This window comes from Oxalicibacterium solurbis (genome assembly GCF_014635845.1).
GTDB classification, from domain to species: domain Bacteria; phylum Pseudomonadota; class Gammaproteobacteria; order Burkholderiales; family Burkholderiaceae_D; genus Oxalicibacterium; species Oxalicibacterium solurbis.
Genome location: NZ_BMDP01000001.1, coordinates 1,028,796 through 1,138,266, shown reverse-complemented (window position 1 = coordinate 1,138,266; position 109,471 = coordinate 1,028,796). Strand labels below are relative to the sequence as shown.

The window sequence follows — 109,471 nt, the reverse complement described above, 5'->3', positions numbered from 1 at the left end:
TGGAAATTCATCTCGCGCCTTAATCGCGAAGGACATACGATCGTGCTGACCACGCACTATCTGGAAGAAGCGCAAGCGCTGTGCAATCGCGTCGCGATGCTGAAGGGCGGGCGTGTTGTCGCGCTGGACGAGACGGCGGCGCTGATACGTCGCATCTCCGGCTCGCAACTCGTCGTCAAGCTGGCATCGGGCGCGCTGCCGGACGAACTGAAACCGCTGGTATCGCATCCGGAAGAATTGATCGGCGGTGACAAGTACACGCTGCGCGTCAACGAATACACGGATGTCGAACCGATTCTGGCGAAGCTGCGCCAGAGCGGTGCCGTCATTGAGGACATGCAGCTGCAGCAGGCTGATCTGGAGGACGTCTTCATCCAGATCATGGAGGGCGAGAAATGATCGGCTTCCAGACATTGTTCTACAAGGAGATGCTGCGCTTCTGGAAAGTGGCGATGCAGACCGTCGGTGCACCGATCCTGACTGCCGTGCTGTACCTGCTGGTTTTCGGCCATGTGCTGGAGAACCATGTGGAAGTGTATGCAGGCGTCAAGTACACGGCCTTTCTCGTTCCCGGCCTGGTGATGATGAGCGTGCTGCAGAATGCGTTTGCCAATTCCTCATCCTCGCTGATCCAGTCGAAGATCACCGGCAATCTGGTGTTCGTGCTGTTGCCGCCGCTGTCGCACTGGGAACTGTTCGGCGCGTATGTGCTGGCGGCCGTCGTGCGCGGTCTGGTGGTGGGTAGCGGCGTCTTCATCGTCACCGCATGGTTTGCCGATATGTCGTTCGTCGCGCCGTGGTGGATCGTGATTTTCGCCGTACTGGGCGCAGCCATTCTCGGCACGATGGGATTGATCGCGGGCATTTGGGCCGACAAGTTCGACCAGCTGGCGGCATTCCAGAATTTCCTGATCATGCCGGCGACTTTCCTGTCGGGCGTATTCTATTCGGTGCATTCGCTGCCGCCGTTCTGGCAGACGGTGTCGCACCTGAATCCGTTCTTTTACATGATCGATGGTTTTCGCTACGGTTTCTTCGGCCAGTCGGACGTCAATCCGCTGTCGAGTTGCGCGGCGGTTGCCTGTTTTCTGGCGCTGCTGGTGGCATTTGCCACATCGTTGCTGAAGAGCGGCTACAAGCTGCGCCACTGATCATTCACCCTTATTCAGAAAGATAAAGGCAACATCATGATGCCCACCCCCGAACTGGTAAAAAGCTACATAGCCGCAGGCCTCGATTGCACGCATCTTGAAGTGAGCGGCGACGGTGCGCATTTCGAAGCAGTGATCGTGTCGAATGCGTTTGCCGGCAAGCGTCTGATTCAGCGTCATCAACTCGTCTATGCGGCGCTCGGCGATCGCATGCGCGAGGAAATCCATGCGCTGTCGATGAAGACGCTGACTCCCGAAGAGTTTCAGCAATAAGATTTCAGCAACAAATTCAGCAAAAGATTCAGCAATAAGCGGCACAAGACGAATTGATACGCGAATCGATAAGCGGATTGCTGCAAGATTAATGGTAACGGACCTGGACCTGCATTAATGGACAAGCTTCTGATTCAAGGCGGACATCGCCTTTCCGGCGAGATCGCCATTTCCGGCGCAAAGAATGCGGCGCTGCCCATTCTGTGCGCAGGGCTGCTGACGTCGGATGCCGTGGCGCTGTCGAATGTGCCGGGCCTGCAGGATGTCGCGACGATGCTGAAGCTGTTGCGCCAGATGGGCTTGCGCATAGCGCAGGACGGCGAGAACGTCACGCTGAACGGCGATGCGATCGACAAGCTTGAGGCGCCGTACGAGATGGTGAAGACGATGCGCGCGTCCATCCTCGTGCTGGGGCCGCTGCTGGCGCGCTTCGGCGAGGCGCGCGTGTCGCTGCCGGGCGGCTGTGCCATCGGCTCGCGTCCGGTCGACCAGCACATCAAGGGATTGCAGGCCATGGGAGCGGAGATCGCGATCGAGGCCGGCTATATCCATGCGAAGGCAAAACGCTTGAAGGGCGCGCGCATCCTGACCGACATGATTACGGTGACTGGTACCGAAAACCTGCTGATGGCAGCCGTGCTGGCTGAAGGCGAGACGGTGCTGGAGAATGCAGCACGTGAGCCGGAAGTGACGGACCTCGCCAATCTACTGGTCAAGATGGGGGCGAAGATCGATGGCATCGGCACCGATCGTTTGGTGATCCAGGGTGTCGACAGCCTACACGGTGCATCGCATGACGTGATTCCCGATCGTATCGAGACGGCGACCTTCCTGTGCGCGGTGGCGGCCGTCGGCGGTGACGTTACCTTGCGTCATGCACGCACCGATACTTTCGATGCGGCGATCGACAAGCTGCGCGAAGCCGGCGCGATCCTGACCACGGGCGACGACTGGATTCGTATCCAGATGTCGTCGCGGCCGAAGGCGGTCAGCTTCCGTACTACCGAATATCCGGGCTTCCCGACCGATATGCAGGCGCAGTTCATGGCGATGAATTGCGTTGCCGAAGGAAGCAGCCGCGTGATCGAAACGATCTTCGAGAACCGTTTCATGCACGTGCAGGAAATGAACCGCCTCGGTGCGGCGATCACGATCGAAGGTCACACGGCGATCATCGACGGCGTCGACAAGCTGGTCGGTGCGCCGGTGATGGCGACCGACCTGCGCGCCTCGGCATCGCTGGTCATCGCCGGCCTGGCGGCTGAAGGCGAAACGCTGGTCGATCGCATTTATCATCTGGATCGCGGTTACGATCGCATGGAAATGAAACTGTCCGCCGTCGGCGCCCACATTCAGCGAGTGAAATGATGAATCAACAATTGACGCTGGCCCTGTCGAAAGGCCGCATCTTCGAGGAAACGCTGCCGCTGCTGGAAGCGGCCGGCATCCGCGTGGCCGAAGACCCGGAAAGCTCGCGCAAGCTGATCCTGCAGACGAACGATGCCAATGTACGCGTCATTATCGTGCGCGCATCCGACGTGCCGACTTACGTGCAATACGGTGCGGCCGATTTCGGCGTGGCCGGCAAGGATGTGTTGCTTGAACATGGCGGCGAGGGCTTGTATCAACCGATCGATCTGAACATCGCGAAATGCCGCATGTCGGTCGCCGTGCGCAACGGTTTCGATTATGCGAGCGCGGTCAGGCAGGGTGCGCGGCTGCGCGTGGTGACCAAGTACGTGCAGACGGCGCGCGAGCACTTTGCCGCCAAGGGCGTGCACGTCGATCTGATCAAACTGTACGGTTCGATGGAGCTCGGTCCGCTGGTTGGCTTGGCCGATGCGATCGTCGATCTGGTCAGCACCGGCAGCACGCTGCGCGCCAACGATCTGGTCGAGGTCGAGCAGATCATGGACATTTCGTCGCGCCTGGTCGTCAATCAGGCGGCACTGAAACTGAAGCGTGAGAAGTTGCAGCCGATACTTGCTGCTTTCGAGCAAGCATCGGTGCAGCGCGCATAAAACGTATATAGCGCACAAAACGATAGAACATCGCACACAGAGAACATCATGGCCATCAACATTCGCAAACTCGATTCCACCGATGCCGACTTCAAGGCGCAACTGGCTGCCGTGCTGGCATTCGAAGCTAGCGAGGACGAAGCGATCGACCGTGCCGTACTACGCATTTTGGAAGACGTGAAGCAGCGCGGCGATGCTGCCGTGCTCGAATACACGAAGCAGTTTGATCACGTAGATGGTGCATCGGTCGCCGCACTGGAAATCGGCCGCGATGAATTGCAGGCGGCGCTCGACAGCCTGCCGCCGGTACGCCGCGCGGCATTACAGACGGCGGCCGATCGCGTGCGCGCCTATCACGAGCGCCAGAAGAACGAGATCGGCTCCAACGGTTTCATCTATACGGAAGCCGACGGCACCGTGCTCGGCCAGAAGGTGACGCCGCTGGATCGTGTCGGCCTCTACGTGCCGGGCGGCAAGGCAGCGTACCCTTCGTCGGTGTTGATGAATGCGATTCCGGCCAAGGTCGCCGGCGTGCCGGAAGTGATCATGGTGGTGCCTACGCCGAACGGCGTGAAGAACGAACTGGTGCTGGCAGCCGCCGCGATGTCCGGCGTCGATCGCGTGTTCACGATTGGTGGCGCGCAGGCGGTCGGTGCGCTGGCCTACGGCACGGCGACGATTCCGCAGGTCGACAAGATCGTCGGCCCGGGTAATGCGTATGTTGCGGCAGCCAAGCGCCGCGTATTCGGCACTGTCGGCATCGACATGATCGCCGGCCCGTCGGAAATCCTCGTCGTCTGCGACGGCACCACTGATCCGGACTGGATCGCGATGGACCTGTTTTCGCAGGCCGAGCACGACGAACTGGCGCAGTCGATCCTGGTCTGCCCCGACGCGGCTTACCTCGACAAGGTTGCGGAAAGCGTCAATCGCCAGCTGGAAGCGATGCCGCGCAAGGACACGATCGCGACGTCGCTGACGAACCGCGGCGCGCTGGTCAAGGTGCGTGACATGAACGAGGCCTGCGAGATCGCCAACCTGATCGCTGCCGAGCATCTGGAAATCTCGGCGGAAAATCCGCAGCAGTGGGCGGACAAAATTCGCCACGCCGGTGCGATGTTCCTTGGCCGCTTCTCGTCCGAATCGCTGGGCGACTACTGCGCCGGTCCTAACCATGTGCTACCGACGTCGCGTACCGCGCGTTTTTCGTCACCGTTAGGCGTTTACGACTTCCAGAAGCGTTCCAGCATCCTGATGGTCAGCGAAGGCGGCGCACAGACGCTGGGCAAGGTCGCTGCCGAGCTGGCCTACGGCGAAGGCCTGCAGGCGCATGCGCGCTCGGCCGAATACCGGTTGAACCCCGGACTGAAACCCGGGCTGAAGTGATGGTGCGAGCGCGGCGATGAGCGACTGGCGCAACCGCGTATTCTGCGAAGATGCGCTGGCCGGCATGGCGCGCATTCCGGATGCGTCCGTCGATCTGATCATCGCCGATCCGCCGTACGGCCTCGGCAAGGATTACGGCAACGATTCCGACAAGCTCGATGCTGATGCCTATCTGCAATGGATGCAGCAGTGGATAGACGCCGCGCTGCCCAAGCTGAAGTCGAATGGCAGCCTCTACATCTTCCTGACCTGGCGCTATTCGCCGGAAATCTTCGTCATGCTGAAAAAACGGATGACGATGATCAATGAAATCGTCTGGGATCGCCGCGTGCCGTCGATGGGCGGCAGCACGCGGCGCTTTTCGTCGGTGCACGACACGATCGGTTTCTTCGCCAACGCGCGCGATTATTACTTCGACCTGGACGCGGTGCGCATTCCATACGACGCGGAAACCAAGAAGGCGCGTTCGCGTTCGATCTTCGTCGGCGCCAAGTGGCTGGAAATCGGCTATAACCCGAAGGATGTCTGGAGCGTGTCGCGCCTGCATCGCGAGCACCGCGAGCGCGCCGACCATCCGACGCAGAAGCCGCTGGAGATCGTCACTCGCATGATCAAGGCTTCGTGCCCGCCGGGCGGCGTCGTGCTCGATCCGTTCATGGGCAGCGGCACGACGGCGGTCGCCGCGCGGGCGTGTGGGCGGGATTTCACCGGCTTCGAGCTGAACCCAGACTATTGCGCACTGATCCGGAGCAGACTGGATGCATTGGATGCCGAAACGGCGGTTTCCGGCATCGAACAGCAAGAAAAGCTGCGTGCATCGTCCGCATCGTGAGCAGGAATGCAAAGTGCTTGCTGAAAATATGGGTAAAATGCCTGTATTGCTGTAATTTGCCTGTTTAGTCGAATTAACACGAACTAACGGGCCTTGATGCGTCGCCAACCGGCCGTATCGTCACTATCGTTGTCACTCGAACATGTCTACGCCACGCACTGCAGAAATCACGCGTAATACCAACGAGACGCAAATCCGCGTTGCGATCAATCTCGACGGCACAGGAAAGCAGAAGCTGAATACCGGCGTGCCTTTCCTCGATCACATGCTGGATCAGATCGCGCGTCATGGCCTGATCGATCTGGATGTCGAAGCGAAGGGCGATCTGCACATCGATGCGCATCACACGGTGGAAGACGTCGGCATCACGCTGGGCCAGGCATTCGCCAAGGCGATGGGCGACAAGAAAGGCATCCGCCGCTACGGCCATGCCTATGTGCCGCTGGACGAGGCGCTGTCGCGCGTCGTCATCGATTTCTCCGGTCGTCCGGGGCTGGAATTCCACGTGCCGTTCACGCGCTCGATGATCGGCGCGTTCGACGTGGATCTCACCAGCGAATTCTTCCACGGCTTCGTCAATCACGCGCTGGTCACGCTGCATATCGACAATCTGCGCGGTGCCAACGCGCACCATCAGTGCGAAACCGTGTTCAAGGCGTTCGGCCGCGCATTGCGCATGGCCATCGAGCTGGACCCACGCGCCGCCGGCACGATTCCGTCGACCAAGGGCAGCCTCTAAACTCCTAGATATCGCGATGCCGCATCAAGCGTTGCTAGCTGAAGTCAGAATCACCGTATGAAAAAGATCGTGGTAGTGGATTACGGCATGGGCAACCTGCGTTCGGTGGCCCAGGCGTTGCGTCAGGCGGCGCCGGAAGCCGATGTCCGCATTTCCGGCGAGGTTGCCGACATCCGTGCGGCCGACCGCGTCGTGCTGCCGGGGCAGGGTGCCATCCCCGATTGCATGCGTTCGATGCAGGCCGCGGGACTGCAGGAAGAATTGATGCAGGTCGCGCGCAGCAAGCCGTTGTTCGGCGTGTGCGTCGGCGAGCAGATGATGCTCGACTGGAGCGAGGAAGGCGATACGCAAGGGCTGAAGCTGTTTCCCGGCAAGGTCGTGAAGTTCCGTCTGGAAGACCGCTTGCAGGAAGACGGTTCGCGTTTCAAGGTGCCGCAGATGGGCTGGAACCGCGTGCGCCAGACGATGCCGCATCCGCTGTGGGAAGGCATTGCCGACGATAGTTACTTCTATTTCGTGCACAGCTATTATGCAGTTCCGGAGCAGCGCGCACATGTTGCCGGCGAAACGCCGTACGGCGAGATGTTCTGCAGCGCGATCGCGCGCGATAATATCTTCGCGACGCAGTTCCACCCGGAAAAGAGTGCTTCGGCCGGGCTGCAGCTGTACCGTAATTTCGTTCACTGGAATCCGTAATCCGCCAAGCCGGACTTTCATCCATCCAACCACCTCGAACAGAACCATGCTGCTCATACCTGCCATCGATCTCAAGGACGGTCATTGCGTTCGCCTGAAACAGGGCGATATGGATCAGGCCACCGTATTTTCCGACGACCCTGGCGAGATGGCTCGCCACTGGTTGGCCCAGGGCGCGCGCCGCCTGCATCTGGTCGACCTGAATGGCGCTTTCGCCGGCAAGCCGAAGAACGAGCCGGCCGTCAAATCCATCCTGCAGGCGGTACGCGAGTACGCGGAAGCCAACGGCGTGGAACCGATTCCGGTCCAGCTCGGCGGCGGCATTCGCGATCTCGATACGATCGAGCGCTATCTGGATGACGGCTTGTCCTACATCATCATCGGCACCGCCGCGGTCAAGAATCCGGGTTTCCTGCACGATGCGTGCAGCGCGTTTCCGGGCCAGATCATCGTCGGCCTGGATGCGAAGGACGGCAAGGTGGCGACCGACGGCTGGAGCAAATTGTCCGGCCACGAAGTGATCGATCTGGCGAAGAAATTCGAGGACTACGGCTGCGAAGCCATCATCTATACCGATATCGGCCGCGACGGCATGATGGGCGGCGTCAATATCGATGCGACCGTCAAGCTGGCGCAGAGCATGACGATTCCGGTCATTGCTTCTGGCGGCGTGCACAGCGTGAAGGACGTCGAAGCCTTGTGCGCGGTGCAGGACGAAGGCATCGAAGGCGTGATCTGCGGCCGTTCGATCTACGAAGGCACGCTGGACTTGCGCTCGGCACAGGAACGCGCCGACGAACTGAGCGGCGTAGAGCCGGAAACCGATACAGAATGACGCTTGCCAAACGCATCATCCCCTGTCTCGACGTGACTGCCGGCCGCGTCGTCAAGGGTGTCAACTTTCTCGAACTGCGCGATGCCGGCGATCCGGTCGAGATCGCGCGCCGTTACGACGCGCAAGGCGCGGACGAGATCACCTTTCTTGACATCACGGCGACCTCCGACGGCCGCGACATGATCCTGCACATCATCGAGTCCGTCGCATCGCAGGTCTTCATTCCGCTGACGGTGGGCGGCGGCGTGCGCTCGGTCGAGGATGTGCGCCGGTTGTTGAACGCGGGCGCCGACAAGATCAGCATCAACAGCTCGGCGATCAGCAATCCGCAATTGGTAGCGGATGCATCGAACAAATACGGTTCGCAATGCATCGTGGTCGCGATCGACGCGAAGAAAGCGGCGGACGGTCGCTGGGAAGTGTTCACGCACGGCGGGCGCAAGGCGACCGGGCTGGATGCGGTCGAGTGGGCGAAGAAGATGGAAAGCCTGGGCGCCGGCGAAATCCTGCTGACCAGCATGGATCGCGATGGCACCAAATCCGGTTTCGACCTGCCGCTGACGCGCGCGGTGTCCGATGCGATCGGCATTCCCGTTATCGCGTCCGGCGGCGTCGGCGGCCTGCAGGATCTGGCTGACGGCATCAAGCAGGGCCATGCGGACGCGGTGCTGGCCGCCAGTATTTTTCACTACGGTGAGCACACGGTGCCGGAAGCCAAGCGCTTCATGGCAGATCAAGGTATTCCAATGAGGTTGACATGAGCGCCAACGCAAAATGGCTCAACAAGGTTCAATGGGATGAGCACGGCCTGGTGCCGGTCATCGCGCAGGAAGTCGACAGCAATGACGTTCTGATGTTTGCATGGATGAACCGCGAGGCATTGGCAAAAACCGTCGAAACCGGCGAAGCCGTCTACTGGAGCCGTTCGCGCAAAAAGCTGTGGCACAAGGGCGAGGAATCCGGCCACACGCAGAAGGTGCATGAGATCCGTCTCGACTGCGACGAGGACGTCGTGCTGCTGAAGGTGGAGCAGGTCGGCAGCGTGGCCTGTCATACCGGCCGGCATTCGTGCTTCTTCCAGAAGTTCGAAGGCGATGCGGCAAGCGGCGACTGGCAGACGGTCGAGCCTGTGCTGAAGAATCCGGACGATATCTACAAGTAAGGACTTCACCAAATGAGCGACATTCTTGAGCGTCTGGCCGAGGTTATCGAATCGCGCAAGCCTGGCAATGGCGGCGATCCGGAGAAATCCTATGTGGCGCGTCTGTTCGCCAAGGGCGACGATGCCATCCTGAAGAAGATCGGCGAGGAAGCGACCGAGGCCGTGATGGCGGCGAAAGATGCACGCGCCGATGGCGACACTTCCAAGGTGCTGTACGAATGTGCGGACCTGTGGTTCCATTCGCTGGTCATGCTGGCACAATTCGATTTGAAGCCGCAGGACGTATTGAACGAACTGGCACGCCGCGAAGGCCTGTCGGGACTGGAAGAAAAGGCGGCTCGTCCGCAGTGACGAGTTGATCCAGGTTGCACATACTGTCGGAACGGAGCACAAGTTTTGGATAATTGCATCTTCTGTAAAATCGCCGCCAAGCAGATTCCCTCGAAACTCATCCATGAAGACGAGGACCTGCTGGCCTTCCACGACATCAATCCGGCTGCACCAGTGCATTTCCTGATTGTTCCGAAGAAACACATCGCCACACTGGCCGATTGCACGACGGACGACCAGGCATTGTTGGGTAAAATGTTCCTGCTGGCACCAAAGCTGGCGCAGCAGCTCGGCTGCGGTTTCAGCATGGAGAATGGCCAGCCGACAGGCGGTTTCAAGACGCTGTTCAATGTCGGACCGAACGGCGGGCAGGAGGTGTACCATCTGCACATGCACGTGCTGGGCGGGCCGCGTCCGTGGAATCGTTCGATGGCCTGACGAACAAGATATTTTCTGGGCGAAAGACGCCATCAAGGAGAAAACGCAATGGGTTCATTCAGCATCTGGCACTGGCTGATCGTTCTGGTCATCGTGATGCTGGTCTTCGGCACCAAGAAGATTGGCAATATCGGCTCCGATCTCGGCAAGGCCGTCAAGGGTTTCAAGGACGGCGTGAAGGGTGGTGAAGAGGAAGAAAAATCACCGACCCAGCAGGTCGCCGACAAGAGCACGGTCGACGTCGAAGTCAAAGAGAAATCGAACACCTGATCGTCACATCCGCACGATCTGAAGTGCGGTTGATGCGAAAGGCGTATACAGAATTGGTGTACACATGATCGATATCGCCTTTTCAAAACTTGCGATCATCGGCGCTGCGGCGCTGGTCTTCATCGGTCCGGAACGACTGCCGAAGGTCGCGCGCATGGCCGGCACATTGTTCGGCCGGGCGCAGCGCTACATCAATGACGTCAAATCCGAAGTCAGCCGCGAGATGGAGCTGGAAGAACTGCGCAAGATGCATCAGGACGTGCAGTCTGCCGCCAGCGACATGGAGCGGTCGATTGCACGCAACCTGACGCAGACAGAGGATGAATTACGTTCGGTCTGGGACGATACGCCGGCAGCTTCGCAGCCGGCAACGATGGCGTCGTCGCTGGAAAACCATGTGGCTGCAAAATCGAAGGATTTCCGCAAGAAGAAGCTGGCGCATACGTCAGCCGTGCCGTCCTGGTACAAGCATCGCAGCGGCCAGCGTTCGCGCGTGATTTCCGGCGCGGCGCGCATGGCGAAATATCGTGCTGCCGGCGCGCGCAAGACATCGTCCTTTTTCTCCTGATGAGGCCATCGTTGCCAGCCATTCGTCGCCCCTTGTTTGTCTGCGTCACCATCATTGAAAAATCATGAGCGGCAGCGAAGAATCTTTCATTTCCCATCTGATTGAATTGCGCAGCCGGCTGATGAAGGCTGCGCTGGTCGTGATCGTCGTTTTCCTCTGTCTCATGCCTTGGGCCGGCACGATCTACGACTATCTGGCGCTGCCAATGATGCAGTCGCTGCCACAGGGCAGCAAGATGATCGCCACCGGCGTCATCACGCCATTCCTGATTCCGGTCAAGGTGACGATGCTGGTCGCCTTCATCATCGCGTTGCCATGGGTGCTGTATCAGATGTGGGCGTTCGTTGCGCCGGGGCTGTATGCGCACGAGAAAAAACTGATTGCGCCGCTGGTGATCTCTTCATCCGTGCTGTTCATCGCCGGCGTCGCCTTTTGTTATTTCTTCGTGTTCGGCGTGATTTTTCACTTCATCAATAATTTCGCGCCGCAGTCGATTTCAGTCGCACCGGACATCGACAGCTATTTCGGTTTCGTGATGACGATGTTCATCGCCTTCGGCCTGACGTTCGAAGTGCCGGTGGTGGTGATCGTGCTGGTGAGGATGGGGCTGGTATCGGTCGAGAAGTTGCGCCAGATGCGGCCTTACGTCATCGTCGGGGCATTCGTCGTTGCGGCCGTGGTAACGCCGCCGGATGTGATGAGCCAGATGCTGCTGGCGGTGCCACTCTGTCTGCTGTTTGAAATCGGCCTGTTGCTGGCACCGATGTTTGCGCGTATCACGCGTGCGCCGGCCGAATCCGAATCGCTCTGATTTATTCGATCAAACCTGCCGCAGCCAGTCGATCAGCGGCCACGCATCCTTGAAGCCGGCCATCAGCGTTTTTTCCAGTACGTCGCTGTCTTTCGGCACCGGCATTTCCTGCCAGACGATAAAGCTCTTCAGCTTGATGTATTCCGCATGCGGACCGTCGGCAGCAAAGCCTTTCGGCGGACGCGTCAGCTTGCCTTCTTCCTGCAGATCGCCATAAGTCCGGACGAGATTCCTGTTCTTCAGCATTTTCGAAAAGCCTGCCGGATCGTCGAGCACGCGCTGGCGTATTGCACGCAGCCGGTCCGGCGGCGGCATGTATTCGCCGCCGGCGAACAGCAGCGTGCCTTGCTGATCGACATGGAAGTAGTAGGCGGGACCGCCGCCCTGGCTTGGTTTCTTCAAGCCGCTTGCCGTCAGCGCTGCCGAGAAATGCGTCTTGTAGGGAATCTTCTCACGTGAGAAACGCATGTCGCGATTGATGCGGAACAGCGCTTTCTTCGGATTGCATTGTGCGATGGTAGGATCGAACTTGCTGATACCGGCGATCAGATGGATCACCAGTTCGAGGAACTCGGCGCGCAGGATGTCGTAGCGCGGCTTGTTCATGACGAACCATGCGCGATTATTGTTTTCCGCGAGTTCGGCAAGATACTGTTTCAGGTCGCGGACGTGCATGCGTTTCCCCGTTTTTCCTGTTTGGCCGGTGGCTTATTCGGATTCCCGCGGCGGCGCTTTCGGACGCACGCCGACCAGCACGTTCAACGTGGTTTCCTGATTGCGCCGCAGCACGACGATGGCTGCCTTCTTGCCGGGCTGCAGTTGCGCGATCTGGTTCAGCATGTCGGACATGTCGACAACCGGTTTGCCTTCGACAGAAACGAGAATATCGCCCGGCTGCATGCCGGCTTTGTCCGCCGGACCGCCGCGCAGCACGCCGGCGATGATGGCTCCCGAGCTTTTCTTGAGATTGAAGCTTTCGGCCAGCTCCGGCGTAATGTCCTGCGGTTCGACGCCGATATAGCCGCGAATCACCTGGCCGTTCTTGATGATGGCATCCATCACCGATTTGACCGTCGTCACCGGAATCGCGAAGCCGATGCCGAGTGAGCCGCCGCTGCGCGAGTAGATTGCCGTATTGATGCCGAGCAGATTGCCGTTGGCATCGATCAGTGCGCCGCCGGAGTTGCCGGGATTGATTGCGGCGTCAGTCTGGATGAAGTTTTCGAACGCGTCGAGAATGCCGAGATGATTGCGGCCGAGCGCGGAAATGATGCCCATCGTCACCGTCTGGCCGACGCCGAACGGATTGCCGATCGCCAGCACGACGTCGCCGACGCGTGCTTCTTCGACGCGGCCCAGCGTGATGGCCGGCAGATTGTCGAGATCGATCTTGACGACGGCGAGATCCGTTTCAGGATCGGAGCCGACGACCTTGGCGAGCGCCTTGCGTCCGTCGGCCAATGCGACTTCGATTTCATCGGCGGCTTCGACCACATGGTTGTTGGTCAGGATGTAACCTTGTGCACTGACGATGACGCCGGAGCCGAGGCTGACCTGCTTTTCCTGTTCCTCGTCGAAGCGATCGCCGAAGAACTTGCGGAAGAAAGGGTCGTCCATGAACGGATTCTGTACCGGTGCTGCCGTCTTGCTGGTGAAGATGTTGACCACCGACGGCATCGCCAGCTTGGCTGCTTCGCGGTAGGAGGACTGGATCGGCGCCGTGTTCGGCGGCGCTTCCAGCATGGGGACGGAGGTCGCACTGCGCACTTTCTGCGCGGTGCCGAGGACGCCGCCAGCCCATTCGGGTTTCAGGGTCGTTACAATGAACAAGATCGCCAAACCGACGGTTACGGTTTGCGCAAACAACAGCCAGAGACGTCGCATAAAAAGCAGGAAGATGAGTCTGAAAATGATCGCCAGAGACGAACTTGCCGGATATCTGTCCGGCACGCTTGATATTACCCGCTTTCGGGACTATTGCCCAAACGGCCTGCAGGTAGAGGGGCGCGCGCAGATCGGTCGCATCGTCACCGGTGTGACGGCCAGCGTCGCATTGCTGGAGGCGGCGATCGTGCGGGGCGCCGATGCCATCCTCGTGCATCACGGCTACTTCTGGCGCGGCGAGGACATGCGCGTCATCGGTCAGAAGCATCGGCGGCTGAAGCTGCTGCTGACGCATGATGTCAATCTGTTCGCCTATCATCTGCCGCTGGACATGCATCCGGAGTTCGGCAACAACGCGCAACTGGCGCACCAGCTCGGTCTGTGTGCGGAATCGCGTTTCGGCGACGATGCGCTGGGCTGGCTGGGCACCGTCGATGATGCCGCAGTCGATACGGTCGGTGCATTGGCCGAACGCGTGGCGCAGCGGCTGGGGCGTACGCCGCTGCTGATCGGTGATCCGACGCAGAAGCTGGGCAAGATCGGTTGGTGCACCGGTGCCGCGCAGGGCATGCTGGGCGCGGCAGTCGATGCCGGTGCCGGCGTCTATCTGAGCGGCGAAATATCGGAGCCCACCGTGCATCTGGCGCGCGAGAGCGGTGTCGCCTATCTGGCCTGCGGCCACCATGCGACCGAACGCTATGGCGTGCAGGCGCTGGGCGAACATCTGGCCGCTACCTTTGGCATCGCGCACGATTTCATCGACATCGACAATCCTGTCTGAGGTTGGCTGTGGAGCGTTATCTTGTGTCATGGCAATAAATTGCTATGATATGAGTCCACTTCGAGAGTCCACCTCGGAATCCACTCAAATAAAAATCGATGCGCAATGATCATTGCGCGGGAGACGAATGATCATGTCGCAATCATTGAACAAGGCAGAACCGATCACCGTTCTGGTCGTCGAAGACGATGCCGTGACGCGCCGCGTCCTGTCGCTGGCGATCGAAAAGGAGCCGTCGCTGAAACTGGCGGCTGCGCTGGATTGCGTCAAGTCCGCACGGGCCTGGCTGGAGACGCAGTCTGCCGACATCCTGCTGATCGATCTCGGCCTGCCTGACGGTTCCGGAATCGATGTGATCCGCTATTGCGCCGAACGCTATCCCGAATCCGACGTGATGGTCATTACGGCATCCAGCGACGACGACAACGTGCTGGCCAGCATCGAGGCTGGCGCTTCCGGTTATGTGTTGAAGGATGCCGGGCAGCCGGACATCGTTTCCTCGCTGCTCGAGTTGCAGCGAGGCGGATCGCCGATCAGTCCGACGATCGCGCGCAAGGTACTGGCCAGAATGCGCAAGCCGGCCGAAGCCGCCGGCTTGAACGGCGAAAAGCTGCCGCAGGTGAATCTGACCAAGCGGGAGGCGGCGATCTTGGATTTGATCGCGCGCGGCGACAGCTACGGCGAAGTAGCGCGGGAACTATCGCTGTCGGTCGGCACCGTGCAGACGCACATCAAGAATATCTACGACAAGCTGTCAGTGCATTCGCGTGGCGAGGCCGTGTTCGAAGCCAGCCGGCGCGGCTTGTTGCAAATGGATCGTCTGCAGGCGCGCTGATTGCCGCGCACGGAGTGCGGCGCCGGTCCGATGGATTATTTTTTCAGCGAGTCGCGGATTTCGCGCAGCAGCTGGATTTCTTCCGGCGTGACTTCCGGTGCAGGCGGTTCGGCCTTCTTCATCTTGTTCAGGATGCGTACCATCTGGAAGATGATGAACGCCAGGATCAGGAAATTCAGCGAGATCGTGATGAAGTTGCCGTAGGCGAAGACGGCGCCGAGTTTTTTTGCTTCGACCAGTGGCAGGTTGGCTGCCTGATTATTCAGCGGGATGTAGTAATTGCTGAAATCCAGACCGCCGAAAATCTTGCCGACGAGCGGCATGACGATATCCTGCACCAGCGAATCGACGATCTTGCCGAATGCTGCGCCGATGATGACTGCTACAGCCAGATCAACCACATTGCCCTTGACGGCAAAGGTTTTGAATTCTTGCAGCATGCCCATGGTCGGTTCCTTTCTTCTGTTTGTAAAAGTGCAACGTGCGGACGTATGCTAATTTTCAGCTTCGCAAAGGTCAAATCAAATTTGTGCAACAGAAGCGTGGATTCGTGGATAATGCGTCGCACAAGGAAGCAAATGGAATATCGAAAGCATTCAAAAGGTTCCGCCAACGTATTCAAGGGAACATCCATTTGCTTTTAAAACGGAAGTTGTCTCCGTTATAATCAAAAGTTGCTAGTAGTTTCGTACGATTCGATAGACATATTGGGGTTAGTATGAACAACGAAAAGCAGGTCGATTCCGGTCGGCGAGGCCTGCTTGTCGCAACATGTGCGGCAAGCGGCGTGGCTGGACTGGCAACAACAGGAGTTTTTGTTTCAACCTTTCAACCGTCGGAACGTGCGAAGGCAGCGGGCGCCCCGGTTGAAGTCGATATCTCCACGCTGGCTCCCGGAGAAATGCGCACCGTCGAGTGGCGCGGCAAACCGGTCTGGATTCTCAAGCGTACGCCGGAACAGATCGCATCCCTGAAAGAGGTCGACCCTCTCGTTGCCGACCCCGAATCCAAACGTACCCAATTCTCGACGACGCCCGAATATGCGATGAACGAATGGCGCTCCCGCCAGAAGGACATCCTGGTCGTCGTTGGCATCTGCCCGCATCTGGGCTGTTCCCCTACCTCGAAATTCCAGACCGGCGCACAACCGTCGCTGCCGGACGACTGGCACGGTGGTTTCCTGTGCCCGTGTCACGGTTCTACTTTCGATCTGGCCGGCCGCGTCTACAAGAACAAGCCGTCGCCTGACAATCTGCAGGTGCCGCCTTATATGTTCGAAGGCGAGGCCAAGCTGGTCATCGGCAAGGACGAGAAAGGGGAGGCTTGATCATGGCATTCCAGGAAAAACAGCTTCCCGCAGACGCATCTTCCTGTGACAAGGCGCTGAACTGGGTCGACGCACGTTTCCCGCTGTCGTCGACCTGGAAAGCGCATCTGTCCGAATACTATGCGCCGAAGAATTTCAATTTCCTTTACGTCTTCGGTTCGCTTGCGCTGCTGGTGCTGGCGATCCAGATCGTCACCGGCATCTTCCTCGTCATGCACTACAAGCCGGATGCGAACGTCGCGTTTGCCTCGGTCGAGTACATCATGCGCGACGTACCGTGGGGTTGGTTGGTGCGCTACATGCATTCGACCGGCGCGTCGGCCTTCTTCATCGTCGTCTACATTCACATGCTGCGGGGCCTGTTGTACGGTTCGTACCGCAAGCCGCGCGAACTGGTGTGGCTGTTCGGCGTGGGCATCTTCTTGTGCCTGATGGCCGAAGCTTTCTTCGGCTATCTGCTGCCATGGGGCCAGATGTCGTACTGGGGCGCGCAGGTGATCGTCAATCTGTTCGGTGCGATCCCGTTCATCGGCCCGGATCTGTCGCTGTGGATTCGCGGCGACTACGTGGTGTCCGATGCGACGCTGAACCGTTTCTTCGCCTTTCACGTGATCGCGATTCCGCTGGTGCTGATCGGCCTCGTCATCGCGCACATTGTCGCGTTGCATGAAGTCGGTTCCAGCAACCCGGACGGCGTCGAGATCAAGGAAAAGCTCGACGAGAAAGGCGTGCCGCTCGACGGCATTCCGTTCCATCCGTACTACTCGGTGCACGACCTGTTCGTCGTCACGATCTTCCTTGCGGTATTCTCCGCCGTCGTGTTCTTCGCGCCGGAAATGGGTGGCTACTTCCTCGAGTACAACAACTTCCTGCCTGCCGATCCGCTGAAGACGCCGCCGCACATCGCGCCGGTCTGGTACTTCACGCCGTTTTACTCGATCCTGCGCGCCACCACGTCGGACTTCATGTACTGGCTGGCGGCAGGCGTGGCGGCCTACGTCGCGCTGATCATCCTGAAGACGCGGCTGGCCGGCAAGTTCAAGATCGCGGCAGCGGTGATCGGCCTGCTGGTCATCGTCGGCATGTTCGTTTTCGATGCGAAGTTCTGGGGTGTGGTGCTGATGGGCGTATCGGTGATGATCATGTTCGGCCTGCCGTGGCTGGATACGTCGCCGGTCAAGTCGGTTCGCTACCGCCCGAGCTGGCACAAGTACATCTATCTGGTGTTCGGCATCGTCTTCCTGATCCTGGGCTATCTGGGCGTGCAGCCGCCGACCGATACCCGTACGACGGTTTCGCAAATCTGTACTTTCGTCTATTTCGGTTTCTTCCTGCTGATGCCGTGGTGGAGCGCAATGGGCACCTTCAAGCCTGTTCCCGACCGCGTGGTCTTCCATCCGCACTAAGTCGCAAAGGATAAAAGAACATGACATTGCTGAAAAAACTGATTGCGACGCTGGTACTGCTGCCGGGTTTTGTGGTGGCGGCCGAATCCGAATTTCCGCTGGACCATGCGCCCGACCATACGCGGGATGTCGCGGCACTCCAGAACGGTGCCCGCCTGTTCGTCAACTATTGCCTGAACTGCCATTCCGCTTCGTCGATGCGTTACAACAAGCTGCGTGACATCGGCCTGACTGACGAACAGATCAAGGAAAACCTGCTGTTCAGCGGAGAGAAGGTCGGCGACATGATGACGGTGGCGATGGCACCCAAGGATGCCAAGGCCTGGTTCGGCGCCACGCCGCCGGATCTGTCGGTGATCGCACGTGCCAAGGCTTCCGGTGCCGGCAGCGGTTCGGACTGGCTGTACACCTATCTGCGCACCTTCTACAAGGACGATACCCGCCCGACCGGCTGGAACAACATGGTGTTCCCGAATGTGGGCATGCCGCACGTCTTGTGGGAATTGCAAGGAATCAGGGCCGCCAAATACGAGGAAATCAAGGATCCGCACGACGAAAACAAGGTCATTCACAAGTTTGCGGGCTTTGAAGAGGTCACTCCGGGTAAAATGTCGTCCTTGGAGTACGATAAGTCGGTTGCCGATCTGGTTTCTTTCATGACCTGGATGGCCGAGCCTGCACAAAATACCCGCAAACGCCTCGGCGTCTGGGTATTGATGTTCCTGGGTGTCTTCATCGTGATCACCTGGCGCTTGAACGCTTCCTATTGGAAAGAGATCAAGTAATTCGTGCCCGCAGCGGTTGCGGGCAGTTGTTCCGGGGTGAGCCGTCCAGCGTCTCACCCTTTTGTTTCTAAGGAAACTGCACAATGATGGTTCTTTACTCGGGCACGACCTGCCCATTCTCCCAACGCTGCCGCCTCGTCCTGTTTGAAAAGGGCATGGATTTCGAAGTGCGCGACGTTGATCTGTTCAACAAACCGGAAGACATTTCGACGATGAATCCGTACGGCCAGGTGCCTATCCTGGTCGAACGCGATCTGGTGCTGTACGAATCCAACATCATCAACGAGTACATCGACGAGCGTTTCCCGCATCCGCAATTGATGCCGGCCGATCCGCTGATGCGTGCGCGTGCGCGCCTGATGCTGTTCAATTTCGAGAAGGAATTGTTCATCCACGTGCATACGCTGGAGAACGACAAAGGCCGCGGCGGCGAGAAAATCCAGGAAAAGGCGCGTAACGAAATCCGCGATCGCCTGACCACGCTGGCACCGCTGTTCCTGAAGAACAAGTACATGCTGGGCGACGAGTTCTCGATGCTGGACGTGGCGATCGCGCCGCTGCTCTGGCGCCTCGATCACTACGGCATCGAGTTGTCCAAGACTGCAGCGCCATTGATGAAGTACGCCGAGCGCATCTTCTCGCGTCCTGCCTACATCGAAGCATTGACGCCATCCGAAAAGGTCATGCGTCGCTAAGATCCGGCCGCGTCTTTCCTGCGCAACTTGCAGGCGGGGCGCGGCAAATCCGTAGCAATCCGCAGTATTTCATCATGTCTGAAACATCTACCAAGCCTTACCTGCTGCGCGCCATCTATGAATGGTGCACGGATAACGGCTATACGCCTTACATGGCAGTCGTCGTCGATGGACATACGCGTGTACCGATGGAATTCGTCAAGAATGGCGAGATCGTGCTGAACATCAGTTTCAGCGCCACCAGCGGCCTGAAGATGGAAAACGAATTGATCCGCTTCAGTGCGCGCTTTGGCGGCGTCTCGCGCGACATCGTCGTGCCGGTCGATAATGTCGTTGCCATCTATGCACGTGAGAACGGGCAGGGCATGGCATTCGAAGCCACCAATACGGCCGATGCCGGGCAGGTGGAGCCGGTCGATGCGCCGGAATCCACCACGCCGATTCTGGCATCGGTGCCGACGGAGCGGCCAGCTGACAGCGAAGGCAGCGATGATCCCGAACACGATCCGGAACCACCGAAAAAAAGCGGCAGGCCTACTCTGACGCGTATTAAGTAGGTACAATACGCGCTCTTTGCCGGCTTAGCTCATCAGGTAGAGCACATGATTTGTAATCATGGGGTGGCGGGTTCGAGTCCTGCAGCCGGCACCAGGAAAAATAAAGGCCATTCTTTGGAATGGCCTTTTGCTTTTTACAGTCGAGTCAACGGTCGGCAATCAATGCAGCCAGGTACGCACATACTGCGCAATCTGCCGTGATTCCAGTCCGGAAATATTCTTCGAGACTTCTTTCGTCACCAGCTGTTGCACTTCCTTGCTCATGTTTTGCCGCAGCATGCCGAGGAATTTCGGAAAGGCAATCAGCGTCAATTGATCGTAGCGGTGTTCGATGCGCGCCTTGTCCAGATAATCGCTGACCGATTTGGAAAACAGCGTGGTCTTATGCAACACGGCGCTATGGTCCGGTTCGGCGGATGAGCCGTTGACCAGTCCGCGTTTGCCGGAATAGCGACCGTTCGCATCGGTGTTCAAATCTTGTTCGCGCAGGCGCGCTTCGGGATTCAGGAATGCTTCGATTTCGCGGAATGGAGCGCGAAGATTGTCGGCTTCGAAAATCCGGGCGCGATGTTCATCGGCGGCAACGATCCAAGTGGTCATGTCTTCCTCCTTTATCAGCGGTGACTATCCATTTTCGACCCGGGAAAAGAAGATTTCGTTCAGCGTGATGGTGCATATGTCGTCAATGCGTGGCGGCAAGTGTAGTGCCGTCATTCGGTGTTGCCGAAAAGGTCGAGCTGGTTGCCATGCGTTTTACCGACAGCGGCAGGTACATGCAAGGGACGACGGAAGCGTGAATTGTCCAGCGATGTGAAGCGCGTGACGCGCCGGCCGATGCCGAGCCGTTCGACGGCGATGTCGAAACGTCGCTGTATCAATTCCGCCCACAATCCTTCGCCTTTCATCCGCGTGCCGAATGCCGCGTCGTAATCTTTGCCGCCGCGCATGTCCTGGATGCGATTCATCACGCGTTGCGCGCGATCGGGGAAATGCGCCTGTAGCCATTGGCGGAACAGCGGGCCGACTTCCCATGGCAGGCGCAGCACGATGAAGCCGGCGCTGATGACGCCGGCTTCGGCGACGGCCGCGAGTATGCGTTCGAGATCGGGTTCGGTCACGAACGGAATCACCGGCGCGATGCTGACACCAACCGGAATGCCGGCATCGGTCAGCGTGCGTATCGTGCGCAGCCGTCGTGCCGGCGCAGCGGCGCGCGGTTCCAGCGTGCGCGCGATCGTCGGGTCCAGCGTGGTGATCGTGACGGCGACCGATGCCAACCGTTTCGATGCCATGTCCGACAGCAGGTCGATATCGCGTTCGATCAATGCGGATTTGGTGATCAGCCCGACCGGATGCTGGCATTCATGCAGCACTTCGAGCACGCGGCGCGTCAGCTTCAGCTCGCGCTCGCAGGGCTGATAGGCGTCGGTGTTGATGCCCAGCGCGATCGACTCGGGCCTGTAGGAAGGGCTGGCGAGTTCGCGACGCAGCAGTTCCGGTGCATTCACTTTGGCGAAGATGCGGCTTTCAAAATCCAGTCCCGGCGACAGGCCGAGATAGCTGTGCGTGGGGCGCGCGAAGCAGTAGATACAGCCGTGCTCGCAACCGCGGTACGGATTCAGCGACACGCCGAACGGCAAGTCGGGCGACGAATTGCGTGACAGGATGGTCTTTGCCCGCTCTTCGATGACTTGCGTTTTCCATGCTGCAGCAGATTCATCTGCAGCGGTTTCGTCGGCGGTTTCGCCTTGCCCGGTAGTTTCGTCGTTGCAGTCGCTCCAGCCGTCGTCGAAGACTTCGCGGGTTTGCAGTTCGTAGCGTCCCTGCATGTTGGTGACGGCGCCGCGCCCCTTGCGGCCCTTCAGCGGCGCGACGATCCATTGCGCTTCGTTGTTCGATTCATCGTCTCGGTCTGGCATGGCGAATTCAATATACTGTATAAAAACACAGTATATGTTCGGTGCGCGACGATGCGAAGGCGGAAGGCGATAAATTTTTAAGGACTTGCCGACATGCCAATGGCAAAGCGGCAAGGTTGCCTTGCCGCAGTGTTTGATCGGGGAATCAAGGCGCGAAGCCTGTGGTCAGTCCGGCGTTTTCAGGCCGGACCAGCGTGGAGCGAGAGTGTGTTGCAGATCGAACAGGTCGAGCACGCGGCCGAGCGTGTGATCGACCATTTCTTCGATGGAAGCAGGGCGGTGGTAGAAGCCGGGAAGCGGCGGAAAGATGATGCCGCCCATTTCGGTAACGGCTGTCATGTTGCGCAGGTGGGCGAGATTGAACGGCGTCTCGCGCACCATCAGCACGAGGCGGCGGCGTTCCTTCAGTGTGACATCGGCCGCGCGGGCGATCAGGTTGTCGGAAAAGCCGTGCGCGACGGCGGCCAGCGTTTTCATCGAACACGGTGCGACGATCATGCCGTCGGATTGAAACGAACCGCTGGCGATCGCAGCGCCGATATCGCGCACGTTGTACGTGACGTCGGCCAGCGCTTCCACATCCTTGCGGTTGAGATCGAGCTCCTGGTGCAGATTCAGTACGCCTGCTTCCGAAACCAGCAAGTGGGTTTCCACGCCTGCGATGGCGCGCAGCGCCTGCAGCAGGCGCACGCCGTAGATGACGCCGGTCGCGCCGGTGATGGCAACGATCAACCGTTTGGGCTGCGTCGTCATTTCGGCTGCGCCGGCGGTTGCCGTCACGTCAGTCTTTCAGCAGCGTATGCAGTTCGCCGGATTCGAACATCTCGGTCATGATGTCCGAGCCGCCGATGAATTCGCCTTTTACGTACAGTTGCGGCACGGTCGGCCAGTTCGAATAGTCCTTGATGCCCTGGCGAACTTCAGCATCGTCCAACACGTTCACCGTGATCAGATCCTTGACGCCGGCTTCCTTCAGCAGGGCGATCGCCTTGCCGGAAAAGCCGCATTGCGGGAACTGCGCGGTGCCTTTCATGAACAGCACGACAGGGTGCTGCGTCACGGTTTCCTTGATCCAGGTTTGTACTTCGTCGCTCATTGCGGCCTCACATTGGGGTTGATACTGCTTGAATCCGCCATTATAGGAAAATCCGGGCCGGCACGCTGCACTGCATCAGGATTTCAATTTTGCAAAGGCGGCCGCCATTGCACCGCCGACCTGCGGCTGAGGCGCGCGCTGTTGTTGCGACAGACGGCGCTGGTCGTTCCGGTCGCCCCGTTGTTCCGGACGACTGCCGGCAGCGGGCGCACTATCGGACAGGCGCATCGTCAGCGCGATGCGCTTGCGCTTCTCGTCGACTTCCAGCACTTTCACCTTGACGACCTGGCCAGCCTTCACGACCGTGTGCGGGTCTTTCACAAAAGTGTTCGACAGCGCGGAAATGTGCACGAGTCCGTCCTGATGCACGCCGATATCGACGAAGGCGCCGAACGCGGCGACGTTGGTGACCACGCCTTCCAGAATCATGTCCGGCCGCAGGTCGCGAATTTCCTCGACGCCTTCCTTGAAGGTTGCGGTCGTGAATTCCGGGCGCGGGTCGCGGCCCGGCTTGTCGAGTTCTTTCAGGATATCGGTGACGGTCGGCACGCCGAATTGCTCATCGGCATATTTCGCCGGATTCAGCGATTTCAGCAGCTTGCTGTCGCCGACGACATTCTTTACATCCTTGTTGATGTCGGCCAGGATTTTTTCGACCAGCGGATACGATTCCGGATGCACGGCCGATGCGTCGAGCGGATTGTCGCCGTTCATCACGCGCAGGAATCCTGCTGCCTGCTCGAACGTCTTGTCACCCAGACGCGGTACCGCACGCAAGGCTTCGCGTGACGCGAACATGCCCTTCATGTCGCGATAGCTGACGATGCTTTGTGCAACGCTGTTGTTCAGTCCCGAGACGCGCGCCAGCAGAGGCGCAGATGCGGTGTTGACGTCGACACCGACGGCGTTCACGCAATCTTCGACCACGGCATCCAGCGAACGTGCAAGCTGCGTCTGGCCGACATCATGCTGGTATTGACCGACGCCGATCGATTTCGGATCGATCTTCACCAGTTCCGCCAGCGGGTCCTGCAGGCGGCGCGCGATCGAGACGGCGCCGCGCAGCGTGACGTCCAGTTCCGGCAATTCGCGCGAGGCGAATTCGGAAGCAGAGTAGACGGAGGCGCCGGCTTCGGAGACGACGATCTTGGTCAGCTTCAATTCCGGCGCCAGCTTGATCAGGTCCTGCGCCAGCTTGTCGGTTTCGCGCGAGGCGGTGCCGTTGCCGATCGAGATCAGCGCGACATTGTGTTTGGCAGCGAGCAGCGCCAGTGTGTGCAGCGAGCCGTCCCAGTCGCGGCGCGGTTCGTGCGGATAGATGGTCGCCGTATCGACAACCTTGCCGGTGGCATCGACGACGGCGACTTTCACACCGGTGCGCAGGCCGGGATCGAGACCCATCGTCGCACGCGGACCGGCCGGCGCGGCCAGCAGCAGATCCTTCAGGTTGCGCGCGAACACGTTGATCGCTTCCTGTTCGGCTTTCTCGCGCAGCGTGGTCATCAATTCCGTTTCCAGATGCATGAAGACTTTCACGCGCCAGGTCCAGCGCACGGTGTCGGACAGCCATTTGTCGGCCGGACGGTTTTGATTGGCGATACCGAAGCGTTTGGCGATGCGTTCCTCGCACGGATTGTGCGGTGCGTCCCATTTCGGTTTTTCCTCTTCGGAATCGAGGCGCAGATTGACGTTCAGCATTTCCTCGCGGCGGCCGCGGAACAACGCCAGCGCGCGATGCGACGGAATCGTGCCGAGCGTTTCCGAATAGTCGAAGTAGTCGGCAAACTTCGCGCCCGCATCTTGTTTGCCGTCGACCACCTTCGACTCGACGATGCCATGCTCGTTCAGGTATTCGCGCAGCGACTGCAGCAGCGTCGCATCTTCCGCAAAGCGTTCCATCAGGATCTGGCGTGCACCATCCAGCGCGGCTTTCGCATCCGGCACGCCCGGGTTTTCGGTGCCATCGACGGTAAAGGCCGGCTTCAGATATTTTTCCGCTTCGACTTCCGGCGACAACGCAGGATCGGCCAGCAAGGTATCGGCCAGCGGGGTCAGGCCCGCTTCGGCGGCGATCTGTGCCTTGGTGCGGCGCTTGGGTTTGTACGGCAGGTACAGGTCTTCGAGACGCGTCTTGTCTTCCGCATGTGTGATCGCATCCAGCAATTCCGGCGTCATCTTCTTCTGTTCCTCGATCGACGCGATGATCGCGGCGCGCCGGTCTTCCAGTTCACGTAGATAGCGCAGCCGTTCTTCCAGCAGGCGCAATTGCGTATCGTCGAGACCGCCGGTCGCTTCCTTGCGGTAGCGCGCGATGAACGGCACGGTGGCGCCTTCGTCCAGCAGGGCGACGGCGGCGGCGATCTGTTGCGGTTTGGCGGCGAGTTCGTGGGCGAGGCGTAATTCGATCGAAGGCAGCATGAGATTCGGGGAAATGTAAAACGAGCGCTAGATGATACGCAAAACGGCGAATTACAACAGTCTTGACAAAGGCAAGGAGGGTAGTGTTTTTGTGGAATTTGTTGTGCTAATCCAATTGTTGACTGATCGGATGGACGCAAGGTGAAATTTTATGGAATCAACAGCACAAGCTTGCGTTCGACATGTCAGATATTGTTATGAGTCGCAATAACACGTTCTTCAAAGGCCACAAAAGGGATTTGCTTTTCAATCAGTGCTTGAAGCAGCGCTCCCAGGATTGCAAAGCCTTCTATGCTAAGTAAAAGCATCTTCATATAGTCGTCATTTAGTCTTGGATCAATCGGTTCATTGTGAAGTGGATGAGGTGCTTCATATCCCCCGTGTACAAAGGAGCTTCGAAGGTCATACAATTTTCGTAAGATTTTTTGACAATGATTCTTTTGCTTTTCGCCTAATTCAAGCAAACTATTTGTTCGTCGAACAATTCCGGAGAAGTTCTCCCCGACTTTTGTGCTGAGCAACGATTCCAATGCATTGAAAAGCCATAAGACGAAATCAATCTGACCATTGCTTTGGCAGAGCTGATAGGTGGCATAAAGGGCTTTTTGGGTATTGTTCTCTGCCTTCTGTGTCACATGAGGGTTTACTTTGCTAAACCAATCAATGGTCTGATCAAGGTCCAGAATCTTTGCTTTCGGCGATTTACCTTCTACTGTTTGGATCATCCACTCTGAGAAATAGAACGCCGACAACCCTAACCTTTGATTTGAGGGCCTATCCATACCCTGAACTTCAAAGTTTAGGAACTCGCCAGAACCGGGGAACGTCAAGTTTACAATCATGAAGACTTCGTAGAGAAAGTATTCGATGAAGAACTTTGGATACCAAGGATACGAACTTAAATTGTTGGTTCCGGTGATCACACAAGTAGCTTTTAAGCGCAGAGGTCTTTGCAGCTTGGTGTACCAGTTAATGGACGTGGGCTTCCCTGTTCTGACTGGAATAAGCAGATTATGGTCGCGGGCTAATCTTCGAATGAGCGGCGTCCAATCAAGATTTACTTCTGCAACACAATTTTTGTGATGGTAGTTACGATTTGCGAGCTTTGATGCAGCCGCTTTCCAGAAGACTATTTCGCGTGGTTCAATTACGTCCCATGCTTCCTCGTGTTGCCGTCCCGGACTGCGGACGATGATGGTGAAAGTGTTTGTACTTGATTTCACCTGCGCTCCTAACTTGCTTTATTGGTACTGTCATTTAAGTGAAAAATCGACGCGCGATGCTGACGCACCATCTTTTGCATCGGCGCCGGATTTCGATGCGAGGATGAAGATGCGTTCGGCCGGAATCTTGCCTTCGGTCGTCAGCCAGTCCTTCGCTGCCTGTGCGCGGCGATTGCCCAGCACGATGAGATCGTCGTCGCCGACCTTGGCGTTTTCGGTCATCAATTTTTCCATTTCCTCTACCGGCAGATCCTTCTGCATGCCGATCATGTTGCGCGGCTTCTTGAAGTCTTCATCCTTGTAGACGCGCTTCAGCAGCACCGGATATTCCTGTGGCGTGACAGTCACGCGCGCACCTTCGGCAGACTGGCCGCGCGCGACCATATCCTTCAGCTTCAGCGCGCGGACCTTGCGGTCTATCGATGCGCGCTTCAGGCCTTCGCGGTCTGCCTGCGGATCGGTACGGCCGGTGATTTCCAGTTTCAGCGCCGGGCGGTCGTCCAGCGCCTTGGCGATGGTCTTCAGTTTTTCCGATGCCTTGTCGGTCAGTGCCGCACGGCCCGGATCGAAGGCCAGATGCGACAACTCCTCGCCGCCGCCGAACATCGAACCGATCAGCGTGAACGGCGCCGTCACCGCTTTCGTGATCAGGTTGACGATGACCTTGACGATGATGCCGCCGATCGAGAATTGCGGATCGTCGAGCGAGCCGCCGATCGGCAGGTTGATGTCGATGACGCCGTTGCGGTCTTTCAGCAGCGACAGCGCGAACTGCACCGGCAGCGACGGCGCATCGGGGCTGTCGACCTTGTCGCCCAATGTCAGTTGTTCGAGGATCAGCCGGTTCTGTGCGGTCAGCACGCGATCCTCGACCTTGTACGACACGTCGAAGGTCAGCTTGCCCTTCTCGATGCCGTAGCCGATGTAGCGGCCGGAATAAGTCGACAGCGGCGCCAGTTCCATGCCGCGCACTTCGGCGCGGATATCCATCGACAGATCGCCTTTCAGCGGATTGATACGGCCGGCCACTGCCAGCGGCGCGCTGTTGACCAACCCTTTCAGGTCGACGTTGGCGTTGCTGTTTGTATCCGACGACAGCCCCGCCACCGTGCCACCCAGCCGTTCCAGGGTGGCGGTGTAATGCGGCCTGATGAAGTTGTCGGTAAAGCGGACGCGGCCGCCGCGCAGCAGGACTTTGCCGATCTTGATCGGCGGTACCGCACTGGCGGGTTTTGCCGGCTGTTGCAACGGTGCGCTGGCGACGTTGGTGCCGCGCACGCGCTCCTGTGTGGCGGCTGGATTGTGTTCCTGTCCGGTCACGCTTTTCTGCGCACCATCCTCGCCGCGCACAATGTCCTGCAGGTTAAGGCGGCCGGTCTGGTCGATGATGATGCGCGCGAAGAAACTGTTGAGTGCGACCTGATCGATATCCAGCGAGAACGGCGAGAAGTTGACGTTCATGCCTTTGACACTCAGCGATTTCCAGCGCAGGAAATCGCTGGCGCTGAGCTTGTCGACGGTCGCCAGGTCATCGAGCGCGACATCGCCCTTGAAGCTGCCGGTAAAGTTGCCCTTGGTCTGTGCAAAGCGCAGCGCGCCTTTGCCGGAGACGTTGGCGCGCGTCAGCAGGATGTTGACCTGATCGGTGAAGTAGGGCTGCAGCTGCATGATGTCGACCTGCCGGAAATCCAGCGCCAGATCGCCGTACAGCGGCGCCATCCCCAGTTCGCCCTGTACCGACAGCTTGCCGTTCTTGTTGACGGTGGCCTGCAGATCGATGCGGCCGCGTGCATCCGGTTTGGTCGATACGTTCTGCATCGCCAGATTCAGCGGCGCGATCGTCGTCACGGCAGGGCGGCGCAGGCTGCGGTCTTCAAGCTGCGCAGACCAGTCGGCAATCGCGATCTTGCCGATGTTGACGATATAGCCCGATTCTTCCGTTTCATCCTTTTTGCCATTTTTCTTCGCGGCCGGTTTCGATGGCGTCGAAGTCGTGGCTGCATTGCCGTTGCGCTTGCGCGCGGCAGGCGGGTTGCCCTGCTGCAGCGAGAAGCCGGCTCGGTTCGAGACGACTTCGCCGATGTCGACGATGCGTTTGCCGGTATCGACGTTGACGTTGCGTACGTTGAGGTCGAAATTCTTGGCGCCGGCTTGCATCGGCTGCGCCGCTTGCGCATCCGCATAGCTGAACGCCGCATTGCGGATCTCGAGTTCGCCGAGCGCCAGTACCAGCGGTTCGGCCGATTTTGCCGGTGGCGCCTGTTTCGTCGTCTGCTTGTCCGCTTCTGTGGCGGTTGCGGCGGCGGTCGATGGCGCGGCCTGCTCGGCCGGTGTGGAAGCCTTGGCTTGCTTGGGCTGCGATTTTTGTACGGCCTTTGGCGCCGTTGCCGTGGGCGGTGTCAGCAGGTTGTCGATATTGAGCCGGCCGCCGGCCGCGCGCGCGATGCTGGTTTCGATGCCATCGATGGCAACGCGTGCCACGGCGATTTTGCTATCGAGTACTTTTGCATCCTGCAGCGTGACCTTCAGCGACGGCAGTTTCAGGATGGATTTGTCGCTGGCGTCGTTGAGCTGAACGTTCTTCAGCGTGACGTCGCCGGTCAGCAGCAGCGCCGGCGCTGCATCCTTTTTCTGCTGGAAGTGCGCGACCATGTTCATGTCCAGCCGTGCGCTCGGCAGCTTGAAGTGCGGCGTGCCGGGAATGTATTTCAGGTAGGTCGTCAGGTCCAGGTTGTCGAGATTCAGATCGACAGTGGCTTCCATCGGATCGGCGAACGGATGCGCCTTGCCCTTGACCAGCAGCGGCGTGCCGTTGATGTTGGCACTCAGCATCGGTTCGACGAAGACGTCGACCTGCGACGGCAGCGACGAGATGAAGGGAATGCCCAGCTTCAGGTCGGTGATCTTGTGCACCACCTGTTCCAGCTTGTCGTCGAGTTCGAAGCGGCCGCCGTTGATCTGGATGTTGAAAACCGAGAAGCGCGCCGGCTTGCTGTCTTCCTGCTTTGGCGGCTGGCTGTTGGCCAGTGCGATCAGGTCGTCGATGTTGTAGTGCTGCGCGTCCTTGCGCACCAGATGCACATAGGGCGCATCGAGTTTGAATTCCTCGATCACCGGGGCGAAGCGGAACAGCGATTGCAGCGAGACGTTCACCGTCAGCGCGCCGAAGCTGGCGAAGACGGCATCGCCTTCCGGTTCCATCATCTTCATGTCGTGAATCGTCACGCGCATCGCGTACGGGCTGACGTCGACCTTGCCGATCGTGGTTTGCCGATTGAGTTTTTCGGAGATCAGTTGCTCTGCCTGCGACTTGATGATGCCCGGAAGAACGAAGTAGCCGAACAGGCCGATCAGCAGGATGAAGGCCAGCAGCCCGATGAAGCTGCGTCTGGCGGCCGGCTTGCGCGAGAAGGTGCGAAGGGTTTGCGGCAACCGCGAAAGGAAGTTGGGCATGAGGGCATCGCCGGTGATGGTGATGATGCGATTCTAGCGTGCCGCGCGAGATGTTGTCTTTCAATTATGAATATTCTGTTTCAGGCTGCATGAAAAAATCCGGCCAAGGCCGGATTTTTATGGGGTGCATGCTACGGAGCGAATGCGTTCAATAAGCCAGCGGCCCGAGTCCGCCGATCAGGATGGTGATCAGGCCGAGCACCAGATTGACGGCGACCAGCTTGCGGATGCTGGCCATGGCGACGCCCGCCGCCTGCCATTCCTGCGCGGCGACATGCCGCTTGAGGCGGCGGTAAGGCGCGAAGAAGATGTGGCCGAAGATCAGCATCATGACAATGCCGATCACGGCCATCAGCGTGACGGGCACGGGCGGCTTGCCCATCTGCGCCATCATGGCGAGGCCGCTGCCGAGTATCAGCGCGATCGCAATCCAGACCCAGAAAAAGAAGCGGGTGAAGACACCGGCCAGCAGCGTCAGGCGCAGCGGCGGTTCCAGCGTGACGGCGACCGTCGGCCGCAAGGCATTGTGGGCGAAGAACATGCCGCCGATCCAGATGGTGAAGCCCAGTATGTGTAGAAATTTGGCAAAGAACATGGCGGTTTTCTCGCAGGTTGAGGGTGGAGCCGGGCGGCGGAGTGATGTGCTGTCGTTATTCGGTGCAGTTATTCGTTACGGTTTTCGTTGTTGCTGCCTTGTTCGCTGTGTTGCTCGTTGCGTTGCGCGTCTTCTTCCTGAAACCGGTAGATGCCTCCGGCGCCGCCGCCATCCTTCTTGCCGGCACGCAGGTCGCGATAGACGGCGGCGCGCATGATCATCATGGCGACGATGGGGGCGGTCAGCAGCAGGAACACCGAGATGATGATCTCATGGATCACCGGGCGCGACTGCAGCACGGTGAAATAAATCATCGACGCCACCAGCAGGCAGCCGGCGCCCAGCGTGACGGTGATGGCCGGGCCGTGGATGCGCTGGTAGAAGCTCGGCAGGCGCAGCAGGCCGAGCGCGCCGATCAGCACGATGCTGCCGCCGATTACTAGCAGCAGCGAGACCGGGACGATCGCCCAGGCCGGAATTGCAGCGATGTGGTTCATTCGATGATCTCCCCGCGCATCATGAACTTGGCCAGCGCAATGGTGGAAACGAAGCCGAGCAGCGCGATCAGCATCGCTGCTTCGAAGTAGATGAGATTGCCGAAGCGGATGCCGAACATGAGCGCCAGCAGCATGGCGCACATCCACAGCGTATCGAGCGCCAGCACGCGGTCGTGCACGGTCGGGCCGATCAGCAGGCGGATCGTGCAAAACAGCATTGCCATCACGACGCAGAAGAAGGCGAAGCCGATCGCCAGTTCGAGTACGGTCATCATGGTTGCGATGCCTCCTGTTCGAAAATTTCCATCAGCGGCTGTTCGTAGCGCGTCTTGATGGTATCGACCCACCATTGCGCATCGTGCAGATCGAACACGTGCAGCGCCAGTTCATGCCGTTCCGGCAGGATTTCGACCCAGACCGTACCGGGCGTGGAGTTGATCAGGCACGACAGCAGCGCCAGTCCGTAAGGATTGTGCATGTCGAGCGGGATCGTGATGAATTGCGAGTTCAGGCCGTGGCGGCGGGGCGACAGGATCAGCCAGCTCACGTTGAAGCAGGAGCGCACGATTTCCACCACGGCCATGCCGAGCAGGCGGAACAGCACCAAAGGCTTGTGCAGTTTCGGATAGCCATCCGGCACCAGCGGCCGCGCCAGCAGCGGAACCAGGATGCCGAGTACGGCGCCGATCAGCAGATCGGCGGGTGAGACGCTTTGGTTGAGCAGCAGCCAGGTCAGCAGCAGCGTGACCGACATGAGCGGAAAAGGCAGGCAGCGGCGGATCATGGCGTCGCTCCCGGATGGACTACGCCCGGCACCACCGGTGCCGAGCGGATCTGTTCAACGTAGTGATCGGGGCGCTGCAGATCGTTACTCGTGCGTTGCAGATAGTCGAACATCGGCCCTGCCTGTATCGTCAGTGCAACGCACAGCAACAGCAGCAGCATGATCGAGCCGACCTCGGTCACATGCAGTTTGGGCGCGGTGATCGCGCCCGAAGCCCAGAAGGTACGCACGCCGAAACGCATCAGCGCGATGATGGCGGTCAGCCCGGAAAACACGATCAGTGCCATCAATGCCCAGGTGGTGCCGCTGATCAGGATATTCGGATCGTCAGGATGCAGCAGCGCATGGAACATGCCGAACTTGGCGACGAAGCCCGACAGCGGCGGCAGGCCGGTGATCACCAGTGCGCAGCCGGCAAAGGCCAGGCCGAGAAAGGCCAGCGCGCCCGGAATGCCGACGCCGGCGGTTTCTTCCGGCGCTTCGTCGACGGCGAATGCTTCCATCGTCACCGCCAATATCGAAGCACCGGGTTTGCGGATGCGTTCGATCAATTCGATCAGCAGCATGAAGGCGCCGACCGCCAGCGTCGAGCCGAGCAGATAGTAGAGACCGGCCGTCACCAGCGATGCCTGCCCGTAGCCGACCACGGCCAGCAGCGTGCCGGACGAAACGATGGCGGCATAGCCGGCCATGCGGCCGAGTGCTTCGCTGGCCAGCATGCCGGCGGCGCCGAACAGGATGGTCGCCATGCCGCCCCATAGCAGCGCCGTGTAGCCGTAGCCTGCTGCTTCGCCGGCGTCGGACGAGAACACCAGCAGCCACACACGTAGCACGACATAGGCGCCGACCTTGGTCATCAGTACCAGCATGGCGGCGACCGGCGGCGAGGCGGCGGAGTACGTCGTCGGCAGCCAGAAGCCGAGCGGCCACATCGCGCTCTTGGTCAGGAAGGCGATCGCCAGCACGGCCACGCCGGTCTTCAGCAGGAACAGGTCCTCGCCGGTGATGCTGCCGATGCGGCCGGCCAGATCGGCCATATTGAGGGTGCCGCTGCTGGCGTAGATCAGCGCCACGCCGATCAGGAACAGCAGCGAAGCGGCGAGATTGATCGCGATGTACTGCATGCCGGCGCGCAGGCGTGTCGCGTTGTAACCATGCAGCAGCAGGCCGTAGGAAGCCGCCAGCATGACTTCGAAGAACACGAACAGATTGAACAGGTCGTGCGTCAGGAAGGCGCCGTTGATGCCCATCAGCAGGAATTGGAACAGCGAGTGGAAGTGCACGCCGATGCGGCTCCAGCGGGTGGCCGAAAACAGCAGCGCCGCGCCGGCCATTAGCGAAGTCAGCAGCAGCATCAGCGCAGCCAGGCGGTCGGCGGCGAGCGCGATGCCGAACGGCGCCGACCAGTTGGCGGCCAGATAGATGCCGATGCCGTCGTGCCACATGCCGCTGTCGGTCAGCTGCATCAGGCTGACGGCGATGACGAACTGGATCGCGACGGCGGCGAAGTTGATGCCGAATTTCAGATGGTGGCGATTTTCATTGATCATGGTCAGCACGGCGCCGCACAGCAGCGGTAGCAGCACCGGCAGGATGATCAGTTGCTGGACCCAATGCAGATTCATTGATCGGGCTCCTCGCCGTCGACGTGGTCGGTGCCGGTCAGGCCGCGCGAACCGATCATCACGACCAGATAGAGCGCGGTGGTGGCGAAGCCGATCACGATCGCCGTCAGCACCAGCGCCTGCGGCAGCGGATCGCTGTACATGGTCGGATCGACAGTGCCGCCGCCCAGCGTCAGCGGCGCCTTGTCGACCCACAGGCGGCCCATGATGAAGATGAAGAGGTTGACGGCATACGACATCAGCATCAGGCCCGTCAGCACCTGGAAGCTGCGCGGACGCAGGATCAGCCAGATGCCGGAGCCGAACAGCACGCCGATGGCGAGAGAAATGACAATTTCCATCAGAGTACCTCTCGCTTGGGTAGAACAACGGTATCGGGAGCACCCGCCTGCGGACGGCGGCTGCGGACGGTCTGGTGCGCCAGCGCGATGAGGATCAGCATGGTGGAACCGACCACGACGAAAAACACGCCGAGATCGAACACGAAGGCGCTCGGCACGTGCACTTCGCCCAGCAGCGGCAGATGCAGATGCGCGGTATGACTGGTCAGGAACGGGAAGCCGAATGCGAGCGCGCCGAGGCCGGTCGCGCAGGCCGTCAACAGTCCCCATGAAATCCAGCGCAGCGGACGCAGGCGGATGTGTTCTTCCATCCATGCGGTGCCGGCGATCATGTGCTGCACGATGATGGCGACCGAGAAGATCAGGCCGGCGACGAAGCCGCCGCCCGGCAGGTTGTGGCCGCGCATGAAGAAGTAGACGACGATGACGCCCATGAACGGCAGCAGGAAGCGCAGATATACGCCCGGAATGTGCAGATGCCCGTGCTCGAACTGCTCGGCCGGCGTTTGCGATGCGGCAGGGTCGACGTTGTTGCTCTGCTGTTCTGGAATGACGATGCTTTCCGGCGCCGGGCGGAAGCGGCGCAGCAGCGCATAGACGGTCAGCGCGACGATGGACAGCACGGTGATTTCGCCCATCGTGTCGAAGCCGCGGAAATCCACCAGCAGCACATTGACGACATTGGTGCCGCCGCCTTCAGGCAGCGCGCGCGCGAGGAAATAGTTGCCGATGCTGTCCGGTTGCGGATGCATCAGCACCGTGTAGCTGATGCCGGCGATGGCGAGGCCGCCGAGCATCGCCAGTCCGAGATCGCGCGAACGGCGCAGCCAGACCGAACGCGGAATCTGCAGGCCATCCTGTAATTCCTTCGGCGGCAGGCGGCGCGGCAGCCAGCGCAGGCCGAGCAGGATCAGCACGGTGGTGACGGTTTCGACCATCAGCTGTGTCAGCGCCAGATCGGGAGCCGACAGCCAGAGGAAGGTCATGCTGACGACCACGCCGACGCCGCCGACCAGGATCAGCGCGGCCAGACGATGGTACTTGGCCTGCCACGCTGCCGTGACGGCGCAGGCGCAACCGACCACCCAGGTGATGGCGAACAGCGGATCGATATCGGCGAAGGCGGCCGGCTTCAACAGCGGTATCGGTCCGACCAGCAGATACGGCACCGCCAGCATGGCCGCGATCATCAGGAACAGCTGCGGTTGCAGGCGGCGCGTGCTCAGCCATTTCAGCAGCAGGCTGGCGCTCGAAGTCAGGCGCAGCATGGTGGTTTCGTAGGCCTGCGCACCTGACAGGCGGTACAGCACCGGTACGTCGGCGCGCTGCTGCAGCGTGAAATATTTGCGCAGGATGATGTAGAACAGGATGCCGCCGCCGAGCGCGACGAAGCTCATCACCAGCGGCAGGTTGAAGCCATGCCACATCGCGAGGCTGTACTCAGGCGTCTGCGCGCCGAGCACGGCTTCCACCGCTTGATGCAGGTAAGGACCGGCGCTGATGCCGGGAATGATGCCGACCACCAGGCACAGCAACACGAGCAGTTCCACCGGAAAGCGCATCCAGCGCGGCGGCTCGTGCGGTTCCTTGGGCAGATCGTCGGGCAGTTTGCCGAAGAACACGCTGATGAAGCGCAGCGAATAGGCGACGCTGAAGATGCCCATCGCCACTGCGGCATACGACATCCACCAGTTGTCGTTGCCGCCGACGATCAGTGTTTCGGCGAAGAACATTTCCTTGGACAGGAAACCGTTGAGCAGCGGCACGCCGGCCATCGAAGCGCTGGCCACGATCGCCAGCGTGCCGGTGATCGGCAAGGCCTTGCGCAGGCCGCGCAGCACGCGCATGTCGCGCGTGCCGGTTTCGTGATCGATGATGCCGGCCGCCATGAACAGCGAAGCCTTGAAGATCGCGTGGTTCAGCGTATGGAAGATGGCGGCCACCACGCCCAGCGGCGTGCCGATGCCGAGCAGCGTGGTGATCAGGCCGAGATGACTGATGGTCGAATAGGCCAGCAAGCCTTTCAGGTCATGCTGGAAGATGGCGACGAAGGAACCGATCAGCAGTGTGCAGACGCCGGCGCCGGCGATCAGCCAGGTCCATTCCGGTGTGCCCGACAATGCCGGCCACAGGCGCATCAGCAGGAAGATGCCAGCCTTCACCATGGTCGCCGAATGCAGATAGGACGATACCGGCGTTGGCGCCGCCATCGCATGCGGCAGCCAGAAATGGAAAGGGAACTGCGCACTCTTGGTCAGCGCGCCGAGGCCGATCAGCACCAGTGCAGCCAGATAGAGCTTGTGCTCGCGTATCGTGTCGCCCGCCGCCAGCACCGCATCGAGATCGTAACTGCCGGCGATGTGGCCGAGGATCAGCACGCCGCACAGCAGGCACAGGCCGCCGGTGGCCGTCACCGTGAACGCCATGCGCGCGCCGCGCCGCGCGTCGATGCGGTGATGCCAGTAGCCGATCAGCAGGAAGGAGGTGACGCTCGTCAGTTCCCAGAACACCACGAGCTGGATCAGGTTGCCCGACAGGACCACGCCCAGCATCGAACCCATGAAGGCGAGCAGGAAGGCAAAGAAGCGCGGCACCGGGTCTTCGTCGGACATGTAGTAGCGCGCATACAGCACCACCAGCAGGCCGACGCCCAGCACCAGCATCACGAACAGCCAGGCCAGTCCGTCGAGGCGTAATAAAAACTCAAGGCCGAAGGCCGGTATCCATTCGGCCGAATAGCGGACGGTCTGGCCGTCGCCGATGTACTGATACAGATAAATGGCGACCAGCAGGCCGTACAGTGCGACGCCGCCGGCCAGCAGCGATTCCCGGTTGCGCGCATCGGCCGGCATGCAGGCGGCGACGACGCTTCCCAGGAAGGGAACCGCGATCAGAGAAAGAAGCAGCAGGGATTCGGGGGCAACTATAGGCATGCGCAGGAAAACATCCAGGAATAACAGCCGGTCGGACAACGCCGGACGGCACGGGTTTTACGGAATGCAGATCGACGAGCGAATTTCGCCGGCGGCGGCGTCTCGTTCGGACCGCTGTGTACAACCGGTTGTCTGTGCAGTTCTCCTTCTTTTACGATCGCATGCGATGACGTGCAAGCCGTGCAGCGCCGTCCCGGGTAGACAGCAGGCAGGCGGATTGCCTTCTGCCGTCTTTCTTGCCTGGTGCACTTGCATGGTTTTGCTGCCGAGCCGAACGGACGCTGCCTGCGGGTGCGTCCTGTATCGGGAAATGTACTGGTATTTGTGGAACATCGGTCGGGCCGAATGAAATTCGATCGTCCGATATCCGGTGTCGGTGAGGCATGATGCAGATTGCTTCATGCCGGAAGGCCGGCCAAAAACGCGATTGCTCTGTGTATTTCGCCGGACAACTACCCTGCGCATGATACCAGACACGCCTTCGTGCCGGCAGGCAATTTAACGAAAATTTCACGCATCGTGGATGATGTACGGCGATCGTCCGCATACGTCGGATGCAACGATGCGTATGGTCGTGTCCCGCTGTGTGCCGGTATGGACGGATGGCCCTGCGCTCTCATGCACGGTTGCGCATGGCTGATTGCGGATCGTTGCATCGCATCGCGTTTGTTGATGATTATCGATGGCCGGCATGCAATGCACCGATGCCGGGGATGTGCAAGAATTTCGTCTTCTGCCGTTCGCCGCGTGCTGTTCGTTGTCTGCAATGCCTTGCGTGCGCCCCGATCGTCCGCCTTTGCTGTCCCTGCCGTGCGTCCCGTATGCGCGAAACATAAAAATTCCCGCGTGCCGGACCGATTTGGAGAAATGCATGCTTCGCTGGTTTGAAAACCTGCTGCATCCGTATCAGGATGCGCAACCCGCCACGCCGCCTTCGGGCTTCGTCGCGTTCATCTGGGCCTGCACCAAGGGTGCGCGCCGCTACATCCTCGCGATGACGCTGCTGACCGCGATGACCGGTGCCTTCGAGGCGCTGCTGTTCGCGATGATGGGACATGTGGTCGACTGGCTCGGCAAGGTCGAGCCGGCGCAGTTGTGGCAGCAGGAACGCGGCACATTGCTGCTGCTCGGCGGCATCGTGCTGCTGAGCACGGTGCTGGTCGCCTTGCAGACTTTCTTCAAGCACCAGACGCTGGCCGGCAATTTCCCGATGCAGCTGCGCTGGAATTTCCACCGGCTGATGCTGAACCAGAGCATGGGTTTCTATCAGGACGAGTTTGCCGGCCGCATCGCCGCCAAGGTGATGCAGACCGCGCTGGCAGTGCGCGACGTCTGCATGATCACCGGCGACATTCTCGTCTTTGTCGTCATCTATTTCGTCACGCTGACCAGCGTGGTCGGCACTTTCGACCGCTGGCTACTGGTGCCGTTTCTGGCATGGGCGACCTGTTACGCGATTGCGCTGAAATGGTTCGTGCCGCGGCTGGGCAAGGTGTCGCGCATGCAGGCCGATGCGCGCTCGCTGATGACGGGCCGCATCACCGATGCGTACACCAACATCGGCACCGTCAAACTGTTTTCGCACGCCGGCCGTGAAGCCGGTTATGCCCGCAGCGCGATGAAGGAATTCCTGGTGACGGTGCATGGCCAGATGCGACTGGTCAGCGGCTTCGAAGTCGTCAACCACACGCTCAGCATGCTGCTGATTCTCGGCACTGCGGGTGTGGCGTTGTGGCTGTGGACGCTGGGGCAGATCGGTGTCGGCGCAGTGGCGGCGGCAACCGCGATGGCCTTGCGGCTGAACGGCATGTCGCACTGGGTGATGTGGGAAATGGCATCGCTGTTCGAGCAGGTCGGCACCGTGCAGGACGGTATCAACACGCTGTCGCGCCACCATGCAGTGACCGATGCGGCCGACGCCGTGCCGTTGAAGGTGACGAAAGGCGAACTGAAATTCGACGAGGTCGGCTTCTCGTACGGTAGCGGCCGTCCCGTCATCGCAGGATTCAACCTGACGATACGCGCCGGCGAGAAAGTCGGTCTGGTCGGTCGTTCCGGTGCCGGCAAGTCGACCATCGTCAACCTGCTGCTGCGCTTCTACGATCTGGAAGAAGGTCGCATTCTGATCGACGGCCAGGACGTTGCGCACGTGACGCAAAACAGCCTGCGCGCGCAGATCGGCATGGTGACGCAGGATACGTCGCTGCTGCATCGCTCGGTGCGCGACAACATTCTCTATGGCCGTCCCGATGCAGACGAGCACGACATGGTCGATGCCGCCAAGCGCGCCGAAGCGCACGAATTCATTGGCACGCTGGGCGACGCCAAAGGCCGCGTCGGTTACGACGCGCACGTCGGTGAACGTGGCGTGAAACTGTCCGGCGGTCAACGCCAGCGCATCGCGATCGCGCGCGTGATGCTGAAGGATGCGCCCATCCTGCTGCTCGACGAAGCGACCAGCGCGCTCGATTCGGAAGCGGAGGCGGCGATCCAGGCCAGCCTGTACAACCTGATGGAAGGCAAGACGGTGGTCGCCATTGCGCACCGGCTATCGACGATTGCGGCGATGGATCGACTGATCGTGTTGGACAAGGGACGCATCGTCGAAGAAGGCACGCATCGCGAACTGCTGGCGCAGGGCGGTTTGTATGCACGCCTGTGGGCACACCAGAGTGGCGGATTCCTCGGCGAGGAGGTGGACGAGGAACTGGTTGTCAACGGCTGACTTGCGCACGATGGAGGCGGGCGCTTCATCGTGCCTTGATATCTGCTTTGCCTGCGCGACCTACTTCGAACGTACCTCGATCATCTTCCACCCATTGCCGGAAGGATCGCGAAAACCGGCATCGACGGTGCCGTAGCGTTCGACGGGGTCCTGCGTAAATTCCACACCCTGCGCATGCATGCGATTGCAAGCGGCGCGGCAGTCATCGACGGCCAGTACCAGCGGCGGCATCGCGCCTTTTGCGACGAGCTCGCGGGCGGCTTGCGCCGTCGCTGCATCCAGCACCGGCGGTCCAGGCAAGAATAGGCCAAGTTGGAATGACGGTTGATCCGGATGCTGCACCGTCAGCCAGCGATAGTCGCCGTTCCTGACATCCGTGTGAATGCGGAAGCCAAGCTTGTCGACGTAGAAGGCTAGCGCTTCGTCCTGATCCCGCACATACAGCCCGACCACTTGAATACCTTGTTTCATGGAACCTCCTTTTTTGAAGAGGGTTTCTTTATACCGGCCGCTGTCTGGCGTCGCTTCTCCGAAACTGCGATCGTGAGATCGGGGCGATGCGATGCGGCGACGATGCAGCCCGGCACTTCCGCCAATCCTTGCATCGCCGCTTTTGCACGCGCCCGGTTCGCACTCGGACTTTCGCCAGTGATATCGCGAAAGGTACGACCGAATGTACCCAGGCTTTCCCATCCGGTTTGAAATGCAATGTCGGTGATCGACAGTTTCGTATCGCGCAGCAGCGCCGTCGCGCGTTCGATGCGTCGCGTCAGCAGATAGCGATGCGGCGGAATGCCGAAGGCCTGCTTGAAGGCGTGGGCAAAGTGGTCGGCGGACACGTCGCTTACTTCCGCCAAACGTGCGACCGGCCATGCTTCGTGCGACGCCGCGTCCATCCTGTCCTTGGCGCGCAGCAGGCGGCGCAGCAGCCTTGGATCCTGGTTCGCCCGATCTGCGTCACGCTTGCCGGATGCCGCCGCAGATTTTGCGGAGAGGTTTCGCGAAAAAGTTTCACGCATGATGTTGTGAAACATCGGTCGTTACCGGCGAATTCTTCCGCGCGAATTCCTGCGTCGCCCAATCGAGAAACACGCGCACGCGCGGCGACAACTGCCGGTTGCGCGGATAGACCAGCGACACCGGCGCCGATGGCGGCGGGCGATCGTGCAGTACGGTGACCAGCCGGCCGCTTTTCAGGTCTTCCTCGATATGGAATCGCGGCACTTGCGCGATTCCCAGCCCGAGACGGATGCCGGCCAGATAGCTTTCCGGTCCGGTGACCGACAAGGTCGCCGGCAGCATCACGCTTTCGTGCGCTGCGCCGCCGGTGAATTCCAATGGCATCAGACTGCCGGTCGAGATCAGGCGGATGCCGACCATGCGATGACCGTCGAACGAGGAGATGTCGGTCGGCATGCCGTACTTGTCGAAGTATTCCGGCGTGCCGCAGGTCACGCGCTCCAGCATCGCCACCTGGCGCGCGATCAGGTCGCTGTCCGGCAGCTTGCCGTAACGCAGCGCGCAATCCATGCCTTCCTGTACCAGATCGACCCAGCGGTCGCTTTCGCTCATCGACAGTTCGATTTCGGGATGCTGCGCGAAAAAAGCCGGCAACGCCGGCATCAGGAAATGGCGTGCCAGCGTGCCTTGCACTTCCACGCGCAGCATGCCTTTCGGCATCGCGCCGCTGAATGCGCCTTCGGCATCTTCGACGTCATCGAGAATTGCCAGACAACGGCGGTAGTACGCCTCGCCGTCCAGCGTCGGTTTCACCGTGCGCGTGGTTCGCTGCAGCAGTCGTACGCCCAGTCTTTCTTCCAGTTGCCGGATCACCTGCGTGACCGTCGAGCGCGGCACGCCGGTGTCGTTCGCCGCCAGCGTGAAGCTGCGGCGCTCCACGATGCGCGTGAACAGCCGCATGGCATCGAGTTTGTCCATTGGCGTAGCTTACTGGTTATTGTTCGTTTAAATGGAATAGTGATGGCAATTTAGCATAGATTATTTTTCTCCGGCCGGCTGCCATAGTGTGATCACGGCGTCGCTGATATCGGTATCGAGCTTGACAGCCGATAGCGACAAATCGTCGACAACTTACGGACAAGCCACGAACAAACTACGAACAAACCGAAGGAGAAAAACATGAGTGCAACGCAAAACAACAAGGTCGCGATCGTCACCGGCGCGGCGCGCGGCATCGGCGCCGCCATTGCACAACGCCTGGCGGCGGACGGTTTCATCGTCGTCGTCAACTATGCCGGCAGCGCACAGGCGGCCGAAGTGGTGGTGCAGGACATCGAACGCGCTGGCGGCACCGCGATCGCGGCGCAGGCGAATGTCAGCGATGCGGCCGCCGTGGCCCGCATGTTCGATGCGACCGAAGCGGCATACGGCGGTGTCGACGTACTGGTCAACAACGCCGGCATCATGAAACTGGCGAACCTGGCCGACAGCGACGATGCGCTGTTCGACAGCCAGATCGCGATCAACCTGAAGGGTACGTTCAACACCTTGCGCGAAGCGGCGCGCCGCCTGCGCAGCGGCGGCCGCATCGTCAACCTGTCGTCCAGCGTGGTGGGTTTGTACCAGCCGACCTATGCGGTCTACGCGGCTACCAAGGCCGGCGTCGAAGCGATGACGCATGTGCTGACCAGGGAACTGCGCGGCCGCAACATCACGGTCAACACGGTCGCGCCCGGCCCGACGGCGACCAGTCTCTTCCTCGACGGCAAGCCGCAGGACGTGATCGATCGTCTTGCCAAACTCGCGCCGCTGGAGCGGCTCGGCCAACCGGAAGACATCGCTGCCGCCGTGTCTGTGTTGGCCGGTCCGGATGGCGCATGGATCAATGGCCAGACGATACGCGTCAACGGCGGCATCATCTGATGCCGGAAGCGGGTCGGAGAAACAATCGCGTTGTGTTTGTGCCGTGTGTTTTACCACATATGATCGTTGCCGGATTCATGTAGCGGTACGGACGGATTGTTCCAATGCCAAACCGGAAAGAGAAAAGCCTTCGATTCGAATCGAAGGCTTTTCTGATTTATCGGCGGAGACGGAGGGATTCGAATCCGCGATACGGAACGCTGTCTATGCGTGCCGCGGCTTGCCGACCAGCAGCAAGGCGATCAGCGTCAGCAGCGCGGAAACCGCGAGGTAGTAGCCGACGTACTGCAGGCCGTAATGCGTGGCCAGCCAGGTTGCCGCATACGGCGCCAGCGATGCGCCGAAGATGCCGCCGAGGTTGAACGTCAGCGACACGCCGGTGTAACGGATCGATGCCGGAAACAGTTCCGACAGCATCGTGCCCAGCGGGCCGTAAGTCATGCCCATCAGCGCCAGTCCCAGCGACAGGAAGAAGGTCACGCCGATCAGGCTGTCTTTGGCGAACAGCGGCGCCATCAGCAGGCCGAACAGGATGATGGCGGCCGATACCAGGATCATCGTGATGCGGCGACCATAGCGATCGGCCAACAGTGCGGACACCGGAATCGTGATCGCAAAGAACACCACTGCAAACAATTGCAGGACCAGGAACGTTTCGCGCGAATAGTCGAGCGCGGTCGTGCCCCAGCTCAGCGCGAACACCGTCATCAGGTAGAACAGCACGAAGGTCGCCAGCGCGATCACCGTGCCCAGCACCAGCATGCGGCCGTGTTCGCGGAACACGATGGCGATCGGCATCTTCACGCGTTCGCCTTCGTCGATCACTTTCTGGAAGGCCGGTGTCTCGGTGATCTTCAATCGTACGTACAGGCCGACCAGTACCAGCACCGCGCTGGCGAGGAAGGGAATGCGCCAGCCGTAGCTGAAGAACTGTTCGTCGGTCATGAATTCGGACAGCAGCAGGAAGATGCCGCCGGACAGGAAGAAGCCCAGCGGTGCGCCCAGTTGCGGGAAGCAGCCGTACCACGCGATCTTGCCCGGCGGCGCGTTTTCGGTCGCCAGCAGCACGGCGCCGCCCCATTCGCCGCCGAGGCCGAGGCCCTGGCCGAAGCGGCACAGCGCCAGCAGCAGCGGTGCCAGCGCGCCTATCGTTTCATACGTCGGCAGCAGGCCGATCGCGACCGTCGACAGGCCCATCGTCAGCAATGCAGCGACCAATGTCGCCTTGCGGCCGATGCGGTCGCCGTAATGGCCGAACACGGCGGAGCCGACCGGCCGCGCGAAGAAGGCGATCGCGAAGGTCGCCAGCGATTGCAGGATCGCCGCCGTCGGATCGGAAGACGGGAAGAACAGGTGCGGAAACACCAGCACCGCCGCCGTCGCGTAGATGTAGAAGTCGAAGAATTCGATGGTGGTGCCGATCAGGCTGGCGAACAGCACGTTGGCGGGCGAATTGACTTTCTCGAAGCCGTTGTTGCTCATGGATGTCTTCCCTGATTGCGTTGGTCCGGCGTGATGGGTGCTGGCTGGTGCGCCGTTTTTTAAGAACCCGCCATTGTAGAAGATTTGCGCGGCTACCCGTCGCCGGCCGTGTCGCAAATCGACATCAGTTTGCCACCGCTTCCTGCCGCTTCCAGCGCGCCGGCGTCATGCCCATGTGCTGCTTGAAGGCACGCTGGAACGAGGCTTCCGACTGGTAGCCGACCGTCTCCGACACGACGGAAACGGAAGCCGATGGCTTGCGCAATGCATTCGCTGCCAGCGTCATGCGGATATCGGTCAGCATGTCGCTGGCCGAACGGCCCATGCTTTCCTGGAAATGGCGGGCGAAGGTGGCGCGCGACATATTGCACAGCGCGGCCAGTTCCGGCAGCGTCCACGGTTTCTCCGGTTCGTGGAACAGCGCCGACAGCGCTGGTGCCAGACGCGGATTGCCGGCCAGCGCCAGCAGGCCGGACGGCGTCTGCGCCGCTTCGCCGGCGAAGCGCAGCGTCAGCGTGAACAATGCGGCCGACAAGGCATTCAGCATCGCATTGCCGCCGATGTTCTCGTTGCCGGCTTCGGCGCGCATCATCGCCACCAGCCCGGCCAGTTGCGCGCCGGTCGGCGAAGACGAGGCCGCTTCGCGGCCGGCTGGCACCACCAGCAGCGGAGGCAGATATTCGCGCAGCAGCTTGTCGTGCGGCCGTTCGACGATGAAGCGGCCGCACAACATGTCGAGCCGTTCGCCGTTGCCGCCGTTTTCGGTGATCGTCAGGTTCAGTCCCGGCCGCTTGGTGGCCGGCCCCGGCGGCACGCCGCTGCCGTCGTGCAGGACGTGCGGTGCACCGTGCGGCAGGATCACGATGTCGCCGGTTTGCAATGGACGTACCGGCTCGCCGGGCGCTTCCAGGATGGCGCTGCCGCCGACGATCACGTGATACGGCAGTTCGCCCGGCGGCGACGGCTCGTAGCCGACGCGCCACGGCGCGCCGTAGGCGCAGCGGATTTCCAGCCTGCCGCTGACCGGAATCATGTTCAGCAAGCGGCTCAGCCAGTCGATGGGTGGCGACATGCGGTTCTCCCTGTGCAAAATGATGTGAGACGAATCGATATTTTATTGAGTATTTTAAATCTTATAAAACTCATTTCGCTTCCCTAAAGTGACGACTCCACAACAACTGTTTTGAAAAGGAGTTTCACCATGGACCGTATCAACACCCCAGCCATCGAATCGGCAACCGGCGCAACTGCAGAAGTCTACGCACATATCCGCAAATCCATCGGCAGCGTGCCGAACCTGTTTGTCGCGGTCGGCGCACACGGCCCGGAAGCATTGAAAGCGGTGCTCGCCGCCGAAGGCGCACTGGCTGCCGGCACGCTGGACAAGAAGGACCAGGAAACCATCAAGCTGCTCGTCAGCGTGCTGACCGGTTGCGATTACTGCGAAGCCGCGCACACGGTCATCGGCAAGATGGTCGGCCTGCCGCAGGATGTGATCGGCAAGATCCGTCGCGGCGAACCGACCGGTGACGCCAAGCGCGACGCACTGATCCATCTGGTGCGCATCCTGGTCCAGACCAGCGGCACGATTCCGGCAGCGGAATTCGATGCGATCAAGGCCGCCGGTTATACCGATCGCCAGCTGGTTGAAATCAGCTTCGCGATTTCGCTGGTGATTTTCACCAACGTCTTCAACCGCATCAACGACACGACAGTGGATTTCCCTGTCACACCGCGTTGATCTGCGTGCGTCACCCGCGGCGAACGTCCTGCCGGCGTTCGCCGATTTCATGACAGCCGCAAACACAATCACAAGCAACATCGTTTATCGCAGCAAAGGGAAAACAAATGCAATTCGTCGTCGACACTCTGGGCCGTTCCGGCCTGTTGAAAAAGGATCTCGATCTGCACGTCGTGCGTGCATCCATGGTCATCATGTTCTTCTTTTTCGGTTACCAGAAATGGTTCGAATACGAAGCGCAGATCCTGATTCCGTTCATCAGCAACGGCCCGCTGATTTCGTGGATGTATCCGGTCTTCGGTATTCGCGGTGCAAGCTGGTTTCTGGGTGTGGCGGAATGGACGTTCGGCGCACTGATCTTCCTGGGATTCTGGCATCGCCGCCTTGGCATTCTCGGCGCACTCGGTTCGGTCGTGACGTTCGTCATGACGGTCACCATCATTCCTTTCATGCCGGGCGGCTGGGCGGAATCGGCCGGTGGCTTTCCGGCGATGGTCGGCAATGTGCCGTTCCTGATGAAGGACGTCGTCCTGCTCGCTGCCTCGATTTATCTGTTGAAGCAGGATGTGAAGCACGCGGTATCGTTGCGTGCGGCATGACGCGAACGACTTTCGATAGTAAAAACGGCTCCCGCAAGGAGCCGTTTTTACTGGAAGAGGCAAGATGTCCGCTGAATGACTCAGGTCTTGCGGGCGCGATGTGCCGCCTGCTTTGCGCGATTGCCGCAGATCGCCATGCTGCACCAGCGTCGCGCATGGCCGCGGGTCTTGTCTGCGAACAGCAGCGTGCATGCATGACCTTCACAGGCTTTGACGTAGCTGAAATTCTCTTCGCAGACGACGCGCGCCATCGCCTCGGCGATCGGTAGCAGCAGCGATTCGGGCGAGCGCCAGCGCCGCTCGCGTTGCCATGCCACGCCGGGTTTGTCGTCCGTATCCGTTTCCGTGATTTGCGCGAAACCTTCATCGCGCGCCAGGATGCGATTCAGCGGTTCCAGTTCGCGCAACGCCGTTTTCGGCAAGGCCTCGCCCTTGTGCGCCAGCACGAATCCCCGGAACCACTCGCGCAATCCGCGCGCCTGCGCGGCGATCGCATCCAGTTCACCGGGGCCGGCGCTGCGCCGGAAATCGTCCAGCACCTTCTGCGGCACCAGTTGCGCCTGTGCCAGCCAGTTCAGCAAATCCTCGCCGGAACCCAGCCATTCGACCGGCGTATCCAGCGGTGTAGCGACCGAATTGAGGAAATCCAGGCCGAGCGCATCGGCGATGAAGATCGCGGGCGGCAGCGTTTCCTTCATGTGCAGCTCCTGTGTTTGGTTACATCAAATAGTAACTTATTTGAATTGTAAATAGAAGTTACTTTTATGTCGGTTAAGAGTAATGGCGGCAAGCGTTATAGCAATATGCAAGATTTTAACAACAAGGAATATATTTATAATTTGTTGAAAATAAAGGGATTTTAATGAAATTGTGGCTGGTTTTAATTTTTCGGATTGGATAACCCTTAAAAATTTGTTTGACAGGTTACGTTGTGATGTATAACCTCTAATCCGTACTTGAAGCAGTTATTTGACAACTGCCTATCCGGTTATTCATTCGATCGTTCATCTCAAGGAGCCTGTCATGTATCAAGTCCGCCATAAAAAAGTCGTCGTCGATGGCCTGGAAGTTTTCTATCGCGAAGCCGGTCGCGCTGGCGATCCGGTGTTGCTGCTGTTGCACGGTTTTCCGAGCAGCAGCCACATGTTCCGCGACCTGATTCCGCTGCTGGCGGATCGCTTTCACCTGATCGCGCCGGACCTGCCCGGCTTCGGCCAGACGCAATTGCTGCCGCGCGAACAGTTCGCCTACACCTTCGATGATCTGGCAAATGTAATTGCGCACTTCACCGATGAGCTGAAACTGCAGCGTTTCGGCATCTACATCTTCGATTACGGCTCGCCGGTCGGCCTGCGTCTTGCGCTGAAGCATCCGGAACGCGTCACCGCGATCGTCACGCAGAACGGCAACGCCTATCTGGAAGGGTTGAGCGAGGGCTGGAATCCAATCCGCCAGTACTGGCAGGAACCGAATCAGGTCAATCGCGATGCGTTGCGCGCGCTGTTGCAACCGGAAACCACGTTGTGGCAATACACGCATGGCGTGACCGACAAGGAAGCGGTGTCGCCGGACGGCTATTCGCTCGACGATTTCTACATGACGCGGCCGGGCGCGCATGAAGTGCAACTCGATCTGTTCCTCGATTACGCAAACAACGTCGCGCTGTATCCCGAATTCCAGGCGTATTTCCGCCAATACCAGCCGAAGCTGCTGGCCGTGTGGGGGCGCAACGATCCATTTTTCCTGCCGGCCGGCGCCGAAGCATTCAGGCGCGATATTCCGCAAGCAAAAGTCGTGTTCTACGAAACCGGTCACTTTGCGCTGGAGACGCATGCCACAGAAATTGCCGGAGAAATCCGCAGCTTCCTGTTGGAGCAGATCGCTGCGGCGTAATTCGGCTCTTCATTCATCCCATTTCAAAATTCATCATCAAAGGAGTGCAGCATGCGCGCCATCGTCATCAAGGAATACGGCCCGGTCGAGGGGCTGGTCTATCAGGAACTACCAGAACCGACTGCGGAAGCCGGCCATGTGGTCATCGAGATCAAGGCTTTCGGTTTGAATCATGCGGAGATGCACATGCGTCGCGGCGAATGGGCCGAATCAATGCCGGTTCCCGGCATCGAGTGCGTGGGCATCGTCAAATCGTGTCCAGGCGGCGAATTCAATATCGGCCAGAAAGTCGCGGCGCTGATGGGCGGCTTGGGGCGCACGATCAACGGCAGCTATGCCGAATACACGAAAGTGCGGATCGAGAACGTCGTGTCGATCGAATCGGATCTGCCGTGGGAAGTGCTGGCGGCGCTGCCGGAAACTTATGCGACCGCGTGGACCTGCCTGTTCCGCAACCTGGAAATCAAGACGGGTCAGACGCTGCTGATTCGCGGTGCGACATCGTCGTTCGGCCAGGCGGCGATCAACATGGCGGTCAACGCCGGTGTGAAGGTGATCGCGACGACACGCAGCAAGGAACGCTTCGCGATGCTGGAAAGCCTGGGCGTCACGCGCTGCGAACTGGAAGGGTCGGGATTATCGACGCGACTGCCCGATACGAAGCGGATCGACGCCGTGCTCGATCTGGTCGGCAACAGCGTCGTGATGGATTCGCTGAACATCGTACGGCGCGGCGGCCGCGTCTGCCTGGCGGGCTGGCTGGGCGGACTCGATCCGATTCCCGATTGCAATCCGCTGCTGCAGATGGCCAGCGGCGTGTACCTGACCTTCTTCGGCAGCTTCGTGTTCGGCGAACCGCAATTCCCGTTATCCGATGTGCCGCTGCAGGACATCGCACGCGACGTGGCGGAAGGGCGCTATGTCGCGAGGCCGTCGCGCGTTTTTCATTTCAATGAAATCCACGAAGCGCATCGCGTGATGGAAGCCAATCAGGGCAAGGGAAAGATGGTCGTGCTGGTGGACTGACGGCGCACTGTTCGCATCATTTATTCGACAAACATTCATTCGATTACATTCAGGAAAAACATCATGCAAAAAACAGTCATCGTGACAGGCGCCAGCCAGGGTATTGGGCGTGCAACCGCGATTCGTCTCGCAAAGGATTTCGCCAACGTAGTGCTGGTCGCGCGCAATGCCGACAAGCTGGAAGGCACGGCGAAAGAAGTGGGCAGGGCAGGTGCGCAGGCATTGGTTATTGCGATCGACTTGAGCGAACCGTCTGCTGCGGACAGTATCGTCAACCAGACGCTGGCGCGCTTTGGCCGCATCGACGCACTGGTCAACATTGCCGGCGACGTGCCGCAGATCGATCTGTTCCAGATGACGGATGCGCAATGGGATGCCGGCATGGCGCTTAAATTCCACGGTGCACGCCGGCTGACGATACGTGCTTGGGATGCATTGAAGGCGACGCAAGGTTCGGTGGTGCTGACATCCGGCAATTCAGCCGATGTGCCGAAGGCGGCGTTCGCCGCCGTGGCAGCGATCAATGCGGCAATCGTGTCGCTGGCGAAGGCGTTTTCCGAACGCGGCATTCACGACGGCGTGCAGGTCAACAGCGTGCTGCCGGGGCCGGTGATGACTGGCCGGCGCGAAGCTTTTCTCGACAAATGGTCGGCGGCGAACAACATGTCGGTGGAGGAGGCGAAGACCAAATTTCTTGGTGCAGCCGACATCGCGCGTTACGGCCAGCCGGAAGAGATCGCCGAACTGATGGCCTTTCTCGTATCGCCGGTCGCGAAATGGATGACCGGATCGACACTGCGCATCGATGGCGGTGAGGTCAAGGCAATGTGATGCCGAGCGGTGGGGCTGGCGTATAAGGCTGGCGCATGGAGCAGCCGTTCGGCGATGCCAATCAGGTACGTGTTGAAAATATGTTACTTATTATGTTTATAATATTTAACGTTTGTTCGCCTGTTTCATGGCACGGACATGATGATCGCCGGATGACTGCCGCAAGGCGGAGACCGAATGGAAGGAGACGAATTGCGATACGAAAGACTGCCGAACATCGTGGTGAAATCCTTCGCCGGCTTGAGCTGGTGTGTGCTCGTCGTATTGCCGGCGGCAGCCTACGACTTCCCCGAAAACATGCCGGCCCGCAAGCCCGGTCTGTGGGAGATCGTGATGACCGGCACCATGGATGGCTTGGGAACGGTCCAGTCGAAAGAGCAGTATTGTCTGGATGCGCGCGCGGACCGGGCCTTGCACGAACTCTTCATCCTGCGCAAGGAATTGCAGGTCGTGTACCCCGACCTGACTTGTCAGACACCCCGCTTCGACCAGGCCGGCAATGTCCTGAGCGGCGAGATGCTGTGCAGGACCAATTCGCAGACGGATGCCGAAGATGCCGGCAAGGATTTCCGCTGGAAGTACACGTTTGAAAGCGACAGCCATGTCGTGCTGGAAGAGCACGATACAGCGCGCGACATGCTGTTCTCCGGCGAAAGCCGCATGGTTGAGGAGCAGCGCTGGATAGGCGAATGCGCAGCCGATCAAAAACCCGGCGATGGCATCATGGATCGCCCCGGCAAGCGGGAAAAGGGCGAGTACGACAATATCTACGAATCTCTGAAAGTGGTGAAGAAGCTGCTGAATGAAGGCATCGAGATCAACCGACGCCTGGGGCCGATGTGATGCGCCGCGCTCACCGATTATCCATGCTGGCGGGAACGGTTTCTCTGGCTTGCGCTTCCTTCGCGTTCGGCTTCGATCTGCCGGCAAACCTGCCGGCGCGCGCCGAAGGATTGTGGCGCATCGATCGGAGCGGAACGATCAGCGACGGCAAGACCACCTTTGAAATCCAGAAGATCTGGAACGTCTGCCTCGATGCAAAGGCCGATCGCGCATTGCATGCGCTGGAAGTGTATGAACAGCAGGCGAGCGTTGCCGGCCTTAACGAAACTTGCGAAGACCCGCAACCGGCGTTTGCAGAAAATACGCTGTCCTGGAGCATGCACTGCGCCGGCCCTTCTCCGATCGAAAACAAGACAGGCAAGACGGATATCCGGCACACCACGACCTTCGTTGCCGACGACAGGACGCAGGCCGAATCCGTCATCGCCAATCGCGACAATCTGGTGGAGAGCGACGGCCGCTTCGTCACGCAGATGCAGCATCTCGGCGCCTGCGAAGCCGGCATGCAACCGGCCGACATGACGCTGATGCATTGGCGGGTCAATGGCGAAGAGACGCTGAAAGCCCGCCAGAAGCGGAACGTATACAGCGAGATCGAGTACTACAGGAAATTCACGGCGTCGCGATTGCAAAGATAGGGATTGCCGGCATTTCCTGAAAGTGCTCTACCGAAGCGGGTTGGATGCCGGCTCTGTCGTGCGTTACGGACTGCGCGTTTAGTTGGTCGGCAATATCGCCGTCGTCACGCCATGCGCCTGCTGATCCGCGTGGTAGCTGGAACGCACCATCGCGCCGACAGCCGCATGCTTGAATCCCATCTTGTAGGCTTCTTCCTCGTACATCTTGAAGGTGTCCGGATGCACGTAGCGGCGCACCGGCAAGTGGTCGCCGCTCGGCATCAGGTACTGGCCGATGGTCAGCATGTCGACATTGTGTTCGCGCATGTCGCGCATCACCTGCAACACTTCTTCGTCGGTTTCACCGAGGCCGACCATGATGCCGGACTTGGTCGGCACTTCCGGATGCAGGTCCTTGAAGCGCTTCAGCAGATTCAGCGAATACAGGTAGTCGGAACCGGGGCGCGCTTCCTTGTAAAGGCGCGGCGCGGTTTCGAGATTGTGGTTCATCACGTCCGGTGGCGCGGCCTTCAGGATTTCCAGCGCACGATCCATGCGGCCGCGGAAGTCGGGCACGAGGATTTCGATCTGCGTGTTCGGCGACAGTTCGCGCACGCGATCGATGCAGGCGGCAAAATGGCCGGCACCGCCGTCGCGCAGGTCATCGCGATCGACCGAGGTGATGACGACGTAGTTCAGGCGCAGCGCGGCGATCGTCTTCGCCAGATTTTCCGGTTCGTTGACGTCGAGGGGATCGGGGCGGCCGTGGCCGACGTCGCAGAACGGGCAGCGACGCGTGCACTTGTCGCCCATGATCATGAAGGTCGCGGTGCCCTTGCCGAAGCATTCGCCGATGTTGGGGCAACTGGCTTCTTCGCACACGGTGTGCAGCTTGTGCTCGCGCAGGATGTCCTTGATTTCGTAGAAGCGGGTCGATTGCGACGCTGCCTTCACGCGAATCCAGTCTGGTTTCGGCAGGCGTTCGGCCTGTACCACCTTGATCGGGATGCGGATGGTCTTGGCCGCACCCTTCTGTTTTTCGCTGGGATTGTAGGCGGGAGCGGCAGGTGCGGCGGAGGTGGAATCGGTGGTCATCTGGCTGGTCGCTTGTGGTTGTGTGCTTTCGATTTGGTGCCGGATAGGGCGCCGTCGATAGCGCATGGCGCGGAGTTTGTCGTTGCCATGTCGGTCAATAAAAAAACAAATGCGATTGCAAACCTGCGGAGCGTTCCATGTCGCCTTAGCGCGCCAGCTGCGCGAGCAGCTGATCGGCCAGTTGTTGCTGCACGGCGGCCGGTGCGGCTTGCGCACCGACGCTGCGCATATCGACAGTTTCCAGCCCTTCGTAGCCGCATGGATTGATCCACGTGAATGGCGTCAGGTCCATCGCGACGTTCAACGACACGCCATGATAGGTATGGCCGCTGCCGCGAATCTTCAGTCCGAGCGCCGCGATTTTAGCGCCGCGCTGCGGGCCGTCCGACAGGTAAATGCCGGGCGCGCCGGGTTTGCGTTCACCGGCCAGATTATACGCCGCCAATGTGTCGATCACCGCCTGCTCGATGCGCTGCACCAGGTCGCGTGCCAGCAGTTTGGCGGCGGCCTGGCGGCGGCGCAGATCGAGCAGCAGGTAGACGACGACCTGGCCGGGGCCGTGATAGGTGACTTCGCCGCCGCGATCGGTCTGCACGACCGGTACGTCATGCGCATTCAATACATGCGACGGATCGGCGGCGAGACCGAGCGTGAAGACCGGCGGATGTTCGACGATCCACAGTTCGTCTGCGGTGTCGGCGGTGCGCGCATCGGTGAAGGCGCGCATCGCCGCAAACGTCGTGTCGTAATCCTCGCGGCCGCGCTGGCGGACGACGGGCGGCAATGGTGCGGACATGAAGAGTCGAGCGTTCGCCGTTACAGGACGAATTTCACCATCGGGTGCGACGACAATGCGCGATATAAATCATCCAGCTGTTCACGGCTGGTGGCGCGCACGGTCAGCGTCAGCGACAGATAGTTGCCGGCCGACGATGGACGCATCTCGACCTTGCCCGCGTGGAAATCGGGATCGTGCACGGTCACCACCTCGACGATGGTTTGCGCAAACGTGTCATGCATGGTGCCGACGACCTTGATGGGGAAGTCGCTCGGATAGTCGATCAGGCTTTCTTTCTGTTCTGTCATGGTTCTGCATTCCGTGCCGCAGGGCGGCAGTTTGATGGGTCAGGCACGCTTGGCTATCTGATAGGAAGCGTACAACTTCTTGAATATGGGGCCGGGTTTGCCGTTTCCAACGGTACGGCCGTCGATGCTGGCGACCGGCAGGATTTCCTTGCCTGCGGAAGACAGCAGCACTTCGTCGGCAGTGAATACTTCATTGCGCGCGATGCGGCGGCTTTCGAACGGGATGCCGTTTGCTTCGCACAGCTCCGCAATCAGATGATAGCGGATGCCTTCGAGAATCAGGTTGTCGACCGGTGGGCCGAGCAAGGTGCCGTCTTTCACGATCCACACGTTCGACGACGAACCTTCGGTCAGGCTGCCGTCGCGGAACTGGAGGGTTTCATTGGCCTGCTGCGCGGCGGCATTCTGCGCGGCCAGCACGTTGCCCAGCAACGAGATCGACTTGATCTCGCAGCGCAGCCAGCGCTTGTCTTCCATCGTCACGCAGGCGACGCCGTTTTCCAGCATCGCCAGTGTCGGCGGAATCAGCGGGTTGGACATCAGGAACACGGTCGGCTTCGGCTCCTGTGCAGGGAAGGCGTGTGTGCGCGGCGCCGGACCACGGGTGATCTGCAGGTAGGCCAATTGATCTTCGGTCGGCGCGGTCTGCACGACCTTGTCGACCAGAGTCAGCCATTCGGCTTCGCTGTGCGGATTGCGGATGTTGACCGCTTCGATGCCGCGGAAGAAGCGCGCCAGGTGCTGGGCCGGGCGGAACGGCTTGCGGTCGTAGACGGGGATCACTTCATAGATGCCGTCGCCGAAGATGAAGCCACGGTCGAGCACGGATACCTTCGCTTCGGAAAGCGGAGTCATCGCGCCGTTCAGATAGACAAAAGGATCTTCCATGGGATGCGTCCGGTGAGTTGGAAATTCATTCTAAACGCTGCGGCCGGCGGCCGTATGCGGGCGTGATGATTCTCTCAGGCAAGCGGCCAAAGAAAAACGGCAAGATCGTTGGTGCCGATCTTGCCGTTTCTTTCATCGCGATTGCTGTGCGATCGGTGCAGCGATCAATGCAGCAGCAGGCGTAGCGAATCCAGCGCGCGGCCGAACATGCCGGCCTGGCCGACCTGTTCCAGTGCCAGTACCGGCAGTTCCGCGATGGTCTTGCCGTCGGCGGTTACTTTCAACGTGCCGACCGTGCTGTTCTTGTCGATCGGTGCCACCAGCGGATCCTTGCGCGTCAGCGAGGTCTTGATCTTGTCGGCGGTGCCTTTCGGGACCGTCACGTACAGATCGTGGTTGAAGCCGATCTTCAGGCTGTTCTGCGAACCCTTCCAGACGTTCGGCGTATCGACGGCCTCGTCTTTCGCGTACAGGCGCACCGTGTCGAAATTCAGGAAGCCCCAGTTCAGCAGCTTCTGGCTTTCCTGCGTGCGCATCTGGTCGGACGACGTGCCGAGCACGATCGAGATCAGGCGGCGGTCGCCGTTCTTGCCGTTCGGGCGCTTGGCGGTGGAGATCAGGCAGTAGCCGGCGTTTTCCGTGTGGCCGGTCTTCATGCCGTCGACGGTCGGATCCAGCCACAGCAGGCGATTGCGATTCGGCTGGCGGATCTTGTTGTAGGTGAATTCCTTGGTCGAATAAATCTTGTACAGCTCGGGGTGATCGACGGCCAGATGCGAGGCAAGGGTCGCGAGATCGCGCGCGGTCGAATAGTTTTCCGGGCTGGGCAGGCCGTGCGAATTGCTGAAGTGCGTGGATTTCATGCCGATGCGTTCGGCTTCGCGGTTCATCATCGCGACGAAGGCATCTTCGGTGCCGGCGATGGTTTCGGCCAGCGCGACGGCAGCGTCGTTGCCGGACTGGACGATCAGGCCGTAGACCAGATCATGCACGCTGACCGGCACGCGCGGTTCGATGAACATCTTCGAGCTTTCGGCATCGACTTTCCATGCCTTGGTCGAAACGGTGACCATCTGATCCATCGTGATGCGCTTTTCGTTCAGCGCGTCGAACACGACGTAGGCCGTCATCAGCTTGGTCAGCGATGCCGGCTCGATGCGCATGTCCGGTTCGTTGGAAGCCAGGATCTGGTCGCTTGTCGCATCGAGCAGCAGCCACGATTTGGCGTTGATGGTCGGTGAGGGAATGGTGATCTGGGCAAAGGCGGAGGAAACCGAGAGCAGGGCGACGGCAAAGGCCGCAAATAGTTTTTTCATGAGGCTGATCGAGAACGGGCGCGTACCGTAGGGCGTGCGACGGGTTGACAAAATTGAATCGAAAATCGAATCGTCTTGTGCAGTGCAAACATCAAGGCGAGGTCAGCAAGGCCACATTTCGACCACGAAACGCTTGATATGTTGCAACTTGCGGTTGAAAAAATGATCGGAGCCCGGCACGACGATGACAGGCAGGTCCTGCGGACGCGCCCAGTCGAAGACATCGGCCAGTGGAATGGTCTCATCCTGTTCGCCGTGGATCACGATGGTGTCCTTCGGCACGGTCGGCAGCGGCCACTTTCCTGGTGCGGCGCCGCACAGCACCAGGCGCTCGGCCGGCGTGCCTTGCTCTTCCAGGCGTTTCTGCAATTGCGTCTGCACGAAGGTGCCGAACGAAAAGCCGGACAGCACGAACGGCAGTCCCGGATATTGCGCGCGCATGTGTTCCAGCAGCTGCGCCATGTCGTCGGTCTCGCCGCGCCCTTCATCGTACTCGCCGCCGGAAGCGCCGACGCCGCGGAAATTCATGCGTACCGTCGCATAGCCGAGCGAGACGAAGGCGCGCATCAGCGTGGTGACGACCTTGTTTTCCATCGTGCCGCCGAATAGCGGATGCGGATGCGCGACCAGTGCCAGGCCGCGCGGTGCGTTGTTCTGTGCATCGTCCGGCAGGTCCAGTGCGCATTCCAGCGGGCCGGCTGCGCCGGCGAGGGTGAAGGGTTGGGTTTTCATGAGGACGCTCGGTGACGGAAAACGTTGCGCATGCGGATTCAGATGACAAGGCGCTCGACGATTTTTCCGCCGACCAGATGTTCGTCGATGATTTCGTCGATATCCTGCTCGTCGACGTAGGTGTACCAGGTGCCTTGCGGGTAAACGACGATGACCGGGCCTTCCTCGCAACGTCCCAGGCAACCGGACTGGTTGACCCGCACGTCGCCGTTACGATTCAGACCGAGTTCCTTGACGCGCGCCTTCAGATGCTGCTGCGCCGCATGCGCGCCCTTGTCGGCGCAGCATTCGCGGCCGTCGTCGCGTTTGTTCATGCAGACGAATACGTGCTGGCGGAAAAAAGGCTTGTCGTCGGTCATTGCATTGCTCGCTTCATGTTGCTTGTTTCGAAGCACTGCTTCAAAGAGCGAAATGATACACCCGCTGACTTGTCGGCATCGACATTGGTACTTGCTACGTCAGCGATAGCGGCGAGCGTTGCAGCGTCTTCGCACATTTCGGCGGAACGGTTTCCTTACTTTCGCTTCGTGCGGTGCGTTGCGTGCAGCAGGAACCACAGCGCGCCGAACGGCCATAGTAGCGACAGGAATTGCGCCGCGCCGTTGAAGTTGAGGAATTTTCCCTGCACCCAGGTTTCCAGCGTGGCGACGAAATACGGATTCGGTGGCGCGAGATTGACGGCGAGCAGCGCGATGACCAGCAACGCTGCCGCGCAACGCCGTTGCAGCGGCGGACGCAGCCGCGCCAGCATGGTCGACAAGGCGATGCCCAGCAGCAGCCCGCCCATCGCGCCGGCCGTGACCCACGCAAACGCATTCTGCGGTTTGAACAGCAGCGCCGATGCCAGCGTCTTGACGGCGAGTGCAGCCAGCAGCCAAGCGCCCGGCAGCAGCCAGCGCGGCGCCTTGTCGCGCAGCATGCAATGCAGCGCCAGCAGTGCACCGGCAACCTGGCAGGCGGTGATGACGGTTTCGGCCAGCCAGTATTGTTCCGCCGACAGTTGTACGCCGCTGCGCAGCAGGTCGCCCAGATCGATAGGAATGTCCAGCCAGGCCGACAACCATTCGGAAAGAATCGGCAGGATCTGGCCGTTACCGAACAGATAGCCTTGCGGATAGATCTGCGCCAGTGGCCACAGCGCCAGGATGATCAGCCCGCGGCTGGCCTCGGCGGTGAACCAGCGATGGCGGACGTGACGCAGCCGGCTGCGTTCCAGCACCAGATGACTGCTGCGGCTGCCGATGACGGCGCCGACCAGCGCGCCCAGGCTGTTGGTCAGGAAATCGAGATTGGAGGCGACACGATTGGGCAGGAAGGTCTGCAGCGTTTCCATCGTGCCGGAAACGACGATACCCAATAGCAGCGCCAGCAGCATCGCGGCGACATTGCGGATGCGCGGATGCAGCGCATAGACGGCAAGAATGCCGAGCGGAATGTAGCCCAGCACATTGATCGTCGCATCGAAGCCGGTCCAGTAGCGCGGCATGCCGGCGAACAGGTACGCCTGCAGCGGCAGGCCGACGTGCTGCCAGCCGGTAAACGGATACAGGCTGGCATAGACGATCAGGAACAGCCACGCCAGCAGTGCGCCGCGCGACACGATCGATGCTTCCGGCTCGACGGCCGGATGCTGGGGCGTCATTTTTTCGGGGGCAGTGCTGCCAGCCATGCGCCGACCTCGCTGATGATGGCGTCGCTGGCAGTGGCCAGCGCGGCTGCGCCGCCCTTGGCATCGGCGCTGGTGGCGGGCATTTGCCTGACGAAGTTTTTCTGTGCGCGCAGCACGCGGCCGTCAAACAGCGATGCGCGGATGGCGACATGGACGGTGCTGCTGCCGGCGCTGGCGAAGGTCTGCGAAAAGTCGTCAGCTTCCAGATGCAGCACCGGCAGATTGATCGCGCCATCGGATGCCGATACGACGACACCGCCGGCGCGCGCCAGCGACGCTTTCAGCCGCTGTTCGAACAACTGTGCCGGCGGCATCGTCCATTTGCTGGCCGAGTAGGGCCGCGGCTGCAGATCGTTGGCATAGTTGAGCCGATAGAACATCATCTGGCTGTCCATCCATGCCGGCGCGCGAATGTCGGCGACGCTGATGGCCGGCAGCGGCGATGCCGAGACGATATTTGATTTCAGCGGACCCAGATCGTACAGGTCCATATCGGCCGGCGGCGTGCCTGCGCATCCGGACAGGAGGCCGGCAAGCAAGGTGCCGGCCGCCAGCGCAGCGACAGCGCGGCGGCGGGAAATGAAAGTCGTCAGTACAGTCATCATGGAAAGCCTTGAGTGTGAACTTACGGCGCGGCAGCGCTGAATCCGGCTTCGCCGGGGCCGGGCGGTACTGGCGAGGCGCCGAACAGGATGCTTTGCGGTCGCTGGTTGAACGTCTCCAGCGTGCGGTTCAGTGCGCGCATCGAGGTGCGGGTTTCACCCAGCAGCGGCACCGCCTGGTATTCGACCATGGCGGCGGCGGAGCCGACGTTGTCCACCGTCTGGTTCAGGCCGGCGAACGGGCCGTCGGGTGCGTTCAGGTGCATGGTCAGGTCATTCAGGTTGGCCGTCAGCACGCTGGCCTGGTCGGACAATTTGTTCAGCGATGCCAGCGTGCTGTCGGCGCGCTTCGTCAGGCTGGGCAGCTGCTCCAGCGTCGGCTGCAGTTTTTCCGGTACTTCGGCCAGCTTGTTGGCGGCACGGCTGACGTCGTTGAGCGCGGAAGTCGCTGCCTTCAGGTTGGCGTCGGACAGCAGTTGGTTGGCGCGTGCGGCCAATTCTTCGGTCTGTTTCAGGATTGCCAGGCCGCGCAGTTGCAGCGTGTCGAGCAGGCCGGGGCGCAGCGATATGCGTGCCGGTTTTTGCTTGGACGTCGGCAGCAGTGTCGGGTCACGGCCGTTGTCGTCCAGTTGCAGATAGGCGAGGCCGGTCACGCCCTGATAGCTGAGCGTGGCGAAGGTCGAGTGCGTGATCGGCGTATCTTTCGTCACGCTGAAACGGATCAGGATCCGCCCCGGTTTCTGCGGATCGAATAGCACGGCGTCGACACGGCCGACGTCCAGCCCGCGATAGCGCACGCCGGCCTGCGGATTCAGGCCGGGTACCGACAGCGTGGTGGCGATCTCGTACGGTACGCGTTCGACGCGGTCGCGGTTGAACCACATCGCGATCAGCACGGCGGCGATCAGCAGCGCGAGGGTGAAGATGCCGGCCAGCAATGCATGTGCCTTGTTTTCCATATGCGACTCTCTGGGTTTTCCTGCCTGTTTGTTCCTGTTCTTTTGCTACTCGTCCGCTATTCGTCCGGCATCGCCTCGATCGCACGCAATCCGCGTTCGCCGCGGAAAAATGTTTCGATGAACGGATGCTTGAACTCGACCACCTTGTCCGGTTTGCAGTAGGCGATGATATGCCTGTCGGCCAGCACCGCCACGCGCGACGACAGCGCAAACAGCGTATCCAGATCGTGCGTCACCATCACCACCGTCAGTTTCATCTCGTCGTGCAGGTTGCGGATCAGCCTGACGAAGCTGTCCGAGGCGTTCGGGTCCAGCCCGGCGGTCGGCTCGTCGAGAAACACCAGTTCCGGGTCCAGCGCCAGTGCGCGTGCCAGTGCGACGCGCTTGATCATGCCGCCGGACAGGTCGGCCGGCATCTTGCGCGCATGCTCGCAACCGATGCCGGCCATCTGCAGTTTCAGCAGCGCCGCATCGCGGATCACCGATTTCGACAGCGTACCCAGTTCGCGCAGCGGTTGCGCGACATTGTCGAACACCGTCAGCGCCGAAAACAGCGCGCCGTGCTGGAACAGCATGCCCCAACGATTGCGCAGTTGCTGCAGCCGTTCGCTGTCGATGCGGTTGATGTCTTCACCGAACACGCGCACCGTGCCCTGTGCCGGCTGCGTCAATCCCAGCATCTGCCGCAGCAGCACCGTCTTGCCGGAACCGGAGCCGCCGACCAGCGAGACGATTTCGCCGCGGTTGATCGTCAGGTTCACATCGTCGTGCACGACCGTCTCGCCGAATTGCGTGCGCAGGTGTTCGATCTCGATGATCGGTTCGCGGTTCTCTTCCGGCAGCATTGGATCGCATTCGTTCAAAATCCCACCCCGCTGAAGACGATGGCGAACACCGCGTCGGCCAGGATCACGATGGTGATCGAACTGACGACCGAAATCGTCGTGCCTGCACCCAGGCTTTCCGTATTCGGCTCGATGCGCAGGCCGAAGTGGCAGGCCACCAGCGCGATCAGGCCGCCAAATACGACGCCCTTGCCCAGGCCGATCCAGTAGTTCGCCAGCGGCACGGCATCCGGCAGTTCGGTCAGGAAGTACTTGAACGTCAGATGCAGTTCCACATTGGCCGCCACCATGCCGCCCAGCAGCGCCATTGCATCGGTCCACACCACCAGCAGCGGCATCGAAATCGCCAGCGCGATCACGCGCGGCATGATCAGGCGATAACCGTGCGGCAGCCCCATCACCAGCATGGCGTCGAGTTCCTCCGTCACGCGCATCACGCCCAGTTGTGCGGTGATCGCGGAGCCGGAACGGCCGGCCACCAGAATCGCCGCCAGCAGCGGACCGAGTTCGCGGATCACGGCCATGCCGAGAATGTTGACGAGAAAGATGTCGCCGCCGAACTGGTGCAATTGCTGCGCCGACAGATAGGACAGCACGATGCCGATCAAAAATCCCACCAGCGCCGTGATGCCCAGTGCCTGATAGCCGGTGTGGAAGATGCTGGCGGAGATTTCCTTCCACGGGCCACGTTTCGGCTGCCGGATGAAGCGGCCCAGGTCCAGCACCAGCTGGCCGATCAGCGTGATGAAGCCGGTTACATGATCGAGCAGATTGCATTTGATCCGGCGCAGCGTATCCAGCGAATACCAGTGCGGTTTCGGCAGCTTCCTGATTTGCAGTGTGCCGGTTTCCTCCAGCCGCCGGAAAAAATCCTCGTGTTGTGGCGCCAGCGCCAGTTGAGCCGGGCGCTGGCGTCCCCAGGCATTCCACAATAGTTGCGCGCCGATGTAATCGAGCGCTTCAACTTGCGAAAGATCCCAGCGTAGCAGATGCGCATCGCGTATCGCATGCAGCGTCTCGTTGACTTTTTGCATTGCGGCGCGATCGGCCAGCGCACGCACTTGCCACGATCCGGTGGCGGTCGCGTTGTCGTTCTGGCGAATGAGCGTGGGCGCAGCGAAATTCGGCATCAGGCAAGTGTAAGGGAGAAACACCGATGTCGCATCATCAGTCTGTGGTACGCGGCAGCGATGTGCGTGCGATTGGCTGCACGATAGTCGTCGAATGGCCGTACTCCGCCGCTGCAATCTGCCGCTACAATGCCGCCATGAATTCTTTCCCTTCCGCGCCTCCCTCCGTCCAGAGACTGGCCGGCCTGTGCGGGCTGGCAGCGCAAGACATCGTGCTGGAAATTGTCGCCGAAACCGGTTCGACGAACGCCGATCTGCTGGTGCGTGCGGCACGGCAGGAGCTGACAGGGGCGACATTGCTGTGGGCATTGCGTCAGACGGCCGGCCGCGGGCGCGCCGGGCGCAGCTGGCATTCGTCGGACGATGCGACGCTGACCTTTTCGCTGGCATGGCCGTTTGCATTGTCGCCGCAGCAGCTGGCCGGTCTGCCGCTGGCGGTGGGTGTGGCGGTGGCGCAGACGCTGGCGGCATCCGGCATCGATGTGCGGCTCAAATGGCCGAACGATATTTTGCGCAACGGCGACAAGCTGGCCGGCATCCTGATCGAAACTGCGGGCGATAAACATCGGCGCGGCACGATCTGGGCCGTCATCGGCATTGGCATCAATCTCGCGCAGTCCGATGTATTGACAGCGCAGGTAGGTCGTGTGGTGGCCGATGCTTCCGAACTGGACAGCGATCGCGAACGCCTGATGGCCGATCTGCTGACCGCACTGGCGGAAGTCTTGCCGTTTTTTGCCGAGCAGGGATTCGCCGCATTCGCCGATGCGTGGAACCGGCACGATGCCTATGCGGGTGCGCCGGTGAACATCGTCGACCAGGGGCGCGTGCTGCAGCAGGGAACGGCGCGCGGCGTCGATACCAGCGGCTGCCTGCAGCTCGATACCGATCAGGGCCGTGTCGCGATTGCGGCCGGCGACGTTTCATTACGCATCAAGGAGTAGGCACATGCTGTTGCTGGTGGACGCAGGCAATACGCGCATCAAGTGGGCATTGGTCGATCGTGCAGCGGCGCATCCCGTGCCCGGCATCTGGCATGCAGCCGGTAGCGTGGCGCGTGCGCAGGCGGCCGAGCTGGAAAAGATCTGGCAGAACCTGCGCATCGGCCGCGTGCTGCTGTCGAACGTGGCCGGCGCCGGCACGCGCGACGAACTGGAACGCACGGTGCGGCATGCGCTGGGCAGCAGGCCGGTGGCGATCGAATGGTTCGTCTCGACCGCTGAATGCGGTGGCGTGCGCAATCTTTACCGCAATCCCGCGCAGCTCGGTTGCGATCGCTTCGCGGCAGCGATCGGCGCGCATGCATTGTTTTCCGATCGGCCGCTGGTGGTGGCGACCTGCGGCACGGCGACGACGATCGATGCCGTCACTGCCGGCGGCGATTTCGTCGGCGGCATGATCCTGCCGGGGCTGGGGCTGATGGCGACGTCGCTGGCGAAGAACACCGCGCAGTTGCCGGAAGTCGCGCTGCGGGCGAGCGCCCTGCAGCCGTTCGCGGATCACACCGACGGCGCCATCGTCAGCGGCTGCATCGCGGCGCAGGCCGGCGCGATCGAGCGTGCGGTGGCTGCGCTGGCGCACATGCATCCGGCGCAGCAGGCCGCTTGCATTCTGGCGGGCGGAGCGGCAGACTTGGTCGCGCCGCACCTGTCGATTGCGCATGAGCGTGTCGAGAATCTGGTGCTGGTCGGTTTGCAAACGGTAGCGTTGGGACGTTCTTCATCATGCTAAAAATCCTGTTCGGCCTGTTGTTGGCAATCAATGGCGGCCTGTTTGCCTACCAGCAGGGCTGGCTGGCGCCGTTGCAGTCGCCCAGCCGCGAGCCGTCGCGACTGAAGCAGCAACTGCATCCCGAACAGTTGAAACTGGTGCCGCTGCCCGCAAGCACATCTGCGGCATCGACAACATCAAGCATGCCTGCTGCGGCTGCAGCTACAACGGCCACCGATACGCAGTCTGCAGCGGTTGCGGGTACCTGTGCGGAAATCGGCAATTTCGATGCCGCCGATGCACAGCGTTTCGAAAGCCGGCTGGCTGCGTTGTCGCTGGGCGAGCGCGTGACGCGCCGTGCGATTGCCGACAGTGCGCGCCACATCGTCTACATCCCGCCGCTGGGCAGCAAGGAGGCGGCCGAACGCAAGGCGGCCGAGCTGCGCAAGTTCGGCGTCGAGGATTTTTTCATCATCCAGGACAATTCCGCGCTGCAGTGGGGTATCTCGCTTGGCGTGTTCAAGACGGAAGAGGCGGCGAATAATCAGTTGGCGGCACTGAACAAGAAGGGCGTGCGCAGCGCCCGTGTCGGCGGCGGCAATCGTATCGCTTTCCAGCTGCATGACATCGATGCGGCCACGCGCGGCGCGATCGACAAGATCAGGGCGGACTTCCCGCGCCAGCAATGGCGCGAGTGCGCCGGCGGTTCGGCTACCTGAGTATCTTTCTTATTGAATTCAGGTGGAGTTCAGCTATCCGAATGCGGTACGCGTAACGCCTGTTGGCGTGCACGCAGGCAATCCGGGCAGAGACAGCAACTGGCTTTACCTGTTTCGTCGCGTAATGTGTCCATGGACGGCATTCGCGGCAGCGCCATGCACCAGCATTCCACGGCGCCATTGCGCATGTCGTCATACGAGCCGTCTGCCACGCCGCAGGAAAAGCTTGCATTGCATAACGGACAGCGGCTCATCGGGGGAAATTCTTTCACGGAAGTTGCCGTCAGTGCATGTGCTGGCGCCGACGCGCGGGCGGTGATATGGGATGCGCTGTCGGCGGGCAATTCAGACAGCGTCATTTGTGCAACAACGGCGCGAATAATTCGGCATTCAGCAGCATTTCAGGTGATGTGCCGGGAAATTCGCGGGCATTCCCTGTAAAATCGCGGCATTCATTTCCCGAGCACGCCATGACCGAAACGATCCCCGATCTTACTGTAATTTCCCCGCAAGTCCACGCGCAAATCTTGGCCGAGGCGCTGCCGTACATCCGCAAGTTTCACGGCAAGACCATCGTCGTCAAATACGGCGGCAATGCGATGACCGACGAAAAGCTCAAGCACGGTTTCGCGCGCGATGTGATCCTGCTGAAACTGGTCGGCATGAATCCGGTAGTGGTGCACGGCGGCGGCCCGCAGATCGACAATGCGCTGAAGAAGATCGGCAAGCAGGGCACTTTCGTGCAGGGCATGCGCATCACCGACGAAGAGACGATGGAAGTCGTCGAATGGGTACTGGGCGGCGAAGTGCAGCAGGATATCGTGATGCTGATCAACCACTACGGCGGCCAGGCAGTCGGCCTGACCGGCAAGGACGGTGGCCTGATCCGCGCGCGCAAGATGCAGATGCCGAACAAGGAGAAGCCGGGCGAGTTCCTCGACATCGGTTTTGTCGGCGAGATCGAGGCGATCAATCCGGCAGTCGTCAAGGCGCTGCAGGACGATGCCTTCATCCCGATCATTTCGCCGATCGGTTTCGGCGACGACGGCCAGGCCTACAACATCAATGCCGATCTGGTGGCCGGCAAGATCGCGGAAATTCTGAAGGCTGAAAAGCTGATCATGATGACCAATATTGCCGGCGTGCAGGACAAGAGTGGCCAATTGCTGACCGATCTGTCGGCGCGCGAGATCGACGAGATGTTCGAGGACGGCACGATTTCCGGCGGCATGCTGCCGAAGATTTCGTCGGCGCTGGATGCGGCGAAATCGGGCGTCAATACCGTGCACATCATCGACGGCCGTATCGAACATTCGCTGCTGCTGGAAGTGCTGACCGAACAGGCGTTCGGCACGATGATTCGTTCGCACTGAGCGCATCTCCGCCATTCCGTCGTCTTCAATGAAAAAGCGCACCATCCGGTGCGCTTTTTTTATTCTGTATTCCTGTATCCGGGTTTCGGTTCTTGTTCGCCACTCTGGATCGTAATCACATGGCACAACACCGGTGGCGGTTTTGACAGAGTCGTTCAGGCATCGGTTTCGATGCGGGCAATGACATCGCCTTCGCCGACCTCGTTGCCTTCCTCCTTCAGGATCTCGACCAGCGTGCCTGCTGCCGGCGCGACGACTTCGACCACCACCTTGGTGGTTTCCAGATCGGTGAGGTTTTCGCCTTCGGCAACGCGGTCGCCTTTTTTCTTGTTCCAGCCCAACAGCGTGGCTTCGGTGACGCCTTCGGTAAGTTCCGGAACCTTGACTTCGATCAGCATGCGATTCTCCTTGGTGGTGGGGAATGGGATTCTAGCGGTAAGCCGGACATCCGGCGAGACTCTTTGTTGATGCGACGTTTTTTGTTGACCAGACAGACAGGTTGTGGCTCAGCAGGAAGTGGCCTTGTCGACCATGAACCGGCCGTGGTGCTGACTATGCCATTTTTCGAATTCAGCTGCCGGCAGCGGGCGGGAAATGGCGAATCCCTGCGCAATGTCACAGCCCAGTCCGGCGAGGACGTTGTAGATTTCGTCATTTTCGACACCTTCGGCGATGGTCTGCATGCCCATCTTGTGCGTCAGCGTCACGGCGGCTTCGACGATGTGCAGCGCGCCCTTGTCGGCCGGCAGGCGGCGTACGAAGGACTGGTCGATCTTGATCAGCGAGATCGGCAGCTTGTGCAGGTATTGCAATGACGAATAGCCGGTGCCGAAATCGTCGATCGAGATCGTGATCTTGGCGTCGGCCAGACGATGCAGTTCGACGATGGTGCGCGCCATGTCGGTCATCAGCGCGCCTTCGGTGACTTCCAGTTCCAGCAGGCGGCCCTCGACGCCATGCCGTTCCAGCAGATTCAGGATCAGGTCGGAAAATCCCGGCTGCAGCAGATTGCGCGGCGAGATGTTGACGGCGACCGGGATGTCGATGCCGCGGCTTTGCCACTGCACGATCTGCTGCATGGCCTGTTCCAGCGCGAATTCGGTGACGAGATTGATCAGCGTGCTCTGCTCCGCGCGCGGGATGAAGATGCCGGGCGGGATGTTGCCGCGTTCCGGATGATGCCAGCGCATCAGCGCCTCGACGCTCTTGACGGTGCCGCTGCGCATGCAGATCTTGGGCTGGTAATGCATCGACAACTGGCCTTCGCGGATGGCCTGCATCAGGCTGCCCAGCACCGACAGGTTGTCCTTGGCGATGGTGCTGATCTCCGGGCTGTAGGCAATGCAATCCTGCCCGCTTTCGTGCGCAGAGACCAGTGCCGCTTCGGCGCGCTGCAGGTAGACACCGGGCGGATGCAGGAGCTGGTCGAAGGCGACGTAACCGAGCCGTGAATCGGTATGGATGGGGATGCCGTTGAACTGGAACGGCTGGCGCGAACTTTCCATCAATTCTGCCAGCAGCACATCGACACTCTGCACGCTCCGGTTCTCGATCAGTATGCCGATCTGCTCCGCATCGATGCGATAGACCTGCGTGCGATGGCGCAGGACGTTGCCGTAGCGTTGTGCGGCCTGCCGCATCAGGTCCTCGATGATTTCAAAACCGAATGCAGACTTCAGCTCCATCGCATTCTGCAGCGAGATGACGGCCAGTACGTAGAAATCCGCTGTCTGTTTCTCCTTCGGCAGTGCGGACAGCGCGTCGAGCAGCGCGATGCGGTTGGGCATCCTGGTGGCGGTATCGTGGCGCGCCATCCACTTCAGGTGGCGCAGGTAGGAACGCACGCTGTCGCTGAAAACACCGCTGAGCAGGCCTACCAGCATGAAGAAGCCGGTGCGGTAGAGCCAGTTCAGTGTGGCCTGCATTTCGCCGGTGACGATGTTGATTGGCATGAAGGGGCCGATGGCGACACCGCCGAGCAGGCCGATCAGCAGGCCACCGCGCAGACCGAACACGAAGCCGGCCAGCAGAACCGGCAGATACATTGCATGCAAATAGGAAAACTTGACGCCGCCAGTGACATAGACGAGCAGCGCGACGCCGGCGACCAGCAGGACGAGCGTGGGCATCATGGCGAGGCGTATCGCGCGCATGTGCAGGGTCAGCCATTCAAACAATCTTGTCGTGTTCATTGTCGTTCTCATGTTGACGCGTTTGACGGCATGTTCTGCCTTTGCGACATGCTTGTCGCATGTTGCCACGATGACATTTTTCACGCAATGCCTGGTTCTGCGAATGGACGTTCGATCGTGACAGCCTGCGGTTTCCCCGTTTTTTCGTACGGAACCAACGGGAGAAACAGGAAGAGGATGGGTCAGAAAAATGACAAACGCATGACAATGGCGTCGGCATCCTGCGCGGCGATATCGGCAAAGAAATCCGGCAGCCGTGCGATTTCCGTATAGCCGCAATCGCGATAGATGCGATGCGCGGCCAGCCATTCCGCGCTCAGCAGAAGAATGGAGCCGTGCAGTTGCGGCAGTCGTGTGCGCAGCAGTGCGACGGATTGCTGGAAGAAGCGCCGGCCGAGACCGTCGCCGCGATACGCGGGCGCGATGGTCATCGATGAAATGTAGAGGTGTGTACCGTCGCGGCGATGGGTTTGCCGGATGTCGTGGCCGAGTGCGAAATGCGTTGCGGTGGAATGGCTCGCGCTGTCGGCATGATCCTGCGGCCACAATTCGGAGCAGAGATAGCCGATGGCACCGTCCGCATGTTCGAGGATCAGGAAACCTTCGGCGAAATGCTGCAGCCGCTGCTGCATGACGTCGCGGCTCTCGCAAATGGCGGACGGAAAACCGTTCGCCTCCAGCTGCATGATCGCATTCAGATCGTCCAAGCGTGCAGTGCGGATGGCAAGTACGGTCATCTCAGTAAAGCTTCCTGACCTGATAGCCGCGCTTTTGCAGCAGTGCCGGGATGCTGTTTTCGCCATCGATCAGGTGCAGCATGCCGACTGCAACGAACGAAGTCTTGTCGTCATTGAGCAGCATGGCGATCCTGTCCGCCAAGCCGGGATTGCGTTGATTGAGCAGGATGTCTTCGATGAACTGCGAGGAAGCGGAGCCGTCGTTCAGCATCCGCTGCTTCAATGCGAGCATTTTTGCGCTGTCGGCGTGGCGCCATGCGTCGATCAGTTCGATGGCCTGCGTGATTTCGGAGCCGTCGTTCAGGTCCTGCAGCGTTTCTTCCAGATATTCCTGCTGCTGCATGTCGTCCAGGCGATTGAACAGCGACAGCTGGTAGTCGGGGGTTTCCAGACCGCGTACGATCTTGCCTTCCTTCGTCGCGACCGACAGGAAGTACAGCTCGAGTCCCTGTTCCGTCGGATAACCGTTGCGTGCCATCGTCTGCACGATCAGAAGGTTGGCGATCATCCACGGTTTCATGCGCGCGACGCGTTCGAACGGAATGCCGTTCTGTTGCAACGCGGCTTTCAGTTTTGCCAGACGGTCTGTCGTCAGATGATCGGCGATCGTGGTGCCGTCCGTGTACAGGCCGTGCTTGATGATCGCCTGATTGAATGCGTTTTCGTCCCGGATGTCGATTTCCATCGCAAGCGTGTTCGATGCATGCAATGCCCGCATGACGATGGGTTCGAGCGGATAGAATGCAGCCTGCCCGACGTGGACGGTGCCGAACAGGTAGCAGGTATGGCCGTTGTGCTCGACGCGATAGAGCGTGCCGCGCAGCGGAATCGGCGCCTTGGCCGCATCCTGCGGTGCGCTGCTGACGGGAGCGTGCACGGCATCGGCATGTGCGGATGCGGTATAAAGGCTGGCAAGCTGCAGCAGAATGGCGACGACGAGGGTGGCAACAAAGTCGGTGAAACGACGCATGCGGTATTTTCCGAAACAGTTTTTATTGAATGACAAGATGTCCAGAAACGATCCGATCTGGCTGTTCGATCTCGACAACACGCTGCACGATGCATCGCACGCGATTTTTCCGGCGATCAATCTGAACATGAATGCCTATATCGCGCAGGTGTTGCGCGAGCGCGGTTTGCCGTGCGACGCCGATGCCGTCAATGCGGAACGCATCAGCTACTGGCGGCGTTACGGCGCCACGCTGCTCGGTATGGTAAATCATCATCAGGTGAAACCGGACGATTTCCTGCGCGAGGCGCATCGTTTCGACAACCTGACGGCGATGATCCGTACCGAGCGCGGGCTGGCGCGCCTGCTGCACAAACTGCCGGGCCGCAAGATTCTGCTGACGAATGCGCCGCGCCGCTATGCGCACGATGTTCTGCGCCACATCGGCCTGCACCGGCATTTTGCGCGGCACGTGCCGATCGAGGCGATGCGCGTGCATGGCCGCATCCGTCCCAAGCCGTCGCGGCTGATGCTGCGCCGGCTGCTGGCGCGCGAGAAGCTGCCGGCCGCGCGCTGCATCCTGGTCGAAGACACGGTCGTCAACCTGAAGGCGGCGCGGGAGCTTGGCCTGCGCACGGCCTGGATCACGCAATATCTGGCGCCGGAAGTGGCGCGCCATGTCCATCCGGGCAGCGGCGCAACGGCTGCCGCCACAAAACGCCCCATTTACGTGGATGTCAAAGTAAAATCCGTAGGGCAACTCTTCAGGCAGTTGCATCGATTGCGCTAGATTGCTGTTTCTTGTTGTTTCCTTCTCATAAATAGAATCATGGCAACGACCAAACCAGGCGAACGCAAGCTGCAGATACTCCAGACGCTGGCAGCGATGCTGGAGCAGCCCAAGGGAGAGAAGATCACTACGGCGGCGCTGGCGGCGCGGGTCGATGTGTCGGAGGCGGCGCTGTACCGGCATTTCGCCAGCAAGGCGCAGATGTTCGAAGGACTGATCGAGTTCATCGAGACGACGGTGTTCGGCCTGATCAACAAGATCACCGAGCAGCAGGAAAACGGCCTGTCGCAAGTGCAGGCCATCGTCACGATGCTGCTCAATTTCGCCGAACGCAATCCCGGCATGACGCGCGTGATGATCGGCGATGCGCTGGTCAACGAAGACGAGCGCCTGCAGCAGCGGATGAACCAGTTCATCGAACGCATCGAACTGGCGGTGAAACAGTCGCTGCGTGTGGCGGCCACGCAAGGACAGGCGAACGAATCCGAAGTCGCCGCGCGCGCCAACCTGATCGTCGGCGTCGTGCTGGGCCACTGGCAGCGTTATGCCAAGACCGGTTTCAAGCAGCTGCCGTCGGCGCATGTGCAGGCGCAAATCGCCATGCTGCTTGGCTGAATTCCCGACGCTTCCTGCGTCCATTTCCTTCACCCACGCTTTCTTCCCGTTTTGCTGCGCAGCCGTACAATAGCGGCTGTCCTTCTTCCCGTTTCCGTTTTCATGTTTCTGCCTGCTGACACCGGTTCCTACGATTGTTTCGCGCTGCTCGACGATTGCGAGACGGGCGGGCAGGACGGACATTCGCGCCTGTATTCGGAATACGTCGGCACGCTTGTCTGCGATGACCATGCGCAATTGCCGGCGGTGCTGGAAGAGATGCAGCAGAAGCTGCGGGAAGGATGTTTCGCCGTCGGCTTGTTCAGCTATGAACTGGGCGAGGCGATGCATGGCATTGCGTTGCGTGAAGAAGATTTGAATGCAGACGCGAATGCGGAGTCGCATGCCATGGCAGGATTGGCCGAAGTGCTGCTGTTCCGCCGTCGCGAGAAACTGCGCGCCGCGCAGGTGAACGCCTGGCTGCAAGCACGTGTGGACGCAGGTGCTGCATCGCAGCCCGCAGGCGTCGCCAATGTACATGCCGACATCGATCGTGCCGCCTTCGATGCGGCGCTGGCGCGCATCCGCGATTACATCGAGGCCGGCGACACTTACCAGGTCAACTATACGTATCGCCTGCGCTTCGATGCCTACGGCGATGCGCTTGCGCTATACCGGCGTTTGCGCACGCGGCAGCCGGTGCCGTATGGCGCATTGATCGGTTTGCCGGATGGCCGGGCCGTCCTGTCGTTGTCGCCGGAATTGTTCGTGCGCCACGATGGCGGCAGCCTGACCGTGCGGCCGATGAAAGGCACGGCAGCCGCCAGCGGCGATGCGGCGCGCGATGCACAGGCGGCCGACGCGCTGGCGAACGATCCGAAGAATCGTGCGGAAAACCTGATGATCGTCGACCTGCTGCGCAACGATCTGGGCCGTGTCGCAGCCACCGGTTCGGTTGTCGCTGAAAAACTGTTCGACGTGCAGCGTTTCAGCAGCGTATTGCAGATGACCTCGACCATTACCGCGAAACTGCGCAGCGATGCATCGCTGGCCGATGTGTTCGTTGCGTTGTATCCATGCGGTTCGATCACCGGCGCGCCCAAGCACAGGACGATGCAGATCATCCGCGAACTGGAAGCGCATGCACGCGGCTTGTATACCGGCGCGATCGGCTGGTTCGATCCGCCGCCGGCGGGACAGAACATCGGTGATTTCTGCATGTCGGTGCCGATCCGGACGCTGCAGCTGGGCGCCTTGCAGAAGGAAGGCATCCGGCATGGCGAACTGGGTGTCGGCGCGGGTATCGTGCACGACAGCATCGCAAAACTCGAATACGAAGAATGCCTGTTGAAGGCGCATTTCCTGACCGGGCTGGAAGCCGGCTTTGCGTTGTTCGAAACGATGCGCGCGACGCGCGATGGTTGCCGTCATCTGGAACGGCATCTGCAGCGGCTGTGTCGTTCCGCCGGCTATTTCGGTTTCATCTTCGACGAGGCAGCGATCCGTTCTGCGGTGCAGAAAACGATCGCAGGTTTCGACGCCGATACCGATTATCGGATGCGCCTGGCCTTGCAGCAGGACGGCACCATCGAGATGCAGACTGCGCCGCTGAAGGCGTTGTCGACGCCGGTACGTCTCCTGCTGACCGAGCAGGAGACGCAAGCGAACGACCTGTTCTTGCGCCACAAGACGACGAACCGCACCGTCTATGACGAAGCATGGCGCGATGCCGAGCGGCAGGGCGCATTCGATAAACTTTTCTGCAATACGCACGGCGAGGTGACGGAAGGCGGACGCAGCAATGTATTCGTCAGACTGGACGGTCAATGGTTCACGCCACCGCTGGCGACCGGCGTATTGCCCGGCGTGATGCGCGGCGTGATGCTGGATGATCCGCAATGGAATGCGAAGGAGCGTGTGCTGACGATGGACGATTTGCGCCGTGCGGAAGAAATCGTCGTCTGCAACGCCTTGCGCGGCGCATTGCCGGCGACCATCGTCTGGTGCTGATCTGGCGTCGGGATTGCGCTTTTAGTTTGGCAGCGTGACGACGAAGCAACTGCCGCGGCCGTCGCGATCCGTGCAAATGACGTTGCCGCCATGGCGGCGCGCGATCTGCCTGACCAGCGCCAGGCCCAAGCCGACACCACCTTCACGCTCGCTGGCGCCGGGCAGCCGGTAGAACGGCTCGAAAATCTTTTCTCGTTCGGCTGGCGGCACGCCGGGTCCTTCGTCGCAAATCTGCAGCGATACCGTGTTCCCGATCGTGGCGAGCGATGCCGTGATCGGCGTACCGCCGCCGTAGCGGCGTGCATTTTCCAGCAGGTTGCGCACCAGCCTGCGCAGCAGTCTGGCATCGCCATTGACTTCGACTGCCTGCGCATCCAGCACGGCATCGACGCGTGCGCATTCCTCGGCAAGCAATGCCGTCAGGTCGATCCTCTCGAACACCATCGTCGCTTCCGTTGTCGCATCGAGCCGGCTGGCGAGCAGGATTTCGTCGATCAACTGGTCGAGTTCGGCGATGTTGTGCGTCAGCTCGTCGCGTATCGAAGGTTCGACCGAAGTCGATGCCAGCTCCAGCGCCATGCAGATGCGCGCCAGCGGCGAACGCAATTCATGCGAGGCGTTTGCCAGCAATGCCTTCTGCGCATTGACCAGTTCCTCGATGCGCGCGGCCGAGCGGTTGAAGCTGGTTGCCAGCCTTGCGATTTCATCCTTGCCTTCGACCGCAATGCGCGTCGACAGCTGACCGGCGCCCAGGGCCTCGACGCTGGTCTGCAGGCGCTCGAGGCGGCGCGTCAGGCGGCGCACGATCGGATAGGCGCCGATGCCGGTGGCGAGGCAGATCATCGCCAGCGCGGCGAACAGGTTGATCGGCGGGCCGCGTCGGCCGCGTATCTGGCCGACCAGCCAGCGGTCGTCCGGCAGCTTGACGGCGAACACCGGCGGGCCGCCGTCCAGCCAGCCGCTGACGGTCTGTGTCGGTTCCAGCGGCGGCAGCGGACGGCCGACCGCTGCGATCTCTTCGCGTTTGGCGGAATACAGCGTGAGGTCGGCACGCATGCGGCTGCGCCAGCGTTCCAGCGCTTCCTGCTGCGTGGCGTTGTCGGCATCGGCCGGCGGCAGTACATCGGCGGCGATGGCGGCGAAGGATTCGAGATTGGGGCCGATCTGGCGCGATTCGGTGTTCAGTCGCCACGCCCACGCGAACAGCAGCGCGGCGGTGACGATGCTGACCAGCACCGCGACGTAGATGCGGATGTAGAGGCGGTTCGGCCAGAAGGAGCGTGCGGCCACGTCAGACGTCCTGCGCCTTGGCGAACACGTAGCCGGCGCCGCGCACGGTAATGATGCGTTTGGGCTGTTTTGGATCGTCTTCGATGGCGGCGCGCAGGCGGCCGATGTGGACGTCGATCGAACGGTCGAAGGCTTCCAGCGGTTCGCCTTTCACCGCATCCATCAATTGCTCGCGCGACAGCACGCGGCCGGCGCGTTCGGCCATCGCGGCCAGCAGATTGAATTGATAAGAGGTGACCGGTTTTTCCTGGTCGTCGACACGGATGACACGTGCGTCCAGATCGATTTCCAGCCGGCCGAAACGCAGCGTGCGTTGTGTTTCGCTGACAGGTACCGGCGTGCCTTGCTGGCGGCGCAGCACGGCGCGCAGGCGCGCCAGCAGTTCGCGCGGCTCGAAGGGTTTGGGAACGTAATCGTCGGCGCCGATTTCCAGACCGATCACGCGATCCATCGGATCGCCCTTGGCGGTCAGCATCACGATCGGCAGCGTATTCAACGGTGCGGGGAAGGCGCGGATCTGGCGGCATACGTCGAGGCCGTTGGCGTCCGGCAGCATCAGGTCCAGCAGCACGACGTTGAACGGCGGTTCCGCCTGCTGCAACTGCTGCAGGCCTTCGGCGGCGGTGCCGCTGTGGTGCACGTCGAAATCGTTCTGTCCCAGATAGGTGGCGACCATCGCCGCGAGGCGTTGGTCGTCTTCGATCATCAGTAGGCGTTGGCTCATGGGCGTAGTGTAACGCGACGCCTCGCCTTCCCGGGAAGAGAGGGCGAGGCGATTGTCATGCAGCCTTACTGCGCTGCGCCGTCATGCATCTTGCCGTCGTGATGGCGCGGACCATGGCCGTGACCATGACGGAAGTGGTGGCGATGCTTGGCCAGTTTTTCGGCCGCGGCGACACGCTGTGCCGGCGTCAGCACTTCGGCAGCATCGGCAAACGACTTGGTAACGATGCGCGAACGCTGGTCGGCCAGTTGCTGGTTTGCCTGACGTGCTTTTTCCAGTGCGTTGCGATCGATGGTCGGCTGCGACAGCAGCTTCATTTCGTCGGCACGGGCGGCGCGCAGTTTTTCGTTCAGCGGGCGCAATTCGTCGAAACGGGCCTTGGCGATGGCAGCCAGCTTGGTTTTCTGTTCAGGCGTCGCATCCGGCACCAGGCGTTCGATCATGCGCTGCGTGCGCTTTTCGGCCTGTTCCGGGCTCATGCGATGTTTGCCGGCATGCTTCTGCGCGCTTGCTTGCGGTGCCGACTGCGAAGCTGTCGTGTCCGCCGCCTGGCTGATGCCGGACAGCGACAATGCGCCGATCAGTGCGGCCGTGATGCCTGCCAGCACCATGCGGTTGCGTGGTGAAGTAGTGAGTGAAGCGGCACGGGATTCGGTGCGGATCGTGGTGATTTGCTTGTTCATGTAAAGCTCCTTTCGATGTCTCCCGCAAGTCGAGCGGGCATGTCGCTACTGTAGGAGTGCTCTGTTGCCGTCACGCTTGCGATCGGTAAAGTTGTGTAAAGCGGCGTAACGACTTGTTGGTGCGCGCATGCACCGGATTGGCGAGCGGAAAGCGCCTGCCGAGGGCTTCTGCGGCACTGCGATTGCACCGGACGGCTGGCATGCGTCTTGCAAAATTGCCTGTGCATCGATACCGCCGACATCCGGCATGACTGAACAAGGAAAAGAAATGGACAGGCGTCGTTTTCTCCATGCGACCGCGGCGGCAGGCGGTTGCCTGCTCGGCATTGCGCCCGCTTTTGCGGACATCGCGCATCTTTACGATGCGATCAACAAGTCGGGCCGCCAGCGCATGCTGTCGCAGCGTATGGCGAAAGGCTATCTGCAGATCGGGCAGGGCATAGATCCCGAGCGGTCGAAGAAAATCTTCGTCGATTCGATTGCATTGTTCGAACGCCAGTTGAACGAATTGCAGGCTTTCGCGCCGACGCCCGACAACCGCGCGGTACTCGCCGATGTGAAAAAAGGTTGGGCGCGCTACAAGGATGTGTTGACGGCTAACAAGCCGAATCCGCGCGACGCGAAGACGGTGATGGCGTTGAGCGACGAGATACTCGGCATGGCGCAAGCCGCCACCGTGCAGCTGGAAGCGCTGTCCGGCACGGCAACCGGCCATCTGGTCAACGTCTCCGGCCGGCAACGCATGTTGTCGCAGCGCATGGCGAAGTTCTATCAGGCGATCAACTGGGGAGCTGCGCCATCCGATGCGCCGGCCAGGCTGGCCGCGGCACGTGACGAATTCCTGAAGGCGATGGCGGAACTGGCATCGTCACCCGCCAATACGCAGGCAATCGATGCGGAGCTGGCATTGGCGCAGCAGCAGTGGCTGTTCTTCGATCAGGCGCTGCACAGCAGCATAGCGGACATGCGCGACAAGACGCGCTTCGCCACCAATGTGGCGACCACCAGCGAGCGCATCCTGGAAACGATGAACCGGATCACCGGCATGTACGAACAGCTGGCTTGAGAAACCGCTTAAGAAGCGGTGTTGAGATGTCGTTGCGTCAGTGCGCGTGGCCACAGACGCTGCAGGTCGGATTGCGCGCGATGCGGATGCTGCTCCATTCCATTGCGCGTGCATCGAGCAGCAGCAGACGTCCGGCCAGCGGCTCGCCGATGCCGGCTACCAGTTTCAGCGCTTCGGCTGCCTGCATGCTGCCGATGATGCCGACCAGCGGTGCGAATACACCCATCGTGCCGCAATTGACTTCTTCGAACTGCTGGTCTTCCGGAAACAGGCAGGCATAGCATGGCCAGTTGCCGCCGATGCCGCGCGGATCGAATACGCTGATCTGGCCGTCGAAGCGGACTGCCGCACCGGACACCAGCGGCACGCGGTTGGCGACGCAGGCACGGTTGACGGCATGGCGTGTGGCGAAGTTGTCGCTGCAGTCGAGCACGACCGAAGCCTTGCTCACCAATTCGTTGAGCCGGTCGCCCGATACGCGTTCCTTCAATGCGATGATTTCGATGGTCGGATTGATGTCGGCCAGCGTCTGTTTGCCCGATGCCACCTTGTCGTGGCCGACACGTTCGGTCGTGTGCAGGATCTGGCGCTGCAGGTTGGTCAGATCGACAGTATCGTCGTCGACCAGCGTGATGGTGCCGAGTCCGGCGGACGCCAGATACATTGCGGCAGGCGAGCCGAGGCCGCCGGCGCCGATGATCAGCGCGTGGCCGGCCAGCAGTTTTTCCTGACCCGCGATGTCGATCTCGTCGAGCAGGATGTGGCGGGAATAGCGCAGCAGCTGTTGATCGTTCATGGATGTCGTTTGCTCATTCGTGCGTTCGCGTACGCTTCAATCAAAAGAGCCGCATCGCTGCGGCTCTTTTCTATCGGTTTTCGCGATTACTTCTTGTCGCCTTTTTCGTCGCCCTTGGTGTTGCCCTTGTCGTTGGCTTTATCGCTGCCTTTTTCGCCATTCTTCGGATCGTTGATGCTCGGTTCCTTCTTGGTTTCGATCTTGGCCGATTTCGACAGCGTCACGGGTTTGCCCTGCAGGAAATTCAGCGCCTGTTGCAGCTGGAAATCGTCCGCGCTGCCGAATTCCAGCGGCTTGCGCTTCTTCTCGATGTCGATCAGTCGTTGCTCTTCCGCCGGCGTGTCGATATCGGCGTGGACTTCCGGTCCCTTGTCTTTGTCGTTGATCAGGTGTTTCTGCAGGTCGGCTTCGCGCAGACGCAGGCCGTCAAGGCCGTCGCCGTCTGCCGTTTCATCGACCAGCATGTCGGGCACGATGCCGCGTGCCTGGATCGAGCGGCCATTCGGCGTGTAGTAGCGTGCCGTCGTCAGCTTGACTGCGGTATCCGGCGACAACTGGCGGATCGTCTGCACCGAGCCCTTGCCGAAGGTCTGCGTGCCCATGATGGTGGCGCGCTTGTAGTCCTGCAGCGCGCCCGACACGATCTCGGACGCGGATGCCGAACCGGAGTTCACCAGCACGACCATCGGGATTTTCTTGATCGCGTCCGGCAGCTTGGCCAGCGGATCGCCGACCATGCGCGTCGCATAGAATTCACGGCGGGCGTAGAAGGTCTGCTTGGAATCCGCCAGTTGGCCGTTGGTCGACGTCACGACCACATCCTTCGGCAGGAAGGCTGCAGCCACGCCGATCGCGCCCGGCAGCACGCCGCCCGGATCGTTGCGCAGGTCGAGTACCAGGCCTTTCAGGTTCGGATCTTCGGCGTACAGCATGGCGATCTTCTTCGCCATGTCGTCGACGGTCGGTTCCTGGAACTGCGAGATGCGCAGCCATGCGTAGCCCGGTTGCACCATCTTGGCCTTGACGCTCTGCACACGGATTTCCTGGCGGACGATCGTCACGATGACCGGCTTGTCGACATCCTTGCGAGCGATCGTCAGTGTGATCTTGGTGTTCGGCTCGCCGCGCATGCGCTTGACGGCTTCGTCCAGCGTCATGCCCTTGACCGGCGTCGAATCCAGACGCGTAATCAGGTCGCCAGCCTTGATGCCGGCGCGGTAGGCGGGAGAATCCTCGATCGGCGAGATGACCTTGACGTAGCCGTCTTCCATGCCGACTTCGATGCCGAGGCCGACGAACTTGCCTTGTGTGCCTTCGCGCAGCTCCTTGAATGCCTTTTTATCAAGATAGGCCGAGTGCGGATCGAGCGACGAGACCATGCCGGAAATGGCTTCGGTCAACAGCTTCTTGTCGTCGACCGGTTCGACATAGTCCGATTTGATCAGGCCGAACACATCGGCCAACTGGCGCAATTCGTTCAGCGGCAGTGTCGAGCTGGCATTTTTCTGGGCGATTGCATCCAGTTGTGTGCCCATCCCGATCGCGCCGACAACCATGCCGAAGCCGACCAAGGCGATATTTTTGAGTTTCATTCCCATGTTCACCTGATATTTACCCAACCGAGCGGGTCGAACGCACGGCCGTCATGCCGCATTTCAAAGTATAAACCCGATTGATCGTTGCCGCCGCTGTTGCCGGTGCCGGCAATCACATCGCCGGCACGCACGGCATCGCCGGCGCGCTTGAAGACGGATTGGTTGTTGCCGTAGATCGTCAGGTAATGGCTGCCGTGATCGATGATGATCAGGTTGCCGAAGCCGCGCAGCCAGTCGGCGAAAACGACGCGGCCGTTGGCGACGGCCTTGACTTCGGTACCTTCCGGCGCGCGGATGAACAGTCCTTTCCACGGCGGGCCGTCGCCGCGCTTGCTGCCGTAGCGCGCGATCAGGTCGCCGGCGATCGGCAGCCGCAGCTTGCCGCGTAATGCGGGGAATGCGCCGTCCTGCATGCCGGGAACCGGCGTCAGCTCGTTGCGGGCCAGTGCTTCCGCTTGCTGCTCCTCTGGCGGCTCGTCATCCTCGATGGCATCGGGGTTGGTTTTCTTGTTTTGCGCCAGGCGGCGTTCGCGCTCGGCCTTGGCGCGCGCCAGGCGTTCCTGTTCGCGTTTCCTGGCGGCCGCTGCGGCACGCTTCTGCTCGGCAATCAGCGCCGTCAGTTTGTCCACCAGTGTCGATAGCCGGCGCTCGTTGCGCGCGATGTTGCCGGCTTCCTTGCGTTGCGCGGTCAGTTTGTTCGATAACTGCGACAGTAGCGCGGTCCGCTGCGCCTTCTGCTTTTGCAGAATGGCTTGCTGTTTGCGCGCCTCAGCAGCGATTTCATCCAGTTCGGCCTTGGCATTCTGCACTTCGGCCTGTTTTTCTTCCAGCTTGTGCAGGTTGGCGCGCAGCGATTCGATCAGTTCGGCCTGCGCTCGCGATACATAGCCCATGTATTGCAGTTCGCGATTGATGCGGTTCGGGTTGTCGCCCGACAGCAGCAGCTTGATGCGATCCTCGTTGCCGGCGACGTACTGATCGCGCAGCAGGGAAGCGAGCCGGCCTTGTTGCGACTCGACGGTCTTTTGCAGTTCTGCCATCTGTTTCGACAGTTCGTCGAGCTTGGCCTGCGTCTGTTTCTGGTCGCCGGCCAGTTCGCGCAGATCGCGCTTGGCATCGGAAATCGCCGCTTCGGATTCCGCCAGCGCATCGGCGGCGTCGCTCTTGGCGCTTTCGGTCTTGTCGATGCTGCGCTTGAGTTCGTTCAGCTTCTGCCGCAGGTCGGCGCGTTCGGCTTCCGCGGCCTTTTTCTGCTTGCTGCGGTCGGTTTCCTTCTGCGCGTGCGCCGCCGGCAACGCCAGCGCCAGCATGATCGATGTCAGCAGGGCAAGCGAACGCATGGAGCGGCGGCGCGGAAAACGAATGAATTGCGGAATCTGCACAAATTCGGCTGTGGAATCAGCGCGCCTGGGCGGTGGCCGGCGTTGCGGCCGGTTCGCCGAGATAGTAGTGGCGGATCGGCTTCAGGTTTGCATCGAGCTCGTAGATGATGGGGCGGCCGTTCGGAATGTTGAGCGAGACGATGTCCTTGTCGCTGATGTCGTCCAGCACCTTGATCAGCGCGCGCAGGCTGTTGCCGTGCGCCGAGATGATGACATTCTTGCCGGCGCGGATCTGCGGTGCGATCGTGTCGTTCCAGTAGGGAATCACGCGTTCGACCGTGTCTTTCAGGCATTCGCCGAGCGGAATTTCGCTGCGCTCGAGATGGGCATAGCGCGGATCGTCGTACGAGGTGCGCGGATCGTCGGCTTCCAGCAGTTTGGGCGGGATGTCGAAGCTGCGGCGCCATTGCATGACCTTGTCCGCGCCATACTGCGCAGCGGTTTCCGCCTTGTTCATGCCTTGCAGTGCGCCGTAATGGCGCTCGTTGAGACGCCAGTGGCAGACCACTGGAATCCACATCAGGTCCATTTCGTCGAGCGCAATCCACAACGTGCGAATCGCACGTTTCAGCATCGACGAATAGGCCAGGTCGAAGGTGAATCCCGCTTCGCGCAGCAGTTCGCCGGCGCGTTTGGCTTCCGCGCAGCCTTTTTCCGTCAAATCGACATCTGCCCATCCGGTGAAGCGATTATCGAGATTCCATGTGGACTCGCCGTGGCGCATCAATACGATTTTGTACATGGTTCTGGTAGGGGTAGGTATGGGTTTTTGATGCAAAATGCCGAATCCGAATTGTAGCCGGCCTTCTATTTTATAATGCCGGGATTCATTCAACCCAGTAGGACACCGTGAAATTCATCATCGATAACATTTTTCTGATCGCCCTGGCATTGATTTCGGGCGGTGCCTTGTTAGTCACTTCGTTGCAGCGCATGGGTGCGAAAGTTACCGCGCTGCAAGCTACGCAACTGCTCAATCAAGGGAAGACCGTGGTTGTTGACGTGCGTTCCGCCGAAGAGTTCGCGGAAGGCCACATTCGCGATGCGAAAAATATCCCGTTGAAGGAATTGAAGGACCGTACCGGCGAACTGGAAAAGTTCAAGGAGCGCCCGGTGATAGTAGTCTGCAACAAGGGCTTGCAATCGAACAGGGCGACCGCACTTCTGAAGAAAGCCGGCTTCACGAATGCATCGGCGCTGCTGGGCGGCATGGACGGCTGGCAAACGCAGGGCCTGCCGGTCAGCAAGTAAGCAGCAAGAAAAGGATCATGATGACTGCGCATGTGACGATGTACAGCACGGGTGTATGCCCGTATTGCCTGATGGCCGAGCGTCTGTTGAAGGCCAAGGGTGTGGCGGAGATCGAGAAGATTCGCGTCGATCTGCAGCCCGAGCTGCGCGCCGCCATGATGGAAAAAACCGGGCGCCGTACGGTGCCGCAGATCTACATCGGCGACACGCATGTCGGCGGTTTCGACGACCTGAGCGCACTGGATCGCGCCGGCAAGCTGGACGGCCTGCTGCAGGGCGCCTGATTCCTCGTATTTCAATATCCAGCGGGCGCAAGCCCGCTTTCTTCAATCCTCGATGAAAGTGCCTCATGGCTGACGATAAACAACCCGTATTCCAGATCCAGCGTATCTACCTGAAGGACATGTCGCTGGAGCAACCGAATTCCCCGGCGATTTTCCTGGAACAGGAGAGCCCGTCGATCGAGGTCGCTGTCGATGTCGGCGCGCAACCGGTGGCGGAAGGCATTGTCGAATCCACGGTGACGATCACCGTGACGGCCAAGATCCAGGACAAGGTGGCCTTCCTCGTCGAAGGCAAGCAGGCCGGCATTTTCGAAGTGCGCAATATTCCGGATGAGCAGCTCGATCCACTGCTTGGCATCGGCTGCCCGAACATTCTCTATCCGTACCTGCGTGCCAACATCGCCGACGTCATCACGCGTGCCGGTTTCCCGCCGGTACATCTGAACGAAGTCAATTTCGAAGCGTTCTACCAGCAGCGTCTGGAAGCCTTCGCACGCCAGCAGCAGGAACAGAACGGTTCCGGCATCGTCATGGCAGACGGCTCTGCAGCCAAGCATTGATTGCGGGGCGCTGCGAAGAACAGTTCGTTCTGCGCCGCTTCGCCGATAGTGGAGTGATCGCATGAAAACTTCCGTTTTCTCGATGACCGGTCTGGCAGGATCGCTGTGCATGTTGTGCGGCACCCTGTACGCCGCCAATGCCTCTGCTGCCAGTTACAAGTCGGTAGGCAACGATCCGGCGGTCATGTACAGCGCACCGTCGGAACGCGGCCGCAAGGTCTTCATCGCGCCGCGCGGCATGCCGGTCGAAGTCATCCTCAATCAGGACGGCTGGACCAAGGTGCGCGATGCGACTGGCGATCTGTCGTGGATGCAGACCAAGGCGCTGACGGCGAAGCGTAATGTCGTCGTAACGGCGGCCAGCGCGATAATCTATGCGGCGCCAGCCGACACGGCTGCAGCGGTTGCGACGGCGGAGAAAAACGTGCTGTTGGAGTGGCAGGCTGCGGCTGCTGCCGGATGGGTCAAGGTCCGCCATCAGGATGGCACCAGCGGTTACGTCAAGGCGAGCGAGATATGGGGCGAATGAGCCGCATTACATTCGCGAAGGCGGCTTCTCCTCGTACTTGCCGTTTGTTATCGGTGTCGTCTCCCGGGTTTCTTTCTCAAGGCATTTCGTTTTGATCCTATCCATCGCATGAATATCACCATTCTGGGCGCGGGCGCATGGGGCACGGCGCTGGCTGTTTCGCTGGCTGACCGGCATGCCGTCGTACTGTGGGGACGCGAAGAGGAAACCATGCGGCGCGCGCAGGCCAGTCGCGAAAATAAGGCTTACCTGCCAGGCTTTCCGCTGCCTGAGACGCTATCGCTGACTGCGGATTTCGATGCCGCCATTGCTCATGTCGGAACGGATGGCCTGTTGCTGGCGGCGACTTCGCTGTCAGGTCTGCGGCCGACCGTGATGCGCCTGAAGGGGCGGCAGATTCCGAATGTCGTCTGGCTATGCAAGGGGTTCGAAGAGCAGACCCATCTGTTGCCGCATCAGGTCGTGCGCGAAGTATTGGGAAATGACGTACCGGCGGGCGTGCTGTCCGGTCCTTCGTTTGCACAGGAAGTGGCGCGTGGGCTGCCGTGCGCGCTGACGATCGCCTCCGAGGACGAAGCCTTGCGCGAACGCACGATCGCTGCCGTTCATGGCCGCAACATCCGGTTGTATTCGACCGATGACGTGATCGGCGTCGAGGTCGGCGGTGCGGTGAAAAATATTCTGGCGATTGCCACCGGTATCGTCGACGGCATGGGACTGGGAATGAATGCGCGTGCGGCATTGATCACGCGCGGTCTGGCGGAAATCGTGCGGCTCGGCGTGGCGTTGGGCGGTCGCGCAGAAACCTTTACCGGCCTGACCGGCATGGGTGATCTGATCCTGACTTGTACCGGCGACTTGTCGCGCAATCGTCGGGTCGGACTGGGGCTGGCAAAAGGGAAGCGACTGGAGCAAATCGTCGAAGAACTGGGCCATGTGGCCGAAGGTGTGCGCTGCGCCCAGGCGGTACGCGAACTGGCGCAGCAGCGCCATATCGAAATGCCGATCGCTCACGCGGTGGCTGCCGTGCTGTTCGACGGCGTGTCGCCGGCCGAGATGGTCGGCCGCCTGCTGTCGCGCGGCCCGCGCGATGAAAATGCCTAGCTGAAATTGGCTGCCGTGCTCAGTGCGGCAGCAGCAGCGTCAATAAGATGGATGTGTCTTCCACCGCGTGCAGCGCATGCGGTTCTCCCCCAGCCAGATAGACCAGTTCACCAGCGCGCAGCGTCTGTGTCGTCTGGTGCGCATGTAACTCCACCGCGCCTTCCAGACACTGTATCGTGATCGGCCCATGTACCGCATGTTCGGGCATGCCTTTGCCGCGCGGCAGTACCAGCCGCATCAATTCAAGCTGCGGCGTCTTGAACAACGCGTTGGAAACGGCATTGGAAATACGTGTGCCCAGAGGCCGGACATCAATCAACTGCCCGGATGTTGCGTGCGGTAGAGCCATCATGTTCTCCTCAGCGTTCGTTCCGGTGTGCAGCGCCATGGGCGCCGCGCGGGATGCGACGCGTCTTTTATAGCAATAAACCGGGGAACGATCAATCGGTGCTGCAGCATTGCGCCGCGGTATGGCGGATAGGCACGCGATGGGACGTTTTATTCTTCATCCGGTTCCAGTGGTTTCGACAGTTTCTTGCCGAGCTGGCGTTTCTGTTCCTGGCGAATGCCGGATGCGGATTTGCGGTGCGGGCCGGCAGCACGTTGCAGCGCGGCTGCCACCAGGGGATTGCGCGGTTTCAGGGCTTTTTGCGAAGGCTCGATGCGGATGGTCATCTTCTGCCGCTTGGCGAGCGCCTTGTTGGCCATGATGGTGTGAAGTAATGCCGTGATAAAAAAACGGCACCGTGAGGATGCCGTTTTGCGAGGGTCAGGCTGCTGCGCGAGCTGCCGTTTTTGCCTTGCTGCCGTTGATATCCAGCATCAGCATGGCTTGCAGTTCCGGGCTTTTCGACTGGTCTGCAGCTTCTTTGCTGTAGGTGGAGGCGTATAACGTCTCTGCCGTGCTGCGTTCGACCCCTTTTTCAACCAGGGCGTCGACCCAGCGCTTTTGCCAGTAGTAGGCACTCATTTTCTTCTTCCTTTCCTTGTCTCTGTACCAATTCTTCCATCCGTCACCCTTGAGGGACGACGGACAGTTTGCGTCCGTGAGTTGCGTCCATATTATAGCGCCCGTCGCGCTTACAGCACGTAACGCGACAGGTCTTCGTCGACCGCCAGTGCGCCCAGTCGTCCGTCCACGTAAGCGGCATCGATGGTCAGCGTCTTGTCGGTACTTTCGCTGGCGGAGAAGGAGATTTCTTCCAGCAGTTTTTCCATCACCGTGTACAGCCGGCGCGCGCCGATGTTCTCGGTCTTTTCGTTGACCGAGTAGGCTATTTCCGCGAGGCGCTTGATGCCGTCCGGCGCGAATTCCAGCTTCACGTCTTCGGTGCCGATCAGCGCTTCGTATTGACGCGTGAGGCAGGCATCGGTGCCGGTCAGGATGCGTTCGAAATCGGCGATCGACAGCGATTCCAGTTCGACGCGGATCGGGAAGCGGCCCTGCAGTTCCGGAATCAGGTCCGACGGCTTGGCCAGATGGAAGGCGCCGGAAGCGATGAACAGGATGTGATCGGTCTTGATCATGCCGTACTTGGTGTTGACGGTCGTGCCTTCCACCAGCGGCAGCAGGTCGCGCTGCACGCCGGCGCGCGAAACGTCGCCGCCGCCGACTTCCGAGCGCGTGGCGATCTTGTCGATCTCGTCGAGGAAGACGATGCCGTTCTGCTCGACGTTGGCGATCGCTTTCTGCTTCAGTTCGTCCTCGTTGACCAGCTTGGCGGCTTCCTCGTCGAGCAGCAGTTTCATCGCTTCGTGGATTTTCACCTTGCGCATTTTCTTGCGATTGCCGCCGACGCCGGAGAACATCGATTTGATCTGCTCGGTCATCTCTTCCATGCCGGGCGGCGCCATGATTTCCATCGTCGGGCCGGCTTCCGACAACTCGATCTCGATCTCGTTGTCGTCCATCGAGCCTTCACGCAGGCGCTTGCGGAAAGTCTGGCGCGCGGTGTTGTCGCTGCCGCCGGCATTCGGCGTCGAATTGAAACCGAAGTCGCGCGGCGGCGGCACCAGGATGTCGAGAATGCGGTCTTCCGCTGCATCTTCGGCGCGTGCGCGCACCTTGCGGGTTTCCAGTTCGCGCGTCTGCTTGATGCCGATATCGATCAGGTCGCGGATGATGGTATCGACGTCGCGGCCGACGTAGCCGACTTCGGTGAACTTGGTCGCCTCGATCTTGATGAAGGGCGCGTCGGCCAGCTTGGCGAGACGGCGCGCGATCTCGGTCTTGCCGACGCCGGTCGGGCCGATCATCAGGATGTTCTTCGGTGTGATTTCGTGGCGCAACGGATCCGGCACCTGCTGGCGGCGCCAGCGGTTGCGCAATGCGATGGCGACGGCGCGCTTGGCATTGCCCTGGCCGACCACGTGCTTGTCGAGTTCGGAGACGATTTCCTGGGGAGTCATGTTCATGATGGAATGCTTTCGGATCAGTCCAGTGTTTCGATGATGTGGGACAGGTTCGTGTAGATGCACAGTTCGCCGGCGATGGTCAGCGATTTCTTGACGACTTCGGCGGGCGGCAGATCGGTGTTCTCGAACAATGCCTTGGCAGCCGATTGCGCGTAGGTGCCGCCGGAGCCGATGGCGCCGATGCCGTCGTTCGGTTCCAGCACGTCGCCGTTGCCGGTGATGATCAGTGTTGAATCGCGGTCGGCTACCAGCAGCATCGCTTCCAGCCGGCGCAGCATGCGGTCGGTGCGCCAGTCCTTGGCGAGTTCGACCGAGGCGCGCATCAGGTTGCCCTGATGTTTTTCGAGTTTGGCTTCGAAACGCTCGAGCAGCGTGAAGGCATCGGCCGTACCGCCGGCGAAGCCGACGAGCACCTTGCCGTTATAGACCTTGCGCACCTTGCGTGCAGTGCCTTTCATGACGACGTTGCCGAGGGTGACCTGGCCGTCGCCGCCGAGCGCGACGCTGTTGCCGCGCCGTACCGACAGGATGGTGGTGCCGTGAAATTGTTCCATGCTGGCCTCTGGAGAATGCGTGCAAGGAGCGGTAAAGCGTGTCCTTGTCCTTGCCCGGGAAATGATGAAAAAGCGGCCGAAAACCGCGTAACGAAGCTGAAGGTTGGGGCGCTCGCCGCGATTGCAAGAGTACCGCGGGAGGCGGCGATGCGTCAGGTCTTGCGCGGGATGACGCGGATGATGTCCTTGATGCCCATCACGCCGCACAGCGCGGTGACGAAATGGTTGACGTTGTGCAGTTCGATGATGCGGCCGCTGTTGATCAGCGGTGTCATGCCGCCGAACAGCCAGCCGGCGGCGGTGAAATCCATGCGCGTCAATTTGGTGCAATCGAGGATGGCGGGATTGTGCTTGTGTACGTGTGCGGTGATGTTCTGCAGCAGCGTTTCGTTGCGTGCATCGATCACGGCCGGCATCATGAAACGGTCTTCGGCATCGGCCTCATCCGGCGCGATCGATTCCTCGGTGTCGGTGACGACCTTGTCCTGCGGCGATTCGAAGGCCGGCGGCGAGACTTCGAAGGTGACGCAGTAATCGATGCTGGTTTCCTCGAATTCGGTTTCACGGTTCAGCAGGCGCAGCAATTCGAGCAGCAGCAGCCACGGCGCTTCGGTTTCGTCGCGGCGGCCGACGGCGAGGATGGCGCGTATCTTTTCCGCCAGTTCGGCAGCGCCGACCAGCACCAGGTTATGGCCGGATTTCTGCAGCTTCTTCAGTACGCTCAGCAGCAGGCCGCAACCGATCGGATCGACTTCGGCCACACGTGCGAATTCGAGACGCAGCACATTGCTCATCTCGGCCATGTTCTTCACGCGTTCCAGCTGCTTGACGATGCCGGCATCGAGCTTGGCGGGGAAGGCGACGCCCGGCGTGGAACCGGAAGCGCGCGGCGCGGCAGCCGGCGTTTCGGCCTTGCCGCTGTCGATCCAGGCCGGCGGTGACACTTCGAACTTGCTGGCGTAGTCGAGCGACAGGCTTTCGAATTTTTCGCGCTGGCCGGTGATCTGGTACAGATCGAACAGCATGCCCCACACGGTCTGTGGCGTGCTGCCGACGGCATCGTCGGCAATCGCGTGCAGCAGGATGGGTTCGATCATGTCGGTCTGGCCGTTGGCGAACAGGATCGCTGCTTCCTCGATGACGGGCGCGGCTTCCGATGCAGAGATCGCCGGACGGCCGATCACCGTTTCCGCACCCAGCAGGAAGGCCGTGCTGGCGCCCATGATGTCGGGCAGTACCGAAGGGTTGTCCGATTCGGCTGAGGTGTCGGCTTTGGTGGCAGCCTTGTCGGCGACTTTGGAGGCCGGATCGGACTGGGGTTTGGTTTGCGCCTCGGCCGTTTCCGGGCGCGGGATATTGGTATTCAGGAACTGGCTGGGCGGGCCTGGCATCGTGTTGCCGCTGAACGGCAGCGGCTTGACGAATTCGGACGACATTTCGGACTCGATCGCATCGATCTTCAGCGCGGTTGCCTGTGCTGCCTTGCGCTGCACCTGCTGCGTCTGCTCGTCGACCTTGGGACGTGCGGTGTTGCCGTCGCGGCGTTTGCGGGTAGCGTCGGATTCGGCGGTCTTGCGTGCCGGCGGCCCGTCCTTTTTCCCGAATAACGAAAAAATCCCCACGTCTGTCCTGATTTGCAACGGTCTGCCGTTGCCGGCGATGCACCGAGTTGATAAGGAAACATCCCGTATGGCCATGCCGGCCCGGCGAGGATGCTGAAAGTTCCGCAAAGGTAACACAAAGCGGTATGCCAAAAAACAGCCTGCCACCGTCACGCGGACAATGGCAGGCTCGTTAGTGTAGCCAAAAAACGGCGGTTGGCGATACCGGAATAAGCTTAGAAGTTGGTGCGTACTCCGACGATCAGATTGCGGCCCGGCAGCGGCGCCACATCGCTCAGCACCGACGTCGACAGGCGGATATCGTCGTTCGTCAGGTTCTTGAGGATGGCGAACCAGGTGATCGGCATCGAAGACGACGCCTTCTGCGTGTACGACAGGTTGGCATCGACCTGCGTGTACGACGGTGTGGCGAAGGTTTCGAAGCGGGCCAGATTGTCCTGGCTGTCGGCATGCACCACCGACAGGCCGGAGCGCCACGGTCCCTGGCGATAGCCGATTTCGCCGCCGACGCGGGTCACCGGCTGCAGCGGCAGGTTGCCCATGTTGTCGAGGCGGCCGCGCGACGTGTCGGTGAAGCCGCGCAGCGACAGGCCGGGTCCGTCGAGGTTGTAGCTGATCTCGGCTTCGGCACCGCGGATCGTCGCATCGCCCTGCGACCAGAAACGCTCGGTGAATTCACCACCCGGATCGGCAATGCCATCCTCGTCCACGGTACCGGTGGTGCGGCCGTAGATGTAGTTCTTCACGCGATTCTCGTAGATGTTCGCCTTCCAGCGGATCAGGCCGGCCGTCTTCTGCAGGCTCAGCTCGATATTGTGCGAGGTTTCCTTGCGCAGGTTGTTGTCGCCGATGTCGAAGGTGGCGGTCGATTCGTGCGGGCCGTTCGAATACAGTTCCTCGATTGCCGGTGCGCGCTGTGCGACGGAGCCGGTCAGGCCGAGCGCATAGCCGGGCGTGAAGGTCCACAGGCCGCCGAGCGAGTAGGAGCCGAGCGTGAAGTCGCGATCGACCAGCGCATCGTCCTGCGGCTTGCGCTTGACGCTTTCGATGCGTGCGCCGCCGGTCAGCTTGAACGGGCCGAAGTCGCGCTCCTCGACGAGGAAGCCGGCGATCGAATCGGACTTCGTGACCGGTACCGTTTCCGGTCCGCTGCCATCGGCTGCCAGTGCCGAGAATTTCGAATTTTCGGTCTGGATGCCGAAGGTGCCGCGCCAGCCGGCGATCGGCTTGTGCGTCAGTTCCCAGCGGCTTTCGATGGCGTCGTTCTTGAAGTCGGTGGCCGGCGTGCCGTCTTCTTCATGCTCGGTGTGCTTGTAGTCGGTGTTGCCGATCTTGAAGCGCAGCGATTCGAAGGCGCCGCCGAACGGTTCCTTGATCAGGCCGTCGAGATCGATGCGGGTCTGTTTCAGCGTGATGTACGAGCGTTCTTCGGTAGGGATGCCGTAGCGGTCGTCGTTGACGCCGACCGATGCGCCGATGTGGCCCCAGCTCTGGATGTAGGAAGCACCCACGCCCAGGCTGTTGGTGCGCGCGAACGAATTTGGCAGGCGGCCGCTGGCCGAGTTTGAATCGTTGGCGTCGGCGTGACCGGGAATCTTGTAGTCGTCGGCATCGCGCAGGTTGCCGTCGATGTGCAGGCCGATGTCTCCCGCTGCGCCATTGATCGACAGCGAGGTGTTCTTGGTGCGGTCGACGGTGCCGTAGCGGACTTCCGCCTCGCCGGTCGGTTTGTCGACCAGCTGCGTCGGGATGCGGTCGTTGACGATGTTGACCACACCGCCGATCGCGCCGGAACCATATAGCAACGAAGCCGGGCCGCGCAGGATTTCGACTTGACGTGCGGTCGACGCTTCGCCGCCGACGGCGTGGTCGTTCGACAGGCTGGAGGCGTCGAGAATCGACATGCCGTTCTGCAGGATCTTCACGCGCGGGCCTTCCATGCCGCGGATGATGGGGCGCGACGCGCCGGCGCCGAAGGCCGATGCGGAGACGCCGAGTTCATGCGACAACGTGTCGCCGAGTGAATTGCCGAGCTTGTTGCGCAGTTCGTCGCCACGCAGCACGGTGGCAGGGGCGAGAATTTGCGAATTTTCGTCGTTGCCGAACGGCGTGGCAGTGACGACGACGGCGGGCAGGGTGGTGGTAGCGGTGTTGTCCGCGTCAGGTGCGGTGGATGCCGTTTGCGCGAGGGCAACGTGGGACAGCGAGGCAAGCGCGGAGACGACAGCGCTCGCCAGCAGGGTGCGTTGGGCGATCATGAAACTTCCTTGAATGCGAATGAGGACGGCCGCATGCCGATCGGCAGGCGACCGGTGCGACGGAAAGGGAAAGTTCGATTACGCCCGCGGCGGCGCGCGGGAAGAGAAGTGGCAGCGCAGCGGCGCATCCCAGAGAATGGCCGATATGTGTTGCGTGACGACGAGCATGCCGGTACGGATGACCGGCAGTACGATAGGCAGCGGTGCCGAATCGCTCAGCGTAGCGCTGTCGTAGAGTTTGCAGGAGTGTCCCTTGTCGCCGATGTATTCGCCGGATGCGTCGGCAGCGTTTGCTGACTTGAATACGGCATGGTTGCCATCGACCAGGTCGGCATGCGCGATGCTGTGCTGCAGCCCCATCCACTGTGCGAAGAGCAGCAATGCCGCCAGCACTGCGGTGAAGCAGAGCCGGTTTTGGCGACGCATGGCTGGCAGCAGAGGTTTCACGAGTTTGGGATCTATGGCGTCGGCAGAATCGGGCTGTTAAGATGATCGCCGGCAGGCGATAGTTTGCAACAGGGTTGCATTCTATAAAAAAACAAAGCGCGAGGATAGGGCCGCGCGCTGTTTATTTGCAGATGACGGGTGAAAGAGCCCGAACGATTTCGCGATTGACGGCGATTGGTTGCGATCAGCCGCCGCAATCAATTCAAATCAAGCAAAATCGCTCAGTCGCATCAGTCACCGTACAGCTTCTGCTTCAGTTCGCGGCGTTGTTGCGCTTCCAGCGACAGCGTCGCGGTCGGGCGCGCCAGCAGGCGGGCCACGCCGATTGGTTCGCCGGTTTCCTCGCACCAGCCGTAATCGCCGGAATCGATGGAGGCGATCGATTGCTGCACCTTCTTCAGCAGCTTGCGTTCGCGGTCGCGCGTACGCAGTTCCAGCGCATGTTCTTCCTCGATCGTGGCGCGGTCGGCGGGATCGGGAACGAGCACGGTTTCGCGCAGGTGTTCGGTGGTTTCGTCGGCGTTTTTCAGCAGGTCTTTCTCGAGTTGCTGCAGGCGGTTCTTGAAGAATGCGAGTTGCGCCTCGTTCATGTAATCCTTGTCGCTCATCTTCAGGACCTGTTCTTCGGTCAACAACGAGCCTGCAGCGGGAGCGGGAGATGCTTTGGATGTCTTGGTTGCCACTTCTCTTGCCTTTGAAACGGATGGTTCAATGTTATCCGTCGATCTGGAGACGGTCTTGCCGCTCGTCGCTCCGGATCGGGATGCGTTTTTTTCGGGAGCCGCCGCGACAGGTTTGCGGACGGGCGCTGCGCTTTTCGCAGCGGGTCTGACCGCGGTTTTGGCGGCAGGTTTCGTCGATGCTGCCGATTTTGTCGGCGTCTTTGCGGTTTTTGCCGCGCTTGTTCGGGTTGCCGCTGGCGTCTTCGGTTTTGCCACCTTCGCGGCGACGGCCGGCTTCGGCGATTTTACCGCACTCTTGGCGGGCGCTTTCTTTGCTGCGGTGGAGGTTTTGCCTGCCGCCTTCAGCGGTTTGGCGACCTTGCCGGCCAGCGATTTCACGGAGGTCTTGGCCGGCGCTTTCTTGGCGGCCGGCGGCTTGGTACGAGCACTGCTTGCGGTGGTTTTTTTGGCGCTTTTCGCAGCTTTTGTGACGGTTGCGTTCATAGTCCCTCGTCCTTGATGAACCTTCCCACATTCGGATCGCATCGTGCCTTGCGCGATTGCCTCCCTCGCATCTACTACAGGCCGTTACCCCCCGGAGCTCAAAATCGACGGTAGTTTATACCAAACATTGTTTCAATCCGAGAATAAACGTGTCTTTCGGCAAATTCTGTCCGATGAAGACCATTTTGCTGCCGCGTGTCTCGTTTTCACCCCATTTCGCACCGATGTCGGTGCCCATCAGCTGGTGCACGCCCTGGAACACGACCTTGCGATCGGCACCGTCCATCCACAATACGCCTTTGTAGCGCAGCATGCGAGGGCCGTAGACCTGCACCAGTCCACCGAGGAATTCGTCCAGCTTTTCCGTGTTGAACGGACGGTCGGCACTGAAGACGAAGGCGGCGATGTCGTCGCTGTGATGGCCGTGATGGTGATTGTGTTCGTGATCATGGTGATGATGTTCATGATCGCAGTGTTCGCCGCAGGCATGGTCGTGATCATGATGTGCATGATTGTGTTCTTCTGCAGCAAGGAAATCCGGATCGATGTCGAGCTTGTCGTTCAGGTTGAAGCCGTGCAGGTCCAGCACGTCGGCGATCGGCACCTGGCCGAAATCGACGGTGGTAATTGGTGCGCGCGGATTGATGCGCTTGATGCGATCGGTCAGGGTTTGCAGTTCATCCGGCGTGACCAGATCGGTCTTCGACAGCAGCAGGCGATCGGCAAAACCGATCTGGCGCTGTGCTTCTTCGTACTGGTCGAGTTGCTGCATCGAGTGACGCGCATCGACCACGGTGATGACGGCATCGACACGGTATTCGGCCGCCACTTCTTCGTCGATGAAAAAAGTTTGTGCGACCGGGCCGGGATTGGCCAGGCCGGTGGTTTCGATGACGACACGGTCGAACTGCAGTTCGCCGGCATTGCGCCGGTTCGCCAGATTGGTCAGTGCGACGATCAGGTCGCCGCGCACCGTGCAGCAGATGCAGCCGTTGTTCATTTCGACGATCTGTTCCTTGCTGTCCTGCACCAGGATTTCGTTGTCGATATTTTCCTGGCCAAATTCGTTTTCGATGACGGCGATCTTGTAGCCGTGCGGCTCCTGCAGGATGCGATTGAGCAGCGTGGTCTTGCCGGCGCCGAGGAAGCCGGTGAGGATGGTTACAGGAATCAATGCCATGGTGTTTGCCTTGTGATGATTGGTGGTGCGCTTTCGGTACGACTCAGGCCGACTTGCGTGCGCCGGTTTTCAGCGCGCCGGCCTTCGTTGCGCAGTCTGCGCACCAGCCCTTGATCGTGAGTTCGATGTCATGACTCTGAAAGCCTTTGCCCAGCGCATCCTGCAGCACTTTCTGCAACTGCTGGCGCAGCGATTTCGTATTCGCGCCATCGTTGCCGGCGAACAGTTTTTCGTCGACGTTCTCGATGCAGAAGACGCGGGCGCAGCGCGTGCATTTGAAGTGGCCGTGCTGGTGTTGTTGTGCATGATCGCCGGCTTCGTGTTGTTCGATGCCGGCGTTGTAGCGGAAGACGCGATCGTCGCCGGCGATCTTGTGCGCCAGGCCGGCATCGGTCAGGCAATCGAGTGCGCGATACAGCGTGACGCGATCCATGTCGGTCAGTGTGTCCTGGATGTCCTGGTGCGACTGCGCATGGTGCGCGCCGAGCAGTGAGGCCAGAACCTTGATGCGTGCATCGGTGGCGCGCAGCGGCGATTCGCGCAACTGGTGCTCTGCCAGCGCATGGAAATCCGGGGCGGCGGTTTTTTTCATGGTGTGCTCGATGATGTGTTCGCGCGATGAAAATGCTGAATCTTGAGATTATGCCGCAATTTTGCAATCGAGTTGCATCATGGGATTTTGTGAAAAATATACGGGAGATGGAAGGCCGCCCCAGATTGGCGATTTCCGAACGGTTTTCTTTTAATCGGTTTTCTTTTTCGCGCGCGGATGCGCGGCGTCATAGACTTGCGCCAACCGCTGGAAGTCGAGCGACGTATAGATTTGCGTCGCGGAAATCGACGCATGGCCCAGCATTTCCTGCACGGCACGCAGGTCGCCTGACGATTGCAGCACATGCGATGCAAACGAATGCCGCAATACGTGCGGATGCACATTGGTCGGCAGGCCGATCGCTTGTGCATGTGCCTTCAGTCGCAGCTGCACGACACGCGGCGAGATGCGTGTGCCGCGTTCGCTGAGGAACAGTGGGTGCGGATCTGTCTTTACCAGCGTTGCGCGTACGCCTAGCCATGCCTGGATGGCTTCCAGCGCCGGGCCGCCGATCGGTACTGTGCGCAGTTTGCTGCCCTTGCCGGTAACCGTCACTTCGCGTGCATCGAAATCGATCCAGCCGGCGGACACGTAACGCCCATCCTGCACATAGCGCACGTCGAGACCGGCCAGTTCGGACACACGCAGCCCGCTCGAATACAGCAGTTCGAACATTGCATGGTTGCACAGCGTCATCGTTGCATCGGCCTTTTTGCCTGGCGCGTTTTCGGCGACGACGCGAACTGCATCGTCAGCCGCCAGCGCTTTCGGCAATGGCTTGGTGCGCTTGGGCGGCTTGATGCCGTCGACGGGGTTGGCGGCGATCGCATTCCGTTCGGCCAGCCAGCCGAAGAAGCCGCGCCAGGCGGACAGCTTGCGTGCGATCGAGCGTGGATTCAGTCCGCGCGCATGCAGTTGTGCGGCGAACTTGCGGATCTGGAAGTGCGTGGTTGCGGTCACATCCTGTTTCGACTCGGCAGCAAAGGCCGCCAGTTCAAGCAGGTCGCGCCGGTAATTGCTGATCGTCAGCGGCGACAGTTGGCGCTGACTGGCCAGACTGTCGAGATAGCCGTCCATGGTTGCATGATCGACGGCGTGGCCCATGACAATGTCAGTCGATCAGGCCGGCGAGTGCGGCGGCCGCAGTCTGCGCGATGTTGGAGAGGAAATCGGTGCCCATGTCGGCGGTGAAGCGGTCGGCGTCGGGCGAGCCGAGCACCAACAGGCCGAAGGCTTCCGATGTGCCGTCCAGGCGCAGCGGCAACAGCGCCACCGACTGGATTGCCGGCGCATCTTCCAGCCAGGTGACGGCTTCGAAATCGTTGTTGGGGCCGCAGAACGGGGCGGACAGGCTGTTGGTGAACAGGCGCACGTCGTCGGAAACCGCGGCTGCGAACCAGGCATGCGCAAATTCTTCCGCCACGCCCCACAGGCGCAGCGTCACGTGCGGCACCCCGAAAATATTCTGCAGGCCGGTCGCCAGCGTGTGCGGCAGATCGACATCGTTGCGTGCCAGCAGCAGGTCGCGCGTCCATGCCTGGAAGTGGTGCGTGATGCGGTCGTTTTCCTGGCCGATGCGCATCAGCTCGGCCATGCGCAATTCCATCACCTTCAGTTTTTCGCGCAGCACATCCATCTGGCGTTCCTGCAGCGACAGCGTGCGGCCGCCCAGCACGCTGGACAAGCGCACCTGCGACAGCAACTCGGCGTGTTCTTCGAAAAACTTCGGGTTGGCCAGCAGGTAATCGGCGACGGCGTTGGAATCCATGACTAGTCTTTTCTGTATCGAATGATGTGTGGTGCGCGGCGGGCCGCGAGTCTGCGGGCGATTTTAACCGACAACGGCGTCGGCTCGAAACAGCTGCGGCGTATGTTGAACCCGTGTCGACGACGTACCACCAGAATGACAGCCGGTGTCCGTTGCCGTTCGATGCGATTTCAACCGGTCAGACTTGCTGGCTAAATTTCGATCTCGCCTTCGAATACGCGGACTGCCGGTCCGGTCATCATCACCGGCGCAGCATCGCCGGCCCATGCGATGGAAAGGTCGCCGCCACGCGTATGTACCTTGACCGGCGACGCCAGCAATCCGCGGCGAATGCCGGAAACCACGGCGGCGCAGGCGCCGGTGCCGCAGGCCAGCGTTTCGCCGGCACCGCGTTCGAACACACGCAACTTGATTTCATTGCGATTGATGATCTGCATGAAGCCGGCATTGACGCGCTTGGGAAAACGGACGTGACGTTCGATCAACTCGCCATGCGTGCGCACCGGTGCCTTTTCGACGTCGCCGACTACTTGCACTGCATGCGGATTGCCCATCGAGATGGCGGCAATCCATTCGGTTTTGCCATCGACATCGAGCGGCCACAATGTCTGGTCGCCTTCGATGCGCGCCGTCAATCCTTCGGTATCGAACGGCACGTCCTGCGGCAGCAGGATGGGAGCACCCATGTCGACGGTAATGTTGCCGTTGGCCTCCAGGCGCGGCTCGATGATGCCGGACATCGTTTCGACGCGGATCGCGTTCTTGTCGGTCAGTTTCTTGTCGGTGACGAAGCGGACGAAGGCGCGCGCGCCGTTGCCGCATTGCTCGACTTCGCCGCCGTCGGCATTGTAGATGCGATAGCGGAAATCGACGCCCGCGCTTTGCGGTTTTTCGACGACCAGAATCTGGTCGGCACCGATGCCGAAACGGCGATCGGCGATAAAGCGCCATTGTTCGGGCGTCAGCGAAATCTGCTGGTTGATCGCATCGACGACGACGAAATCGTTGCCGGCGCCATGCATCTTGGTGAATTTGATTTTCATCTGCCGATTATACGGCGTGCGGCTATGGCGTGCGGCGCGTTGCGATATGCAAATTGCTGTGCAGAATTGCTCCGCAATTTACTCGTTGATCAGTTGCGTATCGGTATCGTTTCTGGAATAAAAACCGGGTTCGCCGGATGGGCGCGTCTTGAAGCGCTTGTGCGTCCAGAAATACTCGGCCGGTGTTTCGCGCGCACGCTCTTCGATGAAAGCGTTCATGCGGCGCGTGGCCTCGGTGATGTCGTCGCCCGGATAGTCTTCCCATGCCGGATAGAAACGCACGATCCAGCCTTTGTAGTTCGGCAGGTAGGTGGCGATCACCGGGATCACCTTGCCCTGCGTGGCAGCGGCGATGCGTGCCGGTGCAGTCAGTGTCGCAGCGGGAATGCCGAAGAATGGCACGAAGGCGGCATCCTGCATGCCGAAATCCATGTCCGGCAGCATGAAGAAGGGCAGGCCTTCGCGCATCGCGCGGATGATCGGCTTGACGCCATCCTCGCGCGTGACCAGCTTGATCGGCCGGAAGCGTGAACGGCCCTTGCGCAGCACGTCGTCGAAGACGTCGTTCAACTGTTTCGTGTAGATCGAACACAGCGACGATTCCAGCATGACGGCCACACCGGCTACATCCAGCCCGACGAAATGCGGGCACAGCAGGATGGTCGGGCTGGCGGCGATTTCGGCCAGCGGCACGCCGGGTTCCACCTGGATCAGGCGGCGCAGCCGCGCTTCCGATGCCCACCACAGGATGCTGCGTTCCAGCACGCTGCGCGCGTAATTGCGGAAATGCTGGCGCGCGACTTCTTCGCGTTTTTCTTCCGTCCATTCAGGGAAGCACAGGCGCAGATTGGTCAGTGTGATGTGGCGGCGCGATTTCTTGAAGGCGTACAGCAGGTCGCCAATGCGTTCGCCCAGCCAGGCCAGGATCGGCAGCGGCAGCCAGTGCAATAGCCACATCAGCAGGATCAGCAGGCGCATCGTCATTCTTTTTCTCCCGCATCTGCGGCTGCAGTCGGTGCAGCTACGCCGGATGGGCGTTTGTAATGGTTGTAGCTCCACAGGTATTGCGACGGACATTGCGCGATCAGGCGTTCCATCGCGCCGTTGATGGCGCTTGCCTGCTGTTCGGGCGACAGATTTTCTTCCAGCGCGAACGATGACAGATGCAACACATAACCGCGTCCGCGCGGCAACCGTTCGGCGAAGGCGAGCACGATGGTGGCCTTCGTCATCTGCGCCAGCTTGCCTGGCAGCGTCATCGTGTAGGCGGGTTTGCCGAAGAAATCGGCCCACACGCCTTCGCCGTTTTGCGGCACCTGGTCAGGAAGCAGGCCGATGGCGCCGTTGCGCTTCAGTACCTTGAACAGGCTGCGCACGCCGGCAAGGTTGGCCGGCGCCAGCGCGAGGTTATGGCGCGCACGCGCATCTTCGATCAGCGGTTTCAGCGCCGCCTGCTTGGGCGGGCGGTACAGCACGGTCAGCGGCATGCGTGCGGCGGCGATCTGTGCGGATACCTCGAAGCAGCCGAGATGCGGCGTCAGGAAAACGATGCCGTTGCCGGCGGCCAGTGCCTCGTCGATGACGTTCCAGTTCTCGATGCGGACCTTGTTCAGCACGCGATCCGGCGATGCACACCAGATGAACGGCAGTTCGAGCGCGCTCTTGCCGGCTTCGCCGACGGCGGCGTGCAGATGTTCGCCGAAACCGGCCTGTGCGAGATTGCCTTTCAGGCGCTGGCGATAGCGTGGCGACGACAGATAGACGATCCAGCCGAGTGCGGCACCGATCGCATGCAAAACCGGCAACGGCAGGAACGACAGAAGGCGGAAGAGAAGAACGAGCATGCTGATACGGCAAGGGTTTGCAACGATTTTGCCGATTTTTTTCAAGACGCGTAAAATACCACACAGTTTTTCCCGCCGAGTTAATCAGACAACTTGCGAGGCGGTATACAAATTTCGCTAAAGCGTCGCAGGCTCGGTAAGGTTGGCCGCGACATCCACCAACTTGTAGAAAGGGAGCCTGCACGTGGCAAACGACTATCTGTTTACTTCCGAATCCGTGTCCGAAGGTCATCCGGACAAGGTTGCCGATCAAATTTCCGACGCTATTCTCGACGCGATCTTCGAACAGGATCCGAAGGCGCGCGTCGCCGCCGAGACCCTGTGCAACACCGGTCTCGTCGTCTTGGCCGGCGAGATCACGACGACTGCCAACGTCGATTACATCAAGATCGCGCGTGACACGGTCAAGCGCATTGGCTACGACAACGCCGACTACGGCATCGATTACAAGAGCTGCGCCGTGCTGGTCGCCTACGACAAGCAGTCGCCGGACATCGCGCAGGGCGTGGATGAAGGCGCCGGTATCGACCTTGACCAGGGCGCCGGCGATCAGGGCTTGATGTTCGGCTACGCCTGCAACGAAACGGCTGAGCTGATGCCGGCTGCGATCCATTATGCGCACCGCATCGTCGAGCGCCAGGCCGAACTGCGCAAGGACGGCCGTCTGGCATGGCTGCGCCCGGATGCGAAATCACAGGTCACGCTGCGCTATGTCGACGGCAAGCCGGTTTCGATCGATACCATCGTGCTGTCGACGCAGCATGCGCCGGACATCGAGCACAAGAGCATCACCGAAGCCGTCATCGAGGAAATCATCAAGCCGGTGGTACCGGCCGAATGGCTGAAGGAAACGCGCTTCCTGGTCAATCCGACCGGACGCTTCGTCATCGGCGGTCCGCAGGGCGACTGCGGCCTGACCGGCCGCAAGATCATCGTCGATACCTACGGCGGCGCAGCACCGCACGGCGGCGGCGCGTTTTCCGGCAAGGATCCGTCCAAGGTCGACCGTTCGGCTGCCTACGCCGGCCGCTACGTGGCGAAGAACATCGTCGCCGCCGGTCTGGCCGAGCGCGCGCAGATCCAGATTTCGTACGCGATCGGCGTGGCCAAGCCGACGTCGATCATGGTGACGACTTTCGGTACCGGCAAGATCAGCGACGAGAAGATTGCGCAACTGGTGCAGGAACATTTCGACCTGCGTCCGAAAGGCATCGTGCAGATGCTGGACCTGCTGCGCCCGATCTACGGCAAGACAGCGGCTTACGGCCACTTCGGCCGCGAAGAACCGGAATTCAGCTGGGAGCGTACTGACAAGGCCCAAGCGCTGCGTGCAGCGGCTGGCCTGTAAGGCAATGTTCGCGACTGCGGGGGCTTGGGGCGAACTCATATCCGCCAGCGGATGTGAGTTTAGACCACAAGGCGACGCGCTCTGCGCGTAGCCGCCGCCTTGTAAGCACCCGTCCGCAACGGCGGGCGGTGGTTTCAGGAGGGCAGTCTTGTCTGCGTAGCAAATGTGGCGCAGACCATACGGCGCCAATCCTGTAAACCTCTGGCCTGTATGACCGGATAGAATCCCTACGGATTCTCCCGGTCTTTTTTTATGGAGTAACGATGCATCCTGTAGGAATTCTGGCCGTTGCAGCGGCGATTGCGGCCGTACCGCTGGCGGCGCAGGCAGAGCCGGCGGCGGCGGCACGTCAGGTGTCCGCTGCACCGGTTTCGCTGGCGACCTGGTGCAAGAAACTGGTCGTGCGCTTGCCGGAAGTGAACAACACCGAATGCGAAAACAGCGGAATGTCGCCGACCGGCGCACGATCCCTGCAGGGATTTCCATTGCTGGCGCGGCATGTCGCCGCATCGCCGGATGCCAAGCGCCGGCCGGTGCGCGTGCTGCTGATGGGCGGCATCCATGGCGACGAACTGACTTCCTCTTCCATCGTTTTCAATTGGCTGCAATGGCTGGGCGGACCGCTGGCCAGCCAGTTCGAATGGCGTGTGCTTCCGGTCGTCAATCCGGACGGCCTGCTGGCGCGCAATGCCACGCGCGTCAATGCGAACGGCGTCGACCTGAACCGCAATTTCCCGACGCCGGACTGGGAACACGACGCGCCGCGTTACTGGCAGGTGCGCACGCATCGCGACCCGCGCCGTTTTCCCGGCGCTGCACCGTTGTCCGAGCCGGAAAGCCGCTGGGTCAATGAGGAGATGCTGCGTTTTCGTCCGGACGTGATCATTTCCGTCCATGCGCCGTTCGGCGTTCTCGATTTCGACGGGCCGTCGGAGCCGCCGCACAAGTTCGGCCGCCTGCTGCTGGATCGGGTCGGCGTGTATCCGGGTTCGCTCGGCAACTACGGCGGCGTGCACAAGAACGTGCCGGTCATTACCATCGAACTGCCGAATGCCTTGCGCATGCCGACGCGCGCGGAACAGTGGCGCATCTGGGTCGATATGCTGGTCTGGATGTCGCGCAATGTGGAGCGGCGCAACGATCAGATGGCTTACGTGGTGTTTCCACATGGACAAGATGTCGTTGCGCCGGCGCCAGCCGTGTTGTCCGAACAGCCATGACAGCCGCCGCGGCTTGGATTAAAATGCCAATCCGCATCAAGGAGCGTTGCGACAGGTTTCCCGATCTGCCAGGCTTGATGTGTCAATACTCTGCAACCGCGCTCACGTTTTCTTTTTTCTCTAATGAAAGGAGGGCGTGATGAACGCCGCAGTACTCAATTCCGCATCCCAGGATTACATCATTGCCGACCTGTCGCTGGCCGACTGGGGCAACAAGGAAATCAAGATCGCCGAAACCGAAATGCCGGGCCTGATGGCGATCCGCGAAGAATTCGCCAAATCGCAGCCGCTGAAAGGCGCACGCATCACCGGTTCGCTGCACATGACGATCCAGACCGCCGTGCTGATCCAGACGCTGGAAGCGCTGGGCGCGAAAGTACGCTGGGCATCGTGCAACATCTACTCGACGCAGGACCATGCTGCCGCTGCGATTGCAGCCAACGGCACGCCGGTGTTTGCCGTCAAGGGCGAGAACCTCGACGAATACTGGGAATACACGCACCGCATCTTCGAATGGACCGATGGCGGCTACTCGAACATGATTCTCGACGACGGCGGCGATGCGACGCTGCTGCTGCATCTGGGCACGCGCGCCGAGAAGGATGCGAGCGTTCTGAGCAATCCGGATTCGGAAGAGGCGGTCTGCCTGTTCAACGCGATCAAGCGTTACCTCGCGATTGATCCGGCCTGGTACTCGAAGCGCCTGAAGGAAATCAAGGGCGTGACCGAGGAAACCACGACCGGTGTGCATCGCCTGTACCAGATGCACAAGGAAGGCAAGCTGGCTTTCCCGGCGATCAACGTCAACGATTCCGTCACCAAGTCCAAGTTCGACAACCTGTACGGCTGCCGCGAATCGCTGGTTGACGGCATCAAGCGCGCAACCGACGTCATGGTCGCAGGCAAGATCGCCATCGTCGCCGGCTATGGCGACGTCGGCAAGGGTTCGGCGCAGGCCTTGCGCGCGTTGTCGGCGCAGGTATGGGTCACCGAGATCGATCCGATCTGCGCGCTGCAGGCGGCGATGGAAGGCTATCGCGTCGTGACGATGGATTACGCTGCCGAGCACGGCGACATCTTCGTCACCTGCACCGGCAACTACCATGTGATCACGCACGAACACATGAAGAAGATGAAAGACCAGGCCATCGTCTGCAACATCGGCCACTTCGACAACGAGATCGAAGTCGCCGCGCTGAAGCAGTACACCTGGGACAACATCAAGCCACAGGTCGACCACATCATCTTCCCTGACGGCAAGCGCATCATCCTGCTGGCCGAAGGCCGTCTGGTCAATCTTGGTTGCGGCACCGGCCATCCTTCGTACGTGATGAGCTCGTCGTTCGCCAACCAGACGATTGCACAGATCGAACTGTTCATGAACACGAACAACTACCCGGTCGGCGTCTATACACTGCCAAAACATCTGGACGAGAAGGTCGCGCGCCTGCAGCTGAAGAAACTCAATGCGCAACTGAGCACGCTGACAGACGAGCAGGCAGCCTACATCGGCGTCAAGCAAGACGGTCCGTACAAGCCGGAGCATTATCGCTATTGATGTTTCGGTAAAGCGGTGCGGTACGTGGCTGACATAGGCGTATCGCACCGCTGCATTTCGGTTTTTCCAACCTACTGAAGGAGAATCGCATGCGCCTGCTACTCATCTGGTTCATCAATGCCGTCGCGCTGTTTGCGCTGCCCTATCTGATGACGTCGATCCGTGTCGACAGCGTCGGTGCCGCGCTGATCGGTGCGCTGGTGCTCGGTTTGATCAATGCATTGATCAGGCCGGTGCTGGTGCTACTGACCTTGCCGGCCACGTTGCTGACATTGGGCCTGTTCATCTTCGTCATCAACGGCCTGCTGTTCTGGGCAATGGCGAGCCTGGTCGGCGGATTGCATGTCGCCGGATTCTGGTCGGCAGTGGGCGGGGCGATTCTCTACAGCATCATTTCGTGGCTATTGTCCGCACTCATCCTGGACGACAAGAGAATATGACTCAACAGAATTTCAGCATCGAGTTCTTCCCGCCGAAGACCGATGCCGGCGTCGAGAAGCTGCGTGCGACCTGCGCGCGGCTGTCCGAGTTGAAACCGCAGTTCTTTTCCGTGACCTTCGGCGCGGGCGGCTCCACGCAGCAGGGCACGCTGGATACCGTGCTGGAAATCCGCTCCGCCGGCCACGATGCCGCGCCGCATATTTCCTGCCTCGGCAGCTCGCGTGACAACCTGCGCGAGATACTGCAGCGCTACAAATCGCACGGCATCAAGCGTCTGGTCGCATTGCGCGGCGATCTGCCGAGCGGCTACGGCGATTTTTCGTCCAGCGAATTCCATTACGCGAACGAGCTGGTCGAGTTCATCCGTGCCGAAACCGGCAACTGGTTTCACATCGAAGTGGCTGCCTATCCGGAAATGCACCCGCAGGCAAAATCGCCGCGCGACGACATCGACAGCTTCGTACGCAAGGTGAAAGCCGGCGCGGATTCGGCGATTACGCAGTATTTCTACAATGCCGATGCCTATTTCCGTTTCGTCGACGAGGTGCGCAAGGCGGGCTGCGACGTGCCGGTCGTGCCGGGCATCATGCCGATCACCAATTATTCGCAACTGGTGCGCTTCTCCGACATGTGCGGTGCCGAGATTCCGCGCTGGATCAAGCTGAAACTGGCAAGTTTCGGCGACGATACCGATGCGATCCGCGCCTTCGGCCTGGATGTGGTGACGGATCTGTGCGACCGCCTGCTGGACGGTGGCGCGCCGGGCCTGCATTTCTACACGTTGAACCAGGCGGCGGCCACGCATGCGATCTGGAGCAGGCTGAATCTCTCGCGCGGCTGATTGGCTTTGCGAAAAATGAAACGGCGCCATCATCGGCGCCGTTTTTTTTATGCCCTTCAGATTCGCAGAAACTGTTTCAGCAAGCGTAAGGGCCTTGTTCCGTGATCAGGAAATCCAGCGCCACGTCGAAGGTGTCTGCAGCGAATTCGGCTTCGCCCAGCGTGTAGGAGACACCGACCGTGCGCGGACGCGGTACGGCTTCCAGCGTGCGGTCATAGAATCCGCCGCCGTAGCCGAGCCGGAAGCGACCGGCGTTGAAGCCCACGCACGGAATGATCAAAACTTGCGGCCAGACCTGCGGATTCGTCGTCGGCGGGATGCGTGCACCGTAGCGATCGTCCTGCAATACGTCATTTTCCTTCCACAGAACGAACTTCAGCGGCGCATTGTCGTCCACTACGACAGGCAATGCCAGTTGCACGCCTTGCCGGCGCAAGGCGGCATAGGCCGCATGCAGATCGGGTTCGCCGCGCATCGGCCAGTAGACCCCGATCGTCGTGTCCCGGGTGATCTGCCACCAGGCCAGGATCGCATCGTTGATGCGATGGTCGAATGCGGTTTTGTCGTCGGCGGGAATGGTGTTGCGCAACGCCAGCAATTTGCGTCGCAGTTCGGGTTTTTCCTGCATGTTTTCGTCATCGTCTGAAGGGTGTCGCGTGCTATTCTAGCCGCATCGTCATTCGGCATCAGCCAGGATAGAAAAGGGGCATAAAAAGGCCATGAATTTCACGTTTCCGACAACCTTGTTTGCACGTTTCGTACTCGTCGCGGCATGCGTAGCCTTGCTGCCGACTGCACACGCGCAAAAACGGACGAACAGCTTCGCGAACGACGACGATGCCTTTCTGGCGTTGCGCGATGCGGCGCGCCGCGGCGATGCGGAACGTGCTGCCGATATTGCCATGTTGCTGCGCGACTATCCGATTCCCTCTTACGTCGATTATTACCAGTTGAAGCCGCGCATCGCGGATGCGACGCCGGACGAAATTCTGGCTTATCTGTCACGCTACAACGGCAGCGCGATTGCCGATCGCCTGCGCAACGATTGGCTGCTGGAACTCGGCAAGCGGCGCGATTGGGCGACCTTCGACATCCAGTATCCGCTGTTCCAGCTGAACGACGATACGCAACTGAAATGTTATGCGCTGATGTCCAGGATGGTGAAGGGGGACGACGTTGCCGCCGAGGCACGCCTGTTGCTGACAGTGCCGAAAAACTACGGTGAAGGATGCACGGCGCTGATCGGCATGCTGATCGACAACCGTCAGTTCGATGACGACGATCTGTGGACGCAGATTCGCCTGGCGGCCGATACCGGCAATGCCGATTTCGTACGCCGCCTGCAAGCGTTTGCCGGCATTGACGACGATGCATTGGGCAAGGCGATGGATAAACCGATGTCGGTCGTCGCACGCGGCCCCGGCTTCCGGCGCGTCAAGCACGAGACTTTCATCGTTGCGCTGGGACGCGTGGCGCGCAACGATCCGGATCGCGCGGCGGAAGTGCTGTCATCGAAAGACGGCAAGCGCTTGAGCCGCAAGCAGCAGGAACTGGCGTGGGCACAGATTGCGATGCCGACGGCGCGCAAGCTGTTGCCGGAAGCCGACGATTACTGGCGTCGCGCCGGCGATGCGCCACTGTCGCAGGAATCGCATGAATGGAAAGTGCGTACGGCACTGCGTGCCGGCGACTGGAAACTGGTGAAGCAGGGCATCGAGCAGATGCCGCCATCGCTGCGCAACGATACGACCTGGATTTACTGGATGGCGCGCGTGCTGCGCGAAGAAGGCAAGCGCGAGCAGGCCGATGCATTGCTGCAATCGATCGCCGGCCAGCACAGTTTCTATGGCCAGTTGGCAGCGGAAGACCTGGGCCGCAAGATCACGATTCCGCCGCGTCCTGCACCGGTCACCGAAGCCGAAGTGGCTCCGATGGCAACCAATGCCGGTTTCCGCCGCGCTTTCAAGTTCTTCGATCTCGGCCTGCGTTTCGAAGGCTATCGCGAATGGAACTGGGAGCTGCGCAGCATGAACGAACGCCAGCATCTGGCGGCGGCCGAGTTCGCGCGCCGCAGTTCGGTGCTGGATCGCATGGTCAATACATCGGATCGCACAAAAATCGAAGTCGATTTCGATCAGCGTTTCCCGACGCCGTATCGCGACGTGATGCAGGAGGCCACGCGCAATCTCGGATTGGAAATGGCGTGGGTCTACGGTTTGATCCGGCAGGAGTCGCGCTTCGTGATGGATGCGCGTTCGCATGTCGGCGCATCCGGCCTGATGCAACTGATGCCGGCAACCGCGCGGCATGTGGCGAAGAAGATCGGCTTCGACGACTTCAAGCACAGCCGCGTCAATGAACTCGAAACCAACATCCTGCTTGGTACCAATTACCTGAACATGGTGCTGAACGACCTGGAAGGTTCGCAGGTATTGGCGACGGCCGCCTACAACGCAGGGCCGGGGCGTCCGCGTGCCTGGCGCGCGACATTGACGCATCCGGTCGAAGGCGCGATCTTCGCCGAGACGATCCCGTTCACCGAAACGCGCGACTATGTGAAAAAAGTCATGTCGAACGCTACCTACTATGCCGCGATGCTGGAAAACAAGCCGCAGTCGCTGAAGGATCGTTTGGGCAATATCGCGCCTGAAGCTTACGAGCCGAGTGCGCTGCCTTGACCGGTTGTCTGAGCTGCTGATCCGGTATCGGCTCGATCCTTCCTGAATCGTTTTCTCTCTGACGATGGAAAGTCATGCAAACCACAGAACTCGATCCGGCGCTGTCGCAGACGCTGGCCGATGCGGAGAGCAGCGGCCTGAAACTGGTGATCGCCAACAAGAATTACTCATCCTGGTCGATGCGGCCATGGGTCGTGATGACGGCTTTCAGCATCCCGTTCCAGGAAATCTGCGTGTTGCTGGACCGTAGCGACACGGCATTGCAGATCTCGCATTATTCGGCGGCGGGGCGTGTGCCCGTACTGCTGGCCGGCGATATCACGATCTGGGATTCGCTGGCGATCTGCGAATATCTGGCCGAGCAGTTTCCGGAAAAATGCATGTGGCCGGAGGATGTGGCGGCGCGGGCGCTGGCGCGTTCGATCTGTGCGGAAATGCATTCCGGTTTCATCGGGCTGCGTTCGGCGATGTGGATGAATATCCGTGCGAAATTTCCCGGCAAGGGACGTACGCTGGAAGCGCAGGCCGACATCGGCCGTATCAGCGAGATCTGGGAAACCTGTCTGGCGATGTCGGGGCCGAACGATTATCTGTTCGGTGATTTTACGATCGCCGATGCGTATTTTGCGCCGGTCGTCATGCGTTTTCGTACCTATGGCGTGACGCTGGGGCCGGCCCTCGATGCTTATGCCGAACGTATTGCGGAACATCCGGCAGTCGCGCAATGGATAGCCGGCGCGCTGGCGGAAACGGTGTGCATCGATAAATACGATACTTATCCTGACTGAATTTCCGACTGAACTACCCTTGATCGAATTTCGATGGCCGAGATGAAGACCTATGTCGTTGGCGGTGCCGTACGCGATGCCTTGCTGGGCGTTCCCGTGCAGGATCGCGATTACGTCATCGTCGGCGCTACGCCCGAGCAGATGGTCGCACAGGGCTATCTGCCGGTCGGCAAGGATTTCCCCGTGTTCCTGCATCCGAAGACGCATGCCGAATATGCGCTGGCGCGTACCGAGCGCAAGACGGCGCCGGGCTACAAGGGATTCGTGTTCCATGCCGATGCCGCCGTCACGCTGGAAGAGGATCTGGTACGGCGCGACCTGACGATCAATGCGATGGCGCAGCAGGAAGATGGCACCATCGTCGATCCGTTCAACGGCCGCGACGATCTGGAGCGGCGCATTTTCCGCCACGTGTCGCCGGCCTTTGCCGAGGACCCGGTGCGCATTCTGCGTGTGGCGCGTTTCGCCGCACGCTTTCCCGATTTCACGGTGGCGCCGGAAACGAACGCGCTGATGCGGCGGATGACGGAAGCAGGCGAAGTCGATGCGCTGGTACCGGAGCGCGTGTGGCAGGAGCTGGCACGCGGCCTGATGGAAAAGAAGCCGTCGCGCATGTTCGCCGTGCTGCGCGACTGCGGTGCATTGCAGCGCATCCTGCCGGAACTGGATGTTTTATGGGGCGTGCCGCAGCCGGAAAAATATCATCCGGAAATCGATACCGGCGTGCATGTGATGATGGTGATCGATTATGCCGCGGCGCAGGGATGCGATCTGCCGATTCGTTGCGCCGCGCTGCTGCACGATCTGGGCAAGGGCGTGACGCCGTCCGATCAATGGCCGCGGCATCATGGCCACGAGATGCACAGCGAGAAACTGGTCGCTGCCGTTTGCAAGCGCCTGCGCGTTCCCAATGACTGCCGCGATCTGGCGTTGATGACGGCGCGCGAGCACGGCAATGTCGGCCGTGCGCTGGAATTGCGCGCCTCGACGATCGTCACGCTGTTCGAGCGTTGCGATGCTTTCCGCAAGCCGCTGCGCTTTCTCGACATGCTGGCGGCATCGGAATGCGATCATCGCGGTCGCACCGGTTTCGAGGATGGGCCGTTTCCGCAGCGTGCCTATCTGCAGCAGGCGCTGGAAGCGGCGCAGACAGTGGATGGCGGCAAGATCGCCGAGTGGGTGCGGCAGCGTTATCCGGACCAGTTGCAGCGCGTGCCGGAAGCGATCCGCGCGGCGCGGGTGGAGGCGGTTGCCAAGGCCGTCAAGCAGGACGACGGTTGAACCGGCAACGCCGACTTCGAAATGCGTCGTGGTGTGTAAGGTTCAGAGCGACGATCGTGTCGATCAGGTCATCGGCACATGCCGCCGCATCGATAGTGCGTAGGCGCGCAATTCCCGGCGGGTGACGATGCCATCGTTGTTGGCGTCGATTCTTTCGAAATTTTCCACGACGATATCCATTCTCGCGGCCTTGGCCTGCGATTTCGTCACGCTCTGGCGTGCAGCAGTGGATGATTTTTCCGGCACGGCATGCCGCAACGGTTGTGCGACGGCGATGTGGGCGCCGAACAGGATTGCCATCAAGACGGCAAGTTTGACGTTCATATTGCTCCCCTTTCGTCAATGTGAGGCGATTGACAGGGAGTATTGAAAGCCCGTTTGCCGATCGCGCCAAATCCATTTACGCCTTGTTACATTCAAGGCGATGGAATTCCGGTGCAGGAATTCCTCATGGAGTGGCG

At 60.5% G+C, this 109,471-nt stretch carries 121 protein-coding genes, 1 tRNA gene and 1 riboswitch (1 of these 123 running past the window's edge); of the genes, 57 read left to right on the top strand and 65 right to left on the bottom strand.

The features are described 5' to 3' along the window. The 17 genes from IEV40_RS05535 to tatC all read left to right on the top strand — a co-directional run. Positions 1–399 carry the 3' end of an ABC transporter ATP-binding protein gene (locus tag IEV40_RS05535; protein ID WP_188419917.1) on the top strand. 513 nt of this gene lie to the left of the window's left edge, so the window shows 399 of its 912 coding nt (coding positions 514–912); the start codon falls outside the window, past its left edge; its stop codon occupies positions 397–399. After that, complete coding sequence (locus IEV40_RS05530) at positions 396–1,151, top strand: ABC transporter permease (RefSeq protein ID WP_188419916.1); 756 nt, start codon at positions 396–398, stop codon at positions 1,149–1,151. The genes IEV40_RS05535 and IEV40_RS05530 overlap by 4 nt, the downstream gene beginning before the upstream one ends. 36 nt (positions 1,152–1,187) lie before the next feature. Then, on the top strand, positions 1,188–1,424 hold the full coding sequence (locus tag IEV40_RS05525) for a BolA family protein (RefSeq protein WP_188419915.1): 237 nt from the start codon (positions 1,188–1,190) through the stop codon (positions 1,422–1,424). A 117-nt stretch (positions 1,425–1,541) separates the two neighbouring features. After that, entirely contained in the window at positions 1,542–2,792 is a 1,251-nt protein-coding gene (murA, locus tag IEV40_RS05520; RefSeq protein ID WP_188419914.1) for a UDP-N-acetylglucosamine 1-carboxyvinyltransferase, read from the top strand. Beyond that, positions 2,792–3,445 (top strand): ATP phosphoribosyltransferase, encoded by a 654-nt coding sequence (gene hisG, locus IEV40_RS05515; protein ID WP_188420029.1) that lies wholly within the window; start codon positions 2,792–2,794, stop codon positions 3,443–3,445. Before murA ends, hisG begins: the two co-directional genes overlap by 1 nt. Before the next feature lie 48 nt (positions 3,446–3,493). Next, complete coding sequence (hisD, locus tag IEV40_RS05510; RefSeq protein WP_188419913.1) at positions 3,494–4,831, top strand: histidinol dehydrogenase; 1,338 nt, start codon at positions 3,494–3,496, stop codon at positions 4,829–4,831. A gap of 16 nt (positions 4,832–4,847) precedes the next feature. After that, positions 4,848–5,663, top strand: a complete 816-nt coding sequence (locus IEV40_RS05505) for a DNA-methyltransferase (protein WP_188419912.1) — start codon at positions 4,848–4,850, stop codon at positions 5,661–5,663. Positions 5,664–5,805: 142 nt separating this feature from the next. Beyond that, entirely contained in the window at positions 5,806–6,402 is a 597-nt protein-coding gene (hisB, locus tag IEV40_RS05500; RefSeq protein ID WP_188419911.1) for an imidazoleglycerol-phosphate dehydratase HisB, read from the top strand. A gap of 57 nt (positions 6,403–6,459) precedes the next feature. After that, entirely contained in the window at positions 6,460–7,098 is a 639-nt protein-coding gene (gene hisH, locus IEV40_RS05495) for an imidazole glycerol phosphate synthase subunit HisH (RefSeq protein ID WP_188419910.1), read from the top strand. A 46-nt stretch (positions 7,099–7,144) separates the two neighbouring features. Next, positions 7,145–7,933 (top strand): 1-(5-phosphoribosyl)-5-[(5-phosphoribosylamino)methylideneamino]imidazole-4-carboxamide isomerase, encoded by a 789-nt coding sequence (hisA, locus tag IEV40_RS05490; RefSeq protein ID WP_188419909.1) that lies wholly within the window; start codon positions 7,145–7,147, stop codon positions 7,931–7,933. After that, positions 7,930–8,694, top strand: coding sequence for an imidazole glycerol phosphate synthase subunit HisF (hisF, locus tag IEV40_RS05485; RefSeq protein WP_188419908.1), 765 nt, complete (start codon positions 7,930–7,932; stop codon positions 8,692–8,694). Before hisA ends, hisF begins: the two co-directional genes overlap by 4 nt. Then, a complete protein-coding gene (gene hisI / locus IEV40_RS05480) occupies positions 8,691–9,095 on the top strand; it encodes a phosphoribosyl-AMP cyclohydrolase (protein WP_188419907.1) in 405 nt (134 codons plus the stop codon). The genes hisF and hisI overlap by 4 nt, the downstream gene beginning before the upstream one ends. A gap of 12 nt (positions 9,096–9,107) precedes the next feature. Further along, complete coding sequence (locus IEV40_RS05475; protein WP_188419906.1) at positions 9,108–9,446, top strand: phosphoribosyl-ATP diphosphatase; 339 nt, start codon at positions 9,108–9,110, stop codon at positions 9,444–9,446. A 45-nt stretch (positions 9,447–9,491) separates the two neighbouring features. Then, on the top strand, positions 9,492–9,863 hold the full coding sequence (locus IEV40_RS05470; RefSeq protein ID WP_188419905.1) for a histidine triad nucleotide-binding protein: 372 nt from the start codon (positions 9,492–9,494) through the stop codon (positions 9,861–9,863). A gap of 48 nt (positions 9,864–9,911) precedes the next feature. Continuing rightward, complete coding sequence (gene tatA / locus IEV40_RS05465; RefSeq protein WP_188419904.1) at positions 9,912–10,133, top strand: Sec-independent protein translocase subunit TatA; 222 nt, start codon at positions 9,912–9,914, stop codon at positions 10,131–10,133. A gap of 64 nt (positions 10,134–10,197) precedes the next feature. Continuing rightward, the gene (gene tatB / locus IEV40_RS05460; protein WP_188419903.1) at positions 10,198–10,701 is read left to right on the top strand and encodes a Sec-independent protein translocase protein TatB; all 504 of its coding nucleotides are present in this window, start codon (positions 10,198–10,200) and stop codon (positions 10,699–10,701) included. A gap of 64 nt (positions 10,702–10,765) precedes the next feature. Next, entirely contained in the window at positions 10,766–11,512 is a 747-nt protein-coding gene (tatC, locus tag IEV40_RS05455; RefSeq protein ID WP_188419902.1) for a twin-arginine translocase subunit TatC, read from the top strand. 9 nt (positions 11,513–11,521) lie between these two features. Here the strand turns inward: tatC and IEV40_RS05450 are convergent, their stop codons facing one another. Further along, on the bottom strand, positions 11,522–12,187 hold the full coding sequence (locus tag IEV40_RS05450; RefSeq protein WP_188419901.1) for a DUF2461 domain-containing protein: 666 nt from the start codon (positions 12,185–12,187) through the stop codon (positions 11,522–11,524). 33 nt (positions 12,188–12,220) lie between these two features. Beyond that, positions 12,221–13,396 carry a Do family serine endopeptidase gene (locus tag IEV40_RS05445; RefSeq protein ID WP_188419900.1) on the bottom strand — a complete coding sequence of 392 codons (1,176 nt, stop codon included), beginning with the start codon at positions 13,394–13,396 and terminating at the stop codon, positions 12,221–12,223. 28 nt (positions 13,397–13,424) lie between these two features. Between IEV40_RS05445 and IEV40_RS05440 the strand changes: the two genes are divergently transcribed. Together IEV40_RS05440 and IEV40_RS05435 are read left to right on the top strand one after the other, a co-directional pair. After that, positions 13,425–14,177: a Nif3-like dinuclear metal center hexameric protein gene (locus IEV40_RS05440; protein ID WP_371870035.1), complete on the top strand. Its 753-nt coding sequence runs from the start codon at positions 13,425–13,427 to the stop codon at positions 14,175–14,177. Positions 14,178–14,310: 133 nt separating this feature from the next. Continuing rightward, positions 14,311–15,012: a response regulator gene (locus IEV40_RS05435; protein WP_229723959.1), complete on the top strand. Its 702-nt coding sequence runs from the start codon at positions 14,311–14,313 to the stop codon at positions 15,010–15,012. Between the two features lie 35 nt (positions 15,013–15,047). On the opposite strand, the gene mscL is transcribed toward IEV40_RS05435, so the two are convergent. Continuing rightward, complete coding sequence (gene mscL / locus IEV40_RS05430; protein WP_308632365.1) at positions 15,048–15,458, bottom strand: large conductance mechanosensitive channel protein MscL; 411 nt, start codon at positions 15,456–15,458, stop codon at positions 15,048–15,050. 272 nt (positions 15,459–15,730) lie between these two features. Here mscL and petA point away from each other — a divergent pair, with 272 nt between their 5' ends. The 6 genes from petA (at position 15,731) to IEV40_RS05400 (ending at position 19,876) form a co-directional block, all read left to right on the top strand. Further along, complete coding sequence (gene petA, locus IEV40_RS05425; RefSeq protein ID WP_188419897.1) at positions 15,731–16,339, top strand: ubiquinol-cytochrome c reductase iron-sulfur subunit; 609 nt, start codon at positions 15,731–15,733, stop codon at positions 16,337–16,339. After that, entirely contained in the window at positions 16,339–17,745 is a 1,407-nt protein-coding gene (locus IEV40_RS05420) for a cytochrome b (protein WP_188420027.1), read from the top strand. Before petA ends, IEV40_RS05420 begins: the two co-directional genes overlap by 1 nt. 20 nt (positions 17,746–17,765) lie before the next feature. Further along, a complete protein-coding gene (locus IEV40_RS05415) occupies positions 17,766–18,530 on the top strand; it encodes a cytochrome c1 (protein ID WP_188419896.1) in 765 nt (254 codons plus the stop codon). Positions 18,531–18,613: 83 nt separating this feature from the next. Beyond that, on the top strand, positions 18,614–19,225 hold the full coding sequence (locus tag IEV40_RS05410) for a glutathione S-transferase N-terminal domain-containing protein (protein ID WP_188419895.1): 612 nt from the start codon (positions 18,614–18,616) through the stop codon (positions 19,223–19,225). A 74-nt stretch (positions 19,226–19,299) separates the two neighbouring features. Beyond that, positions 19,300–19,782: a ClpXP protease specificity-enhancing factor gene (locus IEV40_RS05405; protein WP_188419894.1), complete on the top strand. Its 483-nt coding sequence runs from the start codon at positions 19,300–19,302 to the stop codon at positions 19,780–19,782. Between the two features lie 18 nt (positions 19,783–19,800). Beyond that, positions 19,801–19,876, top strand: a tRNA-Thr gene (locus tag IEV40_RS05400). Between the two features lie 65 nt (positions 19,877–19,941). Here the strand turns inward: IEV40_RS05400 and IEV40_RS05395 are convergent. The 14 genes from IEV40_RS05395 to IEV40_RS05330 form a co-directional block, all read right to left on the bottom strand. Next, positions 19,942–20,382, bottom strand: a complete 441-nt coding sequence (locus IEV40_RS05395) for a host attachment protein (RefSeq protein WP_188419893.1) — start codon at positions 20,380–20,382, stop codon at positions 19,942–19,944. A gap of 110 nt (positions 20,383–20,492) precedes the next feature. Next, positions 20,493–21,701 (bottom strand): PA0069 family radical SAM protein, encoded by a 1,209-nt coding sequence (locus IEV40_RS05390; RefSeq protein WP_188419892.1) that lies wholly within the window; start codon positions 21,699–21,701, stop codon positions 20,493–20,495. Positions 21,702–21,866: 165 nt separating this feature from the next. Continuing rightward, the gene (locus IEV40_RS05385; RefSeq protein ID WP_188420026.1) at positions 21,867–22,454 is read right to left on the bottom strand and encodes a UbiX family flavin prenyltransferase; all 588 of its coding nucleotides are present in this window, start codon (positions 22,452–22,454) and stop codon (positions 21,867–21,869) included. Between the two features lie 28 nt (positions 22,455–22,482). Continuing rightward, the gene (gene grxD, locus IEV40_RS05380) at positions 22,483–22,797 is read right to left on the bottom strand and encodes a Grx4 family monothiol glutaredoxin (RefSeq protein ID WP_188419891.1); all 315 of its coding nucleotides are present in this window, start codon (positions 22,795–22,797) and stop codon (positions 22,483–22,485) included. A 75-nt stretch (positions 22,798–22,872) separates the two neighbouring features. Continuing rightward, on the bottom strand, positions 22,873–25,215 hold the full coding sequence (locus IEV40_RS05375) for a Tex family protein (protein ID WP_188419890.1): 2,343 nt from the start codon (positions 25,213–25,215) through the stop codon (positions 22,873–22,875). A 185-nt stretch (positions 25,216–25,400) separates the two neighbouring features. Beyond that, positions 25,401–26,438 carry a HEPN domain-containing protein gene (locus IEV40_RS05370; RefSeq protein ID WP_188419889.1) on the bottom strand — a complete coding sequence of 346 codons (1,038 nt, stop codon included), beginning with the start codon at positions 26,436–26,438 and terminating at the stop codon, positions 25,401–25,403. Positions 26,439–26,468: 30 nt separating this feature from the next. After that, a complete protein-coding gene (locus IEV40_RS05365) occupies positions 26,469–29,891 on the bottom strand; it encodes a DUF748 domain-containing protein (RefSeq protein WP_188419888.1) in 3,423 nt (1,140 codons plus the stop codon). Between the two features lie 148 nt (positions 29,892–30,039). Next, a complete protein-coding gene (locus tag IEV40_RS05360) occupies positions 30,040–30,486 on the bottom strand; it encodes a CopD family protein (protein WP_188419887.1) in 447 nt (148 codons plus the stop codon). A 68-nt stretch (positions 30,487–30,554) separates the two neighbouring features. Further along, complete coding sequence (mnhG, locus tag IEV40_RS05355) at positions 30,555–30,983, bottom strand: monovalent cation/H(+) antiporter subunit G (protein WP_188419886.1); 429 nt, start codon at positions 30,981–30,983, stop codon at positions 30,555–30,557. Continuing rightward, a complete protein-coding gene (locus IEV40_RS05350; protein ID WP_188419885.1) occupies positions 30,980–31,258 on the bottom strand; it encodes a K+/H+ antiporter subunit F in 279 nt (92 codons plus the stop codon). The genes mnhG and IEV40_RS05350 overlap by 4 nt, the downstream gene beginning before the upstream one ends. Then, a complete protein-coding gene (locus IEV40_RS05345) occupies positions 31,255–31,767 on the bottom strand; it encodes a Na+/H+ antiporter subunit E (protein WP_229723958.1) in 513 nt (170 codons plus the stop codon). Before IEV40_RS05345 ends, IEV40_RS05350 begins: the two co-directional genes overlap by 4 nt. Further along, positions 31,764–33,392 (bottom strand): monovalent cation/H+ antiporter subunit D, encoded by a 1,629-nt coding sequence (locus IEV40_RS05340; RefSeq protein WP_188419884.1) that lies wholly within the window; start codon positions 33,390–33,392, stop codon positions 31,764–31,766. The genes IEV40_RS05345 and IEV40_RS05340 overlap by 4 nt, the downstream gene beginning before the upstream one ends. Further along, positions 33,389–33,733, bottom strand: coding sequence for a Na+/H+ antiporter subunit C (locus IEV40_RS05335; RefSeq protein WP_188419883.1), 345 nt, complete (start codon positions 33,731–33,733; stop codon positions 33,389–33,391). Before IEV40_RS05335 ends, IEV40_RS05340 begins: the two co-directional genes overlap by 4 nt. Then, positions 33,733–36,666: a monovalent cation/H+ antiporter subunit A gene (locus IEV40_RS05330; protein ID WP_229723957.1), complete on the bottom strand. Its 2,934-nt coding sequence runs from the start codon at positions 36,664–36,666 to the stop codon at positions 33,733–33,735. Before IEV40_RS05330 ends, IEV40_RS05335 begins: the two co-directional genes overlap by 1 nt. 871 nt (positions 36,667–37,537) lie before the next feature. Between IEV40_RS05330 and IEV40_RS05325 the strand changes: the two genes are divergently transcribed. Continuing rightward, entirely contained in the window at positions 37,538–39,391 is a 1,854-nt protein-coding gene (locus IEV40_RS05325) for an ABC transporter ATP-binding protein (protein ID WP_188419882.1), read from the top strand. Positions 39,392–39,451: 60 nt separating this feature from the next. Here the strand turns inward: IEV40_RS05325 and IEV40_RS05320 are convergent, their stop codons facing one another. The 3 genes from IEV40_RS05320 to IEV40_RS05310 are packed head-to-tail and all read right to left on the bottom strand — an operon-like array spanning position 39,452 to position 41,329. Continuing rightward, entirely contained in the window at positions 39,452–39,862 is a 411-nt protein-coding gene (locus IEV40_RS05320; RefSeq protein WP_188419881.1) for a VOC family protein, read from the bottom strand. After that, complete coding sequence (locus IEV40_RS05315; RefSeq protein WP_229723956.1) at positions 39,859–40,425, bottom strand: helix-turn-helix transcriptional regulator; 567 nt, start codon at positions 40,423–40,425, stop codon at positions 39,859–39,861. Before IEV40_RS05315 ends, IEV40_RS05320 begins: the two co-directional genes overlap by 4 nt. Continuing rightward, on the bottom strand, positions 40,403–41,329 hold the full coding sequence (locus IEV40_RS05310; RefSeq protein WP_188419880.1) for a LysR family transcriptional regulator: 927 nt from the start codon (positions 41,327–41,329) through the stop codon (positions 40,403–40,405). The genes IEV40_RS05315 and IEV40_RS05310 overlap by 23 nt, the downstream gene beginning before the upstream one ends. A 201-nt stretch (positions 41,330–41,530) precedes the next feature. Between IEV40_RS05310 and IEV40_RS05305 the strand changes: the two genes are divergently transcribed. Then, positions 41,531–42,274, top strand: a complete 744-nt coding sequence (locus IEV40_RS05305; protein ID WP_188419879.1) for an SDR family oxidoreductase — start codon at positions 41,531–41,533, stop codon at positions 42,272–42,274. 204 nt (positions 42,275–42,478) lie between these two features. Here the strand turns inward: IEV40_RS05305 and IEV40_RS05300 are convergent, their stop codons facing one another. Then, entirely contained in the window at positions 42,479–43,756 is a 1,278-nt protein-coding gene (locus IEV40_RS05300) for an MFS transporter (RefSeq protein WP_188419878.1), read from the bottom strand. 124 nt (positions 43,757–43,880) lie between these two features. Then, complete coding sequence (locus tag IEV40_RS05295; protein ID WP_188419877.1) at positions 43,881–44,828, bottom strand: AraC family transcriptional regulator; 948 nt, start codon at positions 44,826–44,828, stop codon at positions 43,881–43,883. Between the two features lie 129 nt (positions 44,829–44,957). Between IEV40_RS05295 and IEV40_RS05290 the strand changes: the two genes are divergently transcribed. Together IEV40_RS05290 and IEV40_RS05285 are read left to right on the top strand one after the other, a co-directional pair. Beyond that, entirely contained in the window at positions 44,958–45,497 is a 540-nt protein-coding gene (locus tag IEV40_RS05290; protein ID WP_188419876.1) for a carboxymuconolactone decarboxylase family protein, read from the top strand. A 107-nt stretch (positions 45,498–45,604) separates the two neighbouring features. Further along, complete coding sequence (locus IEV40_RS05285) at positions 45,605–46,096, top strand: YkgB family protein (RefSeq protein ID WP_188419875.1); 492 nt, start codon at positions 45,605–45,607, stop codon at positions 46,094–46,096. Between the two features lie 80 nt (positions 46,097–46,176). Here IEV40_RS05285 and IEV40_RS05280 read toward each other — a convergent pair whose 3' ends face one another. Continuing rightward, positions 46,177–46,794 (bottom strand): CGNR zinc finger domain-containing protein, encoded by a 618-nt coding sequence (locus IEV40_RS05280; protein ID WP_188419874.1) that lies wholly within the window; start codon positions 46,792–46,794, stop codon positions 46,177–46,179. A 325-nt stretch (positions 46,795–47,119) separates the two neighbouring features. Here IEV40_RS05280 and IEV40_RS05275 point away from each other — a divergent pair, with 325 nt between their 5' ends. The 5 genes from IEV40_RS05275 to IEV40_RS05255 all read left to right on the top strand — a co-directional run bounded on the left by IEV40_RS05275 (position 47,120) and on the right by IEV40_RS05255 (position 51,327). Continuing rightward, entirely contained in the window at positions 47,120–47,989 is an 870-nt protein-coding gene (locus IEV40_RS05275) for an alpha/beta fold hydrolase (RefSeq protein ID WP_188419873.1), read from the top strand. 51 nt (positions 47,990–48,040) lie between these two features. Beyond that, complete coding sequence (locus tag IEV40_RS05270; RefSeq protein WP_188419872.1) at positions 48,041–49,015, top strand: zinc-binding alcohol dehydrogenase family protein; 975 nt, start codon at positions 48,041–48,043, stop codon at positions 49,013–49,015. Between the two features lie 63 nt (positions 49,016–49,078). Next, complete coding sequence (locus IEV40_RS05265; RefSeq protein ID WP_188419871.1) at positions 49,079–49,846, top strand: SDR family oxidoreductase; 768 nt, start codon at positions 49,079–49,081, stop codon at positions 49,844–49,846. A 177-nt stretch (positions 49,847–50,023) separates the two neighbouring features. Beyond that, positions 50,024–50,689: a DUF3617 domain-containing protein gene (locus IEV40_RS05260; RefSeq protein WP_188419870.1), complete on the top strand. Its 666-nt coding sequence runs from the start codon at positions 50,024–50,026 to the stop codon at positions 50,687–50,689. A 23-nt stretch (positions 50,690–50,712) separates the two neighbouring features. Further along, complete coding sequence (locus IEV40_RS05255) at positions 50,713–51,327, top strand: hypothetical protein (RefSeq protein WP_188419869.1); 615 nt, start codon at positions 50,713–50,715, stop codon at positions 51,325–51,327. A 78-nt stretch (positions 51,328–51,405) separates the two neighbouring features. On the opposite strand, the gene lipA is transcribed toward IEV40_RS05255, so the two are convergent. The 12 genes from lipA to IEV40_RS05195 form a co-directional block, all read right to left on the bottom strand. Further along, complete coding sequence (lipA, locus tag IEV40_RS05250; RefSeq protein ID WP_188419868.1) at positions 51,406–52,401, bottom strand: lipoyl synthase; 996 nt, start codon at positions 52,399–52,401, stop codon at positions 51,406–51,408. Positions 52,402–52,546: 145 nt separating this feature from the next. Continuing rightward, entirely contained in the window at positions 52,547–53,197 is a 651-nt protein-coding gene (gene lipB, locus IEV40_RS05245; RefSeq protein WP_188419867.1) for a lipoyl(octanoyl) transferase LipB, read from the bottom strand. Positions 53,198–53,217: 20 nt separating this feature from the next. Continuing rightward, positions 53,218–53,487 carry an HP0495 family protein gene (locus tag IEV40_RS05240; protein WP_188419866.1) on the bottom strand — a complete coding sequence of 90 codons (270 nt, stop codon included), beginning with the start codon at positions 53,485–53,487 and terminating at the stop codon, positions 53,218–53,220. A gap of 39 nt (positions 53,488–53,526) precedes the next feature. Continuing rightward, on the bottom strand, positions 53,527–54,375 hold the full coding sequence (locus IEV40_RS05235) for a D-amino acid aminotransferase (protein WP_188419865.1): 849 nt from the start codon (positions 54,373–54,375) through the stop codon (positions 53,527–53,529). A 164-nt stretch (positions 54,376–54,539) separates the two neighbouring features. Then, on the bottom strand, positions 54,540–55,691 hold the full coding sequence (locus tag IEV40_RS05230; protein ID WP_188419864.1) for a D-alanyl-D-alanine carboxypeptidase family protein: 1,152 nt from the start codon (positions 55,689–55,691) through the stop codon (positions 54,540–54,542). A 102-nt stretch (positions 55,692–55,793) separates the two neighbouring features. After that, positions 55,794–56,423, bottom strand: coding sequence for an alpha/beta hydrolase (locus tag IEV40_RS05225; RefSeq protein ID WP_188419863.1), 630 nt, complete (start codon positions 56,421–56,423; stop codon positions 55,794–55,796). Positions 56,424–56,461: 38 nt separating this feature from the next. After that, the gene (locus tag IEV40_RS05220) at positions 56,462–56,782 is read right to left on the bottom strand and encodes a (2Fe-2S) ferredoxin domain-containing protein (RefSeq protein ID WP_188419862.1); all 321 of its coding nucleotides are present in this window, start codon (positions 56,780–56,782) and stop codon (positions 56,462–56,464) included. Positions 56,783–56,937: 155 nt separating this feature from the next. Further along, on the bottom strand, positions 56,938–58,092 hold the full coding sequence (locus IEV40_RS05215; RefSeq protein ID WP_188419861.1) for a VanZ family protein: 1,155 nt from the start codon (positions 58,090–58,092) through the stop codon (positions 56,938–56,940). Further along, positions 58,062–58,697, bottom strand: coding sequence for an ABC-type transport auxiliary lipoprotein family protein (locus tag IEV40_RS05210; protein ID WP_229723955.1), 636 nt, complete (start codon positions 58,695–58,697; stop codon positions 58,062–58,064). The genes IEV40_RS05215 and IEV40_RS05210 overlap by 31 nt, the downstream gene beginning before the upstream one ends. 20 nt (positions 58,698–58,717) lie before the next feature. After that, positions 58,718–59,653, bottom strand: a complete 936-nt coding sequence (locus IEV40_RS05205) for an MlaD family protein (protein ID WP_188419860.1) — start codon at positions 59,651–59,653, stop codon at positions 58,718–58,720. A 56-nt stretch (positions 59,654–59,709) separates the two neighbouring features. Next, on the bottom strand, positions 59,710–60,498 hold the full coding sequence (locus IEV40_RS05200; RefSeq protein WP_188419859.1) for an ABC transporter ATP-binding protein: 789 nt from the start codon (positions 60,496–60,498) through the stop codon (positions 59,710–59,712). A gap of 14 nt (positions 60,499–60,512) precedes the next feature. Continuing rightward, positions 60,513–61,628: an MlaE family ABC transporter permease gene (locus tag IEV40_RS05195; RefSeq protein ID WP_188419858.1), complete on the bottom strand. Its 1,116-nt coding sequence runs from the start codon at positions 61,626–61,628 to the stop codon at positions 60,513–60,515. A 26-nt stretch (positions 61,629–61,654) separates the two neighbouring features. Here IEV40_RS05195 and IEV40_RS05190 point away from each other — a divergent pair, with 26 nt between their 5' ends. From IEV40_RS05190 to IEV40_RS05180, 3 genes are read left to right on the top strand one after another with little or no spacing between them, the layout of a single operon-like run. Beyond that, positions 61,655–62,572: a biotin--[acetyl-CoA-carboxylase] ligase gene (locus tag IEV40_RS05190; RefSeq protein ID WP_229723954.1), complete on the top strand. Its 918-nt coding sequence runs from the start codon at positions 61,655–61,657 to the stop codon at positions 62,570–62,572. A gap of 4 nt (positions 62,573–62,576) precedes the next feature. After that, complete coding sequence (locus tag IEV40_RS05185) at positions 62,577–63,359, top strand: type III pantothenate kinase (RefSeq protein WP_188419857.1); 783 nt, start codon at positions 62,577–62,579, stop codon at positions 63,357–63,359. Then, entirely contained in the window at positions 63,353–64,057 is a 705-nt protein-coding gene (locus IEV40_RS05180) for an SPOR domain-containing protein (protein ID WP_188419856.1), read from the top strand. The genes IEV40_RS05185 and IEV40_RS05180 overlap by 7 nt, the downstream gene beginning before the upstream one ends. Positions 64,058–64,086: 29 nt before the next feature. Here the strand turns inward: IEV40_RS05180 and IEV40_RS14745 are convergent, their stop codons facing one another. Then, positions 64,087–64,245 carry a hypothetical protein gene (locus IEV40_RS14745; protein WP_371870034.1) on the bottom strand — a complete coding sequence of 53 codons (159 nt, stop codon included), beginning with the start codon at positions 64,243–64,245 and terminating at the stop codon, positions 64,087–64,089. On the opposite strand from IEV40_RS14745, the gene IEV40_RS14640 reads away from it, so the two are divergent. Next, positions 64,190–64,498, top strand: coding sequence for a hypothetical protein (locus tag IEV40_RS14640; protein WP_229723953.1), 309 nt, complete (start codon positions 64,190–64,192; stop codon positions 64,496–64,498). The genes IEV40_RS14745 and IEV40_RS14640 overlap by 56 nt on opposite strands. Positions 64,499–64,527: 29 nt before the next feature. After that, positions 64,528–65,430 (top strand): acetylglutamate kinase, encoded by a 903-nt coding sequence (gene argB / locus IEV40_RS05170; protein ID WP_188419854.1) that lies wholly within the window; start codon positions 64,528–64,530, stop codon positions 65,428–65,430. A gap of 155 nt (positions 65,431–65,585) precedes the next feature. On the opposite strand, the gene IEV40_RS05165 is transcribed toward argB, so the two are convergent. The 4 genes from IEV40_RS05165 to IEV40_RS05150 all read right to left on the bottom strand — a co-directional run bounded on the left by IEV40_RS05165 (position 65,586) and on the right by IEV40_RS05150 (position 69,329). Further along, a complete protein-coding gene (locus IEV40_RS05165; protein WP_188419853.1) occupies positions 65,586–65,828 on the bottom strand; it encodes a biotin/lipoyl-containing protein in 243 nt (80 codons plus the stop codon). Positions 65,829–65,936: 108 nt separating this feature from the next. Next, a complete protein-coding gene (locus IEV40_RS05160; RefSeq protein ID WP_188419852.1) occupies positions 65,937–67,622 on the bottom strand; it encodes a putative bifunctional diguanylate cyclase/phosphodiesterase in 1,686 nt (561 codons plus the stop codon). Between the two features lie 182 nt (positions 67,623–67,804). Further along, on the bottom strand, positions 67,805–68,359 hold the full coding sequence (locus IEV40_RS05155; RefSeq protein ID WP_188419851.1) for a GNAT family N-acetyltransferase: 555 nt from the start codon (positions 68,357–68,359) through the stop codon (positions 67,805–67,807). Between the two features lies 1 nt (position 68,360). Continuing rightward, positions 68,361–69,329 carry a TraB/GumN family protein gene (locus IEV40_RS05150; protein WP_188419850.1) on the bottom strand — a complete coding sequence of 323 codons (969 nt, stop codon included), beginning with the start codon at positions 69,327–69,329 and terminating at the stop codon, positions 68,361–68,363. 37 nt (positions 69,330–69,366) lie between these two features. Here IEV40_RS05150 and IEV40_RS05145 point away from each other — a divergent pair, with 37 nt between their 5' ends. The 3 genes from IEV40_RS05145 (at position 69,367) to pabB (ending at position 72,702) form a co-directional block, all read left to right on the top strand. After that, the gene (locus IEV40_RS05145) at positions 69,367–70,098 is read left to right on the top strand and encodes a pyrimidine 5'-nucleotidase (protein ID WP_229723952.1); all 732 of its coding nucleotides are present in this window, start codon (positions 69,367–69,369) and stop codon (positions 70,096–70,098) included. Positions 70,099–70,137: 39 nt separating this feature from the next. Then, complete coding sequence (gene slmA / locus IEV40_RS05140) at positions 70,138–70,713, top strand: nucleoid occlusion factor SlmA (protein WP_188419848.1); 576 nt, start codon at positions 70,138–70,140, stop codon at positions 70,711–70,713. Positions 70,714–70,815: 102 nt separating this feature from the next. Next, positions 70,816–72,702, top strand: coding sequence for an aminodeoxychorismate synthase component I (gene pabB, locus IEV40_RS05135; RefSeq protein ID WP_188419847.1), 1,887 nt, complete (start codon positions 70,816–70,818; stop codon positions 72,700–72,702). Positions 72,703–72,723: 21 nt separating this feature from the next. Here pabB and IEV40_RS05130 read toward each other — a convergent pair whose 3' ends face one another. From IEV40_RS05130 to IEV40_RS05120, 3 genes are all read right to left on the bottom strand, one after another. After that, entirely contained in the window at positions 72,724–73,992 is a 1,269-nt protein-coding gene (locus IEV40_RS05130; RefSeq protein ID WP_229723951.1) for a sensor histidine kinase, read from the bottom strand. 1 nt (position 73,993) lies between these two features. After that, entirely contained in the window at positions 73,994–74,716 is a 723-nt protein-coding gene (locus IEV40_RS05125; protein WP_229723950.1) for a response regulator, read from the bottom strand. A 65-nt stretch (positions 74,717–74,781) separates the two neighbouring features. After that, complete coding sequence (locus IEV40_RS05120; RefSeq protein WP_188419846.1) at positions 74,782–75,399, bottom strand: periplasmic heavy metal sensor; 618 nt, start codon at positions 75,397–75,399, stop codon at positions 74,782–74,784. Between the two features lie 268 nt (positions 75,400–75,667). Here IEV40_RS05120 and IEV40_RS05115 point away from each other — a divergent pair, with 268 nt between their 5' ends. Further along, entirely contained in the window at positions 75,668–76,465 is a 798-nt protein-coding gene (locus IEV40_RS05115) for a type IV pili methyl-accepting chemotaxis transducer N-terminal domain-containing protein (RefSeq protein ID WP_188419845.1), read from the top strand. 37 nt (positions 76,466–76,502) lie between these two features. Here IEV40_RS05115 and IEV40_RS05110 read toward each other — a convergent pair whose 3' ends face one another. The 4 genes from IEV40_RS05110 to gpmA all read right to left on the bottom strand — a co-directional run bounded on the left by IEV40_RS05110 (position 76,503) and on the right by gpmA (position 80,980). Further along, entirely contained in the window at positions 76,503–77,261 is a 759-nt protein-coding gene (locus IEV40_RS05110) for a HesA/MoeB/ThiF family protein (RefSeq protein WP_188419844.1), read from the bottom strand. 86 nt (positions 77,262–77,347) lie between these two features. Continuing rightward, positions 77,348–78,859 (bottom strand): S41 family peptidase, encoded by a 1,512-nt coding sequence (locus tag IEV40_RS05105; protein ID WP_188419843.1) that lies wholly within the window; start codon positions 78,857–78,859, stop codon positions 77,348–77,350. A gap of 2 nt (positions 78,860–78,861) precedes the next feature. Further along, complete coding sequence (locus IEV40_RS05100) at positions 78,862–80,196, bottom strand: murein hydrolase activator EnvC family protein (protein WP_188419842.1); 1,335 nt, start codon at positions 80,194–80,196, stop codon at positions 78,862–78,864. A 58-nt stretch (positions 80,197–80,254) separates the two neighbouring features. Beyond that, positions 80,255–80,980: a 2,3-diphosphoglycerate-dependent phosphoglycerate mutase gene (gene gpmA / locus IEV40_RS05095; RefSeq protein WP_188419841.1), complete on the bottom strand. Its 726-nt coding sequence runs from the start codon at positions 80,978–80,980 to the stop codon at positions 80,255–80,257. Positions 80,981–81,087: 107 nt separating this feature from the next. Here gpmA and IEV40_RS05090 point away from each other — a divergent pair, with 107 nt between their 5' ends. From IEV40_RS05090 to IEV40_RS05070, 5 genes are all read left to right on the top strand, one after another. After that, complete coding sequence (locus IEV40_RS05090) at positions 81,088–81,489, top strand: rhodanese-like domain-containing protein (protein ID WP_188419840.1); 402 nt, start codon at positions 81,088–81,090, stop codon at positions 81,487–81,489. Between the two features lie 20 nt (positions 81,490–81,509). Next, the gene (gene grxC / locus IEV40_RS05085) at positions 81,510–81,773 is read left to right on the top strand and encodes a glutaredoxin 3 (RefSeq protein WP_188420018.1); all 264 of its coding nucleotides are present in this window, start codon (positions 81,510–81,512) and stop codon (positions 81,771–81,773) included. A 65-nt stretch (positions 81,774–81,838) separates the two neighbouring features. After that, positions 81,839–82,333 carry a protein-export chaperone SecB gene (secB, locus tag IEV40_RS05080; protein WP_188419839.1) on the top strand — a complete coding sequence of 165 codons (495 nt, stop codon included), beginning with the start codon at positions 81,839–81,841 and terminating at the stop codon, positions 82,331–82,333. A gap of 61 nt (positions 82,334–82,394) precedes the next feature. Further along, a complete protein-coding gene (locus IEV40_RS05075) occupies positions 82,395–82,862 on the top strand; it encodes an SH3 domain-containing protein (RefSeq protein WP_308632364.1) in 468 nt (155 codons plus the stop codon). 108 nt (positions 82,863–82,970) lie between these two features. Continuing rightward, positions 82,971–83,966: an NAD(P)H-dependent glycerol-3-phosphate dehydrogenase gene (locus tag IEV40_RS05070; protein ID WP_188419838.1), complete on the top strand. Its 996-nt coding sequence runs from the start codon at positions 82,971–82,973 to the stop codon at positions 83,964–83,966. 19 nt (positions 83,967–83,985) lie between these two features. On the opposite strand, the gene IEV40_RS05065 is transcribed toward IEV40_RS05070, so the two are convergent. The 9 genes from IEV40_RS05065 to dksA form a co-directional block, all read right to left on the bottom strand. After that, the gene (locus IEV40_RS05065; RefSeq protein WP_188420016.1) at positions 83,986–84,315 is read right to left on the bottom strand and encodes a cupin domain-containing protein; all 330 of its coding nucleotides are present in this window, start codon (positions 84,313–84,315) and stop codon (positions 83,986–83,988) included. Positions 84,316–84,464: 149 nt separating this feature from the next. Then, positions 84,465–84,674: a hypothetical protein gene (locus IEV40_RS05060; RefSeq protein WP_188419837.1), complete on the bottom strand. Its 210-nt coding sequence runs from the start codon at positions 84,672–84,674 to the stop codon at positions 84,465–84,467. A gap of 61 nt (positions 84,675–84,735) precedes the next feature. Further along, entirely contained in the window at positions 84,736–84,936 is a 201-nt protein-coding gene (locus IEV40_RS05055; RefSeq protein ID WP_188419836.1) for a hypothetical protein, read from the bottom strand. A 110-nt stretch (positions 84,937–85,046) separates the two neighbouring features. After that, on the bottom strand, positions 85,047–86,381 hold the full coding sequence (gene hslU, locus IEV40_RS05050; protein WP_188419835.1) for an ATP-dependent protease ATPase subunit HslU: 1,335 nt from the start codon (positions 86,379–86,381) through the stop codon (positions 85,047–85,049). A gap of 17 nt (positions 86,382–86,398) precedes the next feature. Next, positions 86,399–86,935 (bottom strand): ATP-dependent protease subunit HslV, encoded by a 537-nt coding sequence (gene hslV, locus IEV40_RS05045; protein WP_188419834.1) that lies wholly within the window; start codon positions 86,933–86,935, stop codon positions 86,399–86,401. Positions 86,936–87,087: 152 nt separating this feature from the next. Continuing rightward, positions 87,088–88,557, bottom strand: coding sequence for a hypothetical protein (locus IEV40_RS05040; RefSeq protein WP_229723949.1), 1,470 nt, complete (start codon positions 88,555–88,557; stop codon positions 87,088–87,090). A 215-nt stretch (positions 88,558–88,772) separates the two neighbouring features. After that, the gene (locus IEV40_RS05035) at positions 88,773–90,815 is read right to left on the bottom strand and encodes a TonB-dependent receptor (RefSeq protein ID WP_188419832.1); all 2,043 of its coding nucleotides are present in this window, start codon (positions 90,813–90,815) and stop codon (positions 88,773–88,775) included. A gap of 78 nt (positions 90,816–90,893) precedes the next feature. Further along, complete coding sequence (locus tag IEV40_RS05030; RefSeq protein ID WP_188419831.1) at positions 90,894–91,241, bottom strand: hypothetical protein; 348 nt, start codon at positions 91,239–91,241, stop codon at positions 90,894–90,896. Between the two features lie 251 nt (positions 91,242–91,492). Continuing rightward, a complete protein-coding gene (gene dksA / locus IEV40_RS05025) occupies positions 91,493–91,945 on the bottom strand; it encodes an RNA polymerase-binding protein DksA (RefSeq protein ID WP_188419830.1) in 453 nt (150 codons plus the stop codon). Between the two features lie 28 nt (positions 91,946–91,973). Between dksA and IEV40_RS05020 the strand changes: the two genes are divergently transcribed. Then, positions 91,974–92,444, top strand: a complete 471-nt coding sequence (locus tag IEV40_RS05020) for a hypothetical protein (RefSeq protein WP_188419829.1) — start codon at positions 91,974–91,976, stop codon at positions 92,442–92,444. Between the two features lie 99 nt (positions 92,445–92,543). Here the strand turns inward: IEV40_RS05020 and IEV40_RS05015 are convergent, their stop codons facing one another. From IEV40_RS05015 to IEV40_RS04985, 7 genes are all read right to left on the bottom strand, one after another. Next, positions 92,544–93,608: a CobW family GTP-binding protein gene (locus IEV40_RS05015; RefSeq protein ID WP_188419828.1), complete on the bottom strand. Its 1,065-nt coding sequence runs from the start codon at positions 93,606–93,608 to the stop codon at positions 92,544–92,546. A gap of 43 nt (positions 93,609–93,651) precedes the next feature. Next, complete coding sequence (locus tag IEV40_RS05010; RefSeq protein WP_188419827.1) at positions 93,652–94,200, bottom strand: Fur family transcriptional regulator; 549 nt, start codon at positions 94,198–94,200, stop codon at positions 93,652–93,654. 150 nt (positions 94,201–94,350) lie between these two features. Further along, the gene (gene xerC / locus IEV40_RS05005) at positions 94,351–95,304 is read right to left on the bottom strand and encodes a tyrosine recombinase XerC (RefSeq protein ID WP_188419826.1); all 954 of its coding nucleotides are present in this window, start codon (positions 95,302–95,304) and stop codon (positions 94,351–94,353) included. Positions 95,305–95,311: 7 nt separating this feature from the next. Further along, the gene (locus IEV40_RS05000; RefSeq protein ID WP_188419825.1) at positions 95,312–95,968 is read right to left on the bottom strand and encodes a DUF484 family protein; all 657 of its coding nucleotides are present in this window, start codon (positions 95,966–95,968) and stop codon (positions 95,312–95,314) included. Positions 95,969–96,159: 191 nt separating this feature from the next. Beyond that, a complete protein-coding gene (dapF, locus tag IEV40_RS04995; RefSeq protein WP_188419824.1) occupies positions 96,160–97,011 on the bottom strand; it encodes a diaminopimelate epimerase in 852 nt (283 codons plus the stop codon). Between the two features lie 78 nt (positions 97,012–97,089). Continuing rightward, positions 97,090–97,989 carry an LpxL/LpxP family acyltransferase gene (locus tag IEV40_RS04990; protein WP_188420015.1) on the bottom strand — a complete coding sequence of 300 codons (900 nt, stop codon included), beginning with the start codon at positions 97,987–97,989 and terminating at the stop codon, positions 97,090–97,092. Between the two features lie 2 nt (positions 97,990–97,991). Beyond that, complete coding sequence (locus IEV40_RS04985) at positions 97,992–98,855, bottom strand: lysophospholipid acyltransferase family protein (RefSeq protein WP_188419823.1); 864 nt, start codon at positions 98,853–98,855, stop codon at positions 97,992–97,994. A gap of 184 nt (positions 98,856–99,039) precedes the next feature. Between IEV40_RS04985 and metK the strand changes: the two genes are divergently transcribed. From metK to metF, 5 genes are all read left to right on the top strand, one after another. Continuing rightward, on the top strand, positions 99,040–100,203 hold the full coding sequence (gene metK, locus IEV40_RS04980) for a methionine adenosyltransferase (RefSeq protein WP_188419822.1): 1,164 nt from the start codon (positions 99,040–99,042) through the stop codon (positions 100,201–100,203). A 263-nt stretch (positions 100,204–100,466) separates the two neighbouring features. Continuing rightward, positions 100,467–101,423 carry a M14 family zinc carboxypeptidase gene (locus IEV40_RS04975; RefSeq protein WP_188419821.1) on the top strand — a complete coding sequence of 319 codons (957 nt, stop codon included), beginning with the start codon at positions 100,467–100,469 and terminating at the stop codon, positions 101,421–101,423. Positions 101,424–101,455: 32 nt separating this feature from the next. Beyond that, a riboswitch (S-adenosyl-L-homocysteine riboswitch) is annotated at positions 101,456–101,534 on the top strand. A gap of 28 nt (positions 101,535–101,562) precedes the next feature. Beyond that, positions 101,563–102,981 carry an adenosylhomocysteinase gene (ahcY, locus tag IEV40_RS04970; RefSeq protein WP_188419820.1) on the top strand — a complete coding sequence of 473 codons (1,419 nt, stop codon included), beginning with the start codon at positions 101,563–101,565 and terminating at the stop codon, positions 102,979–102,981. Positions 102,982–103,070: 89 nt separating this feature from the next. Continuing rightward, positions 103,071–103,421 carry a phage holin family protein gene (locus IEV40_RS04965; RefSeq protein ID WP_188419819.1) on the top strand — a complete coding sequence of 117 codons (351 nt, stop codon included), beginning with the start codon at positions 103,071–103,073 and terminating at the stop codon, positions 103,419–103,421. Continuing rightward, the gene (gene metF, locus IEV40_RS04960; RefSeq protein ID WP_188419818.1) at positions 103,418–104,263 is read left to right on the top strand and encodes a methylenetetrahydrofolate reductase [NAD(P)H]; all 846 of its coding nucleotides are present in this window, start codon (positions 103,418–103,420) and stop codon (positions 104,261–104,263) included. The genes IEV40_RS04965 and metF overlap by 4 nt, the downstream gene beginning before the upstream one ends. A 76-nt stretch (positions 104,264–104,339) precedes the next feature. On the opposite strand, the gene IEV40_RS04955 is transcribed toward metF, so the two are convergent. Beyond that, on the bottom strand, positions 104,340–104,891 hold the full coding sequence (locus IEV40_RS04955) for a 5-formyltetrahydrofolate cyclo-ligase (RefSeq protein WP_188419817.1): 552 nt from the start codon (positions 104,889–104,891) through the stop codon (positions 104,340–104,342). Between the two features lie 91 nt (positions 104,892–104,982). On the opposite strand from IEV40_RS04955, the gene IEV40_RS04950 reads away from it, so the two are divergent. The 3 genes from IEV40_RS04950 (at position 104,983) to IEV40_RS04940 (ending at position 109,010) form a co-directional block, all read left to right on the top strand. After that, positions 104,983–106,941, top strand: coding sequence for a lytic transglycosylase domain-containing protein (locus IEV40_RS04950; RefSeq protein WP_188419816.1), 1,959 nt, complete (start codon positions 104,983–104,985; stop codon positions 106,939–106,941). 74 nt (positions 106,942–107,015) lie between these two features. Continuing rightward, complete coding sequence (locus IEV40_RS04945) at positions 107,016–107,729, top strand: glutathione S-transferase family protein (RefSeq protein WP_188419815.1); 714 nt, start codon at positions 107,016–107,018, stop codon at positions 107,727–107,729. Between the two features lie 42 nt (positions 107,730–107,771). After that, positions 107,772–109,010 carry a multifunctional CCA addition/repair protein gene (locus tag IEV40_RS04940; protein ID WP_188420014.1) on the top strand — a complete coding sequence of 413 codons (1,239 nt, stop codon included), beginning with the start codon at positions 107,772–107,774 and terminating at the stop codon, positions 109,008–109,010. A gap of 63 nt (positions 109,011–109,073) precedes the next feature. On the opposite strand, the gene IEV40_RS04935 is transcribed toward IEV40_RS04940, so the two are convergent. After that, a complete protein-coding gene (locus IEV40_RS04935; protein WP_188419814.1) occupies positions 109,074–109,334 on the bottom strand; it encodes a hypothetical protein in 261 nt (86 codons plus the stop codon). Positions 109,335–109,471: the final 137 nt, after the last annotated feature.

What these genes read in the sequence shown, in the direction of transcription:
- IEV40_RS04945 (WP_188419815.1), top strand. Translation starts at nt 107,016, where the DNA reads ATGCAAACCACAGAACTCGATCCGGCGCTGTCGCAGACGCTGGCCGAT.
- IEV40_RS04965 (WP_188419819.1), top strand. Translation starts at nt 103,071, where the DNA reads ATGCGCCTGCTACTCATCTGGTTCATCAATGCCGTCGCGCTGTTTGCG.
- IEV40_RS05065 (WP_188420016.1), bottom strand. Translation starts at nt 84,315, where the DNA reads ATGGCTCTACCGCACGCAACATCCGGGCAGTTGATTGATGTCCGGCCT.
- hisF (WP_188419908.1), top strand. Translation starts at nt 7,930, where the DNA reads ATGACGCTTGCCAAACGCATCATCCCCTGTCTCGACGTGACTGCCGGC.
- mnhG (WP_188419886.1), bottom strand. Translation starts at nt 30,983, where the DNA reads ATGAACCACATCGCTGCAATTCCGGCCTGGGCGATCGTCCCGGTCTCG.
- dapF (WP_188419824.1), bottom strand. Translation starts at nt 97,011, where the DNA reads ATGAAAATCAAATTCACCAAGATGCATGGCGCCGGCAACGATTTCGTC.
- IEV40_RS05310 (WP_188419880.1), bottom strand. Translation starts at nt 41,329, where the DNA reads ATGGACAAACTCGATGCCATGCGGCTGTTCACGCGCATCGTGGAGCGC.
- IEV40_RS05450 (WP_188419901.1), bottom strand. Translation starts at nt 12,187, where the DNA reads ATGCACGTCCGCGACCTGAAACAGTATCTTGCCGAACTCGCGGAAAAC.
- IEV40_RS05395 (WP_188419893.1), bottom strand. Translation starts at nt 20,382, where the DNA reads ATGACCACTTGGATCGTTGCCGCCGATGAACATCGCGCCCGGATTTTC.
- IEV40_RS05220 (WP_188419862.1), bottom strand. Translation starts at nt 56,782, where the DNA reads ATGACCGACGACAAGCCTTTTTTCCGCCAGCACGTATTCGTCTGCATG.
- gpmA (WP_188419841.1), bottom strand. Translation starts at nt 80,980, where the DNA reads ATGTACAAAATCGTATTGATGCGCCACGGCGAGTCCACATGGAATCTC.
- IEV40_RS04985 (WP_188419823.1), bottom strand. Translation starts at nt 98,855, where the DNA reads ATGCTCGTTCTTCTCTTCCGCCTTCTGTCGTTCCTGCCGTTGCCGGTT.
- hisB (WP_188419911.1), top strand. Translation starts at nt 5,806, where the DNA reads ATGTCTACGCCACGCACTGCAGAAATCACGCGTAATACCAACGAGACG.
- IEV40_RS05155 (WP_188419851.1), bottom strand. Translation starts at nt 68,359, where the DNA reads ATGACCGTACTTGCCATCCGCACTGCACGCTTGGACGATCTGAATGCG.
- IEV40_RS05375 (WP_188419890.1), bottom strand. Translation starts at nt 25,215, where the DNA reads ATGCTGCCTTCGATCGAATTACGCCTCGCCCACGAACTCGCCGCCAAA.
- IEV40_RS05105 (WP_188419843.1), bottom strand. Translation starts at nt 78,859, where the DNA reads ATGGGAATGAAACTCAAAAATATCGCCTTGGTCGGCTTCGGCATGGTT.
- IEV40_RS05235 (WP_188419865.1), bottom strand. Translation starts at nt 54,375, where the DNA reads ATGGAAGATCCTTTTGTCTATCTGAACGGCGCGATGACTCCGCTTTCC.
- IEV40_RS05035 (WP_188419832.1), bottom strand. Translation starts at nt 90,815, where the DNA reads ATGATCGCCCAACGCACCCTGCTGGCGAGCGCTGTCGTCTCCGCGCTT.
- IEV40_RS05070 (WP_188419838.1), top strand. Translation starts at nt 82,971, where the DNA reads ATGAATATCACCATTCTGGGCGCGGGCGCATGGGGCACGGCGCTGGCT.
- IEV40_RS05445 (WP_188419900.1), bottom strand. Translation starts at nt 13,396, where the DNA reads ATGCGACGTCTCTGGCTGTTGTTTGCGCAAACCGTAACCGTCGGTTTG.
- hslU (WP_188419835.1), bottom strand. Translation starts at nt 86,381, where the DNA reads ATGAACATGACTCCCCAGGAAATCGTCTCCGAACTCGACAAGCACGTG.
- IEV40_RS05000 (WP_188419825.1), bottom strand. Translation starts at nt 95,968, where the DNA reads ATGGATTCCAACGCCGTCGCCGATTACCTGCTGGCCAACCCGAAGTTT.
- petA (WP_188419897.1), top strand. Translation starts at nt 15,731, where the DNA reads ATGAACAACGAAAAGCAGGTCGATTCCGGTCGGCGAGGCCTGCTTGTC.
- IEV40_RS05320 (WP_188419881.1), bottom strand. Translation starts at nt 39,862, where the DNA reads ATGAAACAAGGTATTCAAGTGGTCGGGCTGTATGTGCGGGATCAGGAC.
- secB (WP_188419839.1), top strand. Translation starts at nt 81,839, where the DNA reads ATGGCTGACGATAAACAACCCGTATTCCAGATCCAGCGTATCTACCTG.
- IEV40_RS05385 (WP_188420026.1), bottom strand. Translation starts at nt 22,454, where the DNA reads ATGACGACGCAGCCCAAACGGTTGATCGTTGCCATCACCGGCGCGACC.
- IEV40_RS05205 (WP_188419860.1), bottom strand. Translation starts at nt 59,653, where the DNA reads ATGGAAAACAAGGCACATGCATTGCTGGCCGGCATCTTCACCCTCGCG.
- IEV40_RS05110 (WP_188419844.1), bottom strand. Translation starts at nt 77,261, where the DNA reads ATGAACGATCAACAGCTGCTGCGCTATTCCCGCCACATCCTGCTCGAC.
- IEV40_RS04935 (WP_188419814.1), bottom strand. Translation starts at nt 109,334, where the DNA reads ATGAACGTCAAACTTGCCGTCTTGATGGCAATCCTGTTCGGCGCCCAC.
- tatA (WP_188419904.1), top strand. Translation starts at nt 9,912, where the DNA reads ATGGGTTCATTCAGCATCTGGCACTGGCTGATCGTTCTGGTCATCGTG.
- IEV40_RS05335 (WP_188419883.1), bottom strand. Translation starts at nt 33,733, where the DNA reads ATGGAAATTGTCATTTCTCTCGCCATCGGCGTGCTGTTCGGCTCCGGC.
- IEV40_RS05225 (WP_188419863.1), bottom strand. Translation starts at nt 56,423, where the DNA reads ATGAAAACCCAACCCTTCACCCTCGCCGGCGCAGCCGGCCCGCTGGAA.
- IEV40_RS04940 (WP_188420014.1), top strand. Translation starts at nt 107,772, where the DNA reads ATGAAGACCTATGTCGTTGGCGGTGCCGTACGCGATGCCTTGCTGGGC.
- murA (WP_188419914.1), top strand. Translation starts at nt 1,542, where the DNA reads ATGGACAAGCTTCTGATTCAAGGCGGACATCGCCTTTCCGGCGAGATC.
- IEV40_RS05305 (WP_188419879.1), top strand. Translation starts at nt 41,531, where the DNA reads ATGAGTGCAACGCAAAACAACAAGGTCGCGATCGTCACCGGCGCGGCG.
- IEV40_RS05300 (WP_188419878.1), bottom strand. Translation starts at nt 43,756, where the DNA reads ATGAGCAACAACGGCTTCGAGAAAGTCAATTCGCCCGCCAACGTGCTG.
- hisI (WP_188419907.1), top strand. Translation starts at nt 8,691, where the DNA reads ATGAGCGCCAACGCAAAATGGCTCAACAAGGTTCAATGGGATGAGCAC.
- IEV40_RS05160 (WP_188419852.1), bottom strand. Translation starts at nt 67,622, where the DNA reads ATGAACACGACAAGATTGTTTGAATGGCTGACCCTGCACATGCGCGCG.
- IEV40_RS05195 (WP_188419858.1), bottom strand. Translation starts at nt 61,628, where the DNA reads ATGCCGAATTTCGCTGCGCCCACGCTCATTCGCCAGAACGACAACGCG.
- mscL (WP_308632365.1), bottom strand. Translation starts at nt 15,458, where the DNA reads ATGGGCATGCTGCAAGAATTCAAAACCTTTGCCGTCAAGGGCAATGTG.
- IEV40_RS04975 (WP_188419821.1), top strand. Translation starts at nt 100,467, where the DNA reads ATGCATCCTGTAGGAATTCTGGCCGTTGCAGCGGCGATTGCGGCCGTA.
- IEV40_RS14745 (WP_371870034.1), bottom strand. Translation starts at nt 64,245, where the DNA reads ATGCGCAATGGCGCCGTGGAATGCTGGTGCATGGCGCTGCCGCGAATG.
- hslV (WP_188419834.1), bottom strand. Translation starts at nt 86,935, where the DNA reads ATGGAACAATTTCACGGCACCACCATCCTGTCGGTACGGCGCGGCAAC.
- IEV40_RS05190 (WP_229723954.1), top strand. Translation starts at nt 61,655, where the DNA reads ATGTCGCATCATCAGTCTGTGGTACGCGGCAGCGATGTGCGTGCGATT.
- IEV40_RS05390 (WP_188419892.1), bottom strand. Translation starts at nt 21,701, where the DNA reads ATGCCAGACCGAGACGATGAATCGAACAACGAAGCGCAATGGATCGTC.
- IEV40_RS05290 (WP_188419876.1), top strand. Translation starts at nt 44,958, where the DNA reads ATGGACCGTATCAACACCCCAGCCATCGAATCGGCAACCGGCGCAACT.
- IEV40_RS14640 (WP_229723953.1), top strand. Translation starts at nt 64,190, where the DNA reads ATGGACGGCATTCGCGGCAGCGCCATGCACCAGCATTCCACGGCGCCA.
- metF (WP_188419818.1), top strand. Translation starts at nt 103,418, where the DNA reads ATGACTCAACAGAATTTCAGCATCGAGTTCTTCCCGCCGAAGACCGAT.
- IEV40_RS05295 (WP_188419877.1), bottom strand. Translation starts at nt 44,828, where the DNA reads ATGTCGCCACCCATCGACTGGCTGAGCCGCTTGCTGAACATGATTCCG.
- IEV40_RS05240 (WP_188419866.1), bottom strand. Translation starts at nt 53,487, where the DNA reads ATGACAGAACAGAAAGAAAGCCTGATCGACTATCCGAGCGACTTCCCC.
- IEV40_RS05150 (WP_188419850.1), bottom strand. Translation starts at nt 69,329, where the DNA reads ATGCGTCGTTTCACCGACTTTGTTGCCACCCTCGTCGTCGCCATTCTG.
- hisA (WP_188419909.1), top strand. Translation starts at nt 7,145, where the DNA reads ATGCTGCTCATACCTGCCATCGATCTCAAGGACGGTCATTGCGTTCGC.
- argB (WP_188419854.1), top strand. Translation starts at nt 64,528, where the DNA reads ATGACCGAAACGATCCCCGATCTTACTGTAATTTCCCCGCAAGTCCAC.
- IEV40_RS05330 (WP_229723957.1), bottom strand. Translation starts at nt 36,666, where the DNA reads ATGCCTATAGTTGCCCCCGAATCCCTGCTGCTTCTTTCTCTGATCGCG.
- IEV40_RS05075 (WP_308632364.1), top strand. Translation starts at nt 82,395, where the DNA reads ATGAAAACTTCCGTTTTCTCGATGACCGGTCTGGCAGGATCGCTGTGC.
- IEV40_RS05055 (WP_188419836.1), bottom strand. Translation starts at nt 84,936, where the DNA reads ATGAGTGCCTACTACTGGCAAAAGCGCTGGGTCGACGCCCTGGTTGAA.
- tatC (WP_188419902.1), top strand. Translation starts at nt 10,766, where the DNA reads ATGAGCGGCAGCGAAGAATCTTTCATTTCCCATCTGATTGAATTGCGC.
- IEV40_RS05345 (WP_229723958.1), bottom strand. Translation starts at nt 31,767, where the DNA reads ATGATCCGCCGCTGCCTGCCTTTTCCGCTCATGTCGGTCACGCTGCTG.
- pabB (WP_188419847.1), top strand. Translation starts at nt 70,816, where the DNA reads ATGTTTCTGCCTGCTGACACCGGTTCCTACGATTGTTTCGCGCTGCTC.
- IEV40_RS05100 (WP_188419842.1), bottom strand. Translation starts at nt 80,196, where the DNA reads ATGCGTTCGCTTGCCCTGCTGACATCGATCATGCTGGCGCTGGCGTTG.
- hisG (WP_188420029.1), top strand. Translation starts at nt 2,792, where the DNA reads ATGAATCAACAATTGACGCTGGCCCTGTCGAAAGGCCGCATCTTCGAG.
- IEV40_RS05200 (WP_188419859.1), bottom strand. Translation starts at nt 60,498, where the DNA reads ATGCTGCCGGAAGAGAACCGCGAACCGATCATCGAGATCGAACACCTG.
- IEV40_RS05010 (WP_188419827.1), bottom strand. Translation starts at nt 94,200, where the DNA reads ATGAAAAAAACCGCCGCCCCGGATTTCCATGCGCTGGCAGAGCACCAG.
- IEV40_RS05405 (WP_188419894.1), top strand. Translation starts at nt 19,300, where the DNA reads ATGTCTGAAACATCTACCAAGCCTTACCTGCTGCGCGCCATCTATGAA.
- grxC (WP_188420018.1), top strand. Translation starts at nt 81,510, where the DNA reads ATGACTGCGCATGTGACGATGTACAGCACGGGTGTATGCCCGTATTGC.
- IEV40_RS05180 (WP_188419856.1), top strand. Translation starts at nt 63,353, where the DNA reads ATGCTAAAAATCCTGTTCGGCCTGTTGTTGGCAATCAATGGCGGCCTG.
- grxD (WP_188419891.1), bottom strand. Translation starts at nt 22,797, where the DNA reads ATGAGCGACGAAGTACAAACCTGGATCAAGGAAACCGTGACGCAGCAC.
- IEV40_RS05340 (WP_188419884.1), bottom strand. Translation starts at nt 33,392, where the DNA reads ATGAATCTGCATTGGGTCCAGCAACTGATCATCCTGCCGGTGCTGCTA.
- IEV40_RS05280 (WP_188419874.1), bottom strand. Translation starts at nt 46,794, where the DNA reads ATGAAGGAAACGCTGCCGCCCGCGATCTTCATCGCCGATGCGCTCGGC.
- IEV40_RS05315 (WP_229723956.1), bottom strand. Translation starts at nt 40,425, where the DNA reads ATGTTTCACAACATCATGCGTGAAACTTTTTCGCGAAACCTCTCCGCA.
- IEV40_RS05145 (WP_229723952.1), top strand. Translation starts at nt 69,367, where the DNA reads ATGTCCAGAAACGATCCGATCTGGCTGTTCGATCTCGACAACACGCTG.
- IEV40_RS05325 (WP_188419882.1), top strand. Translation starts at nt 37,538, where the DNA reads ATGCTTCGCTGGTTTGAAAACCTGCTGCATCCGTATCAGGATGCGCAA.
- IEV40_RS05260 (WP_188419870.1), top strand. Translation starts at nt 50,024, where the DNA reads ATGGAAGGAGACGAATTGCGATACGAAAGACTGCCGAACATCGTGGTG.
- slmA (WP_188419848.1), top strand. Translation starts at nt 70,138, where the DNA reads ATGGCAACGACCAAACCAGGCGAACGCAAGCTGCAGATACTCCAGACG.
- IEV40_RS05215 (WP_188419861.1), bottom strand. Translation starts at nt 58,092, where the DNA reads ATGGCTGGCAGCACTGCCCCCGAAAAAATGACGCCCCAGCATCCGGCC.
- xerC (WP_188419826.1), bottom strand. Translation starts at nt 95,304, where the DNA reads ATGGGCCACGCCGTCGATCATGCAACCATGGACGGCTATCTCGACAGT.
- lipB (WP_188419867.1), bottom strand. Translation starts at nt 53,197, where the DNA reads ATGTCCGCACCATTGCCGCCCGTCGTCCGCCAGCGCGGCCGCGAGGAT.
- IEV40_RS05360 (WP_188419887.1), bottom strand. Translation starts at nt 30,486, where the DNA reads ATGTTCTTTGCCAAATTTCTACACATACTGGGCTTCACCATCTGGATC.
- IEV40_RS04990 (WP_188420015.1), bottom strand. Translation starts at nt 97,989, where the DNA reads ATGCGCCTGCTGATCCTGCTGATGTGGCTATTGCACTGGCTGCCGCTG.
- IEV40_RS05415 (WP_188419896.1), top strand. Translation starts at nt 17,766, where the DNA reads ATGACATTGCTGAAAAAACTGATTGCGACGCTGGTACTGCTGCCGGGT.
- tatB (WP_188419903.1), top strand. Translation starts at nt 10,198, where the DNA reads ATGATCGATATCGCCTTTTCAAAACTTGCGATCATCGGCGCTGCGGCG.
- hisD (WP_188419913.1), top strand. Translation starts at nt 3,494, where the DNA reads ATGGCCATCAACATTCGCAAACTCGATTCCACCGATGCCGACTTCAAG.
- IEV40_RS05505 (WP_188419912.1), top strand. Translation starts at nt 4,848, where the DNA reads ATGAGCGACTGGCGCAACCGCGTATTCTGCGAAGATGCGCTGGCCGGC.
- IEV40_RS05185 (WP_188419857.1), top strand. Translation starts at nt 62,577, where the DNA reads ATGCTGTTGCTGGTGGACGCAGGCAATACGCGCATCAAGTGGGCATTG.
- IEV40_RS05275 (WP_188419873.1), top strand. Translation starts at nt 47,120, where the DNA reads ATGTATCAAGTCCGCCATAAAAAAGTCGTCGTCGATGGCCTGGAAGTT.
- IEV40_RS05015 (WP_188419828.1), bottom strand. Translation starts at nt 93,608, where the DNA reads ATGGCATTGATTCCTGTAACCATCCTCACCGGCTTCCTCGGCGCCGGC.
- IEV40_RS05255 (WP_188419869.1), top strand. Translation starts at nt 50,713, where the DNA reads ATGCTGGCGGGAACGGTTTCTCTGGCTTGCGCTTCCTTCGCGTTCGGC.
- IEV40_RS05030 (WP_188419831.1), bottom strand. Translation starts at nt 91,241, where the DNA reads ATGCGTCGCCAAAACCGGCTCTGCTTCACCGCAGTGCTGGCGGCATTG.
- IEV40_RS05410 (WP_188419895.1), top strand. Translation starts at nt 18,614, where the DNA reads ATGATGGTTCTTTACTCGGGCACGACCTGCCCATTCTCCCAACGCTGC.
- IEV40_RS05165 (WP_188419853.1), bottom strand. Translation starts at nt 65,828, where the DNA reads ATGCTGATCGAAGTCAAGGTTCCGGAACTTACCGAAGGCGTCACCGAA.
- IEV40_RS05210 (WP_229723955.1), bottom strand. Translation starts at nt 58,697, where the DNA reads ATGATGACTGTACTGACGACTTTCATTTCCCGCCGCCGCGCTGTCGCT.
- IEV40_RS05125 (WP_229723950.1), bottom strand. Translation starts at nt 74,716, where the DNA reads ATGAGCCAACGCCTACTGATGATCGAAGACGACCAACGCCTCGCGGCG.
- IEV40_RS05120 (WP_188419846.1), bottom strand. Translation starts at nt 75,399, where the DNA reads ATGAACAAGCAAATCACCACGATCCGCACCGAATCCCGTGCCGCTTCA.
- lipA (WP_188419868.1), bottom strand. Translation starts at nt 52,401, where the DNA reads ATGACCACCGATTCCACCTCCGCCGCACCTGCCGCTCCCGCCTACAAT.
- IEV40_RS05285 (WP_188419875.1), top strand. Translation starts at nt 45,605, where the DNA reads ATGCAATTCGTCGTCGACACTCTGGGCCGTTCCGGCCTGTTGAAAAAG.
- ahcY (WP_188419820.1), top strand. Translation starts at nt 101,563, where the DNA reads ATGAACGCCGCAGTACTCAATTCCGCATCCCAGGATTACATCATTGCC.
- IEV40_RS05270 (WP_188419872.1), top strand. Translation starts at nt 48,041, where the DNA reads ATGCGCGCCATCGTCATCAAGGAATACGGCCCGGTCGAGGGGCTGGTC.
- IEV40_RS05365 (WP_188419888.1), bottom strand. Translation starts at nt 29,891, where the DNA reads ATGCCCAACTTCCTTTCGCGGTTGCCGCAAACCCTTCGCACCTTCTCG.
- IEV40_RS05475 (WP_188419906.1), top strand. Translation starts at nt 9,108, where the DNA reads ATGAGCGACATTCTTGAGCGTCTGGCCGAGGTTATCGAATCGCGCAAG.
- IEV40_RS05230 (WP_188419864.1), bottom strand. Translation starts at nt 55,691, where the DNA reads ATGAAAAAACTATTTGCGGCCTTTGCCGTCGCCCTGCTCTCGGTTTCC.
- IEV40_RS05115 (WP_188419845.1), top strand. Translation starts at nt 75,668, where the DNA reads ATGGACAGGCGTCGTTTTCTCCATGCGACCGCGGCGGCAGGCGGTTGC.
- IEV40_RS05060 (WP_188419837.1), bottom strand. Translation starts at nt 84,674, where the DNA reads ATGGCCAACAAGGCGCTCGCCAAGCGGCAGAAGATGACCATCCGCATC.
- IEV40_RS05350 (WP_188419885.1), bottom strand. Translation starts at nt 31,258, where the DNA reads ATGATGACCGTACTCGAACTGGCGATCGGCTTCGCCTTCTTCTGCGTC.
- IEV40_RS04955 (WP_188419817.1), bottom strand. Translation starts at nt 104,891, where the DNA reads ATGCAGGAAAAACCCGAACTGCGACGCAAATTGCTGGCGTTGCGCAAC.
- IEV40_RS04950 (WP_188419816.1), top strand. Translation starts at nt 104,983, where the DNA reads ATGAATTTCACGTTTCCGACAACCTTGTTTGCACGTTTCGTACTCGTC.
- IEV40_RS05525 (WP_188419915.1), top strand. Translation starts at nt 1,188, where the DNA reads ATGATGCCCACCCCCGAACTGGTAAAAAGCTACATAGCCGCAGGCCTC.
- IEV40_RS05435 (WP_229723959.1), top strand. Translation starts at nt 14,311, where the DNA reads ATGTCGCAATCATTGAACAAGGCAGAACCGATCACCGTTCTGGTCGTC.
- IEV40_RS05020 (WP_188419829.1), top strand. Translation starts at nt 91,974, where the DNA reads ATGTTATCCGTCGATCTGGAGACGGTCTTGCCGCTCGTCGCTCCGGAT.
- IEV40_RS05530 (WP_188419916.1), top strand. Translation starts at nt 396, where the DNA reads ATGATCGGCTTCCAGACATTGTTCTACAAGGAGATGCTGCGCTTCTGG.
- IEV40_RS05265 (WP_188419871.1), top strand. Translation starts at nt 49,079, where the DNA reads ATGCAAAAAACAGTCATCGTGACAGGCGCCAGCCAGGGTATTGGGCGT.
- hisH (WP_188419910.1), top strand. Translation starts at nt 6,460, where the DNA reads ATGAAAAAGATCGTGGTAGTGGATTACGGCATGGGCAACCTGCGTTCG.